Annotated in this window: 115 protein-coding genes, 7 tRNA genes and 5 rRNA genes (2 of these 127 cut by a window edge); 44 read left to right on the top strand and 83 right to left on the bottom strand. The window is 29.4% G+C overall.

Translation table 11 applies throughout. From position 1 onward, the window contains the following. The 4 genes in view from OY14_02540 to OY14_02525 are tightly spaced (at most 20 nt apart) and all read right to left on the bottom strand, a layout consistent with a single transcriptional unit that may run on beyond the window. Nucleotides 1–4,516 carry the 5' portion of a membrane protein gene (locus OY14_02540; GenBank protein AJA90319.1) on the bottom strand. The gene continues 1,973 nt to the left of window position 1, outside the view, so only the first 4,516 of its 6,489 coding nucleotides appear in the window; it begins with the start codon at nt 4,514–4,516; its stop codon lies beyond the left edge, outside the window. 20 nt (nt 4,517–4,536) lie between these two features. Continuing rightward, entirely contained in the window at nt 4,537–5,223 is a 687-nt protein-coding gene (locus tag OY14_02535) for a haloacid dehalogenase (GenBank protein ID AJA90318.1), read from the bottom strand. Then, nucleotides 5,220–6,503, bottom strand: a complete 1,284-nt coding sequence (locus OY14_02530; GenBank protein AJA90317.1) for a hypothetical protein — start codon at nt 6,501–6,503, stop codon at nt 5,220–5,222. The genes OY14_02535 and OY14_02530 overlap by 4 nt, the downstream gene beginning before the upstream one ends. After that, nucleotides 6,500–7,801 (bottom strand): GTP-binding protein Der, encoded by a 1,302-nt coding sequence (locus tag OY14_02525; protein AJA90316.1) that lies wholly within the window; start codon nt 7,799–7,801, stop codon nt 6,500–6,502. Before OY14_02525 ends, OY14_02530 begins: the two co-directional genes overlap by 4 nt. Before the next feature lie 82 nt (nt 7,802–7,883). On the opposite strand from OY14_02525, the gene OY14_02520 reads away from it, so the two are divergent. Beyond that, entirely contained in the window at nt 7,884–8,630 is a 747-nt protein-coding gene (locus OY14_02520) for a spore gernimation protein GerM (protein AJA90315.1), read from the top strand. Here OY14_02520 and OY14_02515 read toward each other — a convergent pair. From OY14_02515 to tuf, 30 genes are all read right to left on the bottom strand, one after another. After that, nucleotides 8,627–9,418: a 50S rRNA methyltransferase gene (locus OY14_02515; GenBank protein ID AJA90314.1), complete on the bottom strand. Its 792-nt coding sequence runs from the start codon at nt 9,416–9,418 to the stop codon at nt 8,627–8,629. The two genes, OY14_02520 and OY14_02515, sit on opposite strands and share 4 nt — an antisense overlap. Next, entirely contained in the window at nt 9,399–10,187 is a 789-nt protein-coding gene (locus tag OY14_02510; protein ID AJA90643.1) for a phosphoesterase, read from the bottom strand. The genes OY14_02515 and OY14_02510 overlap by 20 nt, the downstream gene beginning before the upstream one ends. Beyond that, nucleotides 10,177–11,709: a ribonuclease Y gene (locus OY14_02505; protein ID AJA90313.1), complete on the bottom strand. Its 1,533-nt coding sequence runs from the start codon at nt 11,707–11,709 to the stop codon at nt 10,177–10,179. The genes OY14_02510 and OY14_02505 overlap by 11 nt, the downstream gene beginning before the upstream one ends. Nucleotides 11,710–11,780: 71 nt before the next feature. Continuing rightward, nucleotides 11,781–12,152, bottom strand: coding sequence for a 50S ribosomal protein L17 (locus tag OY14_02500; GenBank protein AJA90312.1), 372 nt, complete (start codon nt 12,150–12,152; stop codon nt 11,781–11,783). A 21-nt stretch (nt 12,153–12,173) separates the two neighbouring features. Further along, nucleotides 12,174–13,208 (bottom strand): DNA-directed RNA polymerase subunit alpha, encoded by a 1,035-nt coding sequence (locus tag OY14_02495; GenBank protein AJA90311.1) that lies wholly within the window; start codon nt 13,206–13,208, stop codon nt 12,174–12,176. A gap of 15 nt (nt 13,209–13,223) precedes the next feature. Next, nucleotides 13,224–13,616 (bottom strand): 30S ribosomal protein S11, encoded by a 393-nt coding sequence (locus OY14_02490; GenBank protein ID AJA90310.1) that lies wholly within the window; start codon nt 13,614–13,616, stop codon nt 13,224–13,226. Between the two features lie 26 nt (nt 13,617–13,642). Further along, nucleotides 13,643–14,020 (bottom strand): 30S ribosomal protein S13, encoded by a 378-nt coding sequence (locus OY14_02485; protein ID AJA90309.1) that lies wholly within the window; start codon nt 14,018–14,020, stop codon nt 13,643–13,645. Nucleotides 14,021–14,038: 18 nt separating this feature from the next. Further along, the gene (gene rpmJ, locus OY14_02480; protein ID AJA90308.1) at nt 14,039–14,152 is read right to left on the bottom strand and encodes a 50S ribosomal protein L36; all 114 of its coding nucleotides are present in this window, start codon (nt 14,150–14,152) and stop codon (nt 14,039–14,041) included. A gap of 12 nt (nt 14,153–14,164) precedes the next feature. Further along, nucleotides 14,165–15,469 carry a preprotein translocase subunit SecY gene (locus OY14_02475; protein ID AJA90307.1) on the bottom strand — a complete coding sequence of 435 codons (1,305 nt, stop codon included), beginning with the start codon at nt 15,467–15,469 and terminating at the stop codon, nt 14,165–14,167. 12 nt (nt 15,470–15,481) lie between these two features. Then, a complete protein-coding gene (locus tag OY14_02470; GenBank protein ID AJA90306.1) occupies nt 15,482–15,919 on the bottom strand; it encodes a 50S ribosomal protein L15 in 438 nt (145 codons plus the stop codon). Then, nucleotides 15,912–16,223, bottom strand: a complete 312-nt coding sequence (locus OY14_02465) for a 50S ribosomal protein L30 (GenBank protein AJA90305.1) — start codon at nt 16,221–16,223, stop codon at nt 15,912–15,914. Before OY14_02465 ends, OY14_02470 begins: the two co-directional genes overlap by 8 nt. A 3-nt stretch (nt 16,224–16,226) precedes the next feature. Next, nucleotides 16,227–16,724, bottom strand: coding sequence for a 30S ribosomal protein S5 (locus OY14_02460; GenBank protein ID AJA90304.1), 498 nt, complete (start codon nt 16,722–16,724; stop codon nt 16,227–16,229). Between the two features lie 12 nt (nt 16,725–16,736). Then, nucleotides 16,737–17,096 carry a 50S ribosomal protein L18 gene (locus OY14_02455; protein AJA90303.1) on the bottom strand — a complete coding sequence of 120 codons (360 nt, stop codon included), beginning with the start codon at nt 17,094–17,096 and terminating at the stop codon, nt 16,737–16,739. A 17-nt stretch (nt 17,097–17,113) separates the two neighbouring features. Next, nucleotides 17,114–17,656 (bottom strand): 50S ribosomal protein L6, encoded by a 543-nt coding sequence (locus OY14_02450; protein ID AJA90302.1) that lies wholly within the window; start codon nt 17,654–17,656, stop codon nt 17,114–17,116. Between the two features lie 16 nt (nt 17,657–17,672). Next, entirely contained in the window at nt 17,673–18,071 is a 399-nt protein-coding gene (locus OY14_02445; protein ID AJA90301.1) for a 30S ribosomal protein S8, read from the bottom strand. Nucleotides 18,072–18,283: 212 nt separating this feature from the next. Continuing rightward, nucleotides 18,284–18,832 (bottom strand): 50S ribosomal protein L5, encoded by a 549-nt coding sequence (locus tag OY14_02440; GenBank protein AJA90300.1) that lies wholly within the window; start codon nt 18,830–18,832, stop codon nt 18,284–18,286. 5 nt (nt 18,833–18,837) lie between these two features. Beyond that, nucleotides 18,838–19,143, bottom strand: coding sequence for a 50S ribosomal protein L24 (locus OY14_02435; protein AJA90299.1), 306 nt, complete (start codon nt 19,141–19,143; stop codon nt 18,838–18,840). Nucleotides 19,144–19,156: 13 nt separating this feature from the next. Further along, nucleotides 19,157–19,525 carry a 50S ribosomal protein L14 gene (locus tag OY14_02430; GenBank protein ID AJA90298.1) on the bottom strand — a complete coding sequence of 123 codons (369 nt, stop codon included), beginning with the start codon at nt 19,523–19,525 and terminating at the stop codon, nt 19,157–19,159. A 27-nt stretch (nt 19,526–19,552) separates the two neighbouring features. Next, nucleotides 19,553–19,807, bottom strand: coding sequence for a 30S ribosomal protein S17 (locus OY14_02425; GenBank protein ID AJA90297.1), 255 nt, complete (start codon nt 19,805–19,807; stop codon nt 19,553–19,555). Nucleotide 19,808: 1 nt separating this feature from the next. After that, nucleotides 19,809–20,009 (bottom strand): 50S ribosomal protein L29, encoded by a 201-nt coding sequence (locus OY14_02420; protein ID AJA90296.1) that lies wholly within the window; start codon nt 20,007–20,009, stop codon nt 19,809–19,811. Nucleotides 20,010–20,011: 2 nt separating this feature from the next. Further along, the gene (locus OY14_02415) at nt 20,012–20,428 is read right to left on the bottom strand and encodes a 50S ribosomal protein L16 (GenBank protein ID AJA90295.1); all 417 of its coding nucleotides are present in this window, start codon (nt 20,426–20,428) and stop codon (nt 20,012–20,014) included. A 22-nt stretch (nt 20,429–20,450) separates the two neighbouring features. Beyond that, nucleotides 20,451–21,308, bottom strand: a complete 858-nt coding sequence (locus OY14_02410) for a 30S ribosomal protein S3 (GenBank protein AJA90294.1) — start codon at nt 21,306–21,308, stop codon at nt 20,451–20,453. Nucleotides 21,309–21,311: 3 nt separating this feature from the next. Further along, nucleotides 21,312–21,674 (bottom strand): 50S ribosomal protein L22, encoded by a 363-nt coding sequence (locus OY14_02405; protein ID AJA90293.1) that lies wholly within the window; start codon nt 21,672–21,674, stop codon nt 21,312–21,314. Nucleotides 21,675–21,680: 6 nt separating this feature from the next. Beyond that, nucleotides 21,681–21,959, bottom strand: a complete 279-nt coding sequence (locus OY14_02400; protein ID AJA90292.1) for a 30S ribosomal protein S19 — start codon at nt 21,957–21,959, stop codon at nt 21,681–21,683. A 9-nt stretch (nt 21,960–21,968) separates the two neighbouring features. Continuing rightward, nucleotides 21,969–22,802: a 50S ribosomal protein L2 gene (rplB, locus tag OY14_02395; GenBank protein ID AJA90291.1), complete on the bottom strand. Its 834-nt coding sequence runs from the start codon at nt 22,800–22,802 to the stop codon at nt 21,969–21,971. Between the two features lie 21 nt (nt 22,803–22,823). Continuing rightward, nucleotides 22,824–23,120 (bottom strand): 50S ribosomal protein L23, encoded by a 297-nt coding sequence (locus OY14_02390; GenBank protein AJA90290.1) that lies wholly within the window; start codon nt 23,118–23,120, stop codon nt 22,824–22,826. 8 nt (nt 23,121–23,128) lie between these two features. After that, nucleotides 23,129–23,770, bottom strand: a complete 642-nt coding sequence (locus OY14_02385; GenBank protein AJA90289.1) for a 50S ribosomal protein L4 — start codon at nt 23,768–23,770, stop codon at nt 23,129–23,131. A gap of 9 nt (nt 23,771–23,779) precedes the next feature. After that, on the bottom strand, nt 23,780–24,400 hold the full coding sequence (locus OY14_02380) for a 50S ribosomal protein L3 (protein AJA90288.1): 621 nt from the start codon (nt 24,398–24,400) through the stop codon (nt 23,780–23,782). Between the two features lie 44 nt (nt 24,401–24,444). After that, the gene (locus OY14_02375) at nt 24,445–24,756 is read right to left on the bottom strand and encodes a 30S ribosomal protein S10 (protein AJA90287.1); all 312 of its coding nucleotides are present in this window, start codon (nt 24,754–24,756) and stop codon (nt 24,445–24,447) included. 50 nt (nt 24,757–24,806) lie between these two features. Further along, nucleotides 24,807–25,991 (bottom strand): elongation factor Tu, encoded by a 1,185-nt coding sequence (tuf, locus tag OY14_02370; GenBank protein AJA90286.1) that lies wholly within the window; start codon nt 25,989–25,991, stop codon nt 24,807–24,809. Between the two features lie 370 nt (nt 25,992–26,361). Between tuf and OY14_02365 the strand changes: the two genes are divergently transcribed. Further along, nucleotides 26,362–26,751, top strand: coding sequence for a hypothetical protein (locus tag OY14_02365; protein AJA90285.1), 390 nt, complete (start codon nt 26,362–26,364; stop codon nt 26,749–26,751). Nucleotides 26,752–26,770: 19 nt separating this feature from the next. Here the strand turns inward: OY14_02365 and OY14_02360 are convergent, their stop codons facing one another. From OY14_02360 to OY14_02290, 15 genes are all read right to left on the bottom strand, one after another. Continuing rightward, complete coding sequence (locus tag OY14_02360; protein AJA90284.1) at nt 26,771–28,135, bottom strand: membrane protein; 1,365 nt, start codon at nt 28,133–28,135, stop codon at nt 26,771–26,773. Between the two features lie 598 nt (nt 28,136–28,733). Then, nucleotides 28,734–30,017 carry a UDP-N-acetylglucosamine 1-carboxyvinyltransferase gene (locus OY14_02355; GenBank protein AJA90283.1) on the bottom strand — a complete coding sequence of 428 codons (1,284 nt, stop codon included), beginning with the start codon at nt 30,015–30,017 and terminating at the stop codon, nt 28,734–28,736. Between the two features lie 89 nt (nt 30,018–30,106). Then, nucleotides 30,107–30,928 carry a hypothetical protein gene (locus OY14_02350; GenBank protein AJA90282.1) on the bottom strand — a complete coding sequence of 274 codons (822 nt, stop codon included), beginning with the start codon at nt 30,926–30,928 and terminating at the stop codon, nt 30,107–30,109. Nucleotides 30,929–30,940: 12 nt separating this feature from the next. Next, nucleotides 30,941–31,120 carry a hypothetical protein gene (locus OY14_02345; protein AJA90642.1) on the bottom strand — a complete coding sequence of 60 codons (180 nt, stop codon included), beginning with the start codon at nt 31,118–31,120 and terminating at the stop codon, nt 30,941–30,943. Nucleotides 31,121–31,171: 51 nt separating this feature from the next. Next, nucleotides 31,172–31,678 carry a signal peptidase II gene (gene lspA, locus OY14_02340; protein AJA90281.1) on the bottom strand — a complete coding sequence of 169 codons (507 nt, stop codon included), beginning with the start codon at nt 31,676–31,678 and terminating at the stop codon, nt 31,172–31,174. Nucleotides 31,679–31,688: 10 nt separating this feature from the next. Then, complete coding sequence (locus OY14_02335) at nt 31,689–32,435, bottom strand: hypothetical protein (protein ID AJA90280.1); 747 nt, start codon at nt 32,433–32,435, stop codon at nt 31,689–31,691. 1 nt (nt 32,436) lies between these two features. Continuing rightward, the gene (locus OY14_02330) at nt 32,437–33,126 is read right to left on the bottom strand and encodes a laccase (GenBank protein ID AJA90279.1); all 690 of its coding nucleotides are present in this window, start codon (nt 33,124–33,126) and stop codon (nt 32,437–32,439) included. Further along, complete coding sequence (locus OY14_02325; protein AJA90278.1) at nt 33,123–33,914, bottom strand: sugar ABC transporter ATP-binding protein; 792 nt, start codon at nt 33,912–33,914, stop codon at nt 33,123–33,125. The genes OY14_02330 and OY14_02325 overlap by 4 nt, the downstream gene beginning before the upstream one ends. Continuing rightward, a complete protein-coding gene (locus OY14_02320; protein AJA90277.1) occupies nt 33,892–34,587 on the bottom strand; it encodes a hypothetical protein in 696 nt (231 codons plus the stop codon). The genes OY14_02325 and OY14_02320 overlap by 23 nt, the downstream gene beginning before the upstream one ends. Further along, complete coding sequence (locus OY14_02315) at nt 34,584–35,111, bottom strand: hypothetical protein (protein ID AJA90276.1); 528 nt, start codon at nt 35,109–35,111, stop codon at nt 34,584–34,586. The genes OY14_02320 and OY14_02315 overlap by 4 nt, the downstream gene beginning before the upstream one ends. A gap of 280 nt (nt 35,112–35,391) precedes the next feature. After that, nucleotides 35,392–35,901 carry a nucleoside diphosphate kinase gene (locus tag OY14_02310; GenBank protein ID AJA90275.1) on the bottom strand — a complete coding sequence of 170 codons (510 nt, stop codon included), beginning with the start codon at nt 35,899–35,901 and terminating at the stop codon, nt 35,392–35,394. A gap of 171 nt (nt 35,902–36,072) precedes the next feature. Beyond that, nucleotides 36,073–36,372: a hypothetical protein gene (locus OY14_02305; protein ID AJA90274.1), complete on the bottom strand. Its 300-nt coding sequence runs from the start codon at nt 36,370–36,372 to the stop codon at nt 36,073–36,075. A 4-nt stretch (nt 36,373–36,376) separates the two neighbouring features. Next, on the bottom strand, nt 36,377–38,059 hold the full coding sequence (locus tag OY14_02300) for a DNA polymerase III subunits gamma and tau (protein AJA90273.1): 1,683 nt from the start codon (nt 38,057–38,059) through the stop codon (nt 36,377–36,379). Between the two features lie 329 nt (nt 38,060–38,388). Further along, nucleotides 38,389–38,475 (bottom strand) — tRNA-Ser (locus OY14_02295). Between the two features lie 18 nt (nt 38,476–38,493). Next, a tRNA-Arg gene (locus tag OY14_02290) sits at nt 38,494–38,567 on the bottom strand. A gap of 94 nt (nt 38,568–38,661) precedes the next feature. On the opposite strand from OY14_02290, the gene OY14_02285 reads away from it, so the two are divergent. Further along, entirely contained in the window at nt 38,662–39,369 is a 708-nt protein-coding gene (locus tag OY14_02285; protein ID AJA90272.1) for a hypothetical protein, read from the top strand. Nucleotides 39,370–39,400: 31 nt separating this feature from the next. Here the strand turns inward: OY14_02285 and OY14_02280 are convergent. The 4 genes from OY14_02280 to OY14_02265 form a co-directional block, all read right to left on the bottom strand. Beyond that, nucleotides 39,401–39,487, bottom strand: a tRNA-Ser gene (locus OY14_02280). Between the two features lie 56 nt (nt 39,488–39,543). After that, nucleotides 39,544–39,632, bottom strand: a tRNA-Ser gene (locus tag OY14_02275). Nucleotides 39,633–39,696: 64 nt separating this feature from the next. Then, a complete protein-coding gene (locus OY14_02270; GenBank protein ID AJA90271.1) occupies nt 39,697–41,004 on the bottom strand; it encodes a tetratricopeptide repeat domain protein in 1,308 nt (435 codons plus the stop codon). Next, entirely contained in the window at nt 40,997–42,514 is a 1,518-nt protein-coding gene (locus OY14_02265; GenBank protein ID AJA90270.1) for a fibronectin, read from the bottom strand. Before OY14_02265 ends, OY14_02270 begins: the two co-directional genes overlap by 8 nt. Before the next feature lie 121 nt (nt 42,515–42,635). Between OY14_02265 and uvrC the strand changes: the two genes are divergently transcribed. Further along, nucleotides 42,636–44,447, top strand: coding sequence for an excinuclease ABC subunit C (uvrC, locus tag OY14_02260; protein ID AJA90269.1), 1,812 nt, complete (start codon nt 42,636–42,638; stop codon nt 44,445–44,447). Between the two features lie 70 nt (nt 44,448–44,517). Here uvrC and OY14_02255 read toward each other — a convergent pair whose 3' ends face one another. Both OY14_02255 and OY14_02250 read right to left on the bottom strand, forming a co-directional pair. Further along, a complete protein-coding gene (locus OY14_02255) occupies nt 44,518–45,159 on the bottom strand; it encodes a hypothetical protein (GenBank protein AJA90268.1) in 642 nt (213 codons plus the stop codon). Between the two features lie 3 nt (nt 45,160–45,162). Continuing rightward, entirely contained in the window at nt 45,163–46,152 is a 990-nt protein-coding gene (locus OY14_02250) for a DNA polymerase III subunit delta (GenBank protein AJA90267.1), read from the bottom strand. 56 nt (nt 46,153–46,208) lie between these two features. Here OY14_02250 and OY14_02245 point away from each other — a divergent pair, with 56 nt between their 5' ends. After that, nucleotides 46,209–47,363 carry a glycosyl transferase family 1 gene (locus tag OY14_02245; protein ID AJA90266.1) on the top strand — a complete coding sequence of 385 codons (1,155 nt, stop codon included), beginning with the start codon at nt 46,209–46,211 and terminating at the stop codon, nt 47,361–47,363. On the opposite strand, the gene OY14_02240 is transcribed toward OY14_02245, so the two are convergent. Continuing rightward, entirely contained in the window at nt 47,355–48,197 is an 843-nt protein-coding gene (locus OY14_02240) for a mechanosensitive ion channel protein (protein ID AJA90265.1), read from the bottom strand. The two genes, OY14_02245 and OY14_02240, sit on opposite strands and share 9 nt — an antisense overlap. Before the next feature lie 223 nt (nt 48,198–48,420). Here OY14_02240 and OY14_02235 point away from each other — a divergent pair, with 223 nt between their 5' ends. From OY14_02235 to aspS, 7 genes are read left to right on the top strand one after another with little or no spacing between them, the layout of a single operon-like run. Beyond that, nucleotides 48,421–49,014 (top strand): chromate transporter, encoded by a 594-nt coding sequence (locus OY14_02235; GenBank protein AJA90264.1) that lies wholly within the window; start codon nt 48,421–48,423, stop codon nt 49,012–49,014. Then, complete coding sequence (locus OY14_02230; protein ID AJA90263.1) at nt 49,011–49,544, top strand: chromate transporter; 534 nt, start codon at nt 49,011–49,013, stop codon at nt 49,542–49,544. Before OY14_02235 ends, OY14_02230 begins: the two co-directional genes overlap by 4 nt. Nucleotides 49,545–49,546: 2 nt before the next feature. Further along, on the top strand, nt 49,547–50,806 hold the full coding sequence (locus OY14_02225) for an RNA polymerase sigma54 factor (protein AJA90262.1): 1,260 nt from the start codon (nt 49,547–49,549) through the stop codon (nt 50,804–50,806). Then, the gene (locus OY14_02220) at nt 50,796–51,089 is read left to right on the top strand and encodes a ribosome-associated factor Y (protein AJA90261.1); all 294 of its coding nucleotides are present in this window, start codon (nt 50,796–50,798) and stop codon (nt 51,087–51,089) included. The genes OY14_02225 and OY14_02220 overlap by 11 nt, the downstream gene beginning before the upstream one ends. A 12-nt stretch (nt 51,090–51,101) precedes the next feature. Then, entirely contained in the window at nt 51,102–51,383 is a 282-nt protein-coding gene (locus OY14_02215; protein ID AJA90260.1) for a phosphocarrier protein HPr, read from the top strand. Further along, on the top strand, nt 51,380–53,485 hold the full coding sequence (locus OY14_02210; GenBank protein AJA90259.1) for a sodium:proton antiporter: 2,106 nt from the start codon (nt 51,380–51,382) through the stop codon (nt 53,483–53,485). The genes OY14_02215 and OY14_02210 overlap by 4 nt, the downstream gene beginning before the upstream one ends. Before the next feature lie 3 nt (nt 53,486–53,488). Beyond that, nucleotides 53,489–55,246: an aspartate--tRNA ligase gene (aspS, locus tag OY14_02205; GenBank protein AJA90258.1), complete on the top strand. Its 1,758-nt coding sequence runs from the start codon at nt 53,489–53,491 to the stop codon at nt 55,244–55,246. 236 nt (nt 55,247–55,482) lie between these two features. Here aspS and OY14_02200 read toward each other — a convergent pair whose 3' ends face one another. From OY14_02200 to OY14_02160, 9 genes are all read right to left on the bottom strand, one after another. Then, entirely contained in the window at nt 55,483–56,562 is a 1,080-nt protein-coding gene (locus OY14_02200; protein AJA90257.1) for a fructose-bisphosphate aldolase, read from the bottom strand. Between the two features lie 161 nt (nt 56,563–56,723). Then, the gene (locus OY14_02195) at nt 56,724–57,791 is read right to left on the bottom strand and encodes a capsule biosynthesis protein CapI (protein ID AJA90256.1); all 1,068 of its coding nucleotides are present in this window, start codon (nt 57,789–57,791) and stop codon (nt 56,724–56,726) included. A gap of 38 nt (nt 57,792–57,829) precedes the next feature. Further along, nucleotides 57,830–58,570 carry a Jag protein gene (locus OY14_02190; GenBank protein AJA90641.1) on the bottom strand — a complete coding sequence of 247 codons (741 nt, stop codon included), beginning with the start codon at nt 58,568–58,570 and terminating at the stop codon, nt 57,830–57,832. A gap of 11 nt (nt 58,571–58,581) precedes the next feature. Continuing rightward, a complete protein-coding gene (locus OY14_02185) occupies nt 58,582–60,216 on the bottom strand; it encodes an insertase (protein ID AJA90255.1) in 1,635 nt (544 codons plus the stop codon). A 10-nt stretch (nt 60,217–60,226) separates the two neighbouring features. Beyond that, nucleotides 60,227–60,562: a ribonuclease P gene (locus tag OY14_02180; protein AJA90254.1), complete on the bottom strand. Its 336-nt coding sequence runs from the start codon at nt 60,560–60,562 to the stop codon at nt 60,227–60,229. Then, the gene (locus tag OY14_02175; protein AJA90253.1) at nt 60,543–60,698 is read right to left on the bottom strand and encodes a 50S ribosomal protein L34; all 156 of its coding nucleotides are present in this window, start codon (nt 60,696–60,698) and stop codon (nt 60,543–60,545) included. Before OY14_02175 ends, OY14_02180 begins: the two co-directional genes overlap by 20 nt. 91 nt (nt 60,699–60,789) lie before the next feature. Beyond that, a complete protein-coding gene (locus OY14_02170) occupies nt 60,790–61,089 on the bottom strand; it encodes a hypothetical protein (protein AJA90252.1) in 300 nt (99 codons plus the stop codon). Nucleotides 61,090–61,180: 91 nt separating this feature from the next. Then, entirely contained in the window at nt 61,181–62,338 is a 1,158-nt protein-coding gene (locus OY14_02165) for a DNA polymerase III subunit beta (GenBank protein AJA90251.1), read from the bottom strand. 240 nt (nt 62,339–62,578) lie between these two features. Further along, nucleotides 62,579–64,036: a chromosomal replication initiation protein gene (locus tag OY14_02160; protein AJA90250.1), complete on the bottom strand. Its 1,458-nt coding sequence runs from the start codon at nt 64,034–64,036 to the stop codon at nt 62,579–62,581. Nucleotides 64,037–64,250: 214 nt separating this feature from the next. Here OY14_02160 and gyrB point away from each other — a divergent pair, with 214 nt between their 5' ends. From gyrB to OY14_02145, 3 genes are all read left to right on the top strand, one after another. Continuing rightward, a complete protein-coding gene (gene gyrB / locus OY14_02155) occupies nt 64,251–66,155 on the top strand; it encodes a DNA gyrase subunit B (GenBank protein AJA90249.1) in 1,905 nt (634 codons plus the stop codon). 11 nt (nt 66,156–66,166) lie between these two features. Then, on the top strand, nt 66,167–68,599 hold the full coding sequence (locus OY14_02150) for a DNA gyrase subunit A (protein ID AJA90248.1): 2,433 nt from the start codon (nt 66,167–66,169) through the stop codon (nt 68,597–68,599). A 117-nt stretch (nt 68,600–68,716) separates the two neighbouring features. Beyond that, nucleotides 68,717–69,499 (top strand): chromosome partitioning protein ParB, encoded by a 783-nt coding sequence (locus tag OY14_02145; protein ID AJA90247.1) that lies wholly within the window; start codon nt 68,717–68,719, stop codon nt 69,497–69,499. Nucleotides 69,500–69,730: 231 nt separating this feature from the next. On the opposite strand, the gene OY14_02140 is transcribed toward OY14_02145, so the two are convergent. The 3 genes from OY14_02140 to OY14_02130 form a co-directional block, all read right to left on the bottom strand. Then, nucleotides 69,731–70,444 carry a hypothetical protein gene (locus tag OY14_02140; protein ID AJA90246.1) on the bottom strand — a complete coding sequence of 238 codons (714 nt, stop codon included), beginning with the start codon at nt 70,442–70,444 and terminating at the stop codon, nt 69,731–69,733. 2 nt (nt 70,445–70,446) lie between these two features. Further along, the gene (locus tag OY14_02135; protein ID AJA90245.1) at nt 70,447–71,199 is read right to left on the bottom strand and encodes a cobalamin biosynthesis protein CobQ; all 753 of its coding nucleotides are present in this window, start codon (nt 71,197–71,199) and stop codon (nt 70,447–70,449) included. Nucleotides 71,200–71,308: 109 nt separating this feature from the next. Next, on the bottom strand, nt 71,309–71,914 hold the full coding sequence (locus OY14_02130) for a proline dipeptidase (GenBank protein ID AJA90244.1): 606 nt from the start codon (nt 71,912–71,914) through the stop codon (nt 71,309–71,311). A gap of 117 nt (nt 71,915–72,031) precedes the next feature. Here OY14_02130 and OY14_02125 point away from each other — a divergent pair, with 117 nt between their 5' ends. Next, the gene (locus OY14_02125) at nt 72,032–72,421 is read left to right on the top strand and encodes a hypothetical protein (GenBank protein ID AJA90243.1); all 390 of its coding nucleotides are present in this window, start codon (nt 72,032–72,034) and stop codon (nt 72,419–72,421) included. A 29-nt stretch (nt 72,422–72,450) separates the two neighbouring features. On the opposite strand, the gene OY14_02120 is transcribed toward OY14_02125, so the two are convergent. After that, a complete protein-coding gene (locus OY14_02120) occupies nt 72,451–72,768 on the bottom strand; it encodes a hypothetical protein (GenBank protein AJA90242.1) in 318 nt (105 codons plus the stop codon). Between the two features lie 206 nt (nt 72,769–72,974). Here OY14_02120 and OY14_02115 point away from each other — a divergent pair, with 206 nt between their 5' ends. From OY14_02115 to OY14_02105, 3 genes are all read left to right on the top strand, one after another. Further along, on the top strand, nt 72,975–73,649 hold the full coding sequence (locus OY14_02115; GenBank protein ID AJA90640.1) for a 16S rRNA methyltransferase: 675 nt from the start codon (nt 72,975–72,977) through the stop codon (nt 73,647–73,649). Between the two features lie 95 nt (nt 73,650–73,744). Then, nucleotides 73,745–74,293, top strand: coding sequence for a nucleoside 2-deoxyribosyltransferase (locus tag OY14_02110; GenBank protein AJA90241.1), 549 nt, complete (start codon nt 73,745–73,747; stop codon nt 74,291–74,293). Between the two features lie 207 nt (nt 74,294–74,500). Beyond that, nucleotides 74,501–76,044, top strand: a 16S ribosomal RNA gene (locus OY14_02105). Nucleotides 76,045–76,286: 242 nt separating this feature from the next. Here the strand turns inward: OY14_02105 and OY14_02100 are convergent. Next, nucleotides 76,287–76,360, bottom strand: a tRNA-Ile gene (locus tag OY14_02100). A 982-nt stretch (nt 76,361–77,342) separates the two neighbouring features. On the opposite strand from OY14_02100, the gene OY14_02095 reads away from it, so the two are divergent. The 8 genes from OY14_02095 to OY14_02060 all read left to right on the top strand — a co-directional run bounded on the left by OY14_02095 (nt 77,343) and on the right by OY14_02060 (nt 90,886). Further along, the gene (locus OY14_02095; GenBank protein AJA90240.1) at nt 77,343–77,903 is read left to right on the top strand and encodes a 3-methyladenine DNA glycosylase; all 561 of its coding nucleotides are present in this window, start codon (nt 77,343–77,345) and stop codon (nt 77,901–77,903) included. Nucleotides 77,904–78,022: 119 nt separating this feature from the next. Then, nucleotides 78,023–78,865: a hydrolase gene (locus OY14_02090; protein AJA90239.1), complete on the top strand. Its 843-nt coding sequence runs from the start codon at nt 78,023–78,025 to the stop codon at nt 78,863–78,865. A 196-nt stretch (nt 78,866–79,061) separates the two neighbouring features. Next, a 23S ribosomal RNA gene (locus OY14_02085) occupies nt 79,062–81,996 on the top strand. Nucleotides 81,997–82,017: 21 nt separating this feature from the next. Further along, nucleotides 82,018–82,128, top strand: a 5S ribosomal RNA gene (locus OY14_02080). Between the two features lie 175 nt (nt 82,129–82,303). After that, nucleotides 82,304–85,238, top strand: a 23S ribosomal RNA gene (locus tag OY14_02075). Between the two features lie 21 nt (nt 85,239–85,259). Further along, nucleotides 85,260–85,370 (top strand): 5S ribosomal RNA (locus OY14_02070). Between the two features lie 100 nt (nt 85,371–85,470). Further along, nucleotides 85,471–89,979 carry a histidine kinase gene (locus tag OY14_02065; GenBank protein ID AJA90238.1) on the top strand — a complete coding sequence of 1,503 codons (4,509 nt, stop codon included), beginning with the start codon at nt 85,471–85,473 and terminating at the stop codon, nt 89,977–89,979. Beyond that, nucleotides 89,969–90,886 (top strand): diguanylate cyclase, encoded by a 918-nt coding sequence (locus OY14_02060; GenBank protein AJA90639.1) that lies wholly within the window; start codon nt 89,969–89,971, stop codon nt 90,884–90,886. Before OY14_02065 ends, OY14_02060 begins: the two co-directional genes overlap by 11 nt. 20 nt (nt 90,887–90,906) lie before the next feature. Here the strand turns inward: OY14_02060 and OY14_02055 are convergent, their stop codons facing one another. The 5 genes from OY14_02055 to OY14_02035 are packed head-to-tail and all read right to left on the bottom strand — an operon-like array spanning nt 90,907 to nt 95,879. After that, nucleotides 90,907–91,944, bottom strand: a complete 1,038-nt coding sequence (locus tag OY14_02055; GenBank protein AJA90237.1) for a hypothetical protein — start codon at nt 91,942–91,944, stop codon at nt 90,907–90,909. Continuing rightward, on the bottom strand, nt 91,945–92,580 hold the full coding sequence (locus OY14_02050; GenBank protein ID AJA90236.1) for an adenylate kinase: 636 nt from the start codon (nt 92,578–92,580) through the stop codon (nt 91,945–91,947). Between the two features lie 41 nt (nt 92,581–92,621). Then, the gene (locus OY14_02045; protein AJA90235.1) at nt 92,622–93,836 is read right to left on the bottom strand and encodes a pheromone shutdown protein; all 1,215 of its coding nucleotides are present in this window, start codon (nt 93,834–93,836) and stop codon (nt 92,622–92,624) included. A gap of 24 nt (nt 93,837–93,860) precedes the next feature. Continuing rightward, nucleotides 93,861–94,988: a chemotaxis protein CheY gene (locus OY14_02040; protein AJA90234.1), complete on the bottom strand. Its 1,128-nt coding sequence runs from the start codon at nt 94,986–94,988 to the stop codon at nt 93,861–93,863. Between the two features lie 33 nt (nt 94,989–95,021). Next, nucleotides 95,022–95,879 carry a chemotaxis protein CheR gene (locus OY14_02035; protein ID AJA90233.1) on the bottom strand — a complete coding sequence of 286 codons (858 nt, stop codon included), beginning with the start codon at nt 95,877–95,879 and terminating at the stop codon, nt 95,022–95,024. Nucleotides 95,880–96,134: 255 nt separating this feature from the next. Here OY14_02035 and OY14_02030 point away from each other — a divergent pair, with 255 nt between their 5' ends. After that, nucleotides 96,135–96,752: a membrane protein gene (locus OY14_02030; GenBank protein ID AJA90232.1), complete on the top strand. Its 618-nt coding sequence runs from the start codon at nt 96,135–96,137 to the stop codon at nt 96,750–96,752. Here the strand turns inward: OY14_02030 and OY14_02025 are convergent. Genes OY14_02025 through OY14_02015 form a run of 3 tightly spaced genes read right to left on the bottom strand, consistent with a single transcriptional unit; the run spans nt 96,740 to nt 99,026 of the window. Then, on the bottom strand, nt 96,740–97,519 hold the full coding sequence (locus OY14_02025; protein ID AJA90231.1) for a membrane protein: 780 nt from the start codon (nt 97,517–97,519) through the stop codon (nt 96,740–96,742). The genes OY14_02030 and OY14_02025 overlap by 13 nt on opposite strands. Then, nucleotides 97,516–98,397 carry an endonuclease gene (locus tag OY14_02020; GenBank protein ID AJA90230.1) on the bottom strand — a complete coding sequence of 294 codons (882 nt, stop codon included), beginning with the start codon at nt 98,395–98,397 and terminating at the stop codon, nt 97,516–97,518. The genes OY14_02025 and OY14_02020 overlap by 4 nt, the downstream gene beginning before the upstream one ends. 2 nt (nt 98,398–98,399) lie before the next feature. Further along, entirely contained in the window at nt 98,400–99,026 is a 627-nt protein-coding gene (locus OY14_02015) for a hypothetical protein (protein ID AJA90229.1), read from the bottom strand. Between the two features lie 1,047 nt (nt 99,027–100,073). Between OY14_02015 and OY14_02010 the strand changes: the two genes are divergently transcribed. Further along, complete coding sequence (locus tag OY14_02010) at nt 100,074–101,078, top strand: PTS system fructose-like transporter subunit EIIC (protein ID AJA90638.1); 1,005 nt, start codon at nt 100,074–100,076, stop codon at nt 101,076–101,078. Next, nucleotides 101,075–102,196 (top strand): mannose-6-phosphate isomerase, encoded by a 1,122-nt coding sequence (locus tag OY14_02005; GenBank protein AJA90228.1) that lies wholly within the window; start codon nt 101,075–101,077, stop codon nt 102,194–102,196. Before OY14_02010 ends, OY14_02005 begins: the two co-directional genes overlap by 4 nt. 48 nt (nt 102,197–102,244) lie before the next feature. On the opposite strand, the gene OY14_02000 is transcribed toward OY14_02005, so the two are convergent. The 3 genes from OY14_02000 to OY14_01990 are packed head-to-tail and all read right to left on the bottom strand — an operon-like array spanning nt 102,245 to nt 103,879. Next, the gene (locus OY14_02000; GenBank protein ID AJA90227.1) at nt 102,245–102,856 is read right to left on the bottom strand and encodes a hypothetical protein; all 612 of its coding nucleotides are present in this window, start codon (nt 102,854–102,856) and stop codon (nt 102,245–102,247) included. Between the two features lie 10 nt (nt 102,857–102,866). Continuing rightward, a complete protein-coding gene (locus OY14_01995) occupies nt 102,867–103,478 on the bottom strand; it encodes a hypothetical protein (GenBank protein ID AJA90226.1) in 612 nt (203 codons plus the stop codon). Further along, a complete protein-coding gene (locus OY14_01990) occupies nt 103,475–103,879 on the bottom strand; it encodes a hypothetical protein (protein AJA90225.1) in 405 nt (134 codons plus the stop codon). The genes OY14_01995 and OY14_01990 overlap by 4 nt, the downstream gene beginning before the upstream one ends. 187 nt (nt 103,880–104,066) lie before the next feature. On the opposite strand from OY14_01990, the gene OY14_01985 reads away from it, so the two are divergent. Both OY14_01985 and OY14_01980 read left to right on the top strand, forming a co-directional pair. Then, entirely contained in the window at nt 104,067–104,744 is a 678-nt protein-coding gene (locus tag OY14_01985) for a hypothetical protein (protein ID AJA90224.1), read from the top strand. Between the two features lie 52 nt (nt 104,745–104,796). Continuing rightward, entirely contained in the window at nt 104,797–106,263 is a 1,467-nt protein-coding gene (locus OY14_01980; GenBank protein ID AJA90223.1) for a proline--tRNA ligase, read from the top strand. Nucleotides 106,264–106,286: 23 nt separating this feature from the next. Here OY14_01980 and OY14_01975 read toward each other — a convergent pair whose 3' ends face one another. Beyond that, nucleotides 106,287–107,477: a glutamate transporter gene (locus OY14_01975; protein AJA90222.1), complete on the bottom strand. Its 1,191-nt coding sequence runs from the start codon at nt 107,475–107,477 to the stop codon at nt 106,287–106,289. A 102-nt stretch (nt 107,478–107,579) separates the two neighbouring features. Here OY14_01975 and OY14_01970 point away from each other — a divergent pair, with 102 nt between their 5' ends. Beyond that, complete coding sequence (locus tag OY14_01970; protein AJA90221.1) at nt 107,580–109,133, top strand: hypothetical protein; 1,554 nt, start codon at nt 107,580–107,582, stop codon at nt 109,131–109,133. A gap of 14 nt (nt 109,134–109,147) precedes the next feature. Here OY14_01970 and OY14_01965 read toward each other — a convergent pair whose 3' ends face one another. Next, nucleotides 109,148–109,807: an ankyrin gene (locus OY14_01965; GenBank protein AJA90220.1), complete on the bottom strand. Its 660-nt coding sequence runs from the start codon at nt 109,805–109,807 to the stop codon at nt 109,148–109,150. Between the two features lie 412 nt (nt 109,808–110,219). Between OY14_01965 and OY14_01960 the strand changes: the two genes are divergently transcribed. From OY14_01960 to rplL, 11 genes are all read left to right on the top strand, one after another. After that, entirely contained in the window at nt 110,220–111,251 is a 1,032-nt protein-coding gene (locus OY14_01960; GenBank protein ID AJA90219.1) for a lipoprotein, read from the top strand. A 13-nt stretch (nt 111,252–111,264) separates the two neighbouring features. After that, nucleotides 111,265–112,113: a membrane protein gene (locus OY14_01955; protein ID AJA90218.1), complete on the top strand. Its 849-nt coding sequence runs from the start codon at nt 111,265–111,267 to the stop codon at nt 112,111–112,113. Between the two features lie 74 nt (nt 112,114–112,187). Then, nucleotides 112,188–112,260: transfer RNA gene (locus tag OY14_01950), tRNA-Thr, on the top strand. Between the two features lie 28 nt (nt 112,261–112,288). After that, nucleotides 112,289–112,468 (top strand): 50S ribosomal protein L33, encoded by a 180-nt coding sequence (locus OY14_01945; protein ID AJA90217.1) that lies wholly within the window; start codon nt 112,289–112,291, stop codon nt 112,466–112,468. Nucleotides 112,469–112,476: 8 nt separating this feature from the next. Beyond that, nucleotides 112,477–112,549, top strand: a tRNA-Trp gene (locus OY14_01940). 25 nt (nt 112,550–112,574) lie between these two features. Further along, complete coding sequence (locus tag OY14_01935) at nt 112,575–112,745, top strand: preprotein translocase subunit SecE (GenBank protein ID AJA90216.1); 171 nt, start codon at nt 112,575–112,577, stop codon at nt 112,743–112,745. A gap of 23 nt (nt 112,746–112,768) precedes the next feature. Next, nucleotides 112,769–113,323: an antitermination protein NusG gene (locus tag OY14_01930; protein AJA90215.1), complete on the top strand. Its 555-nt coding sequence runs from the start codon at nt 112,769–112,771 to the stop codon at nt 113,321–113,323. 50 nt (nt 113,324–113,373) lie between these two features. Continuing rightward, nucleotides 113,374–113,805, top strand: a complete 432-nt coding sequence (locus OY14_01925) for a 50S ribosomal protein L11 (GenBank protein ID AJA90214.1) — start codon at nt 113,374–113,376, stop codon at nt 113,803–113,805. Continuing rightward, a complete protein-coding gene (locus OY14_01920; GenBank protein ID AJA90213.1) occupies nt 113,805–114,485 on the top strand; it encodes a 50S ribosomal protein L1 in 681 nt (226 codons plus the stop codon). The genes OY14_01925 and OY14_01920 overlap by 1 nt, the downstream gene beginning before the upstream one ends. A gap of 4 nt (nt 114,486–114,489) precedes the next feature. Further along, the gene (locus OY14_01915; protein ID AJA90212.1) at nt 114,490–114,978 is read left to right on the top strand and encodes a 50S ribosomal protein L10; all 489 of its coding nucleotides are present in this window, start codon (nt 114,490–114,492) and stop codon (nt 114,976–114,978) included. Nucleotides 114,979–115,047: 69 nt separating this feature from the next. Then, nucleotides 115,048–115,343, top strand: partial view of a 50S ribosomal protein L7/L12 gene (gene rplL / locus OY14_01910; protein ID AJA90211.1) — the 5' portion only. 82 nt of this gene lie beyond the right edge of the window; only the first 296 of its 378 coding nucleotides appear in the window; its start codon is at nt 115,048–115,050; the stop codon falls past the right edge of the window.

The following is a 115,343-nucleotide window of genomic DNA, read 5'->3' as shown; positions in this document are numbered from 1 at the left end:
ATTCTTTAGTGAAATCCAAATAAAAATTCTCCTTATCATTTTTAATTTTTTGTTCAATATCTAAATGAAAGCTTTGAATAAGTTCTGTTTTGCTTTCCAAATTTTTAGATAAATCATATTCTAAATATTGAATTTTATCATTGTATAAAGCAATAAAGTTTTCCAAAGAAGATTTAAGTTCTTCTCCTCTAACTTCCAAATCTTTAAAAAAATCTTCTTCTAATAGTTTAAGATGCGAAGAAACATTATGATAAGACTCTTCTTTTAATCTAATAACATCCTTTTCAACACTATTTAAATCAGATTCAAGATTTTTAAGATTTTTAAGTTGAGATTCAAGTCCAAAAATCATATCTTTATTTGAATGTTTAAACTCTTCGCTTAAAGTTGTAATATAAGAATTTAATCTCTTTGAAAATTCATCATACATATCAGCATACTTTTTCTCAAGCTCATCATATTGACTTAAAGCTAAATTGTCAATGACTTTAATTTTGTTGTCAATTTTATTCTCCAAATTCAATTGCTCTTCATTGCACCTTTCTTCAAGCTCAATATATTTAAGATTAAAACCATTAGCTATTTTATCAACACACCCAGCCACTTTATCATTCAAACTTTTTTCTATGCTATCAAAAGTATTTTCAATCGATTTTAAAGAATCAATTCTCTTATGAATTTCATTTTCATACTTTAAAATGTCATCATCAATTAAAGTATTCGCCTTTTTTATACAAACTTCAAAATGATTTTTTATATTCTCCTCAACGCTTACTTTAATCTCTCCAAATTGAGCATTTATAACACCGTAACAATCTTTAATTCTATCTCTCAATTCTTTTTCAAACTCTAAAATTTCTTTTGATCTTTGCTCTACTATCTCAAAATTATGATCCATTTCAGAAATCTTAATCTGCAAATTTTCATCATTGTTTGTAAGTGTTTTATAGATTTCATCTCTAATTTTTGAAATAGCTCCCTCGCTTTCAATCAAAAATGTAGAATATCTCTCTTCAAAATTACTCTCAATAAGTTTAAATCTTTCCTTATAAAGATCATTTAAAAACTCAGACTTGCTCTCAATATTATTCTTAAGATCATTTGTTATCTCTCCAAATCTCTCTTTTGCTTGCATAATATCACTATCAATAGTTCTCCTATAATCAATCGCTTCCTCTAACCTAGATTTGTAATAATGTTCAATCTCTTTAACAAACTCACTAATTTTTGCTTCTCCATCATCTGTTAGATCTTTAACTCTCAATTCAAATTTTTCAACTTGATACTTTGATACATCAAAAGATTCTTTAAGTTTTTGAAGATTTTCATCCATACTTTTGCTAAGGCTATCTATTCTATCTGTTAATCTTCTATTTAGATTTTCAATCTCATGCATTATTTCATTTTCAAGTTTGCTAGAAATATTTTCTGAATAACCTCTATAATTAGATATAACTTCATTATATTTCTCATTAATTTCTTTGTTTATATCATTGAATTTTACATTAAGAGAATCAAGAGTAATATCTATATTGGCCTGAAAAGAAGCAAAATCTGTTCTTTTATCTTGCAACAGACTGTCGACCTCTTTAACAAATTCCTCTGAATTATTTAAAACTGCAGCAAACTTTTTTGACAAATTTTCTTCAAGCTCTCTAGTATCTTTATTAAAATGGTTCATTATATCTTGTAAAAGTTCATTAGAATATATTGCTCCTTGATTTCTAAAATCATCTATTTTTTCAAGATAATAACTCTCAAGACCTTCTATGGACAATTGAAGCTCTTTAATTTTTGAAGTCATCTCAGAATCTATTAAATCTAGATCCACTTTACCCGAAGATAATAAATTTTCAATTTTAACAGTTATTTCGTTTAATTTGCCTTGCCAATCACTAAGCTTGCTGTCTATTTCAGTATCAATTGAATCTTTCCTATTTAAAATATCTTTAGAAATTCTATCTAAAAAATCATCAATTTGCTTTTGATTGTCCGTTTTTATATTAGAGACAATTTGAAGTTTTGATTCAATAAATTCATTAAGATCCGATTTAAAATTATTCAAAACATCTTCTGATTCAATTTTAAAATCTTTTAATTTATAATCACATTCCTCAATCTTACTTATAATAAAATTATTCTTATCATCAAATTTTTTGTTCAAATCTTCAAGCATCAATACACTTTTATCTTTAATGATCTCTGTTTGCCTATTAATAAATTCTTTAATTCCCAATAAAACCTCATCACTTTGTGAATATGACATATCTTTTAATTCTTTATATTTTTCTATCATTAAACTCTCAATATCGCCTGTTTTTAACAAAACATATTCCACCCGATCGTTAACATCTCTTTCTAAATTTTCTATTTTTGAAGTAGCAGATGAGAGTAGTTCTTCACTAGAAATCTTAATATCAAGCAAAGATTTATTTAAAGCAATAAGCTCCTCCTTCCAACTACCATGCATGTCGATAGCTTTTTTTTGAATATGATCTGAAAGATCATTAAAAACACTCTCACTAAGCTCTCTGCCTTTGTCTTTTTGAATCTCAATTAAACTTATAAATTCTTCATTTGTTTTATTTATTTTAGATTCAATATTTTTTAAATTAGAATCCATTTCACCTTGCCAATTTGAATATTGGAGTTTACTTTCTTCTAGCTGACGAACAAAAATATCTATCTCATCGTAATAACGATCCTTAAACTCTGCTATATTTTTACCAATTTCATCTTTAATACTGATCAAACTATCATTAAAATCTTGCTTTAAAATCTCTTGAGTTTTTTCAAACATATTACCCAAAGATCCAATTTCATTCTCTAATTTTTTGTTTAAATCTTGAAATTCTCGATAATTATTAATTGCTTCTTGAGATAATCTGTCAAATTTCTCACCATACATTAAAGAAAACTCATCTATTTCTGATGTTAATCTATCTGTAATGCCTTTATATTTAGATTCCATTTGGTCTTCAAATTTAGAGCTGCTAGAATCTAAAGATTCAAAAAGAGCTTTGTACTTAACGTTTAAGTTATCACTTAAATTTGAATAATCATTATTAAACCTACTATCAATTTCTTCAAAATTAGAAATCAAATTATCATTAAGCTTAATGAGCTTGTCTTGAATATTTGAATCAACATTTAAAAGTTGGGATTCTAATTGAATTTTAAGCTTATTAATATCATCTTTAAAACTCTCACTAAATAATTCAATATCTGATACAAACTTATTTTTAAATTCAAGATATAGTCCATTAGAATCATCTTCAAGTCTCTTCATTAAAGCGGTAGCATCTAACTGCACACCTTCCATTTTAGAATTCAAGTCTAACAAACTAAGCTCCACCCTTTCTCTAATGTTCTTATCAACTTGACTTATTTTATCTTCATACTCCCCATAAATATTTTTAAGATTCAACTCAACTTGAGATCTAAATTTATCAAAAACATTATCAACCTGCTCCTCATACTTTCCCATCTCTATTCGTATTGACTCCTCAAGTGAATTAATTCTTGAATAAGCATTGTCCTTAAAAGAAGAGCTCATAGAAGAAATCTCGTCATCTATTAAAATCAATTTATCCTCAAGTTTATCTTGAATTTCTCTAGAACGGTCATCAACGTATGTAAATACATCTTTAAACTTATTTTGTAATTCTTCATTAAGCCTATTTAAAATAAAATCTTCTTTCTCATTAATCTGATTCTTTACCCTCTCCATAATAAGCTCTATAGAATCTTCTATTAACTTATATTTGTTTTCATAAAAGACAAAAGAGCTCTCTATCTCTTTACTATATTTGCCAATATTAAATTCAACTTTTTCAAGAAAATCGTTAAACTCTAAATCTAATTTTTCATCACCCTTAACTAAAATATCCTTTTTTCTCTCTTCAATATTTGCCAGATCTTTTTCATAAAGATCAATCTCTTTATTCAAATTATCCATTTTTAAAATAAGTTCTTTAATATTAATATCAAACTTTTCCCAACTAGCAATTTTAATAGACTCGAGATTTTCTTTATTGGTCTTATCAAACTTTTCTAACACTGAATTCAAATTTGATTCAACTGAATCAATCTGAGTATTAAATCCTTTTAAAGTTTTTGAAAGTTTATCTACTATTTTCCCATCAACTTGCAATCTTTGTATATTCTCTTGAACTTTAAGAGTCATCTCATCAAGATCCTTAAGCATAGAATCATGATAAGCTATTTTTTTTTCGACTTCTGCAAAATCATTGCTTTTGTTTTTAATCTTTTGCTGAACTTCATCAATCTTTTTTATTATTTCTATACTAGATCTTTGATAAGCTTCCATATCAACAGCAAGATCATTAATCTCTTTTGTCTTGTCTTCAATAAAATCTTCAAGATTAACCTTTGCAAGATCAATGAACTTTTTAATTTTATCTAAAGCTCTAGAACGTTTATCATACTGTCTATAAACAAACAAAACTATTGAAACCAAAAAAAGGTTAACCAAAATAGTTGCGAAATCTATCATAAAATAATTTTACCCATATTCTATATATTCAAACGTATATATTCTCTTAAGTCTTTATAATCATGAAAAATAAAATCAATCATCCCCTTAGAGATTTTATGCTTTTTTGAAAAAAAAGCTGCTTTCATTGAAACATTTTTAGCACCCAAAATGTCATATTCATAAGAATTCCCAACATATAAAATATTATTACCACTTAAATTCAAATCCTCAATAACTTTTAAAAAAGGTATTTTATGTGGCTTTAAATACCCAGTATCTTCCGAAGAATAAAGAATATCCCAAAAACTGTCTTGAATATCCAATAAATTTTTGACACGACCTAAAATAGGAAAGTCTGACATTACACCCAACTTTATTCCCTTAAATTTAAGCCAATAGATTAAATCTTGAACTCCAAGATATGGTTTGAGTTTTTTAAACTTATCGCTAAAAATCTGGCTGTAATATATTTTATTTAATAAAAAAGCACACCGATTCTCACCGTAATTTAAATATTGAGAGAGCATTTTAACTTGAATGGCAAACAATTCATCCCTATTTGAAGGCGAAAATTGATTGCTTTGCAAAATTCGTATTTTTTTTCTAATTCGTTTAAAAGCTAAAAAAAACTTAATATTGGTTAAAAATTCAAACAACATTAATTTATTTCTATCCATCTCAGGATACAAAGTGCCATCTAAATCAAATACTACAGCTTTAATCATAATGATTGATTATTTGCCTTTACAGGTAATTGATTATTTGCCCTTACAGGTATTGGAACTATAGGTAAATTTTCAGGAACCTTGACTCTAACTAAATGAATATAAGATTTTGGATATCTTTTTTGAAGAGACTTTATTGAAGTCTCAGCATTAACTTCATTAACAGAAACTCTAAAAATTCTATTTTCATCAAGAAATGGAAGAAATAAAACAACATGTTTATGAAGAATCATACCCGAAAAATCGTTAGCACCTGTGCTAATAGACCCAAAATAAATATATCCAGGCTCATCTAAAGCCAAACTATATAATAAAAACTCTAAATTTTCAATTTTATATCCACGATTCTCAATATAATCAAAAAACTTAATGTTATTAACATCATTTTCCTTAATTTTAGATAAATCTAAACCCTCATTAATATTATTTATCCTATAAGCAATATTACGAATCCAATCAAGTCCAAAAAAAGGATCCTTATTAAATTCATGGCCTTTAGTAAAAACATTACCCCTAACACCAATATGCCTAAGCTTAAGATCATCAATTCGTAAAAGACGTCCTGTCATTGATTTGTAAATAGAATCTGCTACCCATTTAACGAATCCTGAACAATTAAACCCCACAGGATCTTTTTGTAATAATCCAGTTTCTATGTAAACCATTTTGCCATGCTCATTCATTGCACCATCAACAACCTCAGCAATGGGGAAATATGCAAGAGCTTTCCTTAAGCTAATTACCATATTAGAAACATTTTTATAAATATCAAAATATTCAGGAATAAAATATCTAAAATCAATAACTTTGCCAATATAATTTATTATATTGGCAAGAGAAATTACTGCAATATCTTCAATCTTAAAAGGTAATTTAACGTCTTTATAAATTAAAGTATTTAGTAAATAAAAATCAGCACTAGAAGAAAATTTTGAAGACTTTATTCTAATAAATGTATCACCCCTATTTACAAAAAATATTTTTATCTGCTCAATCCCATCTTTACCCACTTTAATTACATAAGATCCCGGAAAAATATATTCCACATTCTTTTTTTTATTAAAAAAAGAATAGTAAACATAATCAGAAGAAACTGCACTTGAAACTTCTATATAATAATTCTTTGCAACAAAATGCTTTATTGGACTTATTTTTTTTTGTACATAGCTTGAATTAAAATATTTTGAATACATACTCCTTACATCAAAATCATAAAAAAAACTCTCAAGTGCAAAAAGATTTAAACTCCTAATTATTAAAAATAAAAATATATATTTCACTTTAAATCTCTTATTTTTTCCCTCAATTCTATTAAAATTGGAATATTTTTATACCCAATTTCACGTAAATTATTTACTAAATAATTATAGTAAGAATTTGGGAAATTCTTTATTTTATTTGCAAAAAGAATAAACTTGACAGGATTAGTACTAACTTGTGTAATATATTTTACTTTATGAGAAACATTTAAATGATAATCTTTGATCCATAAATTTAACATTCTATTTAAATCTGGAGTGCTGGTCTTCAACTCAAGCTGATCTTTTAACTTAAAAGCCTCTTTAAAAAGAGAGTTTAGGCCTATATTTTTATGAACAGAAATTCTAAATACAGGGGCAAAATTTAAAACAGGGAAAAAGAACTTCACACGACTTTTTAAAGTTTCAAAATGGCCCTTAGATTCTCCAACAAGATCCCATTTGCTAAATACAATAATAATTCCTTTTCCTTTTTTAGTCGCATAATGAGCAATCTTTTTGTCCTGAGAAGTTAACTCTTCTTTAACATCAATCAACAAAAAAACAACATCTACCATATCAATTACTTTTAATGCTCTATTAACAGAATAATATTCAACAATTTCATTTACTCTTGCCCTTCGCCTTATCCCAGCTGTATCAATAATCTCAAAAACTTTTCCATTTTTAGTAAACCTAGTTTTAATAAAATCTCTAGTAGTACCAGGTTTATCTGAAACAATTGAAACTTCATCTCCAGATAAATAATTAATAAGAGTAGACTTGCCTGTATTGGGCTTGCCTATAATCCCAACCTTAATGTTAGCTTCATCCTCAATATTAGCTTCACCGACTTCTACTTTTAAAAAATCTCTAAGCTTAGTAATACCTCGACCATGCACTGCACTAACAAAAAAATATCGCTTAAATCCTAAATTATGAAATTCATGAGCTAAAAATTCCTTATCTTTAGTATCTACTTTGTTTAAAACCAAAATTACCTTGCTAGAATATTTTCTCAATCTTTCAATAATTTGATAATCCTCAAGTAAAATTTCATTAACATCTAAAACTAATAAAATTAAATCAACTTTTTCTAAAGAGATTAAAACTTTTTGAACAACAATTTTACTAATCTCATCTTTTAAGATTGAAAATCCACCAGTATCAATTAATTTAAAATTAAAAGAACCAACCTTACAAACTTCTTCAACTAAATCTCTAGTAACACCGTAAGCATTCTCAGTAATACTTCTTTTTGAATCTAAAATTCGATTAAATAAAGCAGATTTCCCAACATTTGGTCTACCAACAATAAGAACCTTTTTATAACTAAGCAAATATACCTCTTTATTTATTCCGATATTTCCATTATAATATCAAATATTAGTATTTATGCCAATTGCACATGAGTAGTTTATATTGAAAAGAAAAAAAACTTCAAGCTCAACCAAATCAGACATACTTTTAATTTTAATTGCTATTATCTTAACAATAGCTAGTTTACTATTAGTAATCAAAAATTCTCTTATTATGCATATTTTTAAGGAGCAAAATTACGATAATAGTATATTTGAATCAAGTGAAACACAAAATAATAAATTAATCGAAGCTAAAAAAGACACAAGTAAAAGTACAAATATAAAAATGCTGAGAAATGAAAGTTTTTTAATCCAGCCACCAGAAATAAAAAAACTTGAAGAAGAGCTTAAACAAAACCAAAGAAATAATAACCTTAAAAACAAAACATTTATTAAACTTTATTTTATAAAAGTCACCTCCGAAGGTTATTTTTTAAGACAAACCGTAAAAAGAGCTATATATTACGACAAAAATATTTTAGAAGAAACGCTAAAATCTTTAATCAAAGGGCCAAATGAATACGAGCTAAAAAATAATTTTTTAAGTTTAATCCCCATAAAAACCAAGCTGTTGAACTTAAGTCTAAGCGAAGGAATTGCCAAAATAAACTTATCTAAAGAATTTTATGAAAATAGTTTCGGTATTGAAGGAATAATTAATCAAATTGCTCAAATAACTTTAACATGTCTTGAAATTAAAGGAATTGATGGAATAATTTTAACAATAGAAAACAATCCAATAATACTTGAAGAATTAAACTTAAACTTTTCAGGAATACTAAATAAAAAGACTTTAGACAAATACTAAAATTCAATATTGCTAAGCAATAACATAGAACTTTCAATATTTAACACATCTGACCTAACAACTAAAAACATAAACTCCTGATTGCCTTTTTTACCTTTGGTTTTTAACTTTAATATATTTTTAACTTGTAATTTATTTTTATAAAATTTTTCAATTACACTTTGCAAAATTATCTTCAAATACTTTATATCCACAACACCATTAAAATTTTTTATATCTAAATTTAAGCTTTTAAACTCAAACTGGGGCTTGATCAAAACTATAATAAAATTATCAGAAAGTTTATCGATTAAATTTGCACATATGCTTATTGATGATCGGAAAGAAACATCTACAACGGCAAAATTAGGCACAATGCTAAATTTTTTAACATCAAAAATATTGGTTTTCTCCAAAACTTTAACTCTTGGATCAATTCTCAATTTATAAGAAAGTTGATTAATACCTACATCAATCGAATAAACATAATTAGCACCACACTGCAAAAGACAATCGGTAAAACCACCAGTTGAAGAGCCAACATCAATACAAATTTTATTTTTAACTTCAATCTCAAAACTCTTAAGGGCTTCCAAAAGCTTATACCCCCCCCTTGATACAAATACTTGAAAAGTATTCTCAACTAGATCTATTTTACTAGTTTTATTTACTAATATTTTGGGGTTTTTTTCTTTATGAGAATTTACATATATATTACCTGTTAAAATTAAAACTATTAATTCTTCTCGTGTTTTTTCTGGATAACTTTTACAAAGTATATTTAATAAATTATTTCTGGATCCTTTCAATTTTTAAAGCACGACCTGTCTTTAGATTAGAAGTAATAATAACTCCCTGTAAAACTATGTCATCTTCTACAACTTCAGCTCTTAAAGGAACATATTCAAGCAAGCCTTTAAGAGAAATATTAGGACTAAATCCTATTACAGAATTCAATCCACCCGTCATTCCAACATCACTAATATAAGCTGTTCCTTTTGATAAAATCCTTTCATCTTTAGTCATAATATGAGTATGAGTGCCAACCACACCTGTTACAAAACCATTTAAAAAATAACCAAAACTTTCTTTCTCATAATTACTCTCAGCATGAAAATCTATAAAAATGGTTCTAGCCTTATTATTCAGCATATTAACCAATTTTTTTGCATTATCAAAAGGATTCTTAACAATAAAATTCATATTTAAAAACCCCTGAACATTAGCCACAGCAACCTTTTCATTTCGAACCGTTAAAAAACAATAACCATGCCCATCTAATAAATCTGAAAAATTATTTGGTCTTAATATATACACTTGCTTATTTAGATAATCATTTATTTTATAATTAGAATATACATGATTACCTGTAGTAATAACATTAACCCCTGATCTAAAAAGATTATTTGCTATTTCCGGTGTTATTCCAAAACCATTTGAAGAGTTTTCTCCATTAGCAATTACCAAATCTATTCTATATTTATTCTTAATATGCTTAAGATTAAAAAAAACTTTTTTTAATCCACTTTCGCCTATTATATCTCCAATTATTAAAGTTTTAATCGTGCTATCTTGCATATTCAATAACTCTGGTTTCACGAATAATTGTAACTTTAATTTTACCAGGATACCTCATTTCAGCTTCTATTTTCTTAGCAATGTCTCTAGCAAGTAAAATTGATTTTTCATCATTAACCAAAACATTGTCAACAATAATTCTAACTTCACGACCAGCTTGAATCGCATAACATTTTTGAACACCTTCAAAACTATAAGCAATGTCCTCAAGTCTTTTTAGTCTATTTATATAGTTATTTAAACTTTCACGCCTTGCACCAGGACGAGACGCCGAAATTGCATCTGCTATTTGAACAACAATAGCTTCAAGGCTCTCAGGTTTTACTTCATTATGATGAGCAGCAATAGCATTAACAACAATTTCACTTTCTCCACAACTTTGCGCAAGTTCGGCGCCAGTAATAGCGTGTCCTTCACTATTATCAGAAATGCTTTCCATACCTTTCCCAATATCATGCAAAAGACATGCTCTTTTTACTACAATAGGATCCAATTTCATCTCTTTAGCTAAAATTTCTCCTATTATAGCTGTTTCCTTGGAATGGCTTAAAACATTTTGACCATAACTGCTTCTAAAATAAAGTCTTCCTAATCCTCTAATAAGTCTCTTGTCAAGTCCATGTATATTAAGATCAAAAACCACTTTCTCGCCTTCTTCTTGAATAATGCTATTTATCTCGTTGGTAACATTATATACAACCTCTTCAATCCTAGCAGGATGAATTCTACCATCTGTTACAAGTCTTTCTAAAGTTCTCTTGGCAAGCTCTTTTCTTATTGGATCAAAACAGGATATAACAACAGCTTCAGGAGTATCATCAATGATAATGTCAGCTCCTATTAAAGTCTCAAGAGCTCTAATATTACGCCCTTCTTTTCCTATAATCCTTCCCTTCATTTCATCATTGGGCAATTCAACAGAAGCTACTGTAAACTCCGAACTTACCTCTGTGACAATACGCTGCATAGTAGATACTAAAATATCTTTTGCAACTTTATCTGCTAATAAATGGGCTTCCTGTTCACTTTTATTGATAATAATCTGAGCATCTCTTCTAGACTCATTCTCAACTTTTTCAATTACAATTTTTTTTGCATCTTCTCTTGTAAGCCCAGAAATACTCTCCAATCTTTTAACAAGATCAGCTTCTTTTTCTCTTATTACTTTTTCTTTTTGTTCAAATTCTTTAATTTTAAAATCAACCCTAGACTGCTGCTTATCAAGAGCAGATATTCTTTTATCTAAAGTCTCTTCCCTTTGTAATAATCTTTTTTCTAGATTAACAATCTCATTTTTCCGATCTCTTATATCCCTATCTTGCTGGTTTTTCTCTTTAAGCATTTGAGATTTTGCATTAGCAATAATTTGCCTTCTTTCATTTTCTATCTCTAATTGTGATTCTTCCTTTACTTTTGTCAGATTCTTTTCTAAATCTAATAAAGACAATCTACCTAAAAAAACTCTTACTAAAAATCCTAATATAAAGCCAGCAAAAATAGAAGAAAAAATAATATATATCATATCATTTAACTCCTATTCTGTTTAAAGCAACTTAAAATTTAATCTTTAAAACAGTACGCTCAAATTATTAATTATTCAACTTTTAAAGGCTTTTCAACTAATTCTAGGATAGCCATTTCAGCTGCATCTCCATACCTTTTCCCTAATTTAATTATCCGAGTATACCCACCATTCCTTTCTTTAAAAACAGGAGAAATTCTAACAAACAGCTTATTCAAAATAGACTTATCATGTATAAATCTTGATAACTCCCGCCTATTATACACAGTGTCAACTTTTGCCTTTGTAATCAATCTTTCAGCAAATCTTTTAACTTCAAATAACTTTGCCTTAGTAGAAGAAATTTTCTCATACTTTAAAAAAGAAATTACCATATTTTTTAAAAGCGCTCTCCTATGACTAGACTTCCTATTTAATCTATTAAAACCCAATTTTGTTTTCATAAAACAAGCCAAACTCTCCTTTTATTCAGATATTTTAATACTCTTACTCAATACAGATAAAGCATCTTCTTTAGACATTCCCAAAAACAATCTATAAGAACCAAGTTTTTCGATTATCTCTTCTAAGCTTTTCTTCCCGAAATTCCTTGCTTTAGAAAGCTCCTCTGCACTTTTACTAATAAGTTCTCCTAAAGTTCTAACATTTTCTTTTGCCAAACAATTTAAAGATCTGACTGACAAATCTAATTTTTCAATACTCATATCAAGCAAATTAGAATCTTCTGATTTTGACTTTTCAAAAGATACACTAGCATTGTCTTCAAAATCTACAAGAGGAAACAAAAACTCTCTTACTATTGATGCAGCTTTTTTTATTGCATCTTTGGCAGAAATCACACCGGTAGTCCAAATTTCCATTACAAGCTTGTCATAATCTGATCTTTGACCAACCCTAGTATCTTCTACAGAATATGAAACTTTCTCTATAGGAGAAAATATAGAATCTAAAGCAATAACATTAACTTCTTCTAAATATTTAGAATTTTGCTCAGAAGATATATAACCCCTGCCATAATTAATTTGAAATTCAAAATCCAAATTCACATCATGTGATAAAGTAGCTATAACTAAATCTTTATTAAAAACCTCAACTCCATCTCTTTCAAAATGAGAAGCTTTCAAAACATTGGTCTCCTTGCCACTAACACTAAAGCTTATTGTCTTGCTTTGCTCTCCTTCTCCAAGCTTCAAATGGATATTTTTAATATTAGCAATGACTTCAAGAGTATCTTCAGAAACTCCAGGAATCAAATCAAATTCACTTGAAACAACCTTTGAAGAAGAATCTTTATTGTTAGACTGGATTCTCATAGCAGTAATAGCATACCCTTCAATAGAAGAAAGCAACACACGCCTTAAAGTATTACCTATAGTAACTCCAAAGCCTCTTTCAAAAGGATATATTGTAAATTTACCATAAGACCCATCATCTTGGCTTTTTAAAAATTCAATTTTTTCAGGTATGGTGAAATCTTTCAAAAGTTTTTCCACAGGCATCATAACTCCTTATAATTAAACTCGTCTGGTTTTTTTAGGTCTGCATCCATTATGAGGAATAGGAGTAATATCTGAAATTGATTTTACAGTCATTCCAATAGAACCAATAGCTCTTATTGCAGATTCTCTACCAATCCCTGGCCCCTTTATATAAACATGAACATAATTAATTCCAAAATCTTTTACCTTATTTAAAGCAGATTCTGCTGTTATTTGAGCAGCATATGGAGTTGACTTTTTAGCTCCTTTAAAACCCATTCCACCAGCACTCGCCCAAGCTAACGCATTCCCTTTTATATCGGATACAGTGACTATGGTATTATTAAAAGTGGCTTGTATATATACGTTTCCTTCTCCAATATTTCTTTTCAATTTTCTTTTACTATTAGTTGACAATTTCGCGCTCAACTTATCCTCCAAATCTTAAAAACTATTTACTTGCTAGCTATTTTCTTATTAGCTACAGTTTTTCTTTTTCCTTTTCTAGTTCTTGCATTAGTTTTAGTTCTCTGGCCTCTTAAAGGCAATCCTTTTCGATGCCTAACGCCCCTGTAACACGCTATATCCATAAGCCTTTTGATAGACATAGCAACTTCGCTTCTAAGTTTTCCTTCTACAATATAATCACTCTCAATCACCTTTCTAAGTCGATTAACTTCATCATTACCTAAGTCTTTAGCGATTTTGTTTGGAGAAATGCCTGACTTACTACAAACCTCCAAAGCTCTTGTTCTGCCTATACCATAAATAGAAGTAAGCGCTATTTTTAATTGTTTATTATTTGGTAAATCTATTCCCGATATTCTAGCCATTTTATTTCCTCTAATTTTTTACTTTTGTCTTTGTTTGTGCTTTAAATTATCGCAAATAATCCTTAATACACCTTTTCTTTTTATAACTTTACATTTTTCACAAATTGGCTTAACACTTGCTCTAACTTTCATAATCAAATACTCCTAAATTTTTTGCAAAAACGCATAATTCTTTTTATTTCCATGAGAAAACCCTTGAGTTTTTAAATAAGCATCAATATGAATCAATGTATCAAGCGCAACCCCTACCATAATAAGCAAAGAAGACCCCCCCATTATCCTCGAAACATCATGAGGAAATCTAAAAATATTTTGCACTAAAAATGGAATAATTGCAATAATTGACAAAAAAATAGATCCTGAAAACAAAGTTTTATTCATAATCTCATCTAAATATTTTTCCATCTCGTCAGACTTTATTCCAGGAATAGTACCGCCATTCTTGCGGATATTATTACTTATATCTTTAGGGCTTAACTGAATCTTAGAATAAAAATATGTAAATCCTATTATCAAAATGACATTTAAAAAAGTATAATAAAATCCATTAGGCCTTAAATAAGATAAAATTTGCCTAGCTATAGAAGAAGTTTCTGCAAAACCACTTAAAATTTGTAAAGGCAAAGTAATCAAAACAGAGGCAAAAATAACAGGCAAAACACCTGATGGATTCAATTTGATTGGCAAATACGAACTAACTGTACTCTTAGAATTTGCTCTAGCATAATGAATAGCAATTCGCATTTGAGCTTTATATTCATATATAATCAAGATAACAACTAAAATAAATATACTTATAACAAGTATCACAAACACAGGATTAACATTTTGAGAAGGATCCTGCATACTTTGGAATAAATTAAACAAAGCTGCTTGCAGTCTAACCACTATGCCGGAAAAAATTATCAAAGATGTTCCATTGCCTATACCTCTTTGATTAATCTGCTCTCCAAACCACAAAAGAATAAATGTACCTGTGGTAACTGTTAAAATAGCAATAAATATATATCTATAAAAAGGAATGGTAACGGCACCTGGAATGCTCTTAGCATAAAGACTTGTTGCATATCCTTGAACTACAGCTGCTACTATTGTTAAATACTTTGTATATTTTTTAGTCTTTTGTCTGCCACCATCACCTTCTTGCATTTTTTTCAAAGAAGGAAAAGAATAAACAAGAAGCTGAACAATAATAGACGCTGAAATATAAGGGCCTATACTAAGCATAAATATAGAAAAATTACTAAAAGCTCCGCCTGAAAAAAAATCAAAATAATTAGCAATTGAAAAATCTGATTGTGACTTAAAATAACTCTTAAGCGCTACAGGATCTATTCCTGGTATTGGCAAATACGAACCAACTCTAAAAAGAAAAAGAATAAATAAAGTAAATAAGAACTTATTCCTTAAATCCTTAACAGTAAATAAACTTAAAAATAATCCTTTCATTTTTATTCCATTTTAAACTAATTTAATAGTACAACCAATTTTTGTTACAAGACTTTCGGCCGATTTAGAAATTTTAGAAACCTCAAAAGGAATTTTTTTTGTAAACTTGCCATTAGACAAAATCTTAATTCTTTTATTTTTTTTTCTTATAAGTTTATTTTCAAGCAAAGTATCATAATTTACCACTTGTCCATCTTTAAACTTTTTATCTATATCTCCAAGATTAACAATTGCATATTCCAATTTATAATCATTATTAGAAAATCCTCTCCTTGGCAATCTTCTATAAAGAGGAGTTTGCCCACCTTCAAATCCAAGTCTTGGTGAAGTATTTCTTGCTCTTTGCCCCTTTTGGCCTCTTCCAGAAGTTTTACCAAGTCCTGAACCTGGACCTCTTCCAATAATTTTACGTCGCTTACTAGCTCCCTTAGGTTTTAATAGGTTAAACATTACTTACCTCACTTAATAAAATCATATTAATAGTTTCGTTAAGCATACCTTTAATAGATTTATTTAAAAAATGCACCTTTTTATCGCCTATTTTATTTAAACCTAATGCTTTTAAAACTTTAACCTTTTTCTTTAATTTCCCAATAAGACTTCTTACAAGAATAATTTGTACATTGATATCGTTTTTAGAAATAATTTCCCTATTCTTTTCGATTCTTTTAATAAAACATTTATTCTTAGATCTAGACCTTGAAGCATTAAATCTAGCTTTCTTTAACTGTAATCTTAATTTCCTTTTAATCATACATTAACCCCATAAAGTTTTCAAAGTTTTTCCCCGCATCTCTGCTACTTTCTCAGCATCTAAAACTAAATCGAATGCTTTAAAAGTTGCCTTTACTACATTCATAGAATTATTAGAACCAAGAGATTTGCTTAAAATATCATGCACTCCTAAAGCCTCCATGACAGAGCGAACAGGACCTCCAGCAATAACACCAGTACCATGAGTAGCTGGCTTGATTAAAACCTTAGCTTTCTTAAAGTCTCCAATAACCTCATGTGGCAATGTCCCTTTTCGGATAGGAACAAACCTTAAATTTTTTCTAGCACTTGTTAAACTTTTTTTTATCGCATCACTAGCATCATTGGCTTTGCCAAAGCCCCAACCAACATAGCCTTCTCCATCTCCAACAACCATGAAAGCAGCAAAAGAGAATCTTCTTCCTCCCTTAACAACCTTAGTAACTCTATTGAGTGATATTAATTTTTCTATTTGCTTTCTCTGAACTTGAACATCTGCCATAAATATACTCCCTTAAATATTAATACCAAACTCTCTCAAAGAAGTTGCAAAACTTGCAATAAGTCCATGATACTTATAACCATTTCTATCAAAAATAAGATTATTTATATTTTTTTCCTTAAGCCTTTTAGCAAGAACTTCTCCAAGTTTTTTTACATCATCAATATTTTTGCTTAAATTAAGACTTTTTTCAATAGTAGAAACACTTACAACAGTATGCCCCTTGCTATCATCTATAACTTGGGCATAAAAATATCTGTTAGATTTAAATATAGTAATTCTTGGTCTGCTTGATATCCCACGCCCTATTTTATCCTTTATCCTTTTTTTACGCCTAAATCTTCTCTGTTCCGCTTCTTTTATTTTTTTCATAACTATTCACCCAAAATTTATTTTTTTACACCAGATTTCCCAACTTTTCTCCTAATAACTTCAGTATCATACTTGATACCCTTACCCTTATATGGTTCTGGTTTTTTTAAACTTCTAATCTCAGCAGCAACTTGGCCAACCTTAGACTTGTCTATGCCTTCAACAGAAATTTTAGTATTACCATCAAGCTTTATATTAATACCATCCGGAATAACATATTCAAACTGAGTCGAATAACCAAGGTTTAAAAAAAGACTATTGCCTTGTTGTTCTGCCCTATAGCCTATACCATTTATAGTAAGAGATTTGGAAAATCCTTCAGTTACTCCTTTTACCATGTTAAAAATTAAGCTTCTGTAAAGACCATGATAAGCTTTTGCTTTTTTATCATTAAAAACTCGATCAATAATAACGCTACCATTTTCAACTTTAACATTAACACTATCTTTTATATTTTGAACTAACTTTCCTCTAGCCCCTTCAACTGTTACCAAATTGTCTTTAACATCAATCTTAACAGTATCTGGAATCTTTATAGGAAGTCTTCCAATACGCGACATAAATCCCCCTATTAATCTACCAAACTGAACAAATCAATTCACCACCTATTTTATTATCTTTAGCTTTTTTGCCAGTAATAACACCTTGAGAAGAAGATACTATTAATATCCCATATCCATTCTTTATTCTTGGCATCTTCTTATATGAAGAATAAATTTTTCTACCAGGAGTAGAAATGGCATCTATTTTATTTATAACAGGATTTCTTTTGCTGTCATATTTTAACAAAACCTTAATAAAAGCAATTCCGTCTTTTTCTAAAAAACTAAAATCCTTGATATAACCCTCTTCTTTAAGAATGTTTAATATTGACTTATTCATATTAGACATTTTTAAATCTACAGACCCATGCTTAACTCTACTTGCATTCCTCAATTTAGTTAGCATATCTCCTACCGAATGAGTAATCGCCATAAAATCTCCTTACCAACTTGATTTTGAAACGCCAGGAATTAATCCTTCAGACGCATACTTTCTAAAACATATCCTGCACATACAAAAATCTCTCAAATAACCTCTAGGACGACCACATAATTTACATCTATTGTTCTGTCTTGTTTTATACTTAGGCTTTCTTAAAGCCCTAATAATCATTGATTTTTTAGCCATATACCTTATAAATCCCTTTAATTACTAAACGGCATTCCAAATTTCAAAAGCAAAGCTTTGCCTTCTTTATCATTTGGAGCTGTTGTCACAATTGTAACATTCAAACCAGATATTCTCTCTATTTTATCATAGTCTATTTCAGAAAATATTATTTGCTCCGTTATTCCAAGAGAATAATTTCCATTACCATCAAAAGCATCTCCATTGATTCCTCTAAAATCCTTAACCCTTGGCAATGCTAAATGAATAAGCTTATACAAAAACTCATACATTACATTGCCCCTAAGCGTAACTTTAGCACCTATTTCTTGCCCTTGTCTAATCTTAAACCCAGCAATTGCTTTTTTGGCTTTTGTTTTTACAGCTTTCTGACCAGTGATCTGAGTAAGCTCTAAAACCGCAGAGTCTAAAAACTTTTTATTCCTAACAGCCTCACCAACACCTACAGAAATTACTATTTTTTCAAGTTTGGGAACTTGCATTATAGATTTATATTCAAATTCCTTAACAAGTTCTTTTACAACACTATTTTTATAATACTTCTTCAATTCAGGAACATAATTCATAAACTCTATACCCTCTGACCATTTTTCTTAAGATACCTTATTTTTTCATTATTTTCAAACCTAATACCTAATCTTGAAGAAGTTCCTTTGGTAAATATCATCACATTTGAAATGTCTATAGCGGCCTCCCTATCAATTATTCTACCTTTTTCTTGGGGCGTCCTAGCCTTGATGACTTTTTTTACCATATTACAAGATTCAACAATAACTTTATTTTTTTTTCTATTTATACTAGCAATCTTGCCTATTCTTCCCTTATCTTTCCCAGAAAGAATCTTTACGCTATCACCTATCTTCAACTTTGTTTTCACAAAACCCCCTTTGCTATATCACCTCTGAAGCCAATGATACTACCTTCATAAAATTAGCATCTCTGAGTTCTCTTGCAACAGGTCCAAACACCCTTTTGCCTCTAGGACTTAAATTAGCATCAAGTATCACACAAGCATTATCATCAAATCTAACATAAGTTCCATTCTTACGTCTTACTTCTTTAGAAGTCCTAACAATTACAGCTTTACAAACATCTCCTTTTTTAACAGAAGAATTAGGAATTGCTTGTTTTACTACAATAGTTATTACGTCTCCAATTTTAGCATAACGCCTTTTACTGCCACCAAGAACTTTAATACATTGAGCCACCTTGCCACCAGTATTATCTGCAACTGTTAAATAAGTTTGCATCTGAATCATAATCAACCTCCTTTAGAAAAACCAAAGCTATTTTAATTTCTCTAAAACTTCAACAAGAGACCATCTTTTATCTTTACTAATAGGACGAACCTCAATAATTTTAACCTTATCACCAATCTTTGAAATTTCCTTTTCATCATGTGCTTTAACTTTTTTGCTGACTTTTAAATACTTATGGTAAATTGGATGCATCTTTCTTTGAACAATTTCTACTACTATAGTCTTAGACATCTTATCGCTAACAACTTTACCAATTAATTCTTTTTTATTTTCTCTTGCCATATTAAACCTTTCTAATACCCAATTCATATTCACAAATCATTGTATTAAGTCTTGCAATATCACGTCGAATCTCTCTTTTTTTTAAAGGATTTTCAACATGACCAACAACAGCTTTAAATCTTAAATCTAAATACTCTTTCTTTAATTCTAGCCGTTTAGCCTTCATATCCTCAAGAGTAAAATTCTTAAAATTTTTCAACATAGCTACCTCAAATCTCGCCTTACAATAAACATAGTTTTCACCGGAAGCTTAGAACTTGCAAGTGACATAGCCTCTTGAGCAAGCTCTTTTGCAACTCCAGCCATCTCAAACATAACAGTGCCAAGCTTAACAGGAGCGTTCCAATGATCAACCCCCCCTTTGCCCTTGCCCATTCTAGTTTCAGCTGGTTTTTTAGTATAAGGAATATCAGGAAATATTCTTATCCAAACCCTACCACCTCTTTTTATTTTACGAGTCATTGCAATACGAGCAGCTTCAATTTGACGAGCGGTAATAAAATTTGTTTCCAAAGAAACAAGACCATATTCACCGAAAGAAACCTTATTGCCCTTTTGAGCCTCTCCGGACAATCTTCCTCTTTGCTTTTTTCTATATTTAACCTTTTTTGGACTTAACATCTAATTCTCCTCCAATATCCTGCTAATTAGAATCGGCTCTTCCTTTAGAAGAAGGCACATTGGGTTTATTTAAAATGCCTTCTCCATCTTTAGACAACCCACCTTTTTTATTTAAAACTCTGGTTTGCTTTTCATTAACCTTCTCTTTATTATTTGAAATTTTATCAAAATTTTTAGCAGACTCACCTCTTTCCCTAAAAGGCTTCCTATTTATTACCTGACCAGCATCAGAATTAGTTTGTTTACCTAAAACTTCACCTTTAAACAACCAAACCTTGACTCCAATAATACCATAAGTAGTTTGAGCTTCAGAAAAACCATAATCTATATTAGCTCTAAGAGTATGCAAAGGAATCCTACCCTCCTTAACCTCAAAGCTTCTTGCAATCTCAGCTCCACCAAGTCTACCGGCAATCTTAATCTTTAGCCCTTGAGCACCTTTTAACATAGAAGTAGAAAGAGATGATTTTAAAACTTTCCTATAAGACGCTCTATTTTCTACTTGCTTTGCAATTCCATTAGCAATAATCTGAGCATCAAGCTCCGGTCTTTTAATTTCTTTGATTTTAATACTAATTTTTTTAGAAATTTTTTTAGTTAACAATTGACCAATTTTTTCAAGATTAGAACCTTTTAGACCTATAACAGAACCGGGTCTTGGAGTAGCAATTACTACTGTTACTTTTTGGGGATTATTTCTAATTATTTCTATATCAGAAATATCAAATTTAATCCCTTTGAGAAACTTCATAATCTCACGTCTTATTAAAAAATCTTCATGAAGAATTGTAGAATACAACTTTTTATCAAAATACCATTTTGATTTCCAATCTTTATTAATTTTTACCCTTAAGCTATATGGATGTACTTTTTGGCCCATACTTTATCCTTTAATATCTTTTTTTTCATCAACTTCAACAAAAATATGACAATTCCTATTAATAAGCCTATCTGCTCTACCTCTAGCCCTAGGCCAAATCTTTTTACGACGACGTCCATCATCAACCATAACTGCTTTAACAAATATCATGTCTTCGGAAAGATTTTTATTATGATACATAGCATTTGATGCTGCTGACTTAACAACCTTTTCTAAAAGCTTAGCTCCTTTATTAGGCATAGAACAAAGCACTGCAATAGCTTTAACATAAGACTCTCCCCGTATATTGTCAGCTATTGGCCTAACTTTTTTTGGAGAAGAGGGTAAATTTTTGCCCTTTGCTGTATATCTTCTATTTATCAACATAGATACTTACTTCCTTCCCTTTTTATCTGACTTGGCATGTCCTCTAAAAATCCTTGTAGGTGAAAACTCGCCAAGCTTATGCCCCACAAGATCTTCAGTAATATAAATAGGTATAAAAGCCTTACCATTGTAAACAGATATAGTAAGACTCACCATCTCAGGAATTATTGTTGAGGCTCTAGAGTAAGTCTTAATAACAACCCTCTTCTCACTTCCAGAAGATGATAAAACTTTTTGATAAAGACTTTTTTCTATAAAAGGTCCTTTTTTAATAGATCTTGCCACTATACTCTCCTACTTATTTCTTCTTTTAATAATAAATTTATCTGAATACCTTTTCTTCTTGCGAGTCTTATAACCTTTAGTAGGTTGTCCCCAAGGAGACACGGGATGGCGACCCCCGGAAGTTTTCCCCTCACCACCACCATGTGGATGGTCAACAGGATTCATAGCAACACCCCTAACCTTAGGTCTTTTACCAAGCCATCTGCTTTTACCAGCTTTACCTATGGAAACATTGACATAATCTTCGTTGCCAATTTCACCAATTGTTGCAATGCATTTTTTAAAAATCAACCTCATCTCACCAGATGACAACTTTACGGTAACATAATTACCTTCAGAAGCAAGTATCATAGCATACCCCCCTGCACTTCTTACAAGCTGACCACCCTTGCCTACATTAAGCTCAATATTATGAACAGTTCTTCCAATAGGAATATTTTCAAGAGGCAAAGCATTCCCAATTTTAATTGGGGCGTTCGGACCACTTTCCAAAACATCCCCAACTTTAATGCCTTTAGGAGAAATAATATATCTCTTGTCTCCATCTTTATAGACAAGCAGGGCTATATTAGCACTTCTATTAGGATCATATTCAATAGAAGCCACACGAGCAGGAATGCTAAACTTATCTCTTCGATTAAAATCAATCAATCTATACTTTCTCTTATGCCCACCGCCTCTTCTTCTAACACTAATCCTACCAGAAGAATCTCTTCCTGCTTTAAACTTTTTACCTTTTGTTAAAGACTTCAAAGGATCATTACCCTTGCTCAAATCATCAAAAGATAAAGTCGTCTTATAACGCAAAGAAGAAGTTTTAGGCTTATAAGTCTTAATACCCATATTTATTTTTCTCCAAAACCACTAAAAAATATCTATTTTATCTTCTTTTTTAAGATAAACATATGCCTTCTTCCACGAAGAAGTTTTTCCCTTCCCTATAGGATACCCTCTTCGAGACACCACAACCTTGGCTTTACTTTTAATATTAAGCAAATTACACGATACTGGAGTAACATCGAAAAGCTCTTTTATTGCTGCACCAACTTCTTTTTTATTTGCTCTCTTGCTTACCTTAAAAACATACACATTGATACCTTCTCTTTGAGTATTGGTTTTTTCAGTAAGCATAGGTGAAATTATTATATCATAAGCTTTCATACTTATCCTCAACATCTCTTTTCTTTAATGTAAAACTCATTAAGCTTGTTAACAGCAGATTCTAGAGCTATTAAATTTTTAGCATAAAACAAATCAACAACCCTAAGTTTATCAAAAGACAAGATCTTTAGATCTCTTATATTTTTACCAGCCCTTTTGATCATCTGATCATCACTGCCCAAAATAACAACTACCTTGCCACTAACACTTGCAAAATTTTTTATTATTAAAGCAAGATCTTTTGTCTTTCCCGATTCAATATTAAAATTCTCAATAACTTTGAAATTATTTTCATCAGCAGCACGCAAGCTTAAAACAGACTTGAATGCAAGTCTTTTCACTTTTTTAGGCAATCTGTAGCTATAATCTCTGGGCTTTGGTCCTAATGCTATCCCCCCACCAATCCAAACTGGGTTTCGCTTTGTACCCACTCTAGCTCTACCGGTTCCTTTTTGCTTCCAAGGTTTTTTTGAACTACCTTTAACCTCTGATCTGGTTTTAGTTGAAGATGTACCAACCCTAAGATTAGACAGCTCGTTTTTTATAGCATTATAAATAGATCCATGACTAATTTCTATATTAAAAACCCTATCATCCAAATTTATAGTTCTAATCTCTTTTCCATCTTTAGAAAAAACTTTCCTTTCCATACTAAATACCTACTTTTTAGATTTCTTAACAACAACAAAAGAACCCTTAGCCCCGGGCACAGCCCCTTTTACCAGGATAGCTCTCTTTTCTTCATCAATTAAAACAACTTCAAGATTTTGAATAGTTTGTTGATTTCCACCCATTCTACCAGCCATTTTGGTCCCTTTGAACGTCCTTGCAGGAGTAGTAGCTTGTCCTGTTCCACCAAGATGTCTATGAAATTTTGATCCATGAGAAGATGGCCCACCACTAAAATTATGCCTTTTCATAGCTCCCTGAAAACCTTTGCCCTTAGTAGTTCCTGTAACATCCACATACTTAACTGACTTAAAAACATCAATCTTAATTTCATCACCAGCATCATACCCTTCAAGCCCCTTAAACTCTATTACATATTTTTTAGGCTCAATATTTTTTAAGCTTTTATATTGACCTCTTATAGGCTTTGAAACTTTAGAGCCCTTAAGATCAACAGAACCCGCTATAAGAGCACTGTAACCATCTCTATCAACTGTTTTTTTCCCTATAATATAATTGGGCTGAAACTCTATAACAGTAACAGGAACCACAACACCATTTTTTTGAAATATCTGAGTCATGCCAACTTTTTTTCCAATCAATCCCAACATTAAAACACCTCAAATTCATATACTTCACATACTTAAAATATAATTTACTGTTTAATATCTACCTCAACACCTGCTGGAAGTTCTAATTTCATTAAAGAATCCATTAAAGCAGAAGTGGGTTCTAAAATATCAATAAGCCTTTTATGAGTTCTCATCTCAAATTGCTCCCTTGACTTTTTATTGACATGAGGAGAACGTAAAACAGTATATTTTTTTATTTTTGTCGGCAAAGGAATTGGACCCTTAATCTGAGCCTTAGCCTTCTGAACAGCTTTAACAATAGATTCGGCACTCTGATCTAATATTTTAACATCAAAACTAAATAATCTTACGCGTATCTTATCTTTAGCAATCAATTTATTCTCCTAAACTTTAGAAATATTAAATATATCCCTAAAGTCTCGAACTATTCCAATATTTCAAGAATTCTTCCTGAAGCAACAGTTCTACCACCTTCTCGAACAGCAAATTCTACATTCTTATCCATAGCTATTGAAGAGATTAACTCAACAACAATATCAACATTGTCACCAGGCATAACCATTTCTTTCCCTTCTAAAGCAACAACTCCTGTAACATCGGTTGTTCTGAAAAAGAATTGTGGTCTATAACCTGGAAAAAATGGCTTGTGCCTACCACCTTCTTCTTTGGTCAAACAATAAATTGAAGCTTTAAACTTTTTATGTGGAGTAATTGTACCTGGAGCCGACAAAACTTGCCCTCTCTCAATGTCTTTTTTATCAACTCCTCTTAGAAGTAGCCCAACATTATCTCCTGCTTGACCTTGCTCAAGAATTTTCTGAAACATTTCTACACCAGTAACAGTGGTTTTTCTAGTTTCCTTAATACCAACTATTTCAACTTCTTGCCCAACCTTAATAACACCTCTTTCAATACGCCCAGTAGCAACAGTACCTCTTCCTGAAATAGAAAATACATCTTCAACAGCAAGCAAAAATGGCTTGTCAATATCTCTTTCTGGAAGATCAAAATAATTGTCCATAGATTCAAGCAGTTCTTTAACACATTTTGTAGCCTCAGGATCTTCTGGATTTGACATAGCCCCAAAAGCTGAACCCTTGATTATTGGGGTATTAGCTGAAAATCCATATTTTTCAACCAACTCTAAAACCTCAACTTCAACAAGCTCAACAAGCTCAGGATCTGCTAAATCTAATTTATTTAAAAAAACTATTATTTTCTTTATCCCCATTCTTTGAGCAAGAAGTAAATGCTCTTTTGTTTGAGGTTCAGCACCACTATCAGCAGCAACCAAAAGTATTGCTGCATCCATTTGAGCTGCCCCCGTAATCATATTTTTTATATAATCAGCATGACCTGGACAATCAACATGGGCATAGTGCCTATTGGCAGTTTCGTACTCAATATGCCTAGCATTAATTGTTATTCCTCTCGCCTTCTCCTCAGGTGCATTATCAATATCTTCGTACTTTAATGCTTTTGCATCTTTATTTAATTTTGAACAATAAATACTAATAGCCGCTGTTAATGTTGTCTTACCATGATCAACGTGGCCTATTGTTCCAACATTCATGTGCGGCTTTGTTCTTTGAAAAACTTCTTTTGCCATGACTAACCTCCTAAATTTCATATCCCAAATAGCTACTTATATTTAATCTCTTTTAAAAATTTTTAACAAATCGTAATTATAAAAATAACAAAATAGCTACAAATAATTAAAAAATAAACTTTTAGAAATTGACCCGCACTGCGTGTTTTTCTAAAAAATTTTAATAGCTTTAAAAGTGTACACATTTTATAAAATATAGTCAATATATTTGTACTTCTAAAGTTTAATTAATAAAGCATATAAAAGTATTAAAATTAACATTTATTTTCTATCAATTAAATAAAAGTATAAAATTCAAAACAACAACAAGCAATTTTTATATTATCAAAAAGATTAACACTAGACCAATAAAAAAAATATAATAAAAATAATGAAAACTCAAAAAGTTAAACTTAAGTTACTAACAATGCTTACTATTCCTAATATTTTAATTGCTTTTATGTCTTGCATGAAAACAACCGCAATAAAATCAAAAGAACATGCACAAGAAATTACTTATCTTATTAGTGTTATAAAAACTAATAAAAAAGTAGAAATAGTAAACTACAAATCCGACAGTAAAAACAATCTAATAATTACCCTTAGAAACAAAAGCAGAGAACAAATAAATGCAAATTCATTAGCAATTTTCAAAGAAGGCAGCAAAACAGGTGAATTGATTAGAGAAAAACTTAACGGACTTGAGACAAAAACTTTTCATTTGAAAACTAAAATAAATTCCAAAAGGAAAAATATATTATATATTTTTGAAAAACAATAATAAAAATAAATCTTAATTACTATTTGTATTTTTTAATTAAAATGGGCTTAGCCCAATAACGAGTACAAGTAAAAGCAACTAAAATTATAATTGCTAAATAATTTGAAATTATAAAAGCATAACCTAAAGAATTTTCAATTATGCCAAAATATTGAAAAATAAAAACTACCGGCAAACGAATAAGCCACAACCTAATAAAAATAATAATCATTGCAATTTTTGTTCGACCAGATCCAATAAGTCCTCCAAAAAATACTTGTTGTAAGCCATATCCAAAAGTACCAATAGTTGTTAACAATAAATAATTATTAGCATAATTTAAAACTTCTAAATCATTTGTGAACAAACCTAATATAAACTGTTTATTAAAAATAACAATCGAATTTATTATTAATAAAATTATTAAAGAAATAAAAAACCCTTTTTTCAAAACTTCTCCCACCCTATTAATTTTCTTAGCACCAAGATTTTGACCAACAATTGAAATAATCCCAGTACCAATCCCCATAGCAGGAAGAAATAAAAAAGAGATAATGGTATTTGTAAGACCATAAGCCGCTAAAAATTTAGGACTAATCTCAATAACTATATAATTGAAAATAAAAAATGACAATGAAACCATTATTTGCCCAAAAGTTGAAGGTAATCCCAGATTAAAAATTTCTTTAATAGCCCTTAAATCTAGCACTAAGTCTTTAGGATAAATTTTCAATCCACGATTTAATCCATAAGTCAATAATAAATATAAAGAAACAGTTAGCAATTTTGAAAATAAAGTAGCCCAAGCAGCCCCAGTAATGCCCATATTAAAACTAAATATTAAAATTGGATCAAGAATAAAATTAACAATATTAGCAAATAAAACTATTACCATCGAAAGGGTAGTTTCTCCTTGAGCATTTAAAATATATGTAATTGAAATGCTTAAAAACATAATAGGTATTCCAAAAATTGTTACATAAAAATAAGTTCTTGAAAGCTCTTTAAGCTCACCTTTTACACCCAATAAATCTAAAAGATGCTCTATAAAAAAAAGAGCACAAATAGTAACAAATAAGGATAAAACAAAATTTAAAACAATAAGTTGTCCTGCATACCTTGAAAAACGAGAAAAATTTCCCTCTCCTATACATTTTGAAATTAAAGAAATGCTTCCTGTAGCCATACCCATAGCAATAGCCATAATAAAAAAATTAACAGGACCAGCAAGTGAAAGCGCTGACAAGGGCATAGCCCCAAGCTTACCGACATAAAACATATCAGTAAGATCATAAAAAGCTTGAATAATATTGGTTATAACAATAGGAAAACTTATTAAAAATAGAACCTTATACAAATTGCCATTTAATATTAATTCTCTAGCCTTACTCTTATTCGCAGACATAAAATTTTATCCTTATTTAAAATATTTTTTTATAAAATTTAAAATCAAATCTAATTATCAACAATAAAAAAGTATTTAATTTTTTAATTTTAAAAACTAAAAATAATACAATATTCAAATATAATGTCAAAATAATTAGCAGCTAATATCTTATGCATTATAATAGTCAAGATAATAATAAAATTTATTAATTCTAACACATTTAAAAATCATAACCAAAAGCAGTAAAATTAAAACAGGCAATAATATAAAACTAATAATATTGATAATAATTTACCAATATGTAGGTAATAATAAACCTAAAACCACTCTCACGAATTAAACACATCAATAAACACTTATTTAAAATAATAATTAATATTATAAATGCAAAAATTCAAAACTGGAAATACTTTTAAAAAGTTTATTCAATAATTTTTGATATTGTTTATGCCTTATATCAAGGTCTTTCAACTATAAACTAAAACAAAATCCAACAATAAACATTGATTTAATACATTTTCATTTAGAACGCAATCTCTTAATATTTCATATTTATCAGCCTTTAAAAACATTTTCCATAAATCAAATATAATAATATACCAAAACCTATATTAAGCTATTGGCTTTTAACTCTCTTAATTTTTGCTCCCAAATTAATTAATTTGTTAACTACATCTTCATAACCTCTTTCAATTTGATATACATTTTGAATCTCACTAAGACCTTCAGCAACAAAAGCAGCGATAAGAAGAGACATTCCTGCCCTTACATCAGGAGAAGACAAAACATTACCTTTAAGTGGAGATTTGCCCGTGACTACCGCACGATGTGGATCACAAAGCACAATTTGAGCCCCCATCTTTATTAACTTATCAACAAAAAACATTCTGGATTCAAACATTTTCTCAAAAATAAGAACTGTACCTTCTACCTGAGTTGCAGTAACTATAATAATACTCATGAGGTCTGTTGGAAAAGCTGGCCACGGACCATCATCAATTTTTGGAATATGACCGCCAAAATCTAGCTTTACTTTTAATTCTTGCTTACCTTTTACATATACATTTTCCTTATCATATTCAAAATTAATACCAAGTCTTGAATATATATGTCTAATTAATCTAAAATGCTGGGGATCTGCTTTTTTAATTTCCAACTCTCCTCCTGTTAATGCAGAAAGACTAATCAAAGAGCCAACTTGCATAAAATCGGCTCCTATTCTAAATCTAGTTCCGCTTAATTTTTTTACTCCCTTTATTTCCAAAACATTTGAACCAACTCCCCAAATATTAGCGCCCATTGAATTCAACATATTGCATAAATCTTGAACATGTGGTTCACAAGCAGCATTCATAATAACAGTATTTCCTTCGGCAAGAACTGAAGCCATAATAATATTTTCTGTAGCTGTAACAGAAGCCTCATCTAAAAACATTTCAGCTCCAATAAGCTTTTTAGCCTTTAAAACAATTCTTCCATCTTTATTACTTAACTTAGCCCCCAGCTTACAAAGACCATAAAAATGAGTATCAATTCGCCTCTTACCAATTACATCTCCTCCCGGAAGCGCCATATCTATTTCCCCAAATCTAGAAACAACAGGTCCCAATAAAAGTATGGAAGCTCTAATTAAATCCGTAAGAGCAGAATCTATTTCTGTTTTTACAATATTTAAAACTTTTATTTTTACAGTATTACCCTCTCTTACAATATCTGCCCCCATATCATTTAAAATGTCTAAAACAACCTTTACATCATTAATATTAGGAATATTTTCTAAAATAACATCTTCATCAGTAAGCAACGCAGCTAAAATACAAGGTAAAGCTGAATTTTTATTACCACTAGCTGTAATTTGACCACCTATCTTAAAACCGCCTTCTACAATATAACTATGCATAACCCATCCTTCCTATACATAAAAACTAATAAAATTAAATCACATAGATAAGTTCAGTTTGATTTAAAGAATATCTAAAAAAATAAATATCAAACAATATCCATATCCTTTAAGCTTGGTTTATAATCTATATATTCTCTAACAGTATCTACAGAAAAAGAATGCCCATTTTCATCGATATCAATTAAAACACCATTAAATCCAAGACCTTCCCAAGCTTCATTAAATCTTTGATTTAAAAATCCTTTTAAAAATTTATCCACCTCTAAATCAGGAGCATATCCTACAACACTATCTAAACTACCAACTCTCCCTAAATCAGTTATAACAGCAGTATTATCTAAAATTCTCAAATCAGCTGTTAAAACCCTTTTGCCAATTCCAAGGCAAGCACTAACTCTTGATTTTAGATAAAAAAACAGAGCATTAACCTCAGCCGTAGTATTTGAATCAAAAAGAACAATAATATTATTTGTTTGCATTTTTATTTTTTCATAAAAATAATCAAAACTATAAAAAGGGTGATTAAATTTATACTTAGTTGTTCCCGTTTGACCTACAATCCTCATAACAGCCAATTTTTTACCACTAATATTATAAATAAAATAAGAATATCCTATTAATTTCACAGGACAATTTAAAGGCTTTAAAATAAAATTATACTTATCAAGAGTATCAGCTAAATCAGATCTTGTAAAAGCATTTTCACCTAAGGTTAAAACATCAACTCCATATTTTCTCAATAAAAAGGCATGCTTCTTGCCAAGACCTCTTAAACCCGTAGTAAAATTATTTCCAGATATTACAAAATCAATCTTTTTGCTAGTCTTAAAAGACGGTAAAAAAGATTTTATTGCAACAATACCAGCTTTACCAACAACCTCACCTGCAATTAAAATCCTCAAAGACATAAGCCTCTTTTTCTATTGATCTAGATCAAACAACTTAACAAGCAAACTTCTTGCAATAAAAATTGACACAAAATATCCCACCAAAATAGCAACAACAATCATCATGAAAATCAATATAAATTGCAAATAAGGCTTTGTAATAATACTAAATTTAACAACTAAAAGAAACTCAAAAAAGAAAACTAAAAGCATTAAAGATAAGTTTATTAGCACACATAAAATAAAAGCTAAAATCTTCATATATTAAGTGCTTTTTCTTTTTATAAAAAAATCATAAATCAAAAACAAAGCCATTCCTACAACAACATAGCTATCTGCAAAATTAAAAGTAGGCCATCTATCAAGCCCAAAAATTCCATAAAATTTGAAATCTAAAAAATCTACAACCCCAGAAGGTCTAAACAATCTATCAACAATATTTCCTACTCCTCCTGAAAAAACTAACAAAAGTGAAATCTTAGCAATACAATTTTTCTCTTTAAGAGCAATAAAAAAAACAAACATTAAAATAAAAATAGGAATTACAAGAAAAAAGATCTTTTTCAAACTATAATGAATATTAGAACCCATAGAAAACAAAATACCTGTGTTTCTTACATGTATTATTCTAAAAAAATTATCAAAAAAGGAAAAATATATTGAACCTAATTTGACATACTTCACAACCAAATATTTAGAAAGTTGATCAAAAAAAATTAAACTAATAATAAATAAAAAAATATTGAAATATTGTTTAGATTTAGCATTCATATAAAAATCCTCATAAATTAGTATCCTTACAAATAAATTTAATCTCCAAATCTCCTTGACTTTTCAAATCTTTCATCAATCTTTTTAAACCAAAAGTTTCAGTAAAATAATGCCCTGCAAAAATCAAACCTACGCCATTTTCTTCTGCTAAAGAATATATCTGATGAGAAGTGTCGCCAGTTATAAACAAATCTATCTCATAGTATAAAGCCTCTTCAAAAAAAGAGTACCCAGAACCACTAACAATAGCAACTTTACTTACCGATTCTTTAAACTTTTTTGAAAAAAGAACATGCTTATTTTCCCCTTCGATTTTTTCTAAAATTTCAGAAAAGCTAAAAATAGAATCAGCAATTATTCCTAGATTAAACCCCCCATAATTTGCAAAAGCAATAGGATTTTTTAATTCTAAAAAATCTGAGAATACTTTACTGTGAGAATATATAGAATGAGCATCCATAGGTAAGTGCACCGAATAAAGGGCTAAATTGTTTTCAATCAAAAGTCTCACTTTATCATACATGCTAGAAACAATTCGCTCTTTTTTAGACCAAAAAATACCATGATGGGTAATTAAAAAATCGCTTCCTTTTGCTTCTTTTAAAGTTGAATAGCTAGCATCAACTGCAAGAACAATCTTATTAACCTTGGAATCAAGATTCCCCACTTGAAGGCCATTTAAATTTTTATCAACATGTTCATACTTCTTTATATCAAAAATTGAATCAAGCTTAAAAGACAAATCTTTTACATTCAAATTAAATTCTCCAAATCAAAGCATAACTTTGACTTCCTCTTAATCTTCTATAAGAATAAAGACTTTCCAAACAATACGTACAAAGCTTTGAATTATAAATATTTAAATTAAAACTAGAAAGCAAATTTAAATTAAAACTAGCATTATCAAAATATATTTTACTATCTCTTGCAATAAAAGAAGAGTTTAATAAATCTTTACTAAATTTATTACTTGCTTCTTTTAAAAAGAATTCAGAAACTTCATAACAACAAGATCGATTATAAGGTCCAAAAACAATTTTCAAATCTTTAAAAGATGATCCCATTTTTTCAAACATAAACAACATTTTTAAAATAATCAAATTAAAGCTTCCTTTATATCCACTGTGAACAAGCCCTATAAATTTTTTTACTGAATCATAAAAATATACTGGAAGACAATCTGCAAAGTAAGCAACAAGAGCAACATTTAAAGACTTGGAGATAAGACCATCTCCTTCTTGAAAATTTATAAAATCATCTTCAACTTCGTAAATAACATCTGTATGCAATTGCTTTAAATACTTTATCTTTTTCGATTTAGGAACAAAATTTAAATTATCATTGCTAAGTTCTCTTAAATTTAGATTAAAAGGTTTTTTAGTATAAATCATTTTAACATCATCGGCTATCCTAAATTCATAATAAAGTTTATGATCTATTGTTTTCATAATCTAAACTCTTCTCCCAAATAAAGCTTTTTAGCTTTCTCACTACTTACTATATAATCAACATCACCTTCATCAAGCACTTGACCCTGATAAACAATATAAGCTCTATCAATTATATCAAAAGCATCTCTTACATTATGATCAGTAATAAGAACTCCAATGTTTTTATCTTTTAAAATTTTTATTATATTTTTTATATCTCCAATGGCAATAGGATCAATACCTGCAAAAGGTTCATCTAAGAGCAAAAAATAAGGATTTACAGCCAAAGCTCTTGCTATCTCTGCTCGCCTTCTCTCTCCACCAGAAAGAGTATAAGCTTTTTGATTTTGTATTCTTTTTATCTCAAATTCTTTAAGTAAATTCACAAGCTCTAACTTACGTTCAGCTTGAGATAAATCTTCTCTTCTTTCTAAAGCGACCATAATATTCTCTTCAACTGTAAGTTCTCTAAAAATTGAAGCATCTTGAGGAAGGTATACAATCCCTATTCTTGCCCGCTCATACATATTAAGAAATGAAACATTATAACCATTTATTAAAACTTTGCCTGCATTAGGCCTAATAAAACCTACAATAGTATAAAATGTTGTTGTCTTGCCAGCTCCATTTGGACCAAGAAGCCCCACAACCTCACCTTTATGAATGTTAATCGTAATGCCATTAACAGCAAACTTTTCACCATACTTTTTAACAATGTTATCAGCTTTTAAAACAACATTACTTAAAGAATTAAAGTTAAGACTTTCCTTAATCTCTTTTATTTTATTTTTTTTCTTCAGAAACATCATTCTCAACTTGAGTAAATTCTCCTTCAACACTCCCCTCAAGTTTATACCTATTAGTTTGTGTATTAAAAATTATTCTTGAAGCAGAATAATAATTGTCCTTCTGATAAATTACTGGAACACCTTCAAGAATCATTTCTTTTTCCTCTTTATTATAAGTCCCATTCTCAGCCCTTGCAAAAGTATCGTCCTTATATATTTTAACAGAGTATTGCATAATATAAACATTAGCTTTGTTGCTGCCCTCAACTCTTTCTGCCTTAATAACCATGTTGTTTTCCAAATCTTCAAGCTCAACCCCTTTTTGAAGATAAAAATTGTCCAACTTCCTATTAAAAAACAAAAATTGAGACTTAACATTCATCTTATTCTTATAATCTTCATAAAAAACATTACCTCGAGCTTCAAGATAAGAGCTATTCTCTCCATAAATTTCAATTTCATCTGCTCTAAGTTTAAAATCTAGTGAAACAACTTCTGAATTTCCTTTTAAAATAATTTTTTTATAAAAAGAAGAAACTATCCCTTGTGCAAAATCTGATTTAAAGGTAAAATTAGTGTTTTTCTCTTTATTTTCCTTAAGCCTTTCAAATTTAAGCTCAGATTCTTTTTGTGCTGCTTGAACATTGTTAACAACAATAATAAAAATCCATATTAAAATCAAACCTCTCAATTCATGATTCCTTCAACCCCAGAATCAAAATAAAAAACATTGCTCTTTAAAAAATAAGAAAATCCTTTTCCTTTTATTTTGCTATTATTAAATCTAATTAATACTAGCTCATTTGGAGGAGATTGCAATTTCTTGTCTTTATTCTTCCATAAAAGCCTATGAGCATTAAGTAAGTAATAATTATTTTTATCCTCTATCTTAAACTCTACAGAATCTCTCATATCCAAATCCTTTGTAGTATACGAGCCTTCCAAATTATTAAACTTTCCAGAAATTTCATTATCTAATGAATAATATAAAAACCTTCCGTTCTCAGCTTTATAAATTTTATAGTCATTAAAATAACTAAAACTTAAAGCCTTTAAAACAGTTTGCTCTTTATTGTATACAACATCATAATACTTGATTCCTAATATTTGTATTGAAGGAAACTTTTTTGCCTCATCAGATCTAGTCGAATATTCATCATAATCGAAAGCACAGGCAAAAAACAAAAATAACAAATAAAGTCTAAATATTTTCATAAATATTCTTCACATGACTAAAAATTTTCTATTTCAATTGACAATCTGTCAAACATAACAACATAATATTAAAAACTTTACCAACTAAAATTTATTTACATAATAAATTATACTGCATGAAATAAAAGCAAGATAAAAACATAACTTTAAAGAGCAGTTTTATGTATAAAAATAAAATTAAAAATGAAAAAATTAAAACAAAAATACAAAAATTACTTTATTTTAGATTAGTATTAGATTAGTAAAAAATTTATCCCTTTAAAGAAATAGATTATAAAAATCAACCATAATAATGCTCACATTCATCATCCCTTTTGTAGTTTATAATTTCATTATCTTTAAACCAAATCGGTATTTCACGAGTTGCATCCTCCTCATTTGCAGATGCATGAATCACATTATATATTGAAAAACCTTTTTCATTTGAATATCTAAAACTATGATGGGAGAAATCTCCTCGTATCGTTCCAGGAATAGCTAATTTTGGTTCAGTAGCACCACAAAGCTTTCTAACAACCTCAATGCTTTCAACTCCTTCAACAACAAATGCAAAAACAGGAGAGTTTGAAATAAACTCAATTAAAGATTTCCAAACCGCCTCATTATGCCTAAAGACAATATCATTATATAAATAATGTTTTTTGGCTAAGCTTTCATCAACAATAATCATTTTAGCAGCCACCATTTTTAAACCTACCCTTTCAAATCTAGCAACTACATCACCAATCAAACCTCTCCTAACTCCATCTGGCTTAATAATACACAAAGTTTTTTGCAATAATATTGACATAAAATCCTCCTAAGATTTAGGGCATGCATTAAAAAATAATTAAATAAATTAAAATATCTACTTAACACCAAAATTATATCTGATTAATTACGCTTAAACGAAATACTATAAAGTTGTAAAACTTTTAACATTCTATTAAAAATTAAAATATAGCTTTTACAAAATTAACAACTAAATTCCAAAAGGAAGAACTCCCATGGTTTTCAACTTTATCTCTTCTTTAACCTTAGAAACAGCATCATTTAAAGCGGATTTAATCATTTGTTCAAAAGCATCATTGTCTAAATCATCAAAAAATTCCTTGTTAATTGAAACTTTTTTAACATTAAATTCACCATCCATCTCAATAGTAACAATATCACTGCCTGCTCTACCACATACCGTAATTTTAGACATTTCCTTTTTAATATTATCAATATTGCTCTTAAAACTAGACATGTTTTTCAAAAAATCCAACGGATTTACTGCCATATTCCTATCCCTCCAGAACTTCACTTGCTCCAAAAATATTTTTTACAGCTTCTAATTTTTCAAAATCTCTTTCAAGGCTTTTAAAATTTTTCTGAAACACAATACTTAAATTGGGAAATTCTTTATAAAATTCAGACCTTATTTCAACTTTATAATTTTGAAGCTCATTATATTCGAATTCACTAAATACTTTATAATAAAGCACATTGCCATCAATAATAACTTCTCCTGAATGAACCAAAGTTTGAATATACCTTGAAACAATATAGATAAATTTATCTCTTATACTGATAAAATCATTTGCTTTGCTTGAATCATCATCCTCAATAAAAATCTCATCGATCTCATCAATGCCATTGATCTCTGAAAGATTGTTATTAATTTTTGTTGACAAATTTTCATCACAAGTAGTCTCTTCTTCTTCTAAAGATTTGATTTCAGAAAATTCAGATTCTAAGCTGGACTTTACAGGAATAAAAGCTAAATCATCTCTGCTCTTCTTATTTGTCAAACAATCAAAATTGCTTGAATCTAAATTCATACTCTCTAACAAATTATCCTCAAGATTTTGAATTTGTTTTATTAAAATATGATTTGGAATATAGTTTTTAAGCCTTAAAATTTTAATAAAATTAATTTCAAGCTCATATCTTGGATTAACTGAAAATTGCAGATCTCTGTAAGTTTCAAGCAAAACAACAATAATTCTCTCAAGATAATTTAAATCAAACTCAATTAATTTCTTTTTCAATTCCTCAGATTTAATTCCAATAAAATCAAAATTTTTAATACCTATTTTTAAAAACAAAGCTTCTCTAAAAAATTCGATTGAATCTAGTAAAAATTGCTCATAAGACACTCCAGCCAAAAAAATAGAATCAAGAATACAAATTAGATCTTTTACATCTTCATTAAGAATACTAATTGACAACTTTTCCAAAAATTCATCATTGGTTAAGCCCATTTTAGATCTTATTTGATCCAACTTAATATTAGAATTAGTGAAAGACACTACCTGGTCAAAAAGAGTATAAGCATCTCTTACACTACCACTACTTTTATACGCAATCCACTTTAAAGCTTCATCTTCATACTTAATATGATCTTCAAAACAAACCTTCTTAAGCATATTATAAATCTTTTCTAAAGATAAAAGCTTAAAACTAAAATGCTGGCATCTACTTTTTATTGTCTCTGGAAGCTTGTGTGACTCTGTAGTAGCAAAAATAAAAACAATATAACTTGGAGGCTCTTCAACTGTCTTTAAAAGGGCATTAAAAGCTGAATTAGAAAGCATATGAACTTCATCAATAATATATATTCTATATTTGGAAATTGCAGGAGGAAACATTATCTCTTCTTTAATTTGTCTAATATCCTGAACCGAGGTATTTGAAGCGCCATCAATTTCAATAACATCAAGACTGCTATCATTCTCAATAGATTTGCAATTGCTACACTCTCCACAAGGCATAACTGTCGGGCCATTCTTACAATTTAAACACCTGGCAAAAGCTCTAGCTGATGAAGTCTTACCGACACCTCTTGGTCCTGAAAAAATATACGCATTTGCTATTTTATTCTTCTCTATAGAATGCTTTAAAGTTTCAACAATAAAATCTTGCCCTTCAAGAGAGCTGAAATCTCTGGGGCGTTTCTTAAGAGCAGTACCTCTTGAAGATGCCATTATTTTTTTCCTCCCAATGCTTTAATAAGCAAAATAATATAAATACTTGCCATATAACATATATTTATACCTCAGAACTCTTATTTTAAAATAATTACCAAAGAATTTTATAAAGCATAAAAATATCTACCAAAGAAAAGCTTTCCAATAGAATATATAAAGTTAAAAGTTTAAAAAAAACAAATCAATATCTTAGCATAAAACAAAGCATTGAATTTTTATTCAAAATTAAACCTAAGACTTGCGTACTCATCAATAAATCACCTACCGCTGCTACTTTCCAGTCCTGACGGGGTTTAGCAACACTTGATAGTACGGGTCCTAGGAATCGGAGAGAATGGGATTCGAACCCATGATACATTTTACTGTATACACGCTTTCCAAGCGCGCGCCTTAAGCCACTCGGCCATCTCTCCAAACTAACAAACCTTTTTCGTGTCCAAGAGGACTTGAACCTCCGACCTTAAGAATCGCAATCTAACGCTCTATCCAACTGAGCTATGGACACAAACAATTAATTTTTATTGTAATAAAAATTACTATTTATTACAATAAAAATTAATTGGGAATAATAAAAACATTATACAGAAAATGGAGAAGCTGTGAAAACTAAAGCAATCATTTTTCTTCTAATATCATTAATTTTATCATGCGTTAAATCAGTCTCAAATGAAGTTAATTCTGAATTCATAATTAACACTAAAAACATTAAAGAAAAAAAAATATTAAAAAATAACAATATTCTCCACATAGATGCAAAAATACCTTTTATGGAAAACGTAAGCTTTGAATTTGAAAATCTTATACAAAAATGGAAAAAAGATACAATAAATAAAAAATCAAAAACTGAAAATTCACAAAATGAATATTTTTATTTCTCCAGTTTTACAATATTTAAAAATGAAAACATTGGTATTACATCTATTTTATATAAAGAATCTTTCAAAGAAAATGAATCAAACACCCTTTTAAAATATTACCCATTAAATTTAAAGGGAAACAAAAAAACAGAAATTTCAGAAATAATATCAAAAGATCAGTTAGACTCTCTAATAATCGTATTAAAAGAACAAGTAAAGACCAAGATTAAAGCTTTTTACATTAAAAACAGAGACAGTTCAAGCGAATTGGAAAAAAAATTTACAACAATCTTTCCAAGATACAAATATTACTTTAAAAATAACCAAATTATAATTTTTTATGATCCATTCTTAATTGATTGTACCAAATGTGATAAAATTGAATTTCAATTCCCTATACATGAAAATACAGAAAATGGGCATCAACACAATAAAAACCCATACTTTTGATTTTAATGCTTAAAATCAAAAGTAATAATTACGGAGAGGGTGAGATTCGAACTCACGGTAGGCTTACACCTACAACGGTTTTCAAGACCGTAGCATTAAACCACTCTGCCACCTCTCCAGAGTTAAAACAAATTTTAATAAATAAAGTACGCGCTGTCAAGATTTAAATAATTACGGAGAGAATGGGATTCGAACCCATGGTCCCCTTTTAAAAGGACAACTTCTTAGCAGGAAGCCCCATTCGGCCACTCTGGCATCTCTCCTATAGCGTTAATACAATATTATATTAGAGATATTACTATTGTCAACTAAACAAATATATAAATACTAGTAATTTATTCTAAACTCTTTATAAGTTTCTATTAAATTTTTCAAATCTCCAATAGAAATATCGATTTTAAAACAACTAAATTCTTCAAGCAAGATTTCTTGAACCATTTGCTCCTCATTGTTGCTAAATTTTAATTCAATACATTCATCTTTAATTCTCCAGATATATGTATTTACTCTTATATTGTGATCAAAAATAAAAACAGGATCTTTCAAATTTAAAGAGCTGTCAATAAAAAACAAATACTCCAAATACCAATTTACTCTTAAAGAAATTGCAAATTCTTCAAGCAGATTTTCAATTAACATATCCTCACTAGACTCAAGTAATTTCAAAAATTTTGAATAAGGTCCTGGATTAAACTCACAAAGTTTTTTCATATAAAAATAGGCATCCTCAAGATCACGATTTCTAAGAAAAAATAAGGTTGCATATAAATATATCAAATCTAGATTAGAATAATCATTAATCATCCTCTCAATAGACTTTTTAGGAGAAAATTTTAAAAGCTCAATTGTTGCAATATGCATATTATAAATCGTATAAATATTCGAAAAATTTAAAATAGCTTTAACATAAGAAGTTGTGGCTTGAGTCATGCTGCCTATTTTGTGAAAAATAGTTGCTCTATTATGCCAAATATACTTAGAATAATGAGAATCTGTTAAAAATTTTTCAGAAAGTCTAATTGCCCGGCTTATTTCCCCAATAGAATAAAAATAATACATTAAATAATTAACAACAAGGGCAAGATTAGCATCAAAAAAACTTTTATCTATACTAAAAAGACTTGCTTTTTCAAAAAATTCACTATTTTTTAAAATCCAAACATTAAGCTTAACAAGAGAATTATTTCGATTCAAATCTTTGGCCCTAGAAAACAATTTTAAAGCTTCGTCCTTATTACCCAGCATTTCAAATAAAACAGCACTATTGTTTAAAGATTGTACAAAATCGGATTTTTGCTCGTTGGCTTTTAAAAAAAAACTTAACGCAAGCTCATATTCTTTTAAATTAAAATAAAAAACTCCCAAATTATAGTTTTCAAAAGGCCCTAACTCATCTTTATTTTTTTCAATTTTACCATAATATATAAGTTTAACTAAAAAATTGTATTCACTTAAAACAGGATATGTGTTTAACACATATAAAAGCGCCTTATAATCCTTTTTTCTGAAATAAATAAGCGCTTTGAGCGAAAGAGAATCAAAATTCTCATCAAAAACCTCCAAATTGTCAAGAGAGCTTTTAAAATCGCTGTTTTTATAAAAATTTAAAGCCTTTTCAAAACCAAAATTATTCATATTTTTTAAAAATCTCCATAGGCCTTACAGAAATTTCTTTTGAGAAAGAAGTTTTATTAACACTTTTATCTAAATTGTAAGCAGCAATACTAATATAATAAAGCCTTCCATCTTCAAGTCCTGTAATCTTAAAAGAAGTTTGATTCCCAACATCAATAGGGGAAGTTAAAACACCCCCGGTTTCTCCTTGGTAATTGCCAGAGGCAACTCCAATATAAATATAATACCCCTCAACACTACTATTAACAACAGGAATCCATTCAATAAAAACCTCTCTAGAACCTGGGATAACTTTTGTGATTACAGGAGGAAATGGAGCTGCTTCAGGAACATAAGTAATCGACATGCTGTAAAGAGAAGGGCTGTTTACAGAATCTCCACTAGGATAAAATTCAACTTTTATTTGGATGTATTTTGATATTTTTGAATCTGGAAAGTCTTTTTTAGGATCAAAATGAATCCACGCTCCAGTTAAATTTTTCTTAATATTTCCGTAGCTATCTGTATCATAGAAAACCTTATTATCTAATCTGTAATAGTAAACAATCTCTGTATCCTTAGGAACATTGGAATCAACATCAAAGGACAATACTTGAGAATAATATTTAGAAAGCTTAATAGGCTCTGTAATAATGTATCCCATGTTCTTCGAAAAAAAGGCATTACTAACCTCTTCAAAGCTTTTATGTATTTCTAAATTCTCAACCGCACCAGTAAAATAAGTTCCCAAGGTAAAATCAATAAAATTGCCAATGCTTAATAAATAGCCTGAGCTCTCCTTTTTATCATCGGTTATATATTCTATTGCTTGAGGTTTAGAATCTATTAAATATTCAAGCATACCGTCTCTTTGCCTATATCTTAAAGTATGCAAATGCCATTTCTTTGGAATAAAATCATCATTACTTTTCATTCTAATCTTGATAGGATTTTTATTACCTTTTAAAAATACATTGTTTAAAACCCAAACAAAATTCCCTTCATCACTTTCTAACCTGATAGACTGATCTACCCATGAATTATTAATATTTTTATAACCATTCCAACTAAAGATAATTTCCCCTGTAACAGAAGTTGTTCTATATACCCAAAACTTAATAGTAAAATCAGAAACAGTATTACCTGAGAAAAAGAAAGCTTTCTTTGTCAACGGCTTAAACTTAACAGGATTTTGATTTGAATAAAAAATTAAAGAACCATTAGAAACATTACGAAATTCATTTGACACTCTCAAGCTTTTTGCACTAACCAAATAGTTTGAAGAGGTGTCTTTCAATGTATTATCTTTTCCTATTTCTAAGCGCAAATCAATATTATTTAAATCTAAAACGGTTTTATATCTATCCAAATAAATACCAAGTAGCCCTCTAACATCTCTTTCAAAAGTAATATTGCTAGAATCTTGAATAAATTTAAAATTTTTCTTTGAATCAAGTATCAACTTCAATTCTTGAGAGAAAAGAATAGAAAAGCACAAAAAAAATAGCAAGAGCATTAAAACTAATCTCATTTTTGACCTTTTATTTTTTATTATCCATATTTTAAATACCTCAAAACATAAAACAAATTAAATTTATGATACAATATTATATCATAAGATGATTTCTAAAATCTAAAAACTACCTAGCATTATGAAAGAGAACCTAATAAATCTATTTGAAAAAGTAATAAAATTACCAACTACAAGTGGCTGCTATAAAATGCTAAATGAAAACAAAAAAATACTCTATATTGGGAAAGCAAAAAATCTAAAATCAAGAATAAAAAGTTATTTTTTAGAAAAAAATAGTCACAAAATCAAAATATTAATGAAAAATGTAAAATCAATAGAAGTTATTACAACAAACAGCGAATACGAAGCATTGCTTCTAGAATGCAATCTCATCAAAGCTCACAAGCCCGATTACAATGTAAAATTAAAAGATGGTAAAGGTTATCCCATGGTAAGAATAACTCATGAAAAATATCCAAGAATTTTTAAAACTAGAAAAATAATTAATGACCAAAGCGAATATTTTGGGCCATTTACCAATGTAAAAAAATTAGATCAGGTATTGGATTTTATTAACAAAACATTTAAAACTAGGAAATGTAAAAAAAAATCTAATGTTCCTTGTCTATATTACCATATGGGACAGTGCCTTGGAGTATGTTACAAGGAAAATCTTGAAAAGGAATATCAAAAAGAACTAGAGAAAGTAAAATCAATACTAAATGGAGATATATCTGAGATATTAAGCCAAATTAACATTAAATTAAAACTTGCCATACAAAAAGAAGATTTTGAAACTGCTATTAAGTTAAAAGAAATTAAAAACTCTTTAATAGAAATTAATCAAATTCAAATCATTACAAAAGCTAATAGTTTAAACATAGACTATGTGCACTTCCATCCAGGAGAAAATGTAAATACAATAATAGTATTAAAATACAGAAATGGAAAATTAGTTGAAAGAGATGCAAACTTTGATGAGAGCATATGCGAAAAAAATGAACTGGTTTTACAATTTTTGATTCAATATTACACATCTATTAATATGGTAGTCCCCGATAAAATTCATATTTTTATCAAAGATATTGACACTAAAAATGTTGAAAAACTAATAAATGAAATCAAAAATACAAAAACAGAAATTATTTACAAAGAAACAGAAGAAATCTTAAAAATAATGGAAATGGCCATATCTAATGCTGAACTATCTTTCAGAGAATATGAAAATAAAAGCAACAAAGCACTTGAGAGTTTAAAAATTTTTCTAAAAATGGATAAACTACCCAAAGCAATTGAAGGATTTGACATTGCTCATCTCAAAGGTCAAGAAACAGTAGCTTCTATGGTTACTTTTAAAATGGGAATACCCTTTAAAGAAAACTACAGGCTTTATAAACTAAATTCCTTATTAAAAGGAGAAATTGACGACTTTAAGGCAATAAAAGAAGTAATCTCAAGAAGATATTCAGAAATAATCAATAAAAACTTAGAGCTACCAAATTTAATTTTAATTGATGGAGGAAAAGGACAACTAAATGCTGCTTTTTCTATCTTAAAAGGCTTGAAAATAGAAAACAAAGTTATAGTCTGTTCGTTAGCAAAAAAACATGAGACAATATTCTTAACAACCAACAAAAAAGGAATAAACTTGCCCCAAGGACATCCTGCTCTTAGAATACTGCAAAATGTAAGAGATGAAGCGCACAGAAAAGCTAACAGATTTAATAAAAAAAGAAGAGAAAAAATAAACCTGTTATATACAAAAATAAATGGAATCGGAGAAAAAACAGCTAAAAAAATATTACAATCAATTGGATCTTATCAAGATATATTACCTCTTAGTGAAAATGAAATTTCAGAAAAAATAAAGGTAAATATTCAACTTGCTAAAAGAATAAAAGAATTTGCCGTAAAAGCAAACTCAATAAAAAATTATAATCACGATAAATAAATTGTAAATTAAATTAAAATTTTATATAAACTTGAATAATACTAAAATTACAAATTTTTTAATCGGATTACTATTTGTTAATATTTTTTAAACTTAAAACACTATTTGAAATTCCAGGCGCTAACACTAAAAAAAGATCATTAATAAGCTTATTTCTAACTTGCATATTAAAAACATCTCCCAAAAGCTCTATTTTATAGCCTTCAGAAGAACTATTAACTAATCTAAAAAAATGAACAATCTCAGTATAATCAAAATTATCCAGCTCTTTAATAACTTCATTTATTAAATTTTTAAATATTTTTTTACGCTCTTTTTTTTCTAGATTTCTAATCTTTGAAGATCTTTTCTCAATTTTATTTAATTTAACAAAAAGCTTTCCTATTCCACTTTGAAAGTTAACGTTTTTAATAACAACTTCAAATTCAAAACCCTTAGTAATATTTTTTTTACCTATTATTTCATATTTTAGATTATTGAAAAACAAAGGATAAAAAATAAAATCATCCTTTGCCTGAGATTTTAACCCACAAATTTTTGCTCTCACGTCATCGTCATTTGGAATATTCAAATAGTCAAAAAATATTTCAGGTTGGCTTTGAAAATTTTTAATAGAATCAAGAAACTCTATTAAAATAATTTCTGCCAATTGAGATTCAGATCTACAAGATAAAAAACAAAACAATACAATCCAAATTAATTTTTGCCTCATGTCTTAAAAATTAAATTTTGACTCTTCAGAGCAATGGATTAAGAAATTATCATTAAGATTTAAGATTGAAAATATTAAAAAATATGACAAATTTTGATGAATATTTTTAGAATAAATTCTCAAATATAAATCAAAATTATATAAAATTTTCAAAACAATTTTTATCTCTTCAATTGAAAAATTTTTAATACCTATTCTATAAATTTTATTTAATGAAAAAAAAATTTTATTTTTATTCAACGCACTCTGCAAACTGCCACATATATTATAATCTATTTGAATTTTTAATAGTCTTTTAAATTGCCAAATAAGACTCATTAAAACATTGAGCAAATCTTCTCCCTGATCCAAAATGGACTTAATCTTTATCAAAGAATAAGTCATATCTTTTCTTAAAATTGAATTAAATAAAGAAAAAGTGGTTTCAAAACGAATAAAACTAATCCAAGAAGTTATGTCTTTCTCATCAATAGTATTGTTCTTAGCAAAAAGCGCAAAAGAATCTATATAAAATTTCAAAATTTTAGTATCTGAATTTAGCATTAAAAGCATTAAATTTATTGCAGAATCTGTTATCTTAATATTAAGACTAAAAAAATTTCTTTTTATAAATGTAAATTTGTCATCATCAGAAATCTCATAAAAAACTTTTTTTATAAACTTAAGCTTATTTTTAAAATCAATATTACATGTATTACTATTGGAAACAAAAATAACAGTTTTATTGCTAGATTTTAAAATTACATTGCATATTAATTCTAAATCTTTTTCTGCTTTTAAAAGCTCAGATTCATAAATAATAAAAATTTCTTTTTCTGAAAAAAGAGAATTGGAAAACAGCTTCTCAACAAGCCCCATAACTGAGAGTTCTGACAAAAAAAGTTTAGTAACCAAAACTCCTGATTTAAAAGCATCCATCTTTATTAACAGTTCTTTTAAATAAGCCTCTTTCAAGCCTTGTTCACTACCTAATAATAAATAAACCACCTGCATTAAAGTAAATTATAATCCAAGTACCAAATATATTATACTTAAGCTAGGAGGAGAATATGAAAGTTGCAATATTTACAGATACGTATATCCCAGAGAAAAATGGAGTAGCAACATCAATAAAGCAAATTAAAGAAGGATTTGAAAAAAATGGATATGAAGTTTACATATTTTGCCCAAAATCCAAAAAATCTTTAAAAGAAAAAAACGTTTTCAGATGTTCATCTATCCAAATAAACAAAAAACTTGATGCTGTAATAGCTTTTCCCAACAAACGGAAAATATCTAAAATAATACAAAACTATAAACCAGACATCATTCATACTCACTCCGAATTTACTATGGGAAAAATTGGAAAACAAATTGCATTAAAACAAAACATACCAATAGTTCACACAAGTCACACAATGTGGGACTATTATTTGCATTACTTAGGAATTTTAAAATACTTTATTAAACCAGATAAAATGATGCAAAAACATTACAATAAAATAAAACATTTTATTTATCCATCAAGCAAAGCAAAAGAGCGGTATTTCCAACTATCAAATAATTCTAACTACAAAATAATTCCAAATGGGGTTGATAGAAAGCTTTTCATAAAAAATCTAAACAAAGAAAAAAAAGACGAAATTTTAAAAAAACACAACATAAAGCATACCGACAAAATAATCATATTTGTTGGAAGAATAAACAAAGAAAAAAACATAAATTCATTAGTAATACATTTGAAAGACCTTTTAATTCAAAACAAAAATTACAAGCTTCTCCTTATTGGCAAGGGAAGTGAAGAAAAGGAAATAAAAGATTTTAGCATCAAACATGGACTTGAAAAACAAATATTGCTAATAGGAACAATTCCATGGGAAGAAATATACTATTACTACAAAATTTCTGACATCTTTGCTAGTCTATCAAGAAGTGAAGTATATCCAATGACAGTAATAGAAGCACTAACTGCTGGAATACCCGCTATTTTAATAAATGATTATATATATAAAGATGTAATAAAAGAGGGAATAAACGGATTCTTAATAAAAAAGTACGAGAACCTATCTCAATACATAGACAAAGTAATAAAAAATGATGAAACGCTAAAAACATTCAAACAAAACGCAAAAAAACACTCTACTAAATTTTCAAGTCATCTTTTCACAAAAAAAATTGAAAATTATTACTCAGAAATTATTGCAAAGAAAAAATTATCAACATAGTTTATCAAAAGGTATAAAGCAAATTGGAAGCTTAATTTTCATATCCAATAAAACTTTTTTAATAGATTCCCCAATAAAATATTGGAAATCCCAAAAAACTTCTGTATTAACAAAAAATCGAACCTGCACGACTATATAATAAGGGGTATATTCTTTGACAATAATAGTAGGAGAACAAACTTCAACATTAAATTTCTTATTATTGAAAATCATTAAATCCTCTATTTTATCTTTTAATATACCAATATTTGTGTCATAAGGAATCTGAAAAGAAAACACAACTCTTCTTCTAGGATTGGCTGAAAAATTAACAACAAAATTGGATGTAAGCTTGCTGTTTGGAATTTTAATAATCTCTTCATCAAATGTTTTGAGTGTAGTGAAAAAAATTTGGACATTCTCAACCAAACCCTCAACATCCCCACATTTAATATGATCCCCACACTTGAAAAACTTAGAATTCAAAACAATAAAGCCGCTAACAAAATTAGATAAAATGCCTTGAGCAGCAAGTCCAATAGCAAGCCCCAATGATCCAAATACAGCAATAATAGATGTTGTAGGCACTCCAAGATATGGCAATATTACTAAAACAATTACAAAATCTGTTAATATTTTGAAAAAAGATTTTAAAAAATTAAAAACTGTAGCCTCTAACCTCTCCTCTAGCTTAGCCTTTTCCAAAGTCTTGAATAAAATTTTACCCATTTTCTTAACGATTAACTTTAAAAAATACCACAGCACTACAGCAATCGAAATTTTCAAACCATAGTCCACCACGCCCTCAAGAATATGATTAAAATAGTCTTGAAATATAAAAAACTCCTTAAACAAACTAAACTTTTCTTCTAAGCTTCGCATAAATCAATTGAATTATAGCACAAAAATAAATAAACCTTTTATAATAGCAAAACTCTAATAAAAGAAATAAAACAATGTTTTAAAATCATAATAAAGTCTGTTTTTATTACCTCTGCTCAACAACAAAATGCACATCACGACAATATTTGTGGTACAATAATATGCTAAAGGTTTTTTACTAAATTTAACAAAACAAATGCATAAAAAGAAACAAAAAAAAATATATGAAATTCTGGACTTGTTTTTACTTGTCTTTAAAACAACAACACTTACAATTGGCGGAGGATTAATAATTATATCTGAGCTTAAAAAAATACTTGTCAAAAAAAGGAAAATAATATCTGAGGATGATTTTAACAAAATACTAGCAATATCAAATGTTATTCCTGGAGTTACAGCGATTAATTTTGTATTCTTAGTAGGAAGAAAATTTGGGGGCTTCCCATGCGCATTTTTACTAGTTATTGCCGGAATTTCACCTTCCATTATTGCAATAATAATGGTCTTTCTTTACCTAAAATTAGTACCAGACAACAATCATGTTGAAAAATTTCTAGAAGGTGCAAAAATCTCTTCAATTATCATAATGTTAACAGTTGTCTTAAAATTTTCAAAAAAAATGTTAAATAACTCTATAGTAAAATGGATAATATGTTTTTTTATAATTTTTACAATTTTTAAACTAAAAATAAGAATATCATATATACTGTTAATCTTCTTTTTAGTCTACATGTTAAAATACATAGCAATAAAAAAAATATCAAATAAAGAAAAAAAGGATATCGGTTGATTTTAATAAATTTATTTATCACATTTTTAAAAATCGGATTGTTAAATTTCGGAGGTGGCAATGGAATTGCAGCGATAATAAACAATGAAATAATTAATAATAAACAGTGGATAACAAAAGAAGAATTTGTCAATATGATTACAATATCAAGAATAACACCTGGACCTATTGCCACAAACATAGCAACATATGTTGGAATGAAAACTTCAGGAATTGCAGGAGCAATAATTGCTACAATAGCATTAATAACCGCACCAATAATAATAATGATTATAATCATGTTAATGCTCCACAAAGTTGGTTTTTTAAATTATTATCTAGAGAATCTAAAACCTATTATTGTTGCACTATGGATAATTACAATAATCATTCTGCTTGAAAATACATATTTAAAGATAGAAAACAACAAAATAGAGCTTTTAAGAACCTTGGCTATTGTGGGAATTAATTTTTTTATTTTATTTATTTATAATAAAATAAGCCCAGCGCTAGTAATTATAATTAGTGGAATTTTTTATACATTAATATAAATATGATTAAACAAAAATTAAGATTATCTCAAAATTTAAATTCAATTCAAATTCAAACAATAAAAATGTTGAGCCTTAACAAAAAAGAATTAACACAGCTAATGCTAGAAGAAAGTGAAAATAACGAATACCTAGAAATAGACTCAAATAAAATATTTTTTGAAACATTAAAAACATACAAGTTTAAAAAAGTTTTTTATAAAGAAGATGATATATTAAAAAATCAACACGACATAGCTCTTGCAAAAACACAAACAAACACTTCTTTAAAAGAACACCTTTTGCTGCAATTAAGAATTCAAAAAATAAATGAAGATGAACTTAAAATAGGCGAAATATTAATAAACAACCTAAACAGCAGGGGGTTTCATATCATAAACCCCTATGACCTCTTTAAAAAGGAAGAACAAGAAAAAGTAAAAAAAATAATTGAACTTATTCAAAAATTTGATCCAATTGGAATTTGTGTTCCCAATATAATAGAATCACTAATTTTGCAAGCAAAGTATCATAAATTAGAAACCAATATTATCAAAATTCTTGAAAAAGCAGAACTTCTTGAAAAAACTCAAGAAAAGCTAAAAGAAGAGCTCAAAATAAGAAGCAAAGAATTTAATAAAGCCTTAGAAATTATCAGACAAAAACTCAACCCAAACCCGACATTTGAATTTAAAGACTCAGACGATACTAATTTCTATATTGATCCAGATATTTTAATAATAAAGAAAAATAACAAATTTGAAGTTAAAATCAAAGAAGTCAATATCTTTAAAAAAGAACTAAAAAAGAAAAACGAAAATCCTCAAAAACAAAAAAAAGCAAAATGGTTGATCGAATCATTAAGGTACAGAGACGAAATACTTGCAAAAATAGGAATAGCTATATATACATTGCAAAAAGAATTTCTCAGAAGAGGTTTTAAAAGTTTAAGACCAATGAGCTTAAGCATTTTATCAGAAAAAATTAATGTATCAAAATCAACAATATCAAGAGCAATAAAAAATAAATATTTAAAATGCGAATGGGGCACCATATTAATAAAAGAACTGTTTAGCTCTGTTGGTGGAGCAAAAACAAATGAATTTTCAAAATTAAGCATTAAAATAACAATAAAAAAGTTGTTAGAAACAAATAAAAAGATGTCAGATAAAACGATTTCTGCTATACTGAAATCCAAAGGAATCTCTATTTCTAGAAGAACAGTAAACAAGTATAAAAATGAATTGAAATTTGAGAAAGGAAAAATATATTATGGAACCTAAAATTCAAACGGTTAATTATAGCTTACATGAGAATGAAAAAATTTTTATTCTCAAAAAGCTAGAAAAATTTGATAATCATATCAAAAAACATGTAGAAAATTTAAAAATTACAATAAAAAAAGAAAATGAAATTTTTGAATTTGACGCACATATCCACTTTAATTGGGGAAAGATAATACATATACGAGAAGACGGAAAAATACTTCTTAACCTTATTGATAACACAATAGAAAAACTTTACAAAACAGCAACTAAAGAGAAAGAGAAAAAAAACAACAAATAAGATAAATAAAAAATGCAAAAAGTCAAAATTGAGATAATAAACAAAAATAGTATTATACATACAAAGCCAAAAATCACCATTGCTAAATTCGCAAATCAACATCCTTCGTATGACATAAAAATGACAACAAAAGATGTCAGAAAAGCCAAGACAACTCCTAAAATCGAAATTATCATATTAAGAATAGTATATAAAGAAAAAATAATAATAGTCGCCAACAAAAAAGAAAAACTGGCAATTAAAAATTTGTTAAACTTAGTAAAATATAACTTTTCAAAAGAGCTTGAAAAATGAACAAAAAAATTTTTTACATAACAATACTGCTACACTTACCCAATATTCTGTTTTCATACTCAACAGAATATGACATTGAGCTAAAAATGTCGTCTTTTGTCATGAGTCTGGCAATTATTGTAATCTCATCTATTTCGCTTGGCAATCTAATAGCAAAAATAGGAATCCCAAAAGTAATAGGACAAATAACCGCAGGAATAATTCTAAGTCCGAGTGCTTTTGGAAAAATTCAAATACCTTTATTATTTCCATTAGGAATAACTCAAGTTGGAGAAAACTATTTAATAAATGAGAAAATATTTGCAATCTCTACAATAGCTTCAATAATACTGCTTTTCACGGCAGGACTTGAAACCGACTTAAAATTATTTATTAAATTCTTGCCACGCGGAGGAATTATTGGAATAACAGAGGTTGTTGGCACCTTCACAAGTTTTGTACTAATGGCTAGCATAATTTTTAATGTCCCTTTAATAAGCCCAACCTCACTTTTTATTGGAATAATCGGAACTCCCACGTCAGCAGGAATCGCAGCAAGCATACTCTCGGCAAAGAAAAAAATGAGCACTTCAGAAGGAGTGACAATAATCTCAACTTCAATTATTGATGATGTGCTTTCGATGCTTATGCTTACAAGTGTAATAACTATATCAAGATCTATATCAGATCTTGATATAGCAAGCTCAATCAAAGCCATAATTCAAAACATAATAATTTGGCTATGCCTGACTTTTTCTTTAATATATGTAGCAGAAACACTCTCAAGATTGTTAAAAAAATTAAACAGTGTTACCTTAGCAACTGTAATAACACTCTCTCTAGCCTTTACCGTTGCAAGCATTTTCCAAAATTTAGGGATGTCTTTCGTTGTCGGAGCTTATGTATTTGGACTTGCTATGTCAAAAACAGACATTGTATATGTAATCCAAGATAAACTAACAATTTTTGAAAGATTTTTTATTCCAATCTTTTTTACATCAATTGGACTTATGTCAGATATTAATGAAATACTCTCAAAAGAAGTTCTTATCTTAGGATCAGTAATTAGCGCAATAGCAATAATTACTAAAAGTATATTTTGCTTTATTCCAGCACTCTTCTTGGGATTTAATAAACTCGGAGCTTTAAAAATTGCAATTGGAATGGTCCCAAGAGGAGAAGTTTCGCTTATCATGGCAAATGTGGCATTATCCTCAGGATTTATTAGCCAAAAAATATTTGGAATCATAATAATAATGGTATTCTTGCCAACAATCATTACAACACCTATAATAAACTTTTTGTTCAAAATAAATAAAAACGGACTTAAAAAAGAGCTTCCAGTAGATCAAAATACACACATATGCGTATCATTTGAATATGATAATTTAGCCAAAATTCTTGTATGGGACTTAAAAAATGAGCTAAGAAAAGAAGGATTTTTCACACAACAAATTAAAAATGATTACTCACAATATATTAATGCAAGAAAAAACAATATATCCTTTTCAATAAAACGAGAAGGCAGCCAAATAACATTCGAATGCCCAAACAAACATTTAATTATAATACAAGACCTTTTTAGAGAAACAATCTTAAACTTAGAAAAAATAACCAAAGAAGTTGAAACGGTCTCTTTGAGAGCAAAAAAACTAGACTACTCAATAAATTATGATAAAATCCTTAGTAAAATTAACCTAAATAAAAGAATAAAAAAGGAAAACATTATCTTAGAATTAAAAGCAAGCAATAAAGCTGATGTATTAAGAGAACTTCTCAGCGTAATAAACATTGAGATTGATAAAGAAAGAATATTCCAAGATTTAATGGAAAGAGAAAAATTAATTACTACTGCACTAAAAGAGGGGTTTGCCATTCCTCATTTAAAAACAAATTTAATCTCAAAAATACATATCGCAATAGGAATAAGCCATGAAGGGATTGACTTTAATGCCCTTGACAAAAATTTAAGCCACGTTTTTATATTAATATTGTGCCCAGCAAAAGATTACGTTAGCTACCCCAGAATTTTAGCATCTGTTGTAGGTAAAGTTGATCTTTACAAAAAAGAAATTTTAAATGCAAAAACAGGTAAAGAAATTTATAATATAATAGTGAGTTGAATTATGTTTAAAGTTATCAAATGTAATGAATTGAGTGAAAAACTGCTAAACAAAAAAATTGAAATAAATGCTTGGGTGAAAAAAATACGAAACCACGGAAAATTTACCTTTTTAAACATAAGAGACAGATATGAACAAGCTCAAGTTCTAATAAACGAAGAATACCTTTTGAAGATTGCAGAAACAATAAAACTTGAATATTGCATTAAAATTCAAGGATTATTAGTTAAAAGACCTTCCAACATGATAAACACAGATATGAAAACAGGATGTTTTGAAATACTGGCAAAAAATATTGAAATCATCTCAAGATGTAATGAATTGCCGTTTATGATAGAAGATGACAATAATGCAAGTGAAAACTCAAAACTTGAATATAGATACCTAGATTTAAGAAGAGATTCATTGAAAAACAAAATCATTTTAAGATGCCAAGCTACTCATCTTATTAGAAACTTTTTAGTAAAAAGAAAATTTTTAGAACTAGAAACCCCAACTTTTGTAAAATCAACACCAGAAGGCGCAAGAGACTTTGTAATCCCATCAAGAATTCACAAAGGATCTTTTTATGCACTGCCTCAATCCCCACAACTTTACAAACAGCTTATAATGATAGCGGGACTTGATAAATATTTTCAAATAGCTCGTTGCTACAGAGACGAAGATTCAAGAGGAGATAGACAACCAGAATTCACACAGCTTGATCTTGAAATGAGCTTTGTGAAAAAAGAAAATATTTTTAAATTAATAGAAAAGATGCTTTTTACAATATTTAAAAATTGTCTTAATATCAACTTGCCTAAAAAATTTAAAAAAATAACATACAAAAAGGCAATGAACAAATATGGAAGCGACAAACCAGATACTAGATTTGAACTTGTACTGCAAGATATAAGTTCAAATCTAAAAAATTCAACATTTGATGTATTTAAAGATGCTCTTAAAAACAAAGGTTCAATTAAAATTTTAATAGTAAAAGATAAAGCCGATAAGTTTTCAAGAGCAAAAATAAATAATTTAGAAGAAATTGCAAAGATTTACAAAACACAAGGACTTTATTTCACAAAAATTGAAAACAATGAATTTTCTGGGGGAATTGCAAAATTTTTAAAAACAGAAGAAAAGCAATTAATAAAAACTTATTCTCTAGAAAATAATGATATAATCTTCTTTACAGCCAATAACAAATGGGAAACTGCTTGCAAAGCAATGGGTCAAATTAGAATAAAAATTGCAAACGATCTTAACCTGATAGATGAAAATAAATTTGAATTTCTATGGGTCTACGATTTTCCACTATTTGAATATGACGAAAATACAAAAACCTATACGCCTGCTCACCACATGTTCTCACTCCCCAAAAAAAGATATATTTCTACTTTGGAGAAAAATCCAAACAAAACTATCGGTGAAATTTATGATCTTGTTTTAAACGGCGTAGAACTTGGTTCAGGCTCAATCAGAATACACAATAAAGAGCTCCAACAAAGAATTTTTAACATAATAGGATTTCAAAAAGAAAAATCAGAAGATAGATTTGGATTTTTCCTAAAAGCACTAGAATATGGAGCTCCCAATCATGGTGGTATTGCGATTGGCATTGACAGACTAATAATGCTAATGACTAAATCAACTTCCATAAAAGATGTAATATTATTCCCCAAGAACTCTTTTGCAGCAAGTCCTCTTGACAACTCTCCTTCTAAAATCTCAAATGAACAACTCAAAGAGCTAGGAATCAATATTATTAATGACGCTTAAAATTTATAATATAACTTAATCCACACACCTTTAAAATTTAGAATAAAAATCAGTAACTATGCCTCTCAAAAAATTAAATTCACCCACATTACATCTTAAAGCCTAATTTTAATTTTTCTAACAAGCACTATCAAAAAAACATATAAAATAATCAATAATCTAATATCCACAACATAATAGAATAACAAAAAAGCCGCTCAAAAGCAGCTTACAAATAAAAATTAATAAATCTTTATTCAATTTCTATTAATATTGTTAAGATTTTTGCATGCAATTTTCACCCGTTCTTTCATGGAAACTTCAGCTTCTCTTAACCAAACTCTTGGATCATAAAATTTCTTATTTGGAATATCAATATCCTTACCATCTCCTAGCTGGCCTTGCAAACGACTTTCATTTTTCTTATAATAATTTAAAACACCTTCCCAAGCAGCCCACTGCGTATCTGTATCAATATTCATCTTTACAACTCCATAAGAAAGCGCCTCATTAATCTCATCAATCGTAGATCCAGATCCACCATGAAAAACATAAGAAACTGGCTTAGCAATATTTGCTCCTGTTTTCGATATAACATAATTTTGACCATCTCTTAAAACTCTTGGAGTAAGCTTAACATTTCCTGGTTTATATACCCCATGAACATTGCCAAAAGCTGCTGCAATCTGAAAATTTGGACTAATCTTTAAAAGCTCTGAATACCCATAATAAATATCCTCAGGAGTAGAAAATAGTTCATGCAAAGCTCTATCTGAGTTATCAACTCCATCTTCTTCTCCACCTGTAATTCCAAGCTCTATTTCTAAAAACATTTCAATTTTTGCCATTCTTTCTAAGAATTTTTTAGAAATTTCAATATTCTCTTTAATAGGTTCTTCTGACAAATCTAGCATATGTGAAGAAAATAATGGTTTTTTGTGCTGACTATAGTATTTCTCCCCATACTCTAAAAGCCCTTCAACCCAAGGAAGCAAATTCTTAGCACAATGATCAGTATGAAGAACAACAGGGACACCATAATGCTCTGCCATCAAATGAACATGCATAGCTCCAGAAATAGCCCCAACTATTGAAACTCCTTGTGGCTTTCCCATCTTCAATCCTTTCCCACAAATAAAAGCAGAACCACTGTTAGAAAATTGAATCATAATAGGAGAGTTAATTTCTTTTGCTGCCTCCAAAACTGCATTAATAGAATTTGTTCCTATACAGTTAATAGAAGGAATAGCAAATCCTTCCTTTTTACATATTTCATATAAAGAATGCAGTTCTTCTCCATAAACTACTCCCGGCTTAATCTTGTCTAAAACACCCATTTAGATCACTCCTTTCTATTTATTTTTTCTTTTTAAATGCCTATAATAAATTATACACCTAAGAAATAAAGTTGAATTTAAATCAACTAAATAAATAATTGATAAACTAAAAACAAAAAAAATTTATTTAAAATATACAATTTTGCATAAAAAATTTAAAATCAACCCTTATCAGCAACTGCTGACATTTTATACCACTGTGAAAATTCTTTTATTCCTTCTTCAATAGAAACTTTAGCCTCATACCCCACATCATTTTTAAGCTTAAGAATATCACAACAACTGTCTACGACATCTGCTTTTTGCATAGGCATATAATTTTTCAAGGCCTTTTTCCCAAAATTTACCTCAAGCTCTCTAATAAAATCCAGCAATTTAGTAGAATGTCCGGTTCCTATATTATATATTCTATAAGGGAAAGAGGATGTCGACGAATTAGGATTGTTAACATCAAAACTACAATCGCTCTTAGCTGGATTTTTCAACACCTCGTAAACACCACTTGAAATATCACTAACATATGTAAAATCTCTAGCCATATTCCCATTGTTAAAAATATTAATGGTCTCACCATTCTTAATTCCATCTGAAAATAAATACAAAGCCATATCAGGCCTTCCATAAGTTCCATAAACCGTAAAAAATCTAAGCCCTGTTGTGGGAATATTAAAAGACGCACTATAAGCATGCGCTATCACTTCATTGGATTTTTTACTAGCCGCATATAAATTTAAAGGATGGTCTGTAATAGAATCTTCACTGGACGGAATCTTCTCATTTATACCATAAACTGATGATGTTGAAGCATAAACAAAATGCTTAATATTTTCTTTATAAACCCTGCATACATCTAAAACATTGAAAAATCCAACAATATTTATTGAAATATAATTATCGGGATTTTCAAGGCTATCTCTAATGCCCGCTTGAGCAGCTAAATGACAAACATGTGTAAACTTATACTCTTTAAAAAATTCTAACAATTTATCTTTATTTAATATATCAAGATAAGCAAAAGATAAATTATTATATTTTTTACTCTTAATAACCCTATGACTTTTGATATCCTTAGAATAAAAACCCAAAGCCTCTAATCTTTCTTGCTTAAATTTGGGCTCATAATAATCATTTAATATGTCTACACCCAAAACTTCGTGACCCTTCTCTGCAAGCTTTTTAGCTACATGAAATCCAATAAATCCTGCAATTCCAGTTAAAAAAACTTTCATATTATCATCCCTCTTTAAAATTCAATACAAATTTAAAACTATCTATCTATTTTTTTAAAACCAATATCCTTTTTTTGATAACCTCGAAAATTGTTGCTAGTATACCTATTATTTCTAACATAAGAGACTCTTATTCTTTTTATATTCCCATCACCCTCGCTTTCAGTTTTTATATCACTGTAACGGTTTAAAGTTGTATGAACAATTCTTCTCTCAAAAGGATTCATTGATGGCAACAAAATAGAACGTCTGGTTCTTTTAACTTTATGAAAAGAATTTATTGCTAAATTAATAAATCTAGATTTAAATCTCTCTCTATAATCTTCAATATCCAATATAACCCTATTAAAGGTACCAGCTTCACCAACAAGTTTAGAAGCATAAACATTTGTTAAAAGCTGCAAAGAATCTAAATTTTTACCTTCTCGTCCAATCAAAATATTTGGACTATCTGTCTCAATAGAAATCTTAATATGCTCTCCTTCTTTGGACTCTATTGTCAAATTTACAGAATACCCCATTTTAGTTAGCATTTCTTTCACAAATTCCAAAATTTTATCACAAATTTCATCCCCAATTTTAATTTCAAAACCGCCGCCCTTTTTGACTTCTTTTATATGAGGAGAAACCCTTATTTTAATCATTTCTTTCTTAAATAAAAATCCCACCCTTTCTTTATCTAAAATTTCTACATCAAACTCACCTTCTTTTAATTCCAAATCTCTCATTGCTTTCTTTATTGCTTCTTGTTCGGTTTTTCCGTAAAATTCATAGCTCATATTATCCCCCCTTAAGACAAATGCATTTTTATATAGTATTGCTGCAAAATAGTAAAAATATTTGTTGTAATCCAATATATTAAAAGCCCCGATGGCATATTGTAAAGTATGAAAAAAAACATAATAGGCATCCCAAAATACAAAAATTTTTGCTGAGCCCCAAGATTTTTTAAATCAATGTTAGAACTAACAATTGTAGATCCTAATTGAGTAAACATCATAATAAAAGGTAAAACTCTAATATCAGTCCAAGACACAAAATAAAGCTTATATCCAAAATGATATACACTGTCACCAATAGACAAATCATCAATCCATCCCGGAATAAAACTAGCTCCTTTTAATAAAAACAAGTTATTGACTAGTGAATAAAGAGCAAAAAATATAGGAAGTTGCAAAATTACAGGTAGACATCCCCCCAAAGGATTAACTCCTTCTTCTTTATAAAGCTTTCCCATCTCTTCATTCAACTTCTTAGGATCATGTTTGAACTTTACTTGAAGCTCTTTCATTCTAGGTTGAAGCTTAGAAAGCTCAGCAGTAGCTCTAAATCCCTTAAATGTCAAAGGAAATATAAGTATTCTAACAACAATTGTCAAAAAAATAATTGAAAGTCCCCAATTAGGTACAACATCATAAAAAACTTGCATTACCATTTGCATGGGAACTTGAATCAAATACCACAAACTTTTTTCTACTGACATTCCAAAGGCAAGATTAGACAAACTAAAAGTATTGTTACCATTCTTATCAAAAATATCTAAATACCTATTGTCTTTAGGTCCAGCATAAATAAAAAAATCATCATTAATGTTCTTTTTATTTATGACACTATTGAAAATAAAAGATTTAAGAACTCCTCTCTCCTTCTTAAACTCAACCTCCATATTATCTTTAGAAACTAGCACCTCAAAATATTTAGTACTAGATCCAATCCATCTAGGATTAACAATCCTTAAACCATCTTTACCGTATTTAAGCTTATTATCATAATAAATTATTTGAGATAAATAGTTATTATATTGAAGCTTAGCTTTATCACTCAACTTTTCAATCTCAGAACTAAAAACAATTTTATAAGAATCAATATCAAATAAGTTATCACCTTCAAGACAATTTACAGTAACCTTAAATTTTATCAAATATTCATTTATTTTTGAAAATGTATACCTTTTTACATATTCATAAGTTTTGCCATTACTTTGAAAATAAGCCTTAAATTCATGATTAAAATCATCTATTTTCTTATAAAAAAACAATTCTTCGATTAAATGGTCAAAACTAACATCAAAAAAGGTTTCATTTTTATAATCAACATTAATCAAATCTGTAGAATCTTTTTCCAAATTTAAATGATTTTTAAGCTTTAATGAAACCAAATTACCTCTAAATGTCGAAAAAGTAGCAAAATATATCCCTGTTTCTACAAAAATATCTTGAGATTTATTAATCAAGTCAAAATCGTTACTTTTACCTGATAACATTTCATTACCATCAAAACTTTTGCTTAAATCAAATTGAACTTCTTTGGCAGAAGATCTAAAACCTGACATACTAGAAGAAAAAATATCATTAATAAGCATAAAAAGACCAATTAAAAATAAAGACAAATAAACCGTTTTTAAAATTCTTTTATTTTGATTCACTTATGCCTCTTTATACTATTAAAGCTAAACTTTTCATAAGAGTCTCAACTCTAAAATACGTCAAATCCAGCTTGTTATAAGAAACTACAAAAATAATATCCACAGCCCTGCCTTCTAAAAATTCAAATATTCTCTTAAAAGCTTCTTTAAAAAGCCTCCTAACACGATTCCTTTTAACAGCCCCCTTAAAACCTTTAGAAAAGGTGACAAGAAGTCTAGAATTAATCAAATGACTTGATTTACAAAACACTTTAAGATTAAGATTGCTAAATCTAATCAGAATGCCTTCTTTGAAAATTTCTTGAATTTCTATTTTTGATTTTAAACTAATATTTCTTTTTCTCATCAGAAACAGTTAATTTTATTCTTCCTTTTGCCCTTCGTCTTGCAAGAATAAGTCTCCCACTTTTAGTTTTCATTCTAGCCCTAAACCCAAACTTTCTATTTCTCTTAACACGACTTGGCTGATAAGTCCTTTTCAAAACGCTCCTCCATTAAAAACAATTTCCTGCTGCTAAGCTGCAAATTGAACACTACAATGGTATAGTATATAAATGTAATTGTCAAGAATAATTACTTTACTAAAAACTTTATATCTATTATTGTAATTCCTGTTAATTCTTTTACTGTATCTATTATTCTCAATTTATTAATTGATATGCTATACAAAATACTTGAATTACTTACCTCAAGAAAAAGAACCTGTTCATTTTTTAAATCTAAGAACTTCACATCATCTGACAAAGTCTTAAAGATCTGATCCCATTTATCAGCAATCAATAATTTTGAGCTTATCTTTTTATTAACAAGCAAGGTGGATTTTAAATAATCTTTAAGAATACTGTCTATTTTTTTCAAAACAGGATCATTCATAGTGACCTTCTCTTACTCCAATTCAAAAAGCAATATTAAGAATACTTTTGAAAAACCTATTTAATATTTAAAATCATATTAATAATTCACCTTAACCTAAAGACATAGGCATTATCAAGTGAATGAAATTAGAATTCTCAGGTTCACTTAATTTTAATACATTCCCTGAATTAAATTGTATTTCTATCTTTGAAGTTTCAAAAACACTAATAGCTTCTACAAAATACGAAATATTGATAGCCATAACCTCATCTAACCCATCATAAATATAGCTTGGATTTTTAATAAAAAATTCACTTTTTCTTCCGGTGGTTAAATCCTCTCCAAGAAGTTTTAATTGGGTTTTAGAAAAAGTTAAAACCAATTTTCTTGATTTATCAACGTATAAATTAACTCTTGTAAGTCTATCTTTTAAAATACTTAGCGAAATCAAAGATTTATTTTTTTGTTCTTTAGGAACAATGCTTTTATAATCAGGATAATTACCATTAATTAAACTACAAGCTATTCTATAATTATCAAACTCAACATAAAATTTCTTATCTGAAGCCTTTATTTTAACCATACCTTCTCCTGACATAAGATGTTTTAAAAAATTAAATATTTTTACAGGAACTATAAATCCAAAATCTTCTTCGATTATAGCTTCTGTTTTACAAATAGACATTCTGTGACCATTAGTAGCAACAAGCAATAATTTAGAATCTTGATCTTTTGAAAAATACACACCATTTAATATATTTTTGGATTCATCAACATGTGCTGAAAAGGCTATTCTGTTTATTACTTTTTTAAAAGATTTCTGTTTTAATTCGATTTCAAAAGTATGATTTTCATTAATCATATCATAATTATAATTTTCTATTTCTTCGTATGAAAAGGTAGGTTCATTTAAGTGATCTTTACATTCTTCTTTCTCATCTTTTAAATCTCCCATAATTTCCAATTTATTGTTATTTTCATTAAAAACTATTTTAATTTCTTTATAAAGACTAAATGCTTTTATTGCATCATAGAAATTTGATGCATTAATCAGTACTTTAAAATCCGTTTCTGAAACAATTGGAATTGTACTTTCAAAAAATATATTCCTGTCAGTTGACTTGATTATAAGATTAGAGCTTTTTACTTCAATAAGCAATGCACTCCAAATGTCATTCATATTCCTGTTCAAAATTATTCCTTTTGCTTTTTCTATTTCATTTGCAATTTTATTTGTTTCACAAATAAAAAATGTATTGTTAAACATGATGCCTCCTAATGAATTTTATTACATTATATCTTTGTTAATTCTTTTTGGTTTTGTATATTTTTTTATAGATATATATATAGTAGTAATAGTAGTAGGGCGTTGTTTGATTGTTCAATTATATTTAATGTTTTGCAGTATAAAAAGATATCCTGTTTAATTATAGGTTGACTTTTGTTGTAATTGTGACAAATTATTTGTTTGAAGTGTTTAAAAGGAGGTTTGATTTTTCAATTAGATTTAGGTTTTTTTTATTTTGTTCATAAGTTCTGTTATTAAATTGTTGATTTCTTTGTCATTATTTCTGTCTCTATCTATTTTATTTATTGAATAAAGCACTGTTGAATGGGTTTTTCCTCCAATAATTTTTCCAATTTCAACTGTTGATAGCTCTGTAAAATTCCTCAAAAGGTATGCATAAATATGTCTAGCTTTTGTTATTTCTGGCTTTTTACTATTTCCTTCAATGTCTTTATTTACAATTTTGAGCTCTCTTAAGAGTATTTTTTTTATATTTTCGATATTGATTTTCTTATTTGACTCTCTAGTTGTTTCTTTTTCATAAATTATTATTTCTTTGATTATTTTTTCAACAATGTCAATGTCAATTTCTATTTTGTCTAAATCTATATATGCTTTTAGTTTTGTTACAGCAGCTTCAAGATCTCTTACATTTGTTGTAACTTTTTCGGCAACCAGATTTAGTATGTTTTTAGGGACTTTTATACCATCCTCTTCTGCTTTTTTTTCAACAATGGCTACTCTGAGTTCAAAGTTAGGTTTTGATATATCAACATTTAATCCTCTTGTAAATCTGCTTTTTAATCTATCTGTGAAATTAATAAGTTCAGAAGGAGGTCGGTCACATGTGAAGACTAATTGTTTGTTGTCTTCATAAAGGGCATTGAATGTGTGAAAAAGCTCTTCTTGTATGCTTTCTTTTTTTTGTAAGTCGTGGATATCGTCTATGAGTAGCATGTCTAAGTATCTATATTTTTTTTTAAATTTTTTTGTTTCGTTAGTCTTTATGCTTTCTACAAACTCGTTTAAAAAATTTTCAGCAGTAACATACAATATCTTGAAGTTTTGGTGCAATTCTTCTGTTTTGTTTCCTATGCTTTGAAGCAAATGTGTTTTTCCAAGACCAACTCCACCGTAAATTAAACACGGATTATATTTTTTTCCAGGATTTTTTGCGATTGACAAGCTGGCATTATAAGCAAGTTTATTATTTGGTCCTATGATAAAATTTTCGAATGTATATCTTTTTTTAAGAAAGGGATTTTTATAATTTGCAAGCTCTTCTTCTTTTTTTATATACATCTTTATGTGATCTTTAATATTTTGAATTGGTTCTTTAGAGAGTGTTTTTTCTTTAAGCTTGTCGGAATTTTGAAAAGTCTCATTAAAGTTTGGGTTTTTGCGTTCTTGTTCGTTAGAATATGTTTTGGACGATTGATTTGTAAATGTAATAACTACGTTATTATAACCGTTTTCTATAAGGATTTCTTTTATTTTTTTTGTAAATCTTTTTTCTATTTGATTTTTGTGAAATAAATTTGGGGTAGATATTTTAATATTGTCATCTATTGATTCTAAAAAACACAAGTTTTCAAACCAAACATAAAATTCTTCTTCTGATAGTTCTTTTTTTATTTCTGTTAAAATCAAACTCCATATATTTTTTGATTTTTCCATTTTTTGTCCTTGTTGGTTTTAGTACTATACTTTTAACATTATAATAGTATAATGTTAAATTAGGATTCTGTCTGAATTGTTTATGAATTTTTAATAATTTTTTGATAATTAGAATTTTTAAATTTTTTTAGTTCTTTTTATGTAATAGATATTATTTTTTTTTTAATGTAAAATTTATTTGTGTCTAGATTATGATTAAATGAATGGAAGGTTTATGAATTATGTTGCTAGTAACATTCAAGTTTTAAAAGGACTTGAAGCTGTTAGGAAAAGGCCTGGTATGTATATAGGCTCTGTTTCCGTTAATGGTTTGCACCATTTGGTTTACGAGGTGGTTGACAACAGTATTGATGAGGCTTTAGCAGGGTTTTGCGATAAAATAGACGTTGTTATAAATTTAGATAATACCATAACTGTAATTGATAATGGAAGGGGAATTCCTACTGACATCCATGAAGAGGAAGGAATTAGTGCTCTTGAACTTGTTTTAACAAAATTACATTCTGGGGGTAAGTTTAATAAAGGTACTTATAAAGTTTCTGGAGGATTGCATGGTGTTGGAATTTCAGTTGTAAATGCTTTGTCTTCGTTTTTAGAAGTTTGTGTTAATCGGGATGGAAAAATTTTTAGGCAAACTTTTTCAAAAGGTATTCCAACTTCTAAAGTAGAAGTTGTGGGTGAATCTTCTACTACGGGTACTAAGGTTACTTTTTTAGCAGATTCTGAAATTTTTGAAACTTTAGATTATAATTTTGATGTTCTTGAAAAAAGACTTAGAGAACTTGCGTTTTTAAACGATAGAATACAAATTTCAATTGAAGATAAAAGATTTGGTAAAGAAAAATCTTCTAAATTTTATTTTGAAGGTGGAATAAAATCTTTTGTAGATTATTTAACCAATAACAGTAAAGCTTTTCAATTTGAATCTTATTATATTGATGGTTTTATTAATGATGTTATTGTTAATGTGGGGCTTAAGTGGACTGAAAGTTATTCTGACAATATTCTTTCTTTTGTTAATAATATTAATACAAGAGAAGGGGGAACTCATGTCATGGGCTTTAGAAGTGGACTTACCAAGGCTATGAATGAAGCTTTTAAAAATTCGAAAATAAGCAAAAAAGATATTCCAAATCTTACAGGAGATGATTTTAAAGAAGGGCTTACAGCTGTTATTTCTATTAAGATTCCAGAACCTCAATTTGAAGGTCAAACAAAGAATAAACTTGGTAATTCTGAGATAAAAAAGATAGTCGAGATTATTGTATATGAGCATTTATTGGAAATTATTAATTTAAATCCTTTAGAGATAGATATTATTCTTGGAAAAGCAATAAAAGCTGCTCGTGCTCGTGAGGCTGCAAGAAAAGCAAGAGAATCGGAGAGAAAAAAAAATGCGTTTGAAAGCTTGGCATTGCCCGGAAAATTGGCTGATTGCGCTTCTAAAAATCCTTTAGAAAGAGAGATTTATATTGTAGAAGGTGATTCTGCTGGAGGAAGTGCTAAAATGGGTAGAAATAGATTTTTTCAGGCTATTTTGCCATTATGGGGGAAAATGCTTAATGTTGAAAAAACAAGAGAAGATAAGGTAATCACCAATGATAAGCTTATTCCTATAATTGCATCTCTTGGTGCAGGAGTGGGAAGAAGTTTTGATATTACAAAACTTCGTTATCACAAGGTTATTATTATGGCAGATGCTGATGTTGATGGATCTCATATTAGAACTTTGCTTTTAGCTTTTTTCTTTAGATATATGAGAGATTTGATTGAAAACGGTTATGTATATATAGCAATGCCTCCTCTTTATAAGATAAAATATGACAATCATATTTATTATTTTTACGATGAGAAAGAAAAAGAAAAATTTTTAGATTCTATTGAAACTCAAAATCGCAATAGTATTTCTCTTCAAAGATATAAAGGGCTTGGCGAGATGAATCCAACGCAGCTTTGGGAAACTACTATGGATCCTGCTAGAAGAAAAATGAGATTGGTGAATATAGATGATGCTATTGAGGCTGAAAAAATTTTTGTTACTCTTATGGGGGATGTAGTTGAGCCTAGAAGAGAGTTTATTGAGCAGAATGCACTTAATGTAATTAATCTTGATGTGTAATTGGAGCGTTAATGGCAGTTGGAGAAAGTAAAGAACAAATATTAAATATTAAGATAGAAGATGAAATAAAAACTTCTTATTTGAATTATGCAATGTCGGTTATTGTTTCCAGAGCTCTTCCAGATGTAAGAGATGGTCTTAAGCCAGTTCATAGAAGAATACTTTATTCTATGTATGAGATGGGACTTCGTTCTGATAAAGCTTTTAAAAAAGCAGGAAGAATAGTAGGAGATGTTCTTGGGAAATATCATCCTCACGGAGATCAGTCAATTTATGATGCTCTTGTAAGACTTGCTCAAGATTTTTCACTTAGGTATCCTGTAATACGAGGGCAAGGAAATTTTGGATCTATTGATGGAGATCCCCCTGCTGCTATGCGATATACTGAAGCTAAAATGGAAAGAATAGCTGAATATATTGTTAAAGATATAGATAAAGAGACTGTTAATTTTAAGTCAAATTATGACGATTCTTTAAGTGAGCCTGAGGTTATGCCTTCCTCATTGCCGTTTCTTTTGGTAAATGGTTCTAGTGGAATTGCTGTTGGAATGGCTACTAACATGGCGCCGCACAATTTAAGAGAAATTTGTGATGCTATTGTTTATATGTTAGACAATGAGAATGCTTCTATTTTTGATTTACTAAAGATAGTTAAGGGGCCCGATTTTCCAACTTCTGGAGAGATTGTTTATAATGACAATTTAATTAAAGCCTACAAAACTGGTAAGGGAAGTGTTGTTATAAGGGCAAGATATCATATTGAAGAAAGAACAGAAGAGAGAAATGCCATAATTGTCACAGAAATACCTTATACGGTAAATAAATCTGCGCTTCTTATGAAAGTTGCTTTTTTGGCAAAAGAAGAAAAGCTAGAGGGGCTTTTAGATATAAGAGATGAGTCTGATAGAGAAGGTATTAGAATAGTTCTTGAAGTTAAAAGAGGATTCAATCCACATGTTATTATGAATTTGCTTTATGAATATACTGAATTTAAAAAGCATTTTAGTATAAATAATTTAGCTCTTGTCAAGGGCATTCCCAAACAGTTAAATTTGGAAGAATTATTATTTGAATTTATTGAGCATAGAAAAAATATTATTGAAAGGCGTATTGAATTTAATCTGAGAAAGGCTAAAGAAAAAGCCCATATTCTTGAAGGATTGAATATTGCTTTAAATAATATAGACGAGGTTATTAGGATTATTAAGTCGTCTAAATTGGCAAAAGATGCAAAGGAAAAAATTATTGTAAATTTTGGACTTTCAGAGATTCAAGCCAATTCAGTTCTTGATATGAAGTTGCAAAAACTTACATCTCTTGAGATTTTTAAGCTTGAAGAGGAGCTTAATGTACTTTTAAGCTTAATAAAAGATTATGAAGATATTCTCTTGAATCCAGCAAGGATTATTAATATCATAAGAGAAGAAACTATAAATTTAGGTTTGAAATTTGGCGATGAACGTCGAACTAAAATAATTTATGATGAGGAGGTTTTAAAAACTAGTATGTCGGATTTAATGCAAAAAGAAAATATTGTTGTTATGCTTACAAAGAAAGGTTTCCTTAAAAGACTTTCACAAAATGAGTATAAATTGCAGGGTACAGGAGGAAAAGGTCTCAATTCTTTTGATCTTCATGATGGAGATGAAGTTGTTATTGCTTTGTGTGTAAATACTCATGATTGTTTGTTTATGATTTCAAATGAAGGAAAGCTTTATTTGATCAATGCTTATGAAATAAAAGATTCTTCAAGAGCTTCAAAAGGTCAAAATATTAGTGAGCTTATTAGTTTGGGAGATCAAGAAGAAATATTAACTATTAAGAATAGTAAGGATTTTGCTGATGATGTTTATTTATTGCTTACAACTGCAAGCGGAAAGATAGCTAGATTTGAATCTACAGATTTTAAAACAGTAAAGTCAAGAGGTGTTATTGTTATTAAACTTAATAATAAAGATTTTGTTACAAGTGCAGAGATTGTTTCTAAGAATGAAAAAGTAATTTGTCTTTCTAAAAAGGGTAGTGCATTTATATTTAATTCAAGTGATGTTAGACTTACTAATAGAGGTACCCAAGGTGTTTGTGGAATGAAATTAAAAGAAGGGGATTTGTTTGTTAAAGTTTTGGCAGTTAGAGAAAATCCTTATCTTTTGATTATTTCTGAGAATGGATATGGAAAAAGATTAAGCATATCTAAAATATCTGAACTTAAAAGAGGAGCCACTGGATATACTAGTTATAAAAAATCTGATAAAAAAGCGGGTAGTGTTGTTGATGCTATAGCAGTTTCAGAGGATGATGAAATCTTGCTTGTAAGTAAACGTTCAAAAGCTTTAAGAACAGTAGCTGGGAAAGTATCTGAACAAGGCAAAGATGCTAGAGGAATTCAAGTATTGTCTCTTGATAATGATAGCTTGATTTCTGTTTCGAAATTTATTAAATAAAAAATTGGTTTTTCTTATTTAAGAATGTTCCACGTGGAGCATTCTTTTTTTTATTCTTAAATTGAAATTCAATATTATAACCTGATAAAATTTTGTGTTGTAGGAGGTTCTGATAATATGGATGGAGTTTTTAAAATGGTAGATATTCAGCTTTTAGATATTGATAATGATCAGCCAAGGAAGTCTTTTAGTATTGTTGAATTGGAAGAGTTAAGTGTTTCTATAAAAGAAAATGGAATTTTACAACCTATAATTGTTTGTAAAGAAAACGAGAGATATAAAATAATAGTAGGAGAAAGAAGGTTTAGAGCTGCCAAACTTATTCAGATGTCAAATGTTCCTGTTATTGAGATTAATATAGAAGGATATTTTAGAGATTTTATGCCTTTGGTTGAAAATATTCAAAGAGAAAATTTAACTCCTGTTGAGGAAGCCTATGCCTATAAAAATGTAATGAACAAATATTCTTTAACTCAAAAGGATTTATCTGAAAAAATTGGCAAAAGTAGAGCCTATATTTCAAATTTAGTCAGGATTTTAGATCTTGAAGAAGAAATATTAAATGCAGTACATAGGAAAGAAATTTCTTTTGGGCATGCTAAAGTGATTTTATCTTTAAAAGATAAGCAAGACAGGTATAATCTCTATTTAATAATACTGAAAAAAAAATTTTCTGTAAGAGATACAGAAAAATATGTTAAAAATTTGTATAAATCTATAGTGGGAAAAAAGGAGTTAGATCAAGATCCTTTTTTAAGCAATATAAAAGAATTTTTATTTAATAAGATCCAAACAAAAATAGATATTAAAGGGAATCAAGATAAAGGAAAAATAGAAATAGAGTATTTTACATCGGGTGATTTAAGAAGGATTGTTTCATTTTTCGGCCATATTGGATAAATGGTTTTTATAATTTAAAGATTGTAAAATATTTTTTTTAAAAAATTTTATGGAAGTGTTTGTTTTTTAAGTGTTTATCACAATATGTAAATTTTTGAACTTATTTTAGAATTGTTTAATTCTAGTAAAGAAAGCTTATGCTTTAAATAAAGAGTATAGTCTATGTCTTATTATTTATGGTTAAATTTAAAAGCAAGAATGACTTAATGTTTGCAAAATGAGCAATAAAATTTATATAGAATTCTTTTTAATAAGGTTTATTTTTCTCTTTATTTCAAGAATAGAATGAAAAAATGATTTCAAACTTTCTTGGTTGAATTTATTAAATTCAATATTTTTGAATTCTTTTGTATTTTTTAATATAAAATCCAATGTTTCTTTTATAGCGGTTTCATATTTTTTATCTTTGTTAGTTAATGATTTGCGTTTTTTTTCAAAGTCAAAACTTTTTTTATAAACAATTTTAAATTCTTTTAAAGAATTTATTTTTCCATTTAGAACTTCATTTTTTAAAATAGAGGGACAGGATTTTTTAGATATTTCATATGATAATGATAACGGTAATTTTTCTATAACAATCTGCTTGTCGGAATTTTCGACAAGCAGATTGTATCTTGATATTAAAGCGTAAACCTTGTCTTTTTTAAATCCCATGCTTTTGAACCACTGATAAAAAAGCCCATTATGTTGGTTGTTCCCTTTTAATTTATCTTGGGTTTCTTTGAGTATCTTTCCAATTTTTGTATAAGTATTATTAAAAATATTGAAAATTTCATATTGCTTTGTTTTTAAAAAAATAGAAATAGCTTTATCTAGTTTATCGTAATCAAAGCTTTTTCTTTCAATTGAAATAATTTCTTTTTTTTCGATGTTTTCTATCTTGTTAGAAGATGTTTCTAATTTTTTACCCATTAGAAACATTAAAGTTTCTAGATTGTCAGACATAGTTATTCCTTGATTTTGCTTATTATTTCTTTTGAGAGTTCTAAGAAATCTTTTGCAGCATTACTTTCTTTGTCATATTCATATACAGGCATTTTTGCTTCTTGAGATTTTGAAATGGTTATATTTTTTCTTATTTTTGTATTTAAAAGTTTTTCTTTAAAAACTTTTTTTAAAGAACTTACATATTTTTCTTTGCTTTTATTTCTTATGTCGTATTTATTTATAAAAACACCCGTAATTTCTAAGTTTTTGTTTATTTGCTTTACAGTATTTATTGTATCTATTAGTTGGTTTATGCCTTCAAATGCAAAAAATTCTGTTTCAATTGGTATTAATAAGTAATTGCTTGCAATAAGGGCATTTATAGTTAATATTGAAAGTGTGGGAGGACAATCGATGATAATAAAATCATACTTATCTTTTTTATATAGCGTTAATGCACTTTTTAGAAAATTTTCTCTTGAAAGTTCATTTATTAATTCTTTTTCGAGTAAAGCCAATTTAATACTAGACGGAATAATGTCTAATTTAAAATGATTTAAGGGTTTAACTTTTATTTTTTTGTTAATAAGTTCATAGCTTGAGTTTTCGGCTTTATGTTTTGAAGTATTTGTGCCGCTAGTAGAGTTTCCTTGTGAATCAATATCTATTAGAAGAATTTTTTTATCAAGTAGAGTCATTGAATAAGAAATATTAATGGCGCTTGTAGTTTTTCCCACGCCCCCTTTTTGATTGATTATAGATATTATTTTCATATAAATTTTCTCTTTTTATTTGGTTTTGTTTTTATATTTTAAAACAAAAATGGTAAAAATAATAATACTTTAATATAGTTTTTAAATATTTAATTATTTGATATGTATACTATTTTTTATGAGACCTGGGGATTTCTTGGATTAAGCCGCTTTCTATAAAAAATTTTGATATTTTTTGTTTATTTTTTGTTTTAAATTTAATTGAAGTGCTTATTTTGTTTGAAAAGTTTGAATCTGCTATTTCTATTTCAAGTTTATTTTTCATTTTTAATAGAAAATTATATTGGTTATAATTTAAATCTAAACTTAAAATTTCTAATTCCTCTTTTTCTGTTAAAGGCGTAGTCTTAATAACTTCTTTAGCAGATTTATAATATGCTTTTATTAATCCTCCTCTACCAAGCAAGGTACCTCCAAAATATCTTAGTGTGATTATTAAGGTATCAGTTAAATTGTTGTGTATTATGGCGTCTAATGTAGGTTTTCCAGCTGTTAGATTAGGTTCTCTGTCATCGCTCATTCCATTGAGAAATGAGTTTATATTCCCAATTCTAAATCCATAAACCACATGAGTAGCATTTTTGAATTGTACTTTATGATTTTTAATCATTTTATTTATATCTTCTTTTTTTTCTATGTTAAAAATATATGAAACAAAGATAGATTTTTTTACTTCAATTTTAAAATTATTGTTATTTTTTGGCACAAACATCATATAGCCTAAGTATACTATCTTTTTAGATATTGAAGTATTTATTGTTTATGTATATTATTAATAGTGTTTATTTTTATTATTGATTAATATAAAGTATGGCGAAAAAAGGGGTTTTAAATGATATCAGGCTTGAATCCAACATTAAGGTTGTTCAAAGATCATAAAATACTTTATTCTAATATGGAAAGGGGATTAAAACCTCTTTTAGAGGTAGACAATTTTATCAACAAGTATATTCAGAATAAAGAAGGACTTGAAATTTACGATAAAGTTGTGGGCAAGGCATCAGCTATTATTATTTATAATATTGGGCTTCAAAATGTTCAAGCTGGTGTTGTTTCTCAGCCCGCAAAGGATTTTTTAGAAAGTAGGGGAATAAAAGTAGCTTATAAAAAGTTGGTGGAAAAAATAAATGACAAGGCAGAAAGCTTGATTGAAAGCTTGGAAAATCCTGAAGAAGTTTATAAGTATATGATTAAAAGAGGTATTATAGTTAATAATTTATGAAAGATTAAAATAGGTAGAATATGTTTTGGTTAATTATGAGATTTAGAATATACGGTGATAATTAGGGCCATATTATATATCAGTATTATTAAATTTCCCCAACTTAGGTAGAAATTGTTTTTGTCATAGTTGAAGATCCAGATCCCAGCATAAACGCCTAAAAATCCTCCTATGGAAGATGTAAACATAATCAAGTTAGGATCAATTGTATGTTGATTGATTTTGTTTTGGGTCTCTTTAGCATCAGACTGCTCGGTAAATTTACTATCAATAAAGATCATAGCAAAGCCTGCAAGAGTAATACATAGAAAATAAATTATGAATATTTTTCTAATTAATGCAAACATAAATTGTCCTTTTCTTTTAACTTTTTAGTTATTAATACTTAATAATATAACTAAATGTAACACAAAAGCAAGTATTTTTATAACTATATAAATGTAGCTTATAGCTTATTCTTGTATTAGTTAGTAAAGATTTTGGGGTCTTATTATTAAGAGAAATGCTTTTAATATATTATTTTATTTTTGTTTTGGAGGAATCAAAAAGAGCTATGTTATATATTGTTGGCACACCAATAGGTAATTTAGGAGACATTACTTATCGAGCAATTGAGGTTTTAAAATCGGTAAATGTTATTTTCGCAGAAGATACAAGAGTCACCAGCAAACTTTTGTCGAGATATAAAATTAATAAAAAAATGATTTCATGTAATGCCGTAACAGAAAATAAGAAGGTAAGCTTATTATTAGAATATTTGGCAAAAGGAGTTTCTGTCGCTTTTGTTAGTGACGCTGGTACCCCATGTCTTAGTGATCCTGGTGGCTTATTAGTTGCTTCTGCTTTTAGAGAGGGTTACAAAGTTTGTCCAATTCCTGGAGTAAGCTCTTTTAATACGATTGTAAGCGTTAACCCTTTTAGAGATAAATCAGTTCTTTTTGAAGGATTTTTGCCCAATAAAGGTCTTAAAAGGCTTAAAAGGATTGCTGAGCTATATGAAAGGGGCGATGCATTTGTGTTGCTCGAATCTGGTTATAGGCTTTTAAAGTTACTTGTTGAAATTTCTTCTGTTAGTTTGGATGCAAAGATTCTTATTGGTCGTGAGATGACAAAAATCTATGAGGAGTATCAAATTGGCAAGCCTTTAGAGCTAAAAAATTACTTCGAATCAAGCAGGGAAAAAATTAAAGGAGAATTTACTATTTTAGTTAGCAGGAGTCGTTCATAATAAATGCTTACTATTTATAAGAAAAAAACTTTGTTGATTGCTTGTTTTGCGCGATTGATTTATTGTGTTATACTTGAATTTCAATAGGGGTTTTTATGAAAATTTATTTAGCTTGTCCATTCTTTAGCGAAGAAGAAATTAAACTTAGGGATGAGGTTTTAAAATTTCTTGAAGAGTTCAATTTGGATGTGTTTTCTCCAGAGCATCATGCTGTTAAAAAGATGGGATTGCTTGAAAAGGTTGATTATAAGTTTGCAAATAGAGATATAAGAGAGAAAATAAGAGAAGTAGATTTAAAAGAGCTAGTTAGTAGTGATGTTGTTTTAGCTTTGGTTAATTATGTTGATGCAGGTACAGCTTATGAGAGAGGATTCGCTTTTGCTAAAAAAATACCAAGTATAGATTTTTTTAAGGATAAGCAGGATTCTGATTTTTATAATTTAATGTATAGTGATTGCAACGCGTCTTTTTCTAATTATAGCGATCTTAGGGAAGGAATTTTGACCTTTAAAGAACTGTGGATAAAGTTTAAAGGAGATAATGAAAATTTTAGAACTTTTTTTGATTATTTAAAAGCTAAATTAGGGAATAAATTAAAAAAAATCCTTACAACTTTACCTGTTAATGAAAAATGTGGTTGTTAATGTTTTTATCTTGGTTGGTTAATAAAATTTATTTTTTATGTTTTGTAGTAATAAAAAAATATAAAGGTATTGACAATGTGATCCTTCTTTTGTTAAAGTGTTAAAGGTTGAAATAATTATTGGAAGATGAGAGAAGGGAAGAGTTAAGTAAGGTTAAAAGCCAAACAAAAGAATAAACAAAACCTGTTAATTTTTTAAATGTAAAATAAAAATAACGAAGAGTTTGATCCTGGCTTAGAACTAACGCTGGCAGTGCGTCTTAAGCATGCAAGTCAAACGGGATGTAGCAATACATTCAGTGGCGAACGGGTGAGTAACGCGTGGATGATCTACCTATGAGATGGGGATAACTATTAGAAATAGTAGCTAATACCGAATAAGGTCAATTAATTTGTTAATTGATGAAAGGAAGCCTTTAAAGCTTCGCTTGTAGATGAGTCTGCGTCTTATTAGCTAGTTGGTAGGGTAAATGCCTACCAAGGCGATGATAAGTAACCGGCCTGAGAGGGTGAACGGTCACACTGGAACTGAGATACGGTCCAGACTCCTACGGGAGGCAGCAGCTAAGAATCTTCCGCAATGGGCGAAAGCCTGACGGAGCGACACTGCGTGAATGAAGAAGGTCGAAAGATTGTAAAATTCTTTTATAAATGAGGAATAAGCTTTGCAGGAAATGGTAAAGTGATGACGTTAATTTATGAATAAGCCCCGGCTAATTACGTGCCAGCAGCCGCGGTAATACGTAAGGGGCGAGCGTTGTTCGGGATTATTGGGCGTAAAGGGTGAGTAGGCGGATATATAAGTCTATGCGTAAAATACCACAGCTCAACTGTGGAACTATGTTGGAAACTGTATGTCTAGAGTCTGATAGAGGAAGTTAGAATTCCTGGTGTAAGGGTGGAATCTGTTGATATCAGGAAGAATACCGGAGGCGAAGGCGAACTTCTGGGTCAAGACTGACGCTGAGTCACGAAAGCGTAGGGAGCAAACAGGATTAGATACCCTGGTAGTCTACGCTGTAAACGATGCACACTTGGTGTTAACTAAAAGTTAGTACCGAAGCTAACGTGTTAAGTGTGCCGCCTGGGGAGTATGCTCGCAAGAGTGAAACTCAAAGGAATTGACGGGGGCCCGCACAAGCGGTGGAGCATGTGGTTTAATTCGATGATACGCGAGGAACCTTACCAGGGCTTGACATATATAGGATATAGTTAGAGATAATTATTCCCCGTTTGGGGTCTATATACAGGTGCTGCATGGTTGTCGTCAGCTCGTGCTGTGAGGTGTTGGGTTAAGTCCCGCAACGAGCGCAACCCTTATTATCTGTTACCAGCATGTAATGATGGGGACTCAGATAAGACTGCCGGTGATAAGTCGGAGGAAGGTGAGGATGACGTCAAATCATCATGGCCCTTATGTCCTGGGCTACACACGTGCTACAATGGCCTGTACAAAGCGAAGCGAAACAGTGATGTGAAGCAAAACGCATAAAGCAGGTCTCAGTCCGGATTGAAGTCTGAAACTCGACTTCATGAAGTTGGAATCGCTAGTAATCGTATATCAGAATGATACGGTGAATACGTTCTCGGGCCTTGTACACACCGCCCGTCACACCACCCGAGTTGAGGATACCCGAAGCTATTATTCTAACCCGCAAGGGAGGAAGGTATTTAAGGTATGTTTAGTGAGGGGGGTGAAGTCGTAACAAGGTAGCCGTACTGGAAAGTGCGGCTGGATCACCTCCTTTCTAAGAGAAAGGTAAATTAATTCTAATTTCGTTAACTCTTCCCTCCTCTTTTCTTTTGATGATAATTTTTATGTAATTGAATCCAAGAAGTCAGAAATTAGCCATTTTTAGAATAAAATTAGTTGTTGTAATGAGTTGTAAATATGCTTTAAAACTAACCAAATTTTTTGCTATGATCTTCTTAATTAATAGTTTAAGTTAGCTTTGTAGGAATTAAGACAATAAAACGCTTTTAAATTTTTATATTGGGACCAGGATGAGTTGAACATCCGACCTCAGGTTTATCAGACCTGCGCTCTAACCACCTGAGCTATGATCCCTTAAACATACTAACTCTTTTCAAATTTTATTTTAATCTTTTGGCTTTGTCAATATATTTTGCATCTTTTCAAGATGCAAGAAATATTTCATCTAATTTATAATTTTTTAGATGTTGTTCAATACTTGTTATTTTATATAAGTATTTTACGAAGTTTGCAAATTTTATTTTTGGCTGTTTGAAAGATTATTATAATCGATACCCATCTTTTTTAAGATTGAAATTTCAATTACAGTATTTAATTACATGTTTATAGCGTGTGTAAATCATAAAAACTTTTAAGATTATAGCATTATTCCTTGATTTAACTTTTTTACAAGAGGTTGGCAATGATTAATTAAATTTATCCTTTTTATTTTGATAACTTTTTAAGATATCTTATTTAAGGATGGATTAATTTTAAGAATTATTTTCTATTAATCAACTTGATTAATTTTTTATTTTTACTGCTTGAATAATTTTATAGATTAGTATTTTTATATAATTTTATTTATATTAGGCTGATCCGCCTCTTTTAATTTGGTTTTATAGGCTATAAAGATATATATAAAGGATAATTCTAAAAGGACAATATACTTGATTTGTTATGTGCGATTAATGTTTGTTTTTTTCAATGCAAAACATTTTATTGGTGGTGTTTATAATTGGATAAAACTTCAAGTATCTATTTTAGGAATTAATTTTTATTAATAGATGGTACATTGATTAGGTCTTCTCATAAATTGTATATTCCCAATTTAGATTTTAAAGAATTGTTTTTAATTTTTTATATAAGTAGATCTAAATAATATAGCTTTATGTAATTTAAAATTTTTGCGCTTTACTTAGTAAAGTTTATTAATTGACCAAAAATTTTATTAAATATGTATTATTGGATGAAAATTTTTTAGTTTTTATTCTTATTGTGGGTCATATGTTATGGTATTTTACATGTTCTATCAATAATATTTTTATTATTGTTATCTTGTTTTAAAATTGAGGTCATGGATCGATGTTTTTTTTTGCAAGATGCTATTACTGTTGCAAGGTTGTTGCTTGGCAATCTATTGATCAGAAAAATTGATAAAAAAGAAATAGTTACCAAAATCGTTGAAACAGAAGCTTATATGGGGATAACAGATAGTGCTTGTCATTCTTATGGTGGCAAGAGAACAAATCGAACAAATGCTATGTATAACATAGGGGGGTATTCTTATGTATATATAATATATGGCATACATTATATGTTTAACGTTGTGACTTCAGATAAAAATAATCCTCAAGCTGTTTTAATCAGAAGTGTGGAGCCCATTTCTATATCATTAGAAGAGAAAAGTATTCTTACTAATGGTCCTGGCAAACTTACAAAATTTTTAAACATTGATTTAACTTTTAATAAAGTTGATCTTATCGGGAATAATGAGCTTTTTTTACAAAAGGGCTTGAACCTAGATTTTAATATAGTTTGTTCAAAAAGAATAAATATCAATTATGCACAAGAGAGGGATATGAATAAGCTTTGGAGGTTTTATATTGAAAACAATAAATTTGTTTCAAGGCCTTGATTTTTTTAAATGAAGTTTTAAAACATATATTATTATTAAATTTGATTATTTATGCTTTAAAAGCGATTTATTGAGAATAAATTATTTGTGATATTATATCTTACAAGAGAGATTTATATATGAATTCTAATTATAAAAGATATAAATTGTTGGTTTTTGATCTTGATGGAACTTTGTTAAATGACAGTCATGAGATTTCTTTTTTAACTCTTGAGGTCCTTTTGGCTTTGGAGAGAGATTTTAAAATAATTATTGCAACTGGTAGAAGGTTGATTGAAATTAAAAATGTCAGAAATCAATTAAAAGAAGTTAATATTAATGAAAGTTATCTTGTAACGGCAAATGGAGCTGAAGTTTTTTTGCAAGAAAATTTGATTTTTAGACATACAATGAGTTATAGCTTGGTAAAAGAAATTCTCAAGATACATAAAAGCAATGTTGATGTTAATCTTTATACCTTTGATACTTGGTATTCCAATTCAGATGTTAAAAGTCCTATTATGAAACATTTTATTAGAGATTTAGGTTTAAGTGTTGTTATTGGAGATTTGACTAAGTTGGACGTTGATTTTGTTTCTAAGATTGTTTATTATTGTGATAATTTGTCAACTCTTAATAAACTTGATGATGAGATTAATAGTAAGGATTTTCAAGATATAAGGGTGTTTTTTTCTTCTAAGGATTTATTAGAGGTTACCAATATTAATGCTGACAAATATAATGCTATTAAAAATATTGCTTTGCTTGAGAGTATACCATTGTGCGATGTTTTGGCGTTTGGAGATAATAATAATGATTATGAGATGCTTAAAAATCTTGGCAAAGGAGTTTTAATGAAAAATTCCAATGAATTTCTTAAGGCTAATTTATCAAATAATGAAATAACAAGATTTAGTAATAATGAGGACGGTGTTGCTAGATTTTTGATTGATTTTTTTGAGCTTGATATCAAATATGGATGATTTGTATTCGTATGTTTAGCATTTGGTTTTGTTTTGTCAGAATCTTTTATTTAAAATATAAAAATTTTTGTTAGTAATATATTTTTGTAAATTTATTTATTAAAATATTGAAATAAGTATTGACATGAATTAAACAAAGATATATATTATTTTATGTTGCATAAACAAATTGGCAAAATAGAGATGGAAGATAAAAATATGGTCAAAGTAATAAGAGTCTATGGTGAATGCCTAGGAGCTTTAAGGCGAAGAAGGTCGTGGTAAGCTGCGAAAAGCTTGGGGGAGAAGCAAACATTTATTGATCCCAAGATTACCGAATGGAGTAATCCAGCTAGCAAGATGCTGGCTATCTATTATTTAAGTAATAGAGGCGATACCAGGGGAAGTGAACCATCTAAGTACCCTGAGGAAAAGAAATCAAAGAGATTCCCTTAGTAGCGGCGAGCGAAAGGGGAGTAGCCCAAACTTTAAATGTGCCAAGCTACAGAGCGTTGCATTTAGAGGGTTGTAGGACGTTTAAGCTTAGTCTGTGATAAGCAAAAAAGTTACAAAATATTTATATAGAAGAATAATCTGGAAAGTTTAACCAAAGAAGGTGATAGTCCTGTAATTTAAATGTAAATATCTTTTTAAAATGTTCCTGAGTAGGACGAGACACGAGAAACCTTGTCTGAAGCTGGGGAGACCACTCTCCAAGGCTAAATACTAAAAAGCTACCGATAGAGAAGAGTACCGTGAGGGAAAGGTGAAAAGAACCCCGGGAGGGGAGTGAAATAGAACTGAAACCGTAGACTTACAAGCAGTCAAAGCCGTAATTTATTGCGGTGATGGCGTGCCTTTTGCATAATGAACCTGCGAGTTATCATGTCTAGCAAGGTTAAAGCATAGAAGTGCTGGAGCCGAAGCGAAAGCGAGTCTTAAAAGGGCGATTTAGTTAGATGTGGTAGACCCGAAGCCGAGTGATCTATTTATGGCCAGGCTGAAGCTTGGGTAAAACCAAGTGGAGGGCCGAACTCTAGTCTGTTTAAAAAGGCAGGGATGAGCTGTGAATAGGAGTGAAAGGCTAAACAAACTCGGAGATAGCTGGTTCTCCCCGAAATGGATTTAAGTTCAGCCTTATTTTAGTTTAATAGAGGTAGAGCACTAATTGAGCTAGGGCCTGTCAAAGGGTACCAAACTCAGTTAAACTCCGAATGCTATTAAATGATGAATAGGAGTGAGACTGTGGGCGATAAGGTTCATAGTCGAGAGGGAAACAACCCAGACCAACAGCTAAGGTCTCAAAAATGTGTTAAGTGGAAAAGGAGGTTTAGGTACGTAAACAGCCAGGAGGTTGGCTTAGAAGCAGCCATACCTTTAAAGAGTGCGTAATAGCTCACTGGTCGAGTACTTAAGCGCCGATAATGTAACGGGGCTAAACACATTACCGAAGCTTTGGATTTTAACTAAAGTTAAAATGGTAGGGGAGCGTTCTGTAAGCCAGAGAAGTCAAGCTGGAAAGCTTGATGGAGGTATCAGAAGTGAGAATGCAGGTATGAGTAACGAAAAAATGGGTGAGATCCCCATTCGCCGAAAACCTAAGGTTTCCTGGGTAAAGGTCGTCTTCCCAGGGTTAGTCGGCCCCTAAGGCAAAGCTGAAAAGTGTAGTCGATGGGAAACGGGTTAATATTCCCGTACCTCTTATAGTTTCGATGGAGTGACGCATGAGGTTAACTACTGCTAGGCGATGGTTGTCCTAGTTTAAGCATTAAGGTGATGATCTTAATAGGAAAATCCGTTAAGAGAGCTAAGATGTGATGATGAGTGTTATTTAGGTAACATGAAATGTAGGTAGTCAAGGTGCCAAGAAATAGCTTCTAAGGTTAGGCTATAAGGGACCGTACCGCAAACCGACACAGGTAGGTGGGATGAAAATTCTAAGGCGCGCGAGAGAATCCACGTTAAGGAACTCTGCAAAATACGTACGTAACTTCGGGATAAGTACGACCTAAGTAATTAGGTAGCATAAAAATGGTCCAAACGACTGTTTACCAAAAACACAGGTCTCTGCAAATCTGTAAAGAGAAGTATAGGGACTGACACCTGCCCGGTGCTGGAAGGTTAAGAGGAGATGTTAGTTTATTCGAAGCATTGAATTTAAGCCCCAGTAAACGGCGGCCGTAACTATAACGGTCCTAAGGTAGCGAAATTCCTTGTCGGGTAAGTTCCGACCCGCACGAATGGTGTAACGATTTGGACGCTGTCTCAACGTGGAGCTCGGTGAAATTGAAGTATCGGTGAAGATGCCGATTACTTGTGGTTAGACGGAAAGACCCCGTGAACCTTTACTATAGCTTGGTATTGAGATTTGATTAAATATGTGTAGGATAGGTGGGAGACTTTGAAGCTATCTCGTTAGGGATAGTGGAGTCAATCTTGAAATACCACCCTTGTTTAATTAAGTTTCTAACTTATAGAAATATGAGGAGAGTGCCAGGTGGGTAGTTTGACTGGGGCGGTCGCCTCCTAAAGAGTAACGGAGGTGCGCAAAGGTTACCTTAGAGTGGTTGGAAATCACTTTGTAAGTGTAAAGGCATAAGGTAGCTTAACTGTAAGACTGACAAGTCGAACAGATACGAAAGTAGGTCTTAGTGATCTGGCGGTGGCAAGTGGAAGCGCCGTCACTTAACGAATAAAAGGTACTCCGGGGATAACAGGCTTATCCTCCCCAAGAGTTCACATCGACGGGAGGGTTTGGCACCTCGATGTCGGCTCATCGCATCCTAGGGCTGGAGCAGGTCCTAAGGGTATGGCTGTTCGCCATTTAAAGCGGTACGCGAGCTGGGTTCAGAACGTCGTGAGACAGTTTGGTCCCTATCTGCCACAAGCGTTGGATATTTGAGAGGAGCTATTTTTAGTACGAGAGGACCGAAATGGACGAACCTCTAGTGTACCAGTTATCCTGCCAAGGGTAAGTGCTGGGTAGCTACGTTCGGAAAGGATAACCGCTGAAAGCATCTAAGTGGGAAGCCTTCCTCAAGATGAGATATCCTTTAAGGGTCCTGGAAGAATACCAGGTTGATAGGTTAGAAGTGTAAGTATAGTAATATATTAAGCTGACTAATACTAATTACCCGTATCTTTGGCCATATTTTTATCTTCCTTATAAAAACCCTGGTGGTTAAAGAAGAGAGGAAACACCTGTTATCATTCCGAACACAGAAGTTAAGCTCTTATTCGCTGATGGTACTGCGAGTTCGCGGGAGAGTAAGTTATTGCCAGGGTTTTTATTTTATATTTTAAGTCTTGATTTTATTTTTATACTTAAAATTTTTATTTTTTGGGATGTTTTGTTCAAATAAAATAAAAAGTGAAATAAGTATTGACATGAATTAAACAAAGATATATATTATTTTATGTTGCATAAACAAATTGGCAAAATAGAGATGGAAGATAAAAATATGGTCAAAGTAATAAGAGTCTATGGTGAATGCCTAGGAGCTTTAAGGCGAAGAAGGTCGTGGTAAGCTGCGAAAAGCTTGGGGGAGAAGCAAACATTTATTGATCCCAAGATTACCGAATGGAGTAATCCAGCTAGCAAGATGCTGGCTATCTATTATTTAAGTAATAGAGGCGATACCAGGGGAAGTGAACCATCTAAGTACCCTGAGGAAAAGAAATCAAAGAGATTCCCTTAGTAGCGGCGAGCGAAAGGGGAGTAGCCCAAACTTTAAATGTGCCAAGCTACAGAGCGTTGCATTTAGAGGGTTGTAGGACGTTTAAGCTTAGTCTGTGATAAGCAAAAAAGTTACAAAATATTTATATAGAAGAATAATCTGGAAAGTTTAACCAAAGAAGGTGATAGTCCTGTAATTTAAATGTAAATATCTTTTTAAAATGTTCCTGAGTAGGACGAGACACGAGAAACCTTGTCTGAAGCTGGGGAGACCACTCTCCAAGGCTAAATACTAAAAAGCTACCGATAGAGAAGAGTACCGTGAGGGAAAGGTGAAAAGAACCCCGGGAGGGGAGTGAAATAGAACTGAAACCGTAGACTTACAAGCAGTCAAAGCCGTAATTTATTGCGGTGATGGCGTGCCTTTTGCATAATGAACCTGCGAGTTATCATGTCTAGCAAGGTTAAAGCATAGAAGTGCTGGAGCCGAAGCGAAAGCGAGTCTTAAAAGGGCGATTTAGTTAGATGTGGTAGACCCGAAGCCGAGTGATCTATTTATGGCCAGGCTGAAGCTTGGGTAAAACCAAGTGGAGGGCCGAACTCTAGTCTGTTTAAAAAGGCAGGGATGAGCTGTGAATAGGAGTGAAAGGCTAAACAAACTCGGAGATAGCTGGTTCTCCCCGAAATGGATTTAAGTTCAGCCTTATTTTAGTTTAATAGAGGTAGAGCACTAATTGAGCTAGGGCCTGTCAAAGGGTACCAAACTCAGTTAAACTCCGAATGCTATTAAATGATGAATAGGAGTGAGACTGTGGGCGATAAGGTTCATAGTCGAGAGGGAAACAACCCAGACCAACAGCTAAGGTCTCAAAAATGTGTTAAGTGGAAAAGGAGGTTTAGGTACGTAAACAGCCAGGAGGTTGGCTTAGAAGCAGCCATACCTTTAAAGAGTGCGTAATAGCTCACTGGTCGAGTACTTAAGCGCCGATAATGTAACGGGGCTAAACACATTACCGAAGCTTTGGATTTTAACTAAAGTTAAAATGGTAGGGGAGCGTTCTGTAAGCCAGAGAAGTCAAGCTGGAAAGCTTGATGGAGGTATCAGAAGTGAGAATGCAGGTATGAGTAACGAAAAAATGGGTGAGATCCCCATTCGCCGAAAACCTAAGGTTTCCTGGGTAAAGGTCGTCTTCCCAGGGTTAGTCGGCCCCTAAGGCAAAGCTGAAAAGTGTAGTCGATGGGAAACGGGTTAATATTCCCGTACCTCTTATAGTTTCGATGGAGTGACGCATGAGGTTAACTACTGCTAGGCGATGGTTGTCCTAGTTTAAGCATTAAGGTGATGATCTTAATAGGAAAATCCGTTAAGAGAGCTAAGATGTGATGATGAGTGTTATTTAGGTAACATGAAATGTAGGTAGTCAAGGTGCCAAGAAATAGCTTCTAAGGTTAGGCTATAAGGGACCGTACCGCAAACCGACACAGGTAGGTGGGATGAAAATTCTAAGGCGCGCGAGAGAATCCACGTTAAGGAACTCTGCAAAATACGTACGTAACTTCGGGATAAGTACGACCTAAGTAATTAGGTAGCATAAAAATGGTCCAAACGACTGTTTACCAAAAACACAGGTCTCTGCAAATCTGTAAAGAGAAGTATAGGGACTGACACCTGCCCGGTGCTGGAAGGTTAAGAGGAGATGTTAGTTTATTCGAAGCATTGAATTTAAGCCCCAGTAAACGGCGGCCGTAACTATAACGGTCCTAAGGTAGCGAAATTCCTTGTCGGGTAAGTTCCGACCCGCACGAATGGTGTAACGATTTGGACGCTGTCTCAACGTGGAGCTCGGTGAAATTGAAGTATCGGTGAAGATGCCGATTACTTGTGGTTAGACGGAAAGACCCCGTGAACCTTTACTATAGCTTGGTATTGAGATTTGATTAAATATGTGTAGGATAGGTGGGAGACTTTGAAGCTATCTCGTTAGGGATAGTGGAGTCAATCTTGAAATACCACCCTTGTTTAATTAAGTTTCTAACTTATAGAAATATGAGGAGAGTGCCAGGTGGGTAGTTTGACTGGGGCGGTCGCCTCCTAAAGAGTAACGGAGGTGCGCAAAGGTTACCTTAGAGTGGTTGGAAATCACTTTGTAAGTGTAAAGGCATAAGGTAGCTTAACTGTAAGACTGACAAGTCGAACAGATACGAAAGTAGGTCTTAGTGATCTGGCGGTGGCAAGTGGAAGCGCCGTCACTTAACGAATAAAAGGTACTCCGGGGATAACAGGCTTATCCTCCCCAAGAGTTCACATCGACGGGAGGGTTTGGCACCTCGATGTCGGCTCATCGCATCCTAGGGCTGGAGCAGGTCCTAAGGGTATGGCTGTTCGCCATTTAAAGCGGTACGCGAGCTGGGTTCAGAACGTCGTGAGACAGTTTGGTCCCTATCTGCCACAAGCGTTGGATATTTGAGAGGAGCTATTTTTAGTACGAGAGGACCGAAATGGACGAACCTCTAGTGTACCAGTTATCCTGCCAAGGGTAAGTGCTGGGTAGCTACGTTCGGAAAGGATAACCGCTGAAAGCATCTAAGTGGGAAGCCTTCCTCAAGATGAGATATCCTTTAAGGGTCCTGGAAGAATACCAGGTTGATAGGTTAGAAGTGTAAGTATAGTAATATATTAAGCTGACTAATACTAATTACCCGTATCTTTGGCCATATTTTTATCTTCCTTATAAAAACCCTGGTGGTTAAAGAAGAGAGGAAACACCTGTTATCATTCCGAACACAGAAGTTAAGCTCTTATTCGCTGATGGTACTGCGAGTTCGCGGGAGAGTAAGTTATTGCCAGGGTTTTTATTTTATATTTTAAGTCTTGATTTTATTGTATATATTTGTTTTTGCGTAGCATTAGTAAAATTATTGTATTTTAATAAGGAAATTTTAAAATAATATGAGAAAAGCAAATTTTTTAAGTATTAATTTCTTAATTTTGCTTTTGGTTTGCTTTGTTCATGCTAATTTATTTTCCAAGGATATTTTCAAGTTCAAGCTTATAGGTCAAAATTTTCCTTTTTATTATAAAAATAATAAAAAGGAATATGTTGGACTTATTTTTTCTATTCTAGATAAATGGGCAAAAGATAATAATGTTGATATTAGGGTTGAGCCTATTGATATTTTAAATGAAAGCGAAATTGAAGATGAAGCAATATATTTAGGATTGACTTACAATACAAAATTGAATGATTTGTTTTATTTTAAAAGTGAGTTAGCTAGAAGCATTGCAATTTTATTTTCTAAAAGCTCTAATAAAAAATATAAAAATACCCATTCAACATTTTTATCAAATTTTAATATAGGGGTTATTAAAAATACAATATATGAAGATATCTTAAGACTAAGAGGTGTTAACAATATTTGCTTGGTTGATAATGTCCAAAATTTAATATTAGCTTTAAAAAATGACAAAGTTGATTATATATATGGCGATTGTAAGACCTTAGATTATATTGCAAAGCGTTTTTTAGGTGAAGATCTTGTCATTTTTAATGGAGATATTTTTTATAGCATAAAAAATAGAGTAGCTATTAGTAGAAATGCTCCTGAGATAATAAAGAATTTAAATTTGGATTTATTTTCATATTTGATGGAAATGCCCGATGAGTATGTTTTTTCTTTTTTAGACAAAGCTTATAAGGGGAATTTTATTGAAGTTGGTTTATATAGCGATTATCCTCCTTTAAGTTTTATTAATTCAAATGAAAACTTGTCTGGCATTTTAGTAGATTTATGGAATCTTCTCTCAAAACAGTATATATTTAAACCTATTTTTAAGGGATTTCCTAAAGAGGATATTAAAAAATCATTAGATGGAAAGTCAGTAAACATTTTTGGGGGAATTATTAGTAATGATAGTGTATTTAAAAATGTTAATTACGTAGTAAGTAAGCCCATATATCCTCTTAATTTTAAATTTTATTCTAAAGGTTTAAACAATGGTGTTGGTCCAATAAATTCTCAGTTTATTGATTTTGATTTTAAAAATATTCATTTAAATAAAAATCAAGATATTGTTAATAACTTTATAGATATTGCTAATAATTCATATGGATTTATAGAAAATTCAATAACAACAAAATATTTATTAAAATTAAATGGATATAATGGTAAATTGAAATCTTACGATTCGATTTTTAATAAAAATAGGTTTTTAGTTTTAGCTATTGATAATAGGGTTTATAAATTTATTAAATATATTCTTAATGCTATATTTGATGATATTTCAATTGAATCTTTGCTCCAAGTGGATAAAAATTGGTTAGATAAAGAAGAGATTAGTAATTCTCGAATAAATAGCTATAAAATTATGAATAAGCTTAAATTTAATATAGAAGAGAAAATTTGGTTATTAAAAAATAATAAATTAAATCTTGCTGTTAAAAATTGGTATCCAATAGATTATGTTAAAGCAAATAATTATAAAGGAATAAATCAATTTTTGCTTGATAAGATTAAAATGTTTTCAGGCATAGAGTTTGACATAATTGAAACATATAGTAATTCAGATCTTAAAAAATTAATTAAATCTGGAAAAATCGATATTATAAATACTAGTACAGTTGATTCAAATTTAGATAATGTTTTTAATATAAGATTAAATTCTCGAATTCCACTTTATATTTTTTCAAATAAGAAAAGAGTGCTTCCATCTAGATCTTTAGGAAGGTTTGCTATACTTGATTTTTTATATAGTAAAAATTTGGCTTCTAATATTAAATCAAAGTTGTTTCTTGTAAGTAGCTTTAAAGAAGCTTTACTTCTGCTTTATAAAGGTAAAGTAGATGGGATTATTAGCGATGAGTATACAGCTGCTGCTGTTTTTGAAGAATTAAATATTATAGATGTTGAAAAACTTCCTACTTTTAGAGATTTGGCTTTTGATTTGAGTCTTGCTATTTATAATCAAGATTATATCTTGAAAGAAATTATTCATAAAGCTGTTTTGCGCTCGAATGTTGATAGTCGAACATATTTAAATGATTGGAAATTTGATATTTATTATAAATCCAAAAGTGTTGGGTTTATAAATTTAAAATTTTTAGCGTTAACATTTTTTATATTTTATTTTACTTTTTTAGGATTTGTGATAATTTTTATGTTTAAATTAGCACTTGAGCAGAAAAGAAGATACTCTTTTGTAATAAATGAAAAAAAAATTGCAGAAGCTGCTAATGCTGCTAAAACCATTTTTATAGCCAACATCAGTCATGATATTCGTACCCCTATTAATGGAATAATGGCAGCTACTGAGCTTTTGGATACAACCGTTCTTACTAATGTTCAAAAAGATTATGTTAGGATGATAAATTATTCGTCTGATTCTTTGCTTTCTTTGATTGATGATATATTGTATTTATCTCAAATAGATGTCAATGAATTACATGTTGAGAGTCAAGAGATTGACCTAGAAAGTGAAATGGAAATAGTTTTGAAAACTTTTCAATCACAATGTGTAAAGAAAAATATTGATTTATTCTCTTATTCTAAATCTATTTTTAAAAATTACATTAAGGGTGACATTGTAAAAATTAAACAAGTTTTAATTAATTTAATAGGAAATGCTTTTAAGTTTACAGATGATGGCGTGATTGTTTTAAACTATGAAGAAATAAGCAGAATAAAGGATAATAATAGGGTATTGGTTACACTTGAATTTAAAGTAATAGATACAGGCAAAGGTATTAAAAGGGAAAATTTTTCTAAGATATTTGAAATATTTAAACAAGAAGATGATTCTTCTTCAAGAGTTCATGAAGGTGTAGGATTGGGATTGTCAATATCTAGAGAGCTTGTAAGACTAATGGGTGGTCTTGGCATTACTGTTGATAGCAAGGTTGGAGAGGGTACAACTTTTTCATTTATGTTGCCCTTTTTCTTAGGAAATGAGCTTAGAAGTGAAAATTTATCAATTAATAGATTTCAATTAATAAATAGTAATAATAAAGTATTGAATGTGCTCTTAAGCCAAAAGTCTATTAAAATTTTTGAACACTGCTCTGCTTTGTTGGGTTGCTCTTCTAATGTGCATTATGTAGCATCTTTTGAGAATGCTTATAAATTCTTTAAGGAACACCCTTTTTACGATTTTGTTTGTGTAAATGTAAATAACGATAATATTCAAGAGAGTATTCAATTCGCTAATAATATCGAAAAACTAAATTCTGATGTACAAATCGTTTTTTTGTTTTATTATTTAGATAATAAAACTTTAATAAATTTAAAATATATGTATGTTAAAAAGCCTTTAATGGGACTTGATATATGCTCTATTCTTTCTAAGAATAAAAAAGAGTTTAAAGTAGAAAGGGATTTTGAAGAATTTCTTCCAATAATAGATGGTTCTTTTAAGATAAAAGAACCTATTAATGTGCTAATAGCTGAAGATAATCAAGTAAATCAAAAGGTATTGAAAGACATTCTTGTTGTAATAGGTATTAATAAGGATTTTATTGATGTTGTAGATGATGGAGTCAAGGCTTTAAAAGTTTTAAAAGAGAAAAAATATTCTATCGCTTTTATTGATATACGAATGCCAAGATATGATGGATTTTCAGTAGCTAAAGAAATTAGAAAATTTGAAAAGGCAAAGAATTTAGAGTCATGTATTTTGGTCGCTGTAACAGCTCATGCTTTGCAAGAGTATAAAGACAAGTGTTTTGCAAGTGGGATGGATGACTACATCTCAAAACCAATACACATAAGTTCAATTAAAATCATATTCAAAAAATATTTCCATTTTGAAGTTGATGAGATTTTAGAAAATGAGGATTTGAGTCAGCTTGTTAAGTTTCCCAATTTAGATATTAATAAGGCTTTAAAAGAATTAAATCTTTCATACGCATCATATTCTGAGTTATGCAAAGGACTTGTTGATTTTATATCTATCAATATTATTGATTTAGAAAAAGCTTTTGATGAGGAAAATTTATTTTTAATTAGGGACATATCGCATTTAATATCTGGGGCTCTTTCTAATATGCGCAGTGAACTGTATAAAAATTTTAAAAAAATTGAAACAAGTAAAGATTCAATTTATGAGTTGAAAAAAATGTATTCTTTTGTAAAAGATGATTTATTGCAGCTCATAAGCGATATAAAGGAGAGTGTTTTGTTTGAGCCTGAGATTGTCAGTCAGAGCAAGCTATACTTTAAAAACAATGGTCAATTTTTAGATCTTCTCAACAAGCTTTTAATTAGTATTAAAACCAGAAAGCCAAGGGAATACAAAGAAATTCTTAAGAGCATTGATAAGTATGTTTTAGACGATAATATTCAGGTATTATTTAGTGATCTTCGCAAGAATTTAAGGTTATATAGATTTGCTGAGAGTTCTAAAATTCTTGAAGAGATTATTGAAACATTTAGTAATAGAGATATTAATAGTGGAAATGATAATTAAAGACAAAGCTTTTGAAGTGGAGAGTCAGAAGCTTTTAATTGTGGATGATTCTCCCACCAATTTGGATTTATTGGTAAATATATTGCAAGATGCTTATGAGGTTGAAGTTGCAACAAATGGGCTTGATGCTTTAAAGCAGGTTGAAAAAGATAGTCCTGATCTTGTGCTTCTTGACATCGGTCTTCCAGATATTAATGGCTATGAGGTATGCAGAAAGCTAAAAAGCGATCCTGATACTAAAGAGATTCCTGTAATTTTTATTAGTTCACGAGGTTCTACAGATGCTCAACTTGAGGGATTTAACGTTGGTGGAGTGGATTATATTTTAAAGCCTTTTAATAGCCGAATAATTGATGCTAGAGTTAAGACTCATCTTGAGTTGAAAAGATTAAGAGATTATTTTAAAAGTTTATCTAGAATTGATGGGCTTACTCAGATTCCAAACAGAAGATTTTTTATGGATAAATTTTCTAAGTCTTGGATGAAAGCTTTAGAAAGTAAAGAAATAATAATTGTTGGGATGTTAGATATTGATAATTTTAAAAATTACAACGATAATTATGGTCATACCAATGGTGATGAGTGTCTTAAATTGATTGCTAAGACCTTGTATAAGGTTTCTTCAAAATATAAAATAGATGTCGCTAGGTATGGAGGAGAAGAATTTATTTTTTTTTCTGTTAACAAAAGCCTAGATGAAATGATTAGCATTATTAAGGTAATGATTAATGATATAAAGGGTTTGAGGATAGTTCATGAGCATAGCAGTATTTCTAGCATTGTGACCGTTTCTATTGGTCTTGCTCAAGAAATTCCTATTGATAATAATTTTACCAATATTATTAAACTTGCTGATAGCAAACTTTATGAGGCTAAGGTTTCTGGAAGGAATCAGTTTAGATGTTAAAATTTTATATTTATTAAACTTTAGTATTTATAGGTTACAGAGATTCCAACAGAATCATAGTAAAAATAAGAATTACCAGTTGCTTCTCTTTTTGAAATGTCAGCCAGCCCAGCTGTATCATTTGTGTATGTGGGGTTTGTAGATAATTTAAACTTAAGGCCAATTGTTAAAGGCTTGATGACTTCAAAATTAGCAATAATCGAAATATTGTGATAAAAAATATCGCTTCCCCAACCCTTGTTTTCCCATGAGCTTATATTTCGTTCTTTCCCAATTTGTGTTTTTCCTTTGTAAAGAAGACCTATGGTATTAAGAGGTATTGGCATTTTGTAAGCTAAAAGGGCATAGGGGTTTATTAGTATTCCATTTAGATTTTTGCCTTCGTCAGCTTTGTATTTCCAAAGCTGGTCTTTATTGGCGTGAGGATTAATTAAGTATGTAAAATCATTGCCGATAACCGTAATAATGTGTGTCCATTCTCCTTGAAAAATAGCGTTTAAATCAAATTGTAATCGTCCTCCTGTTGTTATTTCTGAATAAAATTCAATAGAATTTGAATATTTTCCATTTTCGATGTGTACACCGATTCCCTTAAATCCAAAAGCTTCCCAACCTATACCAATTTCAGTTGATGCATATAAATTTAAAAAAGCAATAGGAATAAAACTTAGCATGCTTTTAAACGAAATACTGACAGGAGATAATCCGATATTTAAATCGATGTCTATACCGTTGTCTTTAAAAAATATAGAATTGGGATTGTTTAGAGCTTTAAAATTTTTATAGTATCCTAAGTATGATATTAATTTTATTCCTCCCCAATAATTATCTGGAATTTTTAAACTTGGTTTGATACTTTTGAAGTTGGGATGTTTAAAGCTTTGTGAAAAGTTGTTTCCATTCGTTCCTAGCTCGTGAGGAGGGTAATAAGCAGATTTAAAATTAAAGTAAAAATATTCTTTATTTAATTCTAAGTCCTGTTGTTCTTGGGCGAAAATTATTTTTGCTTGCAAAAATAGCAAGCAAAAGCAAATTTTTTTTATTAATATTTTTTTCATTTAATTTTCTTTTGACATTATTTCAATTATTTTTTTTCTCATTTCATCAATTCTAGCGGATGCATCAATATTGTTAAGTCTAGCGCGTTTTGAGTAAAATTCTATTAGTGGTTTTGTTTGCAATTTATATTCTTTAAGTCTTGTTTTTAAGCACTCTTCTTTATCATCTTCTCGTTGGTAAAGATTTCCCCCGCAAACATCGCAGATATTAATTTTTTTTGTTGCTAGGGTATATATGTTGAAAATATTATTGCAAGATTTACAAATTCTTCTTCCCGAGAGTCTTTTTATTATCAATTTTTCATTAATTAAAAAGTTTATTATTTTTACATTTGGTAGAAATTTGTCAAGAGCTTTGGCTTGGTAAATATTGCGTGGAAATCCATCTAAAATAAAATTTTTTTTCTTTTCAATAGCTTTAATTTTGTCTTCTACTATTTTGATTGTAATTGAATCGGGGACCAGTTCTCCTCTTTCAACAATTTTTTTTATTTCTTTCCCAAGGGTTGTAGAATTTAAAATATTTTCTCTAAATAAATCTCCTGTTGAAATGTGATAGTATTTAAATTCATTAGAAATAATTTTTGAAATAGTCCCCTTTCCAGAGCCTGGAGGACCTAAAAATACAAGCCCCATATATATACTCTCCTTGTGTAGATATTTATTATTTTAAGGGTTTATTTGAAAACATTTAATAGAAATTTAAGTCCCACAATTGTTCCAATTGTAGATCCAAGGTTTACAAAGATTACTATTAATAAAATTCTTGTAACTTTGTTCTTGAAATATCCTTTTGTTGTTGACAATTCTTCTTGTAGGTTCTCAAAATCTTTGACCTTTGGTTTGTTGATGTAAGCTTCAACAAGACCCGCAACCACTCCTGTTCCGATAAATGGTATTAAAGAGAATATTGGAGAGCCTATAATAGCAGTTAAAATTGTTAAAGGGTGAGATTTTAGTAAAATGGATGCAATGCCTGAAAAAAAAGAGTTAGATATTATCCAAAGTTCTAAATTTTTGTAAGCAAAATCAAATCCTTTAAAGTAAAAAGAGCTTGTTATTAGCAAAATTATTGAAATTGTGATCAAGTAAGATATTGCCTTACTAAGTGAAAAATATTTTTTAGGTATTCTAACGAGTTCTTCAATGTTTATTGTTTTATTATTTTGGTTTATTTCTTTTAGAGTTTTTATTATTCCATTTACATGACCTGCGCCTACAATGGCAAGGATAATTCCTGTTCCTTCAAGTATTTTGCTTGTAATAAATTCGTCTCTCTCGTCAATTAAAGCTTTTTTTACTTTGGGTATTTCTTTGGAAAGTTCTTCCATTATTTTTGAAAGAGCATCCTGTTCTTTTAGTTTTTCAATTTCATCTTTTGTGATTTTTGTATCTGTTAAGGAAAAAAGGCTAGATATTATTTTTACTTTTTCAAATATTGGGATAGATATCCAAGCTCTTTTTAGAGTGGTTTCAATTTTTCTATCAGCAAGAATTAGTGGAATATTGTGCTCCTTGGCTTTTAAAACAGCTGTTTTCATTTCTTCACCAGGTTTTATTCCTTGTTCTTTTGCTAATTTTTTTTGAAAATTACTAAGAATTATATTTATTATTAAAAAGAAAGCTTTTCCTTGTTTTAACGCTTTATATATATCTAAGTTTCTCCATTTTTCATTTTCATCAGTGTTTAAGATTGAATGATAGCGAGCTTCATCAAGTTCAACGGCAATATAGTTTGGTTTTAAGATTTCTATTAAATTTGCAGTATCTTCTGAGCTTTTTTTCGACACGTGAGCAGTTCCTAGTATATATATTGTTTTATTGTACATATTAAATTTACTTACATGAGAAAAACAGTCTGCTGTTTTGGTATTGTCTTTTTTGTTATCCAAAAAGTATTCCTTGTTTTGAAAAATTTAGCTATCATTTAGTATAGCTTTTAATAATTTTACCATATGGTTTAGTGGAACGATATAGTCTATATTATTTTCTTTTATTGCTATTTTTGGCATTCCAAAAACCATGGAACTTTCTTTGTCTTGCGCAATAGTTAGTCCTCCAGCTTTTTTTATATCGCCAATTTCTCTTGAGCCATCGTTTCCCATTCCAGTCATTATTAGGGCAATCGCTTTATCTTTTGAAATCTCTGCAATAGATTGAAACAATACTCCAATAGATGGTTTGTGGCCATTTATATGTTTGCCATCGAAGGTTTGTATTTGATAGTTGCCGTCGATTTTTTTGATTTTTGTGTGATATCCGCCCGAGCTTATGTATGCATATCCTTGTTTTAATATTTCTTTATTGGTAGTTTCTTTTACGTTTATTTTGCAAAGGTTATTAAGGTTTTTTGCAAATTCTTCTGTAAATCCTTTAGGCATATGTTGAACAATGATTATTGGCGGAAAGCTTTCAGGGATTTCCGGTAATATTGATTTTAAGGCTGCAGGTCCCCCTGCTGATACTCCAATTGCTATTATGTCGAATTTTCTTAGTTTAAGTTTTTTTATTTCTTTTTCATTTAATATTTTTTCTTTTGTATGTTCTTCAAGTTTAGTTAATGAAAAAATGTCATTTTTGCTATTTAAAGAAAATTTATCTTTTTCATAGTTTTTTGTTTTTATATCCTTATTGTTAGCAATTTTGTTTTTTATGGATATTGATCCATAGATTAGAAGAGAATTAATAATTTGGTCTTTTATGTTTTCATGCGATTTTTTATTTTTAGATACCAATATAAGGTCATCAGCGCCCTTTAAAGCTGCAATGTTTATTAAGTTTTGGTTTGAAGATGTGACAATAATTGGTATGGTTTTGTTTATATTGTTTTTTTTCTCTAAAAAGATAATATCTTTAATATTGTTTTCTTCTAAATTCATTAATATTACTTCAGGGCTATGCTTTTTAAGCTTATTTGTTGCAAATTTGCTATTAGAAGCAGTTGCAATGACTTGGAGCTGAGGAGATGAATTAACAAGTTCTGACATAAGCTTTCTCTTTACAGCAAAGTATTCTATGATAAGTACAGAAATTTTTGTTTCCATTATTACATTTTTTCCTATTGAATTTTTGTTAAATTATAACTTATGTTTATTTTGGAATTTAAATTTTTCTTTTGGATAGCCAGTATCTTTTTTTTCATATATTATTGCCCAGGGAGTTTTTAAAAATTTAAAAGGAAGATTAAGTCCAAAAAGAGATTCTGAGTGCCCTATAAATAAATAGCTGTTTTTAGACATGTTATTGTAAAATTTTTTAAGTACTTTGATTTTTGATTTTTCATCAAAGTATATTAATACATTTCTACAAAAAATAACATCAATTTGTGAAAAATTGCTTTCAAAGTTTAGATTATGATAATCAAATCTTATGTGATTTTTAATTTCATTTTTAATTTTATATCCATTTGAATGCGAATATATATAGTGTCGATATTCTTTAGGAATATTTTCACATTTGTTTGAGGAGTAATACCCTTCTTTTGCTATCATTAAAGATTTTAAGCTTAAATCAGAAGCAATAATAACAAAATCTATTCCTTTTGGAAGCTTTGATTTAAGTACGAATGCCAATGAATAAGGCTCTTCTCCTGTTGAGCATCCTGCAGACCATATAATAATCCTATTGTTTTCTTCTTTGTTTTTAATATTAATTAAATTAGGAATTACAAATTTTTCAAAAGTTTGAAAATGCAGTGAATTTCTGAAAAATCTTGTTAAATTAGTTGTTACTAAATCCAAGAAATATTCTTTTTTTAATTTATCGCCAATTATTAGATTGTAAAGTTGCGATGGAGTTTCAAGATCAAGTTCCCGTATTGCGTCGTTAATTCTGCTTTGAAGAATAAATTTATTTTTTTCATCAAAGCGCATTCCGCTATTGTTATATATAAAGTTGCAAAATTTTAAAAACAGTTTATTTTCAATTTCTAGCATTTTTAGGAACCCGCTTAATTATTCTCTTTATAAATAAGTATTGCCTATTTATAATAAATTTCTAGGTAAGAATATTTTTTTTGAAAAAAATTGTAAAATCAATATAAGTAATTCTATTATAAGATATGGGTTTTCAAAAAGGCTTTTATGTTTTTTAATTTAGTTTTGTTAGTGATGCAATAAATAGGAAAGTTTAATGGATACTATAAAAATAAACTGGGATCTATTTAATATCGTGTTAAAGAAGATTGAATGATGTTTGATGAGGTTAAAAGAATAATTCTTAGAGAGGATATCAAGTATGAAATTTTTAGAAAATTTTTTCATATTTTTAGCTTAATAGTTTTAGTTTTTTATGGAATAAATTTTTGGATAGGGATTGTTTCTAATTTACTTTTTATGATTTTATATTTAAGTTCTGAAATTTTTAGGATTACCGAAAAAAAATTACTTTTTTTTAAAAATATTTCAGATATAATATTAAGATCAAGGAAAATATTGCCTAATAAAGTATCTTTTTCGCCTGTTTATTTGTTTTTAGGCATATTGGTATCATATTGCTTTGCTATGGAGCCTTTTAATTATATTGGGATATTCTCAGTATGTCTTGGCGATGGATTTGCAAGCCTTGCTGGTAAGCTAGTTCCTTCTTTTAAGCTTGTCAATAATAAAACGATTTCTGGCAGCTTTGTTGTATTTTTCGTTACTTTTTTTTCATATTATTATTTTTTTCCCTATTTAACGCCAGCTTTAATTTTAGGAATTTTAGCAGCATTAGTAGAGCTTTTTGATGCAAATTATGACAATTTATTTTTACCACTTGTTGTTTCAGCTTCGTCGTATTTTTTGACATTTATTTTTTATAACCAGTGAAAGAAAATTTTTCTTGATTTTTTTAAGTAGATTGGTATTCCTATTGAGATTGGTAGAAAGGAGTAGGGTATTTTAAGTAAATTTAAGTAAATTCCGCTTACTATTAAAATCATTGAAATAAAAAGGAAAAAATAGTCAAAATTTTTTTTCCTTAAAAAGGCTACTAGGAAGTTTGTTGAAATAAGCAACAAGAATGCGTTTATATAAAATTTTGTACTTTCGATTTTAAGAATGCTGTAGTCTTGGCTATTTTCGTATGAATTAATAGGCATTGTATAACTATATATGCAGGCAAAGGTCAAAATAATGTAAATTGTATAATGTATCGATTTAATTTTGAAGTCACATATATATAAGCTTAAAAAAAATAAGTTTAATAATGAAAAAGCATTAATAAAAAGGATAAATTTTGTAAATAAGTAATAATTTGAATTTAGATTATTTTTTAAAAAAAAATCTTCAGAGATCAAAATAGGTTCTAATGTATACGAACTAATAAAGCAATAAAAAAGTATAAATTGTATATTATTGGTTCTTTTATAGTTAATATATGCCCATAGTGAGCCTAAGATTCCAATAACAAAGATGACAAACTTATTAATCAATAGTATAAAATTATTATTGTAAATTTCTAGAAAATAATTTTGATAATTTTCATTATATTTTATTTTATAAGAAAAAATCAGTATAACTAGCATTGCTAAAATAAAAATTATAAAGAGAAAAAGATTAATAGAAATGTTTAATTTTGTAAATATTGATTTCATTTAAACTTCCAAGAATGTGTGTTTTGTATTTTTTTAATATTTTTTTTAATTTTTGAATCAAGTTTTTCAAAAAAATCTATTTTTGTTTTTTTTTCAATTGAATCGACATTAACGATGTAATTTTTTAAATCTAAGTCTTTTGCTTTTTCATTTGGGATAATAAAAGAGATTATATCATAAAAATTATTATTGTTAATTGCTAACACTATTTTATAAAAATTTTTAGGTACCAAAATTTTGTTTTTTCCAATAAATCCTTTATTCTCTGTTAAAATTCCAGCGCTAATAATATATATATATCCTTTTAAGATTGCCCATTCTCTTACTAATTTTTCAAGTTTTAGCCAAATTCCAGAATTAAATTCGCTTTTTTGAGGTGACATATTTGATAAGAAATATGTATCTTTCATTGCATTCTCAGAAAAAGACATGTCAGCAGAATTTACTATATGACCCCTATCGTAACCACTTTTAAAGTAATCTTTAAGTTTTGGGGAAATTCCTTTGATATTTGTATCTTCAAAGAATTTAGGACTCCTTTTAATTTTTTTTGATTTTAGCAAGGTTAATGCTAGTTCTACCATTTCTCTTTTAAGAGGATAAGCAGCCCATTCGGATTGTCTTGCGCTTTCAGCGTACCCTAAAGTATAGTGTTTTTTACTTATTATTTGGGTGGTAAGATATCCTTTTGGTATTAACTGGGATTCTTTTATTGGAATAGATTTTGTAATGTTAATGTATTTATTTTCTATTATTTCTAAATAATTATAAATTTTGTGTTTAATTTGTTTTAGTGCTTTTGGATTTAAGGAAAAAAATAAAAATCCTGTTAAACATAAAATATAGCAATAAAGAAAAAATTTTGAGTTTTTTTTCATATTTATTTCTCTTTTTCGACCTTAAAATTATATCTAATAGTAAAGTTAAAAGAAATGTTAAATGTATCTAAAAATAAGAAATCAATTTTAAAGTCTAATCCCATTAAAGGGATTAACTTTTTTGTAGAAAGTTCAATAAATATATAAGGCTCTAGTATATAAGGCAACTTTTCATAAAATTGAATGTCTCCTATAAGGTTTGTAGATAAGTAAAAACGACTACCTATGCCAATGGTAGAGGAAAAATATTTTGTTTTTTTAATTAGGTTTGCAATGTGCCAGTTTATTCCTCCTCCAATGTAAGATGTAAAGTATTGCATTTTTTTAGAAATATTATTAAGATTTTCCTTTATTAGTATCATAGCAATGATTAGAAAATCAAAATTATTACTAGAGAATGTATAGTAAGGTCTAAAAATAAGATGTTTGGTATTTGAATTTAGGAAAAATCCAATTCCAGTTCCAATTCCTGTTGAGTAGGTGAAACCTCTTTCTGAGCTAAAGAAATTGGACCTTTGTTCGGATTGATTGTTTTTTTTATTAGTATTATCTTCTTCGTTTGCAAGTGCATTTAAAGTATAAATGGCTAGCAAAGCTAAGGAAATATAAATATTTGGAGTTTTTTTCATAAGCAGATTATTTAAAATAATATAAAAATAGTTTTGTCTTTTCAATAATTATAATATGTATTCAAGTTGAATTTTGATTTTTAGTATAAAAATATTTTTATACTAAGTGGCTGGATTATGCTATTTTATTGTATATTATACAATATGTTTAATTGCTAGGAGACTGCATTTATGTTTTTTAATTTTTTGAAAAAAGATCTTGTATTTATTTTGCCCGAAGTAAATTCAAAAGAAGATGTAATTGATTTTTTAGTTGAAAAAGTCAATGGTAAGGGGTATATAGACAGTAAAAGTGAGTTTCTTAAAGGAATTCTTGATAGAGAGAAACTAGGCGACACTTCTTGGGAAAATGGAGTTGCAATTCCTCATTTTATAGGAGATGTTGTTAAGACCAGTTTTATTTCATTGCTTTACATAAAAGGAGCTGGAGTTAAGTGGTCTGAAGAAAATCCTCCTGTTAATTTAATATTTTTAATTTGTATGTCAAAAAAGCAGCAAGGCAATGATCATCTCAAGTCGATTGCGTTTATAGCTAAACTTTTTGAAGATGATGCTTTTCAAAATGCTTTAAATGGGATTGTTACTGCTGATGACATTTATTATTATATAGAAAATGTTGAAAGAAATTCTAAAGAAGAGATTTTTGGAGCTACAAAGTCAGAAAAAATAGTGGCCGTAACTGCTTGTCCTGTTGGAGTTGCTCATACATACATTGCAGCAAAGAAAATTGAGGGTGAGGCTAAAAAGCAAGGTTACGACATTAAGGTCGAAACTCAAGGGTCTATTGGTATTGAAAATGCCTTAACAGAAGAAGAAATTAGGAATGCGGCTATTGTAATACTTGCTGTTGATAAGGATGTTGATGAAAAGAGATTTGAGGGGAAAAGGGTTTATAAGGTTTCAACTGTAAAGGCGATAAACAATACAGAAAATATTATTAAAGAGGCATTTAATGCTCCAGTATTTTTTTGCAATCAAGATTCTAGTGTTAGTAGTAGCTCTAAAAGTTCTACTGCAACAGGCAAAGCCAGTTTTTATAAATATTTAATGAGTGGAGTATCTCCAATGATCCCTGTTGTTGCAAGTGGGGGAATTTTAATTGCTCTTAGTATTGCTTTTGTTGGGATTGGGCCTGATGGTCCTAATTTTTCTGATCATCCGTTTTATAAACAAATTGCAGACATTGGTTCTGTTGCCTTTGGAATGATGCTGCCCGTACTTGCTGGTTTTATTTCGATGGCAATTGCTGATAAACCTGGTCTTGCTCCCGGTCTTGTTGGTGGAGTAATATCTGGGAATGTAAAAGCAGGTTTTTTGGGTGCAATATTTGCGGGGTTTCTTGCAGGTTATGTCGCAAAGTTTTTGGCAAAGAGATCTGTTCCTGAGTGGTTAAGGCCTGTAATGCCTATATTTGTAATTCCACTAATAAGCACTATTATTGTTGGCTTTTTTATGTTATATGTTGGTGTTTATATTGGAGAATTTATGGGGGTACTTGAGAGTGGACTTAAATCCCTACAGAGTAATTCAGAAACGTTTGGTGTGTTGGGTAAAATTTTCTTAGGCTTAGTACTAGGCTCAATGATAACTATTGATATGGGGGGGCCTTTTAATAAGGTAGCATTTCTTTTTGGTGTAGGACTAATCCCTCAAGTACCAGAAATAATGGGAATGGTGGCAGCAGCAATTCCTGTTCCCCCTATGGCTATGGGTCTTGCTACTTTTTTGGCACCTAAGTTGTTTGAGAATGAAGAGAAAGAATCGGGCAAAATAGCCTTTTTAATTTCATTTATTGGTATTAGTGAGGGAGCTATACCTTTTGCTGCTAGTGATCCTGGAAGAGTAATTCCTTCGGTAGTGGTAGGAGGAGCTGTATCAAGCATTATTGCAGCTTTTTTAGGTGTTGCTAATCATGCTCCCCATGGAGGACCAATAGTGCTTCCTGTTGTTGATAATAAATTTGAGTTTATTATTGCAATTGTTGTTGGAGTTGCAGTTGCAACAGCTTTGGTAATTTTTTTGAAATCTTTAAAATTAAAGGAATCTGAATGAATAAAGATAATATTTTTTTAATGAAAAATGATATTAAAGAATATGATTGGGGAGGGATTAGTTTTATTCCTCACCTTTTAGGTGATAAGATTGATGGGAAACCTAAGGCTGAAATGTGGCTTGGAGCGCACAAGACATTCTCTAGTAAGATTTTATATGAGGATAAATATGTGCTTTTAAGTGATTTTTTGGAAGCTCATAAAGAGCTTTTAGGATGTGATGCTGAATTTCCTTTTTTATTTAAGGTGTTGTCTGCAAATAAGCCTTTGTCTATTCAAATACATCCTTCTAAAGACATTGCTTTGAAAGGGTACGAATCAGAAAATAATAATGGGGTAGATATTAATGATCCTAAAAGGATATATAAAGATAAAAACCCCAAAATTGAACTTGTTTATGCCTTGAGTGATTTTTATGCTCTTAAGGGCTTTTTGCCTTTGGAGGAGATTAGAAAAATTTGTGATATTTTGAAATTAAATTTCGACTTTAAATCACACAAAGACTTTGTAAAGACTATTTTTGCCTTTCAAAGGCATGAACTTGAGGAGATTATTGTAAAAATTTTAAAAAATTTGGAGCTTATTGATAATCTTAGAAGCTATTGGTTTAATGAAATTTACAATATTTATGGTATAGATGTTGGCCTTTTAGTATTTTTGGGCATGAATATCTTAAAGCTAAAATCAGGAGAAGTTGTTTATACAAATAGTCAAGAGGTTCATGCATATCTTAGAGGGGACTGTATTGAACTTATGACTAATTCTGACAATGTTATTAGGGCTGGTCTTACTACTAAGTATATTGATAAAGAGGAGATGTTGAGAGTTGGTCAATTCGAGGAGGGGAAATTTTCATTTTTAAATCCTGATTTTCAAAATGGTTTTAGTGTATTTAGACTTCCAAATACTAATTTGAAATTAATTCAAAAAAAAATAAATGAGAGCATTTGTATCAGGAGAAATAGTGCAATGATATTGTTAGTTTTAGATGGCTGTGTAAATATAAATAAATCCTTAGATCTTAAGAGAGGTGAGAGTGTTTTTATAGGCAAAAAAGCTGAAAATTTGCTTGTCAATGGGGATGGTCAAGCTTTTATTGCTGGTTTTGATTGCAATTAAGCTTGCTTTATGTAAGCTTAATTTTAAATTGCCAATTTAATTATTTGTCTAATTAAATGCAAATTTTATGAATCCGAATCCAAAAAAATTGAATTTAATTCCTTCAAATAAAATGCTTGGCTTTGTCAACAGTATTGTTGGTCCTAGTGCAGGGTAAATTTTGAATCCTATGGATAAGTTTTTTGCGAAGTTGTATTCCATTACAAAAGGTATTCTTACAACAGCGCCTATTCTCTCATAGTTAACCTCTTCGTCTTCATCAGGAGGTATAAGGGATGCTTTTGTCCAATCTGCACCTACTCCAATACCCCCACCGATTCTCATGTATTGTCCAATTTGCTTTTTAAAAATAATATCTATTCCGCCGTTTAGATAATTTTCAAAATTGTTAGACTTAAGACCAATAAAGCCTCCGTACCCAAAATCAATATTGACATAAGGAATTGTAATTATAATATTTGCAATAGGATTTCCTATACCAATGCCCATTGAAAATAAGTCATAACTTTTTTTTTCTTTTATGCCTTTAAGTTTTGCGATACAAGTGGTTGAATCTTCTTCTTTATTGCATCTGACCATGTAATTGTCAGATGCAAAAGAAAGGTGAATTACACCTAATATTAATGTTAAAATATACATTTTTTTAAAATTTTTTATCATTTATTCTCCATTATATATATATTTTTATAAAGCCTGTGCCTAAAAAATTAAATCTAGCTCCTTCAAATGACATTGGGCTGCTAAATAGTAGAGTTGTTCCAATAGTAGCAACAGCTTTAAACCCAATCACAATATTTTTAAGAAAGCTGTATTCTATCACCAATGGTAGCCTTATCACAACTCCTATTCTATTTTGAAGAGAATTTGCTTGTTGAATTTCACTTTCTTCTTCATCGTCAGCTTTTTCACCCGACTTTTCAGGACTTCCTTTTGACCAATCTGCACCTATTCCAATGCCACCTGAAATCATGGTGTTTTTATGTATTTCATCTTTAAATAAGAGATCTATTCCCACAATAACATATGACATGAAGTTGTTAGGTTTAAGCCCTATGAATCCTCCGTATCCAACGTCTATGTCTACGTATGGAACAGATATTGTAATGTTTGTAAGAGGATATCCAACCCCAAAGCCTATGCCAAATAAACGACGCACAGACTCTTCTTTTGCAAGAAGTTTCTCAAAGTCAAAATCATCTTCGGCCATAGCTTTGCTTTTCGATTGGGCAGTTAATAAGCCTGTTGTTAATATAAGTATTATTGTTGCTAATAGCATTCTCATTGAAATTCTCCTTTTTTATATCCAACTTTAGATATTGTCTTTAAAATATTTTTAATAAAGCGTGAGAAATTAAAAACATCAATATTTTTTTGTTTATTTTGATAGCAAAACTTTATTGTTAAATTTTTTATTGCTTTGTTTATCAAAAAATTTTTAATTACAATCACGGGTACTATTATACTACTTGACTTGATATTGCTGTTAATCTTGTTGTTTATTTGCATAAGATCTTCTGCAAGATATTTTTGCCTTGAGTTTTTGATTTTTAAAAAAAGTATAAATTGATGAATTTGCATTAAATAAGTTTTAGTGTAAGGACTTGTTTTAAAGCACTTGCAATAAAACTTTATTTGCCTAAAGCTTTTTAAAGCTAATTTTAAATTATTGACCAGTTCGTTCAAAAATTTATCCCAAAAATTTGAATATTAAATTTTTAATCTATAAACAAATAATATATCAAAGTTTTGAATTTGAAATACTGTTTGATATTATTTTAATGTAAGGCTAATTCAAATATAAATAAAAGGCTAATTCAAATATAAATAAGTTTAGTATATAATTTGCTGTTATTAAACTTGTAAAAAGCTTATGGTTAAACTGTATATCGTTTTTTTTTATTTTTTTTATTTTTTATTAGGGTTTTCAGAAAATGTTTTTTTTAAAAATTTAGGATTCTCTAATAATGATCAACATTTTATGTTTGGCGAGTATGGGTTTGAAAATAGATGTTATTATTCTGCTGTATACTTTGTTGATACTATTAAAAATAATTTTGCGGATTCTGGAATGCATTCTAGAATTTTTAAAGAGTACATTGAGTATTCAGACAGTTATGATAAAAGTCTTTATGAGCTTTTAAAGATAATCAACTTTAAAGTTAAAGAATTTAAAATAAATCATTTAAGAAGAGGAAGAGAAATTTATTTTTATGTTAATAGTGGAATCTCAGAAACAGATTTTTTAAATTTTATTGATTTTAAAACAGGAAATGAATATCAAATTTTTATAAATAAGGATATTAACTCTCAAGAACTTTCTTCTTCTTTTAATATTTTTTTATCTGTTAGATACTGTAATTCAACTTTAGCAAAACATTTGACTGTTGGAAGAGGAAATTATTATAGAAAAAATGTTATTGATTACAAAATAAGGGAAATTGTTTTATTCCCAAATGAAGATGGGATTGTTTTTGTTTTGGAAAAAACTATGCTAAATTCTTCTGGGAATAAATACAAGCGCTTTATGGTTGAAGTTAAAAAATATTGATAATGATTATTGATAGTTTTGAAGAAGTATAATATTTTATTAAGGATGATGTATGAGTGATTTTATAACATCAAAAGAAGATGATTATTCTAAATGGTATTTAGACATAGTTCAAAAAGCAAAACTTGCTGATTACAGTCCTGTAAAAGGATGCATGGTGATTATGCCTTATGGATATTCTATTTGGAGCAAAATCCAAAGCATACTTGATGAAAAATTTAAAGAGACAGGACATGAAAATGCCTATTTTCCTATGCTTATTCCTTATGGGTTTTTAGAAAAAGAAAAGGATCATATTGATGGATTTTCACCAGAATTTGCTATTATTAAGGATGCTGGTGGAGAGAGCTTAGTAGAGCCTTTGGTTTTAAGGCCCACTTCTGAGACAATTATTTGGAACATGTATAGTAAGTGGATCAAGTCATACAGGGATCTTCCTATTAAAATTAATCAATGGGCAAATGTTATTCGTTGGGAAAAAAGAACAAGACCTTTTTTGCGTACTACGGAATTTTTATGGCAAGAAGGACATACTGCCCATGCTACTGAGGAGGAGGCATTAGAAGAAACTCTACTTATTTTAAATGTATATAAAAGATTTATAGAAGATTATTTAGCTATTCCAGTTTTTTGTGGTAAAAAATCCGAAAAGGAAAAATTTGCAGGGGCTGTTTCTACTTATTCAATTGAGACATTGATGCAAGATAAAAAAGCCCTTCAAGCTGCGACATCTCATTATTTGGGGTTGAATTTTGCAAAGGCATTTGATGTAAAATTTCAAGACAAAGATGGTGAGATGAAGTATGTATTTGCTAGTAGCTGGGGTGTTTCTACTAGATTGATTGGCGCTTTGATTATGGTTCATTCTGATGAGAAAGGTTTAATTTTGCCGCCTCGTGTTGCTCCAATAGAAATTATTGTTCTTCCCATTTTTAAAAAAGAAGATGAAATTAATAAAAAAATTTTGGATTATTCTAACTGCATTGTGCATACTTTAAAAAAAGCACAATTTAGAGTTGAGATTGATAAGGATATTAGAACTTCTCCAGGATTTAGATTTTCATCTGCTGAGTTTAAAGGCATTCCAATACGTCTTGAAGTAGGAATAAATGATGTTCTTTTAAATTCTGTTACTATTGCAAGAAGAGACAAAGATAGGAAGTTTAAGTATCAAATGTCACTTGATTTTCTTGTCAACAATATTAGGAGAGAACTCGATTCGATGCAAAAAGATTTATTTAAAAGAGCATTAAATTTTAGAACCCTAAATACTAAAGAGATTTTTAGAAGCGGAAAAGATAGTTATGAGTTGTTCAAAGCTCATGTGAATAATTATTCTGGATTTGTGCTTTCTTGTTGGTGCGGTGACTTGAATTGTGAAAATATTATTAAGAATGAAACTAAAGCCACAATAAGGTGTATTCCTGATGATTTTAAAACTAAAGATTTAACAGGCATGACTTGTATTTATTGCTCTTCTAAAGCCAAATATTTTGTTTTGTTTGCCAAATCTTATTGATTTGTTTAGCTTTAATTATTTTTTTATTGTTCTTTTAATTCTTTAAAGTTTATTATATGAATGATTGCAATATTAAAAGCGAAGTCTATCATTAAAGCTAATGAGGTTAATATTGGTAGCATTGGCGTGATATTAGAAACATTTAGTTCTATTCCTTTTGTATAAGTAGAGCAAAGCATTGTGATTACATAAATCAAGCTATTTGGTATATGAGGAAATGCAAAGACAAAGAAAAATGATAAAATGCTCATGTAGCTTATTTCATATATTGAAATAGGTAAGCTGGAGTATGATTTCAAAATTATAAAGAATGATATTACTGAAATAAAAATAGTCCCAAATTTAGAAACAAAATTTATTAAAGGTATATTAATAATTATAGATTTTTTTATGTTTATTCTTTCATTTTTAATATTTTCTATTAATATGGCATAAGGGGAATAAGAGTCTTTTGTTAATCCTGAAAATATTATGTTTTGAAATGATGCAAAGATTCCTTTATATACCATACCAAAGCTTTTTGTTAATCTATAGCTAATTGTTGGTAATATTACGAATAAAATGATAATTGTCCATACCAAAAAGAATGTTATGCTATTTGTATAATTTTGATAATCCTTAAAGCTTTTCAAGTTTGTGGTGTAATCTGCTGCTATAAAAATAATTCCTACATTTAGTATATTTACAATAAATCCATTTGTATGGTAAAAAAGATTAGATGCGCTTAGCATTAGCTCTCTAGCTATTCTGCCTTTTTGTTTTGCATAATAAAAACTGATGCCTATTATTATTGAAATCATATAGATGCTTAGTAGATTTGGATTGCTAGACGTAAATATTTTGAAAATATTTTTTGGGAAAAATGTTTCTAATAAAGCCTCTTTTTCAAAAAAATATGTGTTTTGTATGTTTTTTTCTAGTATTGGAATTCTTTGTGGGAGATATATTATTGCAGCTGTTATTGATACAGCAACTCCAGACAAGTTAATCAAAATCCCATAATAAATGGTTTTATTAAAGAGGTTTTTAAAGTTTTTATTTTCAATGATATTTTCAATTCCTAATGGAATTGAAAATATCAAAAAAGGAACAAGAGATAGGTATGACAATCTGATAAAAGCATGGGATAAAGAACTATAAATTCCAAGAGGGAAAAACAATCCCAAAAAGATTCCGATGGGCAGAGTGAAAAAAAAATTGATTTTTACGTTCATATGGCTTCTCCTTTCAGAGATTTAAAGATACTGTATATAATAAATAGTACTAAATTTTTTTGTAAATATAAACTTTAGAGTTACAATTGTACATGTGCTGTTGTGTTGCTTTTGGGTGTTTTTGGGGGTTGTTTGTATAAATATCCTGATTATGTAGATACAGATTTAGATTCAAGATTGCCTAATATTTTGACTTTAGAGGAGCATGATAAGCAATTTTTCACTAAAGATTTTTATAAGAATCTTATTTCAAGTAATAAGGAAATTGGTCTTAAGCTTCATAAAGTTTTAGTAGATTATTTAAATCCTCAGTCAGAAGAGGTTGATAGGGTTTTAAGGTATAATCAAGTAATTAGCATTTATTGGTCTTTTCTCAGATCGATTGCAAAAAACATTTCAACATTAACAATGGAGCAGAAAATTTTATTTAGATTTGCTGCTCTTATTCCAAATGCACTTGGGTCTGAAATTCAGTTATTAATTTCAAAAACTATTTGGGACAATCATTATAATGAGTCTTTTATTTATTTTGATGAATGGCTTTATGGTGTTAATAGTTTTAAGCTTAGTAGATTGGCAACTGATTCGCCGATGGATAGTCTTAAAGAAGAAGATATGAAAAAAATTTTACTTAATAAGAAAGAAAAACTTTTAGCAAATATTGATTTTGCAAAAAGCAGTCTTAAGAGAACCGGTAAGATTAGGGAAGAGGCTCTTTGTAAGTTAAGAAGTATGTTTGAATTTTTATTTTCAAATGATAGTCATAATGATTTAATCTATATGCCTGAATATGGAGTACAAAGTCCTTATTCTAATTCGATTCTCAAGCCTTTAAATTTTGCTGGTGATTATGTTGATGACCTTATTAAGTCGAATCGAGATATTAATGTTTTTATCAATAAGATCGAAGATGCTAACAGAGAGCTTTTTGAAATTCAAAATAAAATGAATAATATTGGGATGTCTGTTGAATCGACTATTGCACATGATGAGGTTGAGGTTATCAGAAGTGCTAATAAGCTTGCAATAGGGCCAAGGGGCAATCATTTTCCTATTCTTTTAAGAAACAATGTGATTGCTAATCCTCAATTTTTTGGAAGCAGAGAAAGAATTATGCAGCTTGTTTGGGAAATTGAAGATATTCAGCCTAGGCTTTTTCAAAGAACTTATAGAGGGGATTTGCTTAGGGTTGTTCCTTATTTTATATTAATACCTTCTTATGGTGATAGAGGAATTTGTTGGGAATCAATTGATGTTAAGAATAGAGCAAATGGTAGGGGTAAAATATTAATACCTATGTATGCTAAAGATTTAAGAAAAGCTGTTATTTTAGGTATTGGTGATTTTGTTTGGGAACTTGCGAAAGAGCAAGCTTCTTTCAGGTGGATGGAAACAGGAATTACAGGTCAATATTACGATTATTATGTTAAATTTATTAAAAAAGGAAACGTTAAAAATTTTTTTCTAGAAGATTATTTTCTTTGGATAGATAAAGAAAGCAAAGGAATTCAAAAGCTTGAGAAATTAGTGCGTGGTGTAATGTGGAGAAATCTACCCTTTTCTAAAAATTTAAAAGAAATGCTTGCTAAAAAATCTTTTATATATAAGGATCTTATTGATAAAGATAAAAATATTCAAGTATCTGATGGGTATTAAATTTATTTTGTGTTCTATTTTGTTAGAATCCTAGTTATTTCTTTGTTTTTAAGTGTTTTAAGTTCTTTTATGTATTTGTCATCAATGTAGATTTTTTTCTTTGCTAGAGACTTAATTAATTTTATATTTTCTGTTTCTATTGCGGCTTGCATTGGTGTTTTTCTATTTTCAAGTGTAGAACTTAAGTCAGCTCCGCTTTCTTTTAAAAATTCAAATGCTTTTTCGTTATTAGTATATATTGCCCAAAATATTGGAGAATGACCGGTTTCGTCTATTTGATTAAGGTTAATCCCATAATCTACCAATATTTTTATTATTTCAAATTCATTATTTATTATTGAAATTGAAATTGGAGATATTTTATATTTAAAGTTTATTTCTGCTCCAAGATTTAGCGCAATTAAAACGCCTTTTTTATTGTTTAAAAATGCAGATGTTATAAAAAGAGCATTTTTAATTTTTCCTAGATTTTGTAAGGTTTTTTTGTCATTTATGTTTATTGAATTTATAAAGTTATTTAAAGTGTCTTTATTGCTTTGATATTCCTTGCTATTGAAAGTGTATAAATTTTTTTGCAATTCTTTTACTATTGAATCGATTGTATCGGTCTTGGTTGAATTTAAATTTGCTATTATTTGCAATAGCAGTAAAAGTATAATGAGTTCTTTTCTCATTTTTTGTGAGCTTTACGTTCCTTTAATAAAAAGTATTTAATTGTATTTAATTTTAGATGATTGTTTTTTAATAAGTAAAATTTATACCTATTATAGGTTATTATAAGACTGTTTTTCAATGTTTTTATAGTTATTATAGTCAATCATAAAGCAATTTTTACCTATTCTTTAATATTGTATATCTTTATAGTAAATTCCCAATTTAATATTTAACTCTATTGTTGTGAATTTTTGTGTAGATAGATATTTGAGTATTATTGTAAATTATGTATTGTTTTATTTTTTTAATGTTTTATTTGATTGGTATTAATAAAAAAGGTGTTAGGCTAAGCTAATATTGATAAAATTTCAATAATTTTTTCAATTAAGGTGTATATTTTATTATGTATAATTTATATTGTAAAATAATGGCATGAACCTATTGTTTGGAATTGCTAATTTTTTTTTGATTTTACTTTTATTTGTTTCTTGCAAACAAAAACAAAGTGAGATTCAAAATCTTACCTATCTTTTAAAATCTTCTAATAAAAATGGATTAGATAGGTTTCTCATTATTGATAGGGTGGTTAATATATATATTGCAAATAAAAATCATGAAGATGCCTTAAAAATTGTAAATAGTGGGATTATTAATGATGAGTCTAGAGAGTATTATCCTTTGTATCTTTATTTAATGGGTAATATTTATTGTTCTATGGGAGAAGATTTTGTAGCTTTTAGTATTTACAAGAATATTGTTGACAATTTTGGTGATTATGTTTATGAAAATTACTCAGTGAAAACAAGGGTGGCAAAAAAGATTATTAATTTAAATATTGATTCAATCGATAAGATTGATTATTACAAATTTATATTAAATAAAGAAATTGATAACTTGAATAATGAGGAAAAGGGTAATTATTTTTATAACCTAGCATTGGGCTTAGAAGATATTCAAGATTATGATGAATCTTATTTTTACTATAAAAAATTTCTTTCAATTCCAAGATCATATTTGAAAATAGATTCCAGGGATTATTTTAATGTTGTTACAAAGATTAATTACTTTAATAATCCAGATTTTGTTGTTTATAGAAATTTAGGAGATTTAATCCAAGATGTTAAAAATTTTGTTCTTTCTGGAAATACTACCAAGTTGCTTAATATAAGAGATAAGAATAATTTTTTTATTCAAAGCTGGGATCAAAAGGGTGGAAAAAGTAATTCCATTAATACTAATAGTTTTTTGACTACGATGATTAGACTAGGGGGTAGAAGAAAAAACGGAATACAATTTGCAAACCATCTTGAAGCGGATTCTAGTGATGATATATCTTATCTTGAATCAAGTGGTTGGGATCATATTCGAGAATGGTATTTTGTTTTTAAAAGAATTGCTTATCCGAAAGATCCAGAAATTAATAATGGTTGGACTTGGATAGGTGTATATTTAGGCAAAAAATAGTGTGGAGGAAATAGTGAATTTTCTTAAATTGCTTTTTAGGTGTTTATTTCTGCTTTATTCTAATGTTTCTGTAATAACAGATGAAATTGCTGAGACAAGTGTGCATAGAATAATTGATTGGGATAGGAAAGTTATTTGCTTTGATATTATTAAGGAAATAAATGAGAATGAATTTAGACCAGTAGGCTTGAATACAGCATCTAAATTAATAGCAACCATTAATGATTTTAAAGATACTTTAATACGAGAGTCTCTTTTTAAGATAATTATGGATTCTGAGAATACTTTTAAGAATTATTTTGACTTGAATCCCAGCTTAATACTTAATTTTTCAGGTCCCAATAGCATTTTGAAAAGATCTTATATAAAATATTCAGAAGATTTAAGAAGCCTAACTGTTAGATATGAGCTTAGTCTTTTTCCCGATTTTATAAATTTATTTTTTTCACATGAAGAGCCCTATAAAACTTTTTATCCGTTAGTAAATTCTGATGTTGACAAAACTGATTATACAGGAATTGTTATTTATGTAGGTGAAGTCTATAGCAATGCTTTTGGCTCTAAAAAATTAGAAGATTCTTTTTTTATAAAAATTTATGATGAAAATATTAGGCCATATTTTGATAAGAGGATGGTTTCTCCAGAAGCTTTAAGAAAATGGGGCATGCTTGAGTATAGTAATGATCTTCTTTATAATAATAAAAATAGGGTTGGATATCGTCCTTTAAAATTAGTTGCTAAGAATATTTATGGCAAAAACAACACAGACATTATACTTGATGAGTATTCTATTAATAAGTTGTTTTCAAATAGTAACAATATTAAACTTTTGCAAGACGGAAAACTTGTTGTAATAAAGTGAGAAAATGTAAACTTGGTACTTGTTTTTTTCTAAACAATCAACTAATATAGTAAAGAGTTCTATAAGGAATTAATGCCCTTATAGCTCAGTTGGTAGAGCACCACCATGGTAAGGTGGGGGTCGTCGGTTCAAGTCCGATTGAGGGCTTTATGTTGGTATTTAGGAGTTTTGTTGTATGGGTAAAAAGAAGGGAAAAGGAGCTGTTGAGCTTATATCTTTGATTTGCGAAGAAACAGGAATTAGGAATTATACCACTACTAAGAATAGACGTAATAAGCAAGAAAAGTTAGAGTTGATGAAATATTGTCCAAAGTTACGAAAGCATACTCTTCATAAAGAAGGAAAAATAAAATAATAAATAATAGGTCAGTAGTTCCAACGGTAGAACGACAGTCTCCAAAACTGTATGTTGGGGGTTCGAATCCCTCCTGACCTGTTGTTAGAATTAAAGTGAGGCTTAAGTGTTTAGGTTTATCAAAGAGAGTATCTTAGAGCTTAAGAAGATAACATGGCCTAAGTATAATGAGGTGGTTGGCAATGGAAAGCAAGTTTTTTGGTTGGTATTTTTTGTTTCAATCTTCTTGGGTGTAGTTGATTACCTTATGTTTCTTGTTGTAACTTATGTATTTTAGTTTTATTGTAAGAAGGGTAATTTATGTCTAGAGCTTGGTATGTAGTTCAAACCTATTCTCAATATGAGAAAAAGATAGAGCAAGACATAAGGCTTTTAATAAGTGAAGGTGTTTTTGGTAGCGTAGTCTTAGATGTTAAGGCTCCTATTGAAAAAGTAGAAGAGATAAGAAATGGCAAGAAAAGAATAAGAGAGAGGAAAATTTGGCCAGGTTATATTCTTATTGAGTTAGATCTTCCAGAAGTAGGCTGGAAAGATGTTGTTGCTAATATTATTAAAGTTCAAGGTGTTATTAGTTTTGTTGGGGCCAGTAAGGGGCAAAGACCTTTACCTATTAATGATGAAGAAGTAAAAAGTGTTTTTATGCTTACTGGTGAGATTAAAGCAAATAAGTCTATTTTTATGCTTTATGATTTTGAAGAAGGAGAAAGGGTTAGAATTAAAGGTGGACCTTTTGATTCTTTTGAAGGACTTATTAGTTCTATTGATTATGAAAGAAAGAAATTAAAAGTTGCAGTTCAAATTTTTGGAAGGTCAACGCCTGTTGAAGTTGATTTCCAACATATAGAAAAAATTTAAATTTGATGCTAATGGGAGCTTTAAAAGCGTTATTACCATAAGGAGACAATATGGCCAAAAAAAAAGCAATTTCTTGGATTAAATTGCAGGTTCCAGCTGCTCAAGCAGCTCCTGGAGCTAAAATAGGACAAGCTCTTGGACCTCATGGAGTTAGTGGTCCTCAGTTTGTAAAAGAATTTAATGAGAGAACCTCAAAGATGGATCCCGGTATTGTGGTTCCTGTTATTATTACTGTTTATAGCGACAAAAGTTTTTCTTTTATTGTAAAGACCCCGCCCGCTTCGGTTTTAATTAAAAAAGCTATTGGGATAGAGTCAGGATCTAAAAAATCCAATACTGATAAAGTTGGAACTATATCAAAAGAAAAATTGATGGAGATAGCAAAAATTAAAATGCCTGATTTAAATGCAAAATCAGAATCAGCAGCGTTTAAAATTATTGCTGGAAGTGCACGTTCAATGGGTGTTGAGGTAGAGAAATAATGTCAAAAAAGGGTAAAAAATATATTGAAGCTTTTTCCAAAGTAGATAAAAACAGATTTTATAGCATTGAAGATGCAATTTCATTGTTGAAGGAAATTAAATTTGTTAAATTTGATGAAACTATAGATATATCTATTAATCTTAATTTAAAGAAAAATCATACTGTTAGAGATACTGTAGTTTTGCCAAATCAGTTTATGAAGCCAAAAAGAATACTTGTTTTTGCAAAAGGTGACCGTGCAGATGAAGCTAGAACCTTTGGTGCAACTTATGTTGGAGATGATGACCTTATAAATAAAATTAAAAGTGGTTGGGATGAATTTGACATTGTTGTTGCGACTCCTGATATGATGAAGGATGTTGGAAGACTTGGTCCTATTTTAGGGAAAAGAGGCTTAATGCCCAATCCAAAGACTCAAACAGTCACAAATAATCTTAAGGATGCGATCAATAGTCTTAAAAAAGGTCGTACAGAATTTAGAGCAAATAAAAATGGTGTGATAAGCTTTTCTTTTGGTAAATCTTCTATGGACAATGACAAGATAAAAGAAAATTATGAGGAATTTATCAAGGAAGTTGTCAAAAAAAGACCAAGTGACTTAAAGGGAGCTTTTATAGATAGTGTTTATATTTCATCTACTATGGGGCCTTCTATAAAAGTTGATTTTGTTTGGAGGTGACATTATGAGCGCAAAGGTAAATTCTAAAAAGTTAGAAATGTTTGATTTGTTGAAATCATTTATAGATAGTAAGGAAAATCTTTTTTTCTTGGATTATAGAGGCTTGAGTGTGGCTCAGTTAACAGATCTTAGGAATAAAATAGAAAGCGAACACGGAGCCTTAAAAGTTGTTAAAAACAATATAATGAAGAGAGTTTTAAAAGAAAAAAATATTGATGTTGTTGATTCTTGCTTGGTTGGTCCTACAGTTGTTGTTGCAGCGTTAGAAGAGGCTAATGTAATAGCGAAAATTTTTTATGATTTTGTTAAAAGTAGTACTTTAAAAGTTAAGGGAGGTTTTGTTTCAGGAGAGTTTTATGATGAGGCTAAAGTTCAAGCTTATAGCAAGCTTCCTACCAAAAAAGAGGCTATTTCTTTGTTTGCTAGTGTGTTAAAAGCGCCAGTTTCTAAGCTTGCAAGAACATTGAAAGCTTTGGCCGATGTTAAAAATTAATATAACAGTGTTAGTCTTAATTTTTTAAGTGCATGCTATCACTGTAAAATGAATATATAAGGAGTTAATATGGCACTAAATAAAGAAGATATTTTAACCTGGCTTGAGGGTGCAAAAACCATAGAAGTTGTTGATCTTGTGACAGCTATTGAGGAAAAATTTGGAGTAACTGCTGCTGCTGTTGCTGCGGTTGGGGTAGGTGCTGTTTCAGCAGGTTCAGCTGATTCTGAAGAACAAACCGAATTTGATGTAATTCTTATGTCTTTTGGTGATAGCAAAATAAATGTTATAAAAGAGGTTAGAGCTATTACAGGGCTTGGTCTGGGTGAAGCTAAGACTTTAGTTGAATCTGCTCCTAAAGCTAT

This window comes from Borreliella chilensis, assembly GCA_000808095.1.
GTDB lineage: Bacteria > Spirochaetota > Spirochaetia > Borreliales > Borreliaceae > Borreliella > Borreliella chilensis.
The sequence above is the reverse complement of the archived record's forward strand: the minus strand, read 5'-3'. Positions and strand labels throughout refer to the sequence as shown.

Excerpts from the sequence above, each read along its gene's own strand:
- aspS (AJA90258.1), top strand. The coding sequence starts at position 53,489 with ATGTTTAAAGTTATCAAATGTAATGAATTGAGTGAAAAACTGCTAAAC.
- OY14_02065 (AJA90238.1), top strand. The coding sequence starts at position 85,471 with ATGAGAAAAGCAAATTTTTTAAGTATTAATTTCTTAATTTTGCTTTTG.
- OY14_02365 (AJA90285.1), top strand. The coding sequence starts at position 26,362 with ATGAAAACTCAAAAAGTTAAACTTAAGTTACTAACAATGCTTACTATT.
- OY14_02470 (AJA90306.1), bottom strand. The coding sequence starts at position 15,919 with ATGTTTAACCTATTAAAACCTAAGGGAGCTAGTAAGCGACGTAAAATT.
- OY14_02415 (AJA90295.1), bottom strand. The coding sequence starts at position 20,428 with ATGTTAAGTCCAAAAAAGGTTAAATATAGAAAAAAGCAAAGAGGAAGA.
- OY14_02130 (AJA90244.1), bottom strand. The coding sequence starts at position 71,914 with ATGATGTTTGTGCCAAAAAATAACAATAATTTTAAAATTGAAGTAAAA.
- OY14_02330 (AJA90279.1), bottom strand. The coding sequence starts at position 33,126 with ATGAAAACAATAGATCATAAACTTTATTATGAATTTAGGATAGCCGAT.
- OY14_02000 (AJA90227.1), bottom strand. The coding sequence starts at position 102,856 with ATGATAAAAAATTTTAAAAAAATGTATATTTTAACATTAATATTAGGT.
- OY14_02035 (AJA90233.1), bottom strand. The coding sequence starts at position 95,879 with ATGCTAGAAATTGAAAATAAACTGTTTTTAAAATTTTGCAACTTTATA.
- OY14_02455 (AJA90303.1), bottom strand. The coding sequence starts at position 17,096 with ATGAAAAAAATAAAAGAAGCGGAACAGAGAAGATTTAGGCGTAAAAAA.
- OY14_02150 (AJA90248.1), top strand. The coding sequence starts at position 66,167 with ATGGCAGTTGGAGAAAGTAAAGAACAAATATTAAATATTAAGATAGAA.
- OY14_02235 (AJA90264.1), top strand. The coding sequence starts at position 48,421 with ATGCATAAAAAGAAACAAAAAAAAATATATGAAATTCTGGACTTGTTT.
- OY14_02215 (AJA90260.1), top strand. The coding sequence starts at position 51,102 with ATGCAAAAAGTCAAAATTGAGATAATAAACAAAAATAGTATTATACAT.
- OY14_02245 (AJA90266.1), top strand. The coding sequence starts at position 46,209 with ATGAAAGTTGCAATATTTACAGATACGTATATCCCAGAGAAAAATGGA.
- OY14_02165 (AJA90251.1), bottom strand. The coding sequence starts at position 62,338 with ATGTTTAACAATACATTTTTTATTTGTGAAACAAATAAAATTGCAAAT.
- OY14_02300 (AJA90273.1), bottom strand. The coding sequence starts at position 38,059 with ATGGCATCTTCAAGAGGTACTGCTCTTAAGAAACGCCCCAGAGATTTC.
- OY14_01930 (AJA90215.1), top strand. The coding sequence starts at position 112,769 with ATGTCTAGAGCTTGGTATGTAGTTCAAACCTATTCTCAATATGAGAAA.
- OY14_02210 (AJA90259.1), top strand. The coding sequence starts at position 51,380 with ATGAACAAAAAAATTTTTTACATAACAATACTGCTACACTTACCCAAT.
- OY14_02195 (AJA90256.1), bottom strand. The coding sequence starts at position 57,791 with ATGAAAGTTTTTTTAACTGGAATTGCAGGATTTATTGGATTTCATGTA.
- lspA (AJA90281.1), bottom strand. The coding sequence starts at position 31,678 with ATGAATGCTAAATCTAAACAATATTTCAATATTTTTTTATTTATTATT.
- OY14_02125 (AJA90243.1), top strand. The coding sequence starts at position 72,032 with ATGATATCAGGCTTGAATCCAACATTAAGGTTGTTCAAAGATCATAAA.
- OY14_02265 (AJA90270.1), bottom strand. The coding sequence starts at position 42,514 with ATGAGATTAGTTTTAATGCTCTTGCTATTTTTTTTGTGCTTTTCTATT.
- OY14_02015 (AJA90229.1), bottom strand. The coding sequence starts at position 99,026 with ATGAAAAAAACTCCAAATATTTATATTTCCTTAGCTTTGCTAGCCATT.
- OY14_02135 (AJA90245.1), bottom strand. The coding sequence starts at position 71,199 with ATGAAAATAATATCTATAATCAATCAAAAAGGGGGCGTGGGAAAAACT.
- OY14_02475 (AJA90307.1), bottom strand. The coding sequence starts at position 15,469 with ATGAAAGGATTATTTTTAAGTTTATTTACTGTTAAGGATTTAAGGAAT.
- OY14_02010 (AJA90638.1), top strand. The coding sequence starts at position 100,074 with ATGAGTGGAGTATCTCCAATGATCCCTGTTGTTGCAAGTGGGGGAATT.
- OY14_02450 (AJA90302.1), bottom strand. The coding sequence starts at position 17,656 with ATGTCGCGTATTGGAAGACTTCCTATAAAGATTCCAGATACTGTTAAG.
- OY14_02305 (AJA90274.1), bottom strand. The coding sequence starts at position 36,372 with ATGGCAGTAAATCCGTTGGATTTTTTGAAAAACATGTCTAGTTTTAAG.
- OY14_02110 (AJA90241.1), top strand. The coding sequence starts at position 73,745 with ATGAAAATTTATTTAGCTTGTCCATTCTTTAGCGAAGAAGAAATTAAA.
- OY14_02180 (AJA90254.1), bottom strand. The coding sequence starts at position 60,562 with ATGAGAAAAAGAAATATTAGTTTAAAATCAAAAATAGAAATTCAAGAA.
- OY14_02160 (AJA90250.1), bottom strand. The coding sequence starts at position 64,036 with ATGGAAAAATCAAAAAATATATGGAGTTTGATTTTAACAGAAATAAAA.
- OY14_01985 (AJA90224.1), top strand. The coding sequence starts at position 104,067 with ATGGTTAAACTGTATATCGTTTTTTTTTATTTTTTTTATTTTTTATTA.
- OY14_02040 (AJA90234.1), bottom strand. The coding sequence starts at position 94,988 with ATGGAAACAAAAATTTCTGTACTTATCATAGAATACTTTGCTGTAAAG.
- OY14_01995 (AJA90226.1), bottom strand. The coding sequence starts at position 103,478 with ATGAGAATGCTATTAGCAACAATAATACTTATATTAACAACAGGCTTA.
- OY14_02310 (AJA90275.1), bottom strand. The coding sequence starts at position 35,901 with ATGTCAATATTATTGCAAAAAACTTTGTGTATTATTAAGCCAGATGGA.
- OY14_02440 (AJA90300.1), bottom strand. The coding sequence starts at position 18,832 with ATGAATTATGTTCCTGAATTGAAGAAGTATTATAAAAATAGTGTTGTA.
- OY14_01915 (AJA90212.1), top strand. The coding sequence starts at position 114,490 with ATGAGCGCAAAGGTAAATTCTAAAAAGTTAGAAATGTTTGATTTGTTG.
- OY14_02460 (AJA90304.1), bottom strand. The coding sequence starts at position 16,724 with ATGGCAGATGTTCAAGTTCAGAGAAAGCAAATAGAAAAATTAATATCA.
- OY14_02255 (AJA90268.1), bottom strand. The coding sequence starts at position 45,159 with ATGAGGCAAAAATTAATTTGGATTGTATTGTTTTGTTTTTTATCTTGT.
- OY14_02020 (AJA90230.1), bottom strand. The coding sequence starts at position 98,397 with ATGAAAAAAAACTCAAAATTTTTTCTTTATTGCTATATTTTATGTTTA.
- OY14_01960 (AJA90219.1), top strand. The coding sequence starts at position 110,220 with ATGAACCTATTGTTTGGAATTGCTAATTTTTTTTTGATTTTACTTTTA.
- OY14_02380 (AJA90288.1), bottom strand. The coding sequence starts at position 24,400 with ATGTTGGGATTGATTGGAAAAAAAGTTGGCATGACTCAGATATTTCAA.
- OY14_02055 (AJA90237.1), bottom strand. The coding sequence starts at position 91,944 with ATGAAAAAAATATTAATAAAAAAAATTTGCTTTTGCTTGCTATTTTTG.
- OY14_02390 (AJA90290.1), bottom strand. The coding sequence starts at position 23,120 with ATGAAAGCTTATGATATAATAATTTCACCTATGCTTACTGAAAAAACC.
- OY14_02200 (AJA90257.1), bottom strand. The coding sequence starts at position 56,562 with ATGGGTGTTTTAGACAAGATTAAGCCGGGAGTAGTTTATGGAGAAGAA.
- OY14_02355 (AJA90283.1), bottom strand. The coding sequence starts at position 30,017 with ATGCATAGTTATATTGTAGAAGGCGGTTTTAAGATAGGTGGTCAAATT.
- rpmJ (AJA90308.1), bottom strand. The coding sequence starts at position 14,152 with ATGAAAGTTAGAGCAAGTGTTAAGCCAATTTGTGAAAAATGTAAAGTT.
- OY14_02005 (AJA90228.1), top strand. The coding sequence starts at position 101,075 with ATGAATAAAGATAATATTTTTTTAATGAAAAATGATATTAAAGAATAT.
- OY14_02495 (AJA90311.1), bottom strand. The coding sequence starts at position 13,208 with ATGCCTGTGGAAAAACTTTTGAAAGATTTCACCATACCTGAAAAAATT.
- OY14_01965 (AJA90220.1), bottom strand. The coding sequence starts at position 109,807 with ATGAGAAAAGAACTCATTATACTTTTACTGCTATTGCAAATAATAGCA.
- OY14_02060 (AJA90639.1), top strand. The coding sequence starts at position 89,969 with ATGATAATTAAAGACAAAGCTTTTGAAGTGGAGAGTCAGAAGCTTTTA.
- OY14_01980 (AJA90223.1), top strand. The coding sequence starts at position 104,797 with ATGAGTGATTTTATAACATCAAAAGAAGATGATTATTCTAAATGGTAT.
- OY14_02485 (AJA90309.1), bottom strand. The coding sequence starts at position 14,020 with ATGGCTAGAATATCGGGAATAGATTTACCAAATAATAAACAATTAAAA.
- OY14_02405 (AJA90293.1), bottom strand. The coding sequence starts at position 21,674 with ATGTTGATAAATAGAAGATATACAGCAAAGGGCAAAAATTTACCCTCT.
- OY14_02225 (AJA90262.1), top strand. The coding sequence starts at position 49,547 with ATGATTAAACAAAAATTAAGATTATCTCAAAATTTAAATTCAATTCAA.
- OY14_02345 (AJA90642.1), bottom strand. The coding sequence starts at position 31,120 with ATGCTTTTAGTTTTCTTTTTTGAGTTTCTTTTAGTTGTTAAATTTAGT.
- OY14_01925 (AJA90214.1), top strand. The coding sequence starts at position 113,374 with ATGGCCAAAAAAAAAGCAATTTCTTGGATTAAATTGCAGGTTCCAGCT.
- OY14_02410 (AJA90294.1), bottom strand. The coding sequence starts at position 21,308 with ATGGGCCAAAAAGTACATCCATATAGCTTAAGGGTAAAAATTAATAAA.
- OY14_02505 (AJA90313.1), bottom strand. The coding sequence starts at position 11,709 with ATGATATATATTATTTTTTCTTCTATTTTTGCTGGCTTTATATTAGGA.
- OY14_02140 (AJA90246.1), bottom strand. The coding sequence starts at position 70,444 with ATGTCTGACAATCTAGAAACTTTAATGTTTCTAATGGGTAAAAAATTA.
- OY14_02120 (AJA90242.1), bottom strand. The coding sequence starts at position 72,768 with ATGTTTGCATTAATTAGAAAAATATTCATAATTTATTTTCTATGTATT.
- OY14_02350 (AJA90282.1), bottom strand. The coding sequence starts at position 30,928 with ATGTCTTTGAGGATTTTAATTGCAGGTGAGGTTGTTGGTAAAGCTGGT.
- OY14_02510 (AJA90643.1), bottom strand. The coding sequence starts at position 10,187 with ATGCAAGATAGCACGATTAAAACTTTAATAATTGGAGATATAATAGGC.
- tuf (AJA90286.1), bottom strand. The coding sequence starts at position 25,991 with ATGGCAAAAGAAGTTTTTCAAAGAACAAAGCCGCACATGAATGTTGGA.
- OY14_02220 (AJA90261.1), top strand. The coding sequence starts at position 50,796 with ATGGAACCTAAAATTCAAACGGTTAATTATAGCTTACATGAGAATGAA.
- OY14_02170 (AJA90252.1), bottom strand. The coding sequence starts at position 61,089 with ATGAATGATCCTGTTTTGAAAAAAATAGACAGTATTCTTAAAGATTAT.
- OY14_02115 (AJA90640.1), top strand. The coding sequence starts at position 72,975 with ATGTTATATATTGTTGGCACACCAATAGGTAATTTAGGAGACATTACT.
- OY14_02145 (AJA90247.1), top strand. The coding sequence starts at position 68,717 with ATGGATGGAGTTTTTAAAATGGTAGATATTCAGCTTTTAGATATTGAT.
- OY14_02095 (AJA90240.1), top strand. The coding sequence starts at position 77,343 with ATGGATCGATGTTTTTTTTTGCAAGATGCTATTACTGTTGCAAGGTTG.
- rplB (AJA90291.1), bottom strand. The coding sequence starts at position 22,802 with ATGGGTATTAAGACTTATAAGCCTAAAACTTCTTCTTTGCGTTATAAG.
- OY14_02430 (AJA90298.1), bottom strand. The coding sequence starts at position 19,525 with ATGATTCAGATGCAAACTTATTTAACAGTTGCAGATAATACTGGTGGC.
- OY14_02500 (AJA90312.1), bottom strand. The coding sequence starts at position 12,152 with ATGAAAACAAAATTGGGTTTTAATAGATTAAATAGGAAGTCTAGTCAT.
- OY14_02025 (AJA90231.1), bottom strand. The coding sequence starts at position 97,519 with ATGAAATCAATATTTACAAAATTAAACATTTCTATTAATCTTTTTCTC.
- OY14_02190 (AJA90641.1), bottom strand. The coding sequence starts at position 58,570 with ATGAGCTATGAATTTTACGGAAAAACCGAACAAGAAGCAATAAAGAAA.
- OY14_01920 (AJA90213.1), top strand. The coding sequence starts at position 113,805 with ATGTCAAAAAAGGGTAAAAAATATATTGAAGCTTTTTCCAAAGTAGAT.
- OY14_02385 (AJA90289.1), bottom strand. The coding sequence starts at position 23,770 with ATGGAAAGGAAAGTTTTTTCTAAAGATGGAAAAGAGATTAGAACTATA.
- OY14_02315 (AJA90276.1), bottom strand. The coding sequence starts at position 35,111 with ATGAAAATATTTAGACTTTATTTGTTATTTTTGTTTTTTGCCTGTGCT.
- OY14_02445 (AJA90301.1), bottom strand. The coding sequence starts at position 18,071 with ATGGCGATTACTCATTCGGTAGGAGATATGCTAACTAAATTGAGGAAT.
- OY14_01975 (AJA90222.1), bottom strand. The coding sequence starts at position 107,477 with ATGAACGTAAAAATCAATTTTTTTTTCACTCTGCCCATCGGAATCTTT.
- OY14_02425 (AJA90297.1), bottom strand. The coding sequence starts at position 19,807 with ATGGCAAGAGAAAATAAAAAAGAATTAATTGGTAAAGTTGTTAGCGAT.
- OY14_02360 (AJA90284.1), bottom strand. The coding sequence starts at position 28,135 with ATGTCTGCGAATAAGAGTAAGGCTAGAGAATTAATATTAAATGGCAAT.
- OY14_02030 (AJA90232.1), top strand. The coding sequence starts at position 96,135 with ATGTTTGATGAGGTTAAAAGAATAATTCTTAGAGAGGATATCAAGTAT.
- OY14_02535 (AJA90318.1), bottom strand. The coding sequence starts at position 5,223 with ATGATTAAAGCTGTAGTATTTGATTTAGATGGCACTTTGTATCCTGAG.
- OY14_02420 (AJA90296.1), bottom strand. The coding sequence starts at position 20,009 with ATGTTGAAAAATTTTAAGAATTTTACTCTTGAGGATATGAAGGCTAAA.
- OY14_02325 (AJA90278.1), bottom strand. The coding sequence starts at position 33,914 with ATGTTTCTGAAGAAAAAAAATAAAATAAAAGAGATTAAGGAAAGTCTT.
- OY14_02090 (AJA90239.1), top strand. The coding sequence starts at position 78,023 with ATGAATTCTAATTATAAAAGATATAAATTGTTGGTTTTTGATCTTGAT.
- OY14_02050 (AJA90236.1), bottom strand. The coding sequence starts at position 92,580 with ATGGGGCTTGTATTTTTAGGTCCTCCAGGCTCTGGAAAGGGGACTATT.
- OY14_02465 (AJA90305.1), bottom strand. The coding sequence starts at position 16,223 with ATGATTAAAAGGAAATTAAGATTACAGTTAAAGAAAGCTAGATTTAAT.
- OY14_02270 (AJA90271.1), bottom strand. The coding sequence starts at position 41,004 with ATGAATAATTTTGGTTTTGAAAAGGCTTTAAATTTTTATAAAAACAGC.
- uvrC (AJA90269.1), top strand. The coding sequence starts at position 42,636 with ATGAAAGAGAACCTAATAAATCTATTTGAAAAAGTAATAAAATTACCA.
- OY14_01945 (AJA90217.1), top strand. The coding sequence starts at position 112,289 with ATGGGTAAAAAGAAGGGAAAAGGAGCTGTTGAGCTTATATCTTTGATT.
- OY14_02250 (AJA90267.1), bottom strand. The coding sequence starts at position 46,152 with ATGCAGGTGGTTTATTTATTATTAGGTAGTGAACAAGGCTTGAAAGAG.
- gyrB (AJA90249.1), top strand. The coding sequence starts at position 64,251 with ATGAATTATGTTGCTAGTAACATTCAAGTTTTAAAAGGACTTGAAGCT.